This window comes from Halorhodospira sp. M38, assembly GCF_022227985.1.
GTDB classification, from domain to species: domain Bacteria; phylum Pseudomonadota; class Gammaproteobacteria; order Nitrococcales; family Halorhodospiraceae; genus Halorhodospira; species Halorhodospira halophila_A.
Window position 1 is genome coordinate 1 of the sequence record NZ_JAJNQP010000010.1, and the last position, 84,736, is coordinate 84,736.

84 protein-coding genes and 1 tRNA gene are annotated in these 84,736 nt (G+C 69.0%); 61 read left to right on the forward strand and 24 right to left on the reverse strand.

Features of this window, described 5'->3' with window-relative positions; genetic code table 11:
• From LRA98_RS07545 to LRA98_RS07555, 3 genes are all read right to left on the reverse strand, one after another.
• On the reverse strand, nt 1-936 hold a 936-nt coding region (locus LRA98_RS07545), incomplete at its 3' end, for an ArsA family ATPase (RefSeq protein WP_238633491.1).
• Nucleotides 937-961: 25 nt separating this feature from the next.
• Nucleotides 962-1,240: a cory-CC-star protein gene (locus tag LRA98_RS07550; protein ID WP_238633492.1), complete on the reverse strand. Its 279-nt coding sequence runs from the start codon at nt 1,238-1,240 to the stop codon at nt 962-964.
• Nucleotides 1,237-3,012: a carbon starvation CstA family protein gene (locus LRA98_RS07555; protein WP_238633493.1), complete on the reverse strand. Its 1,776-nt coding sequence runs from the start codon at nt 3,010-3,012 to the stop codon at nt 1,237-1,239. The genes LRA98_RS07550 and LRA98_RS07555 overlap by 4 nt, the downstream gene beginning before the upstream one ends.
• A gap of 95 nt (nt 3,013-3,107) precedes the next feature.
• Between LRA98_RS07555 and LRA98_RS07560 the strand changes: the two genes are divergently transcribed.
• Nucleotides 3,108-3,554, forward strand: a complete 447-nt coding sequence (locus LRA98_RS07560) for a universal stress protein (RefSeq protein ID WP_238633494.1) — start codon at nt 3,108-3,110, stop codon at nt 3,552-3,554.
• A 21-nt stretch (nt 3,555-3,575) separates the two neighbouring features.
• On the opposite strand, the gene LRA98_RS07565 is transcribed toward LRA98_RS07560, so the two are convergent.
• Both LRA98_RS07565 and LRA98_RS07570 read right to left on the reverse strand, forming a co-directional pair.
• A complete protein-coding gene (locus LRA98_RS07565) occupies nt 3,576-3,941 on the reverse strand; it encodes a hypothetical protein (protein ID WP_201172910.1) in 366 nt (121 codons plus the stop codon).
• Between the two features lie 125 nt (nt 3,942-4,066).
• A complete protein-coding gene (locus tag LRA98_RS07570) occupies nt 4,067-4,537 on the reverse strand; it encodes an Hsp20/alpha crystallin family protein (RefSeq protein ID WP_201172908.1) in 471 nt (156 codons plus the stop codon).
• A 95-nt stretch (nt 4,538-4,632) separates the two neighbouring features.
• Between LRA98_RS07570 and LRA98_RS07575 the strand changes: the two genes are divergently transcribed.
• The 3 genes from LRA98_RS07575 to LRA98_RS07585 are packed head-to-tail and all read left to right on the forward strand — an operon-like array spanning nt 4,633 to nt 8,014.
• The gene (locus LRA98_RS07575) at nt 4,633-5,523 is read left to right on the forward strand and encodes an ion transporter (RefSeq protein WP_238633495.1); all 891 of its coding nucleotides are present in this window, start codon (nt 4,633-4,635) and stop codon (nt 5,521-5,523) included.
• Nucleotides 5,498-5,710 carry a heavy-metal-associated domain-containing protein gene (locus tag LRA98_RS07580; RefSeq protein WP_011814972.1) on the forward strand — a complete coding sequence of 71 codons (213 nt, stop codon included), beginning with the start codon at nt 5,498-5,500 and terminating at the stop codon, nt 5,708-5,710. Before LRA98_RS07575 ends, LRA98_RS07580 begins: the two co-directional genes overlap by 26 nt.
• Before the next feature lie 30 nt (nt 5,711-5,740).
• Complete coding sequence (locus LRA98_RS07585) at nt 5,741-8,014, forward strand: heavy metal translocating P-type ATPase (protein ID WP_238633496.1); 2,274 nt, start codon at nt 5,741-5,743, stop codon at nt 8,012-8,014.
• Between the two features lie 10 nt (nt 8,015-8,024).
• Here the strand turns inward: LRA98_RS07585 and uvrA are convergent, their stop codons facing one another.
• Entirely contained in the window at nt 8,025-10,847 is a 2,823-nt protein-coding gene (gene uvrA, locus LRA98_RS07590) for an excinuclease ABC subunit UvrA (RefSeq protein WP_238633497.1), read from the reverse strand.
• Between the two features lie 231 nt (nt 10,848-11,078).
• Between uvrA and ssb the strand changes: the two genes are divergently transcribed.
• Nucleotides 11,079-11,561, forward strand: a complete 483-nt coding sequence (gene ssb / locus LRA98_RS07595) for a single-stranded DNA-binding protein (protein WP_201172894.1) — start codon at nt 11,079-11,081, stop codon at nt 11,559-11,561.
• A gap of 167 nt (nt 11,562-11,728) precedes the next feature.
• Here ssb and LRA98_RS07600 read toward each other — a convergent pair whose 3' ends face one another.
• Nucleotides 11,729-12,253, reverse strand: a complete 525-nt coding sequence (locus LRA98_RS07600; protein ID WP_238633498.1) for a hypothetical protein — start codon at nt 12,251-12,253, stop codon at nt 11,729-11,731.
• A gap of 185 nt (nt 12,254-12,438) precedes the next feature.
• Between LRA98_RS07600 and LRA98_RS07605 the strand changes: the two genes are divergently transcribed.
• From LRA98_RS07605 to LRA98_RS07735, 27 genes are all read left to right on the forward strand, one after another.
• Nucleotides 12,439-12,891 carry a hypothetical protein gene (locus LRA98_RS07605; protein WP_238633499.1) on the forward strand — a complete coding sequence of 151 codons (453 nt, stop codon included), beginning with the start codon at nt 12,439-12,441 and terminating at the stop codon, nt 12,889-12,891.
• Between the two features lie 88 nt (nt 12,892-12,979).
• Entirely contained in the window at nt 12,980-13,600 is a 621-nt protein-coding gene (locus tag LRA98_RS07610; protein ID WP_238633538.1) for a class I SAM-dependent methyltransferase, read from the forward strand.
• A gap of 86 nt (nt 13,601-13,686) precedes the next feature.
• Entirely contained in the window at nt 13,687-14,697 is a 1,011-nt protein-coding gene (locus LRA98_RS07615; protein WP_201242323.1) for an SDR family NAD(P)-dependent oxidoreductase, read from the forward strand.
• 30 nt (nt 14,698-14,727) lie between these two features.
• A complete protein-coding gene (locus tag LRA98_RS07620) occupies nt 14,728-16,071 on the forward strand; it encodes a UDP-glucose dehydrogenase family protein (RefSeq protein ID WP_238633500.1) in 1,344 nt (447 codons plus the stop codon).
• An 82-nt stretch (nt 16,072-16,153) separates the two neighbouring features.
• On the forward strand, nt 16,154-17,749 hold the full coding sequence (gene pgi, locus LRA98_RS07625) for a glucose-6-phosphate isomerase (RefSeq protein ID WP_238633501.1): 1,596 nt from the start codon (nt 16,154-16,156) through the stop codon (nt 17,747-17,749).
• Nucleotides 17,750-17,966: 217 nt separating this feature from the next.
• The gene (locus tag LRA98_RS07630) at nt 17,967-18,929 is read left to right on the forward strand and encodes a metal ABC transporter solute-binding protein, Zn/Mn family (protein WP_238633502.1); all 963 of its coding nucleotides are present in this window, start codon (nt 17,967-17,969) and stop codon (nt 18,927-18,929) included.
• Nucleotides 18,930-18,940: 11 nt separating this feature from the next.
• Nucleotides 18,941-19,759, forward strand: a complete 819-nt coding sequence (locus LRA98_RS07635; protein WP_238633503.1) for a metal ABC transporter ATP-binding protein — start codon at nt 18,941-18,943, stop codon at nt 19,757-19,759.
• Complete coding sequence (locus LRA98_RS07640; protein ID WP_238633504.1) at nt 19,759-20,679, forward strand: metal ABC transporter permease; 921 nt, start codon at nt 19,759-19,761, stop codon at nt 20,677-20,679. Before LRA98_RS07635 ends, LRA98_RS07640 begins: the two co-directional genes overlap by 1 nt.
• A gap of 48 nt (nt 20,680-20,727) precedes the next feature.
• Nucleotides 20,728-21,303: a Slp family lipoprotein gene (locus LRA98_RS07645; RefSeq protein WP_238633505.1), complete on the forward strand. Its 576-nt coding sequence runs from the start codon at nt 20,728-20,730 to the stop codon at nt 21,301-21,303.
• Nucleotides 21,303-21,842, forward strand: a complete 540-nt coding sequence (locus LRA98_RS07650; RefSeq protein ID WP_274519899.1) for a Slp family lipoprotein — start codon at nt 21,303-21,305, stop codon at nt 21,840-21,842. The genes LRA98_RS07645 and LRA98_RS07650 overlap by 1 nt, the downstream gene beginning before the upstream one ends.
• On the forward strand, nt 21,839-22,408 hold the full coding sequence (locus LRA98_RS07655) for an isochorismatase family protein (RefSeq protein ID WP_201242330.1): 570 nt from the start codon (nt 21,839-21,841) through the stop codon (nt 22,406-22,408). The genes LRA98_RS07650 and LRA98_RS07655 overlap by 4 nt, the downstream gene beginning before the upstream one ends.
• A 17-nt stretch (nt 22,409-22,425) precedes the next feature.
• The gene (locus LRA98_RS07660; protein WP_238633507.1) at nt 22,426-22,779 is read left to right on the forward strand and encodes an Hpt domain-containing protein; all 354 of its coding nucleotides are present in this window, start codon (nt 22,426-22,428) and stop codon (nt 22,777-22,779) included.
• Between the two features lie 117 nt (nt 22,780-22,896).
• Nucleotides 22,897-23,190 carry an STAS domain-containing protein gene (locus tag LRA98_RS07665; RefSeq protein ID WP_201172833.1) on the forward strand — a complete coding sequence of 98 codons (294 nt, stop codon included), beginning with the start codon at nt 22,897-22,899 and terminating at the stop codon, nt 23,188-23,190.
• Nucleotides 23,191-23,216: 26 nt separating this feature from the next.
• Nucleotides 23,217-23,579, forward strand: a complete 363-nt coding sequence (locus LRA98_RS07670) for a response regulator (protein WP_011814954.1) — start codon at nt 23,217-23,219, stop codon at nt 23,577-23,579.
• A 37-nt stretch (nt 23,580-23,616) separates the two neighbouring features.
• Complete coding sequence (locus tag LRA98_RS07675) at nt 23,617-25,743, forward strand: chemotaxis protein CheA (RefSeq protein ID WP_238633508.1); 2,127 nt, start codon at nt 23,617-23,619, stop codon at nt 25,741-25,743.
• 129 nt (nt 25,744-25,872) lie between these two features.
• A complete protein-coding gene (locus LRA98_RS07680; protein ID WP_201172849.1) occupies nt 25,873-26,412 on the forward strand; it encodes a chemotaxis protein CheW in 540 nt (179 codons plus the stop codon).
• Nucleotides 26,399-27,811, forward strand: coding sequence for a methyl-accepting chemotaxis protein (locus tag LRA98_RS07685; RefSeq protein WP_238633509.1), 1,413 nt, complete (start codon nt 26,399-26,401; stop codon nt 27,809-27,811). Before LRA98_RS07680 ends, LRA98_RS07685 begins: the two co-directional genes overlap by 14 nt.
• Complete coding sequence (locus tag LRA98_RS07690; protein ID WP_238633510.1) at nt 27,808-28,590, forward strand: ParA family protein; 783 nt, start codon at nt 27,808-27,810, stop codon at nt 28,588-28,590. Before LRA98_RS07685 ends, LRA98_RS07690 begins: the two co-directional genes overlap by 4 nt.
• A gap of 13 nt (nt 28,591-28,603) precedes the next feature.
• Nucleotides 28,604-30,595, forward strand: a complete 1,992-nt coding sequence (locus tag LRA98_RS13165; protein ID WP_238633511.1) for a methyl-accepting chemotaxis protein — start codon at nt 28,604-28,606, stop codon at nt 30,593-30,595.
• A gap of 45 nt (nt 30,596-30,640) precedes the next feature.
• Entirely contained in the window at nt 30,641-31,459 is an 819-nt protein-coding gene (locus LRA98_RS07700; protein ID WP_201172820.1) for a CheR family methyltransferase, read from the forward strand.
• Complete coding sequence (cheD, locus tag LRA98_RS07705) at nt 31,428-32,111, forward strand: chemoreceptor glutamine deamidase CheD (protein WP_201172818.1); 684 nt, start codon at nt 31,428-31,430, stop codon at nt 32,109-32,111. The genes LRA98_RS07700 and cheD overlap by 32 nt, the downstream gene beginning before the upstream one ends.
• 10 nt (nt 32,112-32,121) lie before the next feature.
• The gene (locus tag LRA98_RS07710) at nt 32,122-33,168 is read left to right on the forward strand and encodes a protein-glutamate methylesterase/protein-glutamine glutaminase (RefSeq protein WP_201242334.1); all 1,047 of its coding nucleotides are present in this window, start codon (nt 32,122-32,124) and stop codon (nt 33,166-33,168) included.
• 2 nt (nt 33,169-33,170) lie between these two features.
• Entirely contained in the window at nt 33,171-34,415 is a 1,245-nt protein-coding gene (locus LRA98_RS07715) for a methyl-accepting chemotaxis protein (protein ID WP_238633512.1), read from the forward strand.
• Between the two features lie 52 nt (nt 34,416-34,467).
• Nucleotides 34,468-34,773 carry an STAS domain-containing protein gene (locus LRA98_RS07720; RefSeq protein WP_201172810.1) on the forward strand — a complete coding sequence of 102 codons (306 nt, stop codon included), beginning with the start codon at nt 34,468-34,470 and terminating at the stop codon, nt 34,771-34,773.
• Nucleotides 34,774-34,814: 41 nt separating this feature from the next.
• Nucleotides 34,815-36,548, forward strand: a complete 1,734-nt coding sequence (locus tag LRA98_RS07725) for an ATP-binding SpoIIE family protein phosphatase (protein ID WP_238633513.1) — start codon at nt 34,815-34,817, stop codon at nt 36,546-36,548.
• Between the two features lie 20 nt (nt 36,549-36,568).
• Entirely contained in the window at nt 36,569-37,246 is a 678-nt protein-coding gene (locus LRA98_RS07730) for a TVP38/TMEM64 family protein (protein WP_238640829.1), read from the forward strand.
• Nucleotides 37,247-37,459: 213 nt separating this feature from the next.
• Nucleotides 37,460-38,062, forward strand: a complete 603-nt coding sequence (locus LRA98_RS07735) for a superoxide dismutase (RefSeq protein WP_201172804.1) — start codon at nt 37,460-37,462, stop codon at nt 38,060-38,062.
• Between the two features lie 153 nt (nt 38,063-38,215).
• On the opposite strand, the gene metH is transcribed toward LRA98_RS07735, so the two are convergent.
• On the reverse strand, nt 38,216-41,902 hold the full coding sequence (metH, locus tag LRA98_RS07740) for a methionine synthase (protein WP_201242337.1): 3,687 nt from the start codon (nt 41,900-41,902) through the stop codon (nt 38,216-38,218).
• Between the two features lie 365 nt (nt 41,903-42,267).
• Between metH and LRA98_RS07745 the strand changes: the two genes are divergently transcribed.
• A complete protein-coding gene (locus LRA98_RS07745) occupies nt 42,268-43,536 on the forward strand; it encodes an O-acetylhomoserine aminocarboxypropyltransferase/cysteine synthase family protein (RefSeq protein WP_238633515.1) in 1,269 nt (422 codons plus the stop codon).
• Between the two features lie 109 nt (nt 43,537-43,645).
• On the opposite strand, the gene ettA is transcribed toward LRA98_RS07745, so the two are convergent.
• Complete coding sequence (ettA, locus tag LRA98_RS07750; RefSeq protein ID WP_201172781.1) at nt 43,646-45,316, reverse strand: energy-dependent translational throttle protein EttA; 1,671 nt, start codon at nt 45,314-45,316, stop codon at nt 43,646-43,648.
• A gap of 221 nt (nt 45,317-45,537) precedes the next feature.
• A complete protein-coding gene (locus tag LRA98_RS07755) occupies nt 45,538-47,574 on the reverse strand; it encodes a hybrid sensor histidine kinase/response regulator (RefSeq protein WP_238633516.1) in 2,037 nt (678 codons plus the stop codon).
• A 214-nt stretch (nt 47,575-47,788) separates the two neighbouring features.
• Between LRA98_RS07755 and LRA98_RS07760 the strand changes: the two genes are divergently transcribed.
• Nucleotides 47,789-47,863, forward strand: a tRNA-Gly gene (locus tag LRA98_RS07760).
• A 110-nt stretch (nt 47,864-47,973) separates the two neighbouring features.
• Here the strand turns inward: LRA98_RS07760 and LRA98_RS07765 are convergent.
• Nucleotides 47,974-48,513 carry a zinc ribbon-containing protein gene (locus LRA98_RS07765; RefSeq protein WP_201172774.1) on the reverse strand — a complete coding sequence of 180 codons (540 nt, stop codon included), beginning with the start codon at nt 48,511-48,513 and terminating at the stop codon, nt 47,974-47,976.
• A 194-nt stretch (nt 48,514-48,707) separates the two neighbouring features.
• Here LRA98_RS07765 and leuS point away from each other — a divergent pair, with 194 nt between their 5' ends.
• From leuS to pmbA, 13 genes are read left to right on the forward strand one after another with little or no spacing between them, the layout of a single operon-like run.
• Nucleotides 48,708-51,161, forward strand: coding sequence for a leucine--tRNA ligase (gene leuS / locus LRA98_RS07770; RefSeq protein ID WP_238633517.1), 2,454 nt, complete (start codon nt 48,708-48,710; stop codon nt 51,159-51,161).
• Between the two features lie 26 nt (nt 51,162-51,187).
• A complete protein-coding gene (locus tag LRA98_RS07775) occupies nt 51,188-51,709 on the forward strand; it encodes an LPS-assembly lipoprotein LptE (RefSeq protein ID WP_238633518.1) in 522 nt (173 codons plus the stop codon).
• Nucleotides 51,709-52,713, forward strand: coding sequence for a DNA polymerase III subunit delta (holA, locus tag LRA98_RS07780; protein ID WP_201172759.1), 1,005 nt, complete (start codon nt 51,709-51,711; stop codon nt 52,711-52,713). The genes LRA98_RS07775 and holA overlap by 1 nt, the downstream gene beginning before the upstream one ends.
• A 49-nt stretch (nt 52,714-52,762) precedes the next feature.
• Nucleotides 52,763-54,037, forward strand: coding sequence for a glutamate-5-semialdehyde dehydrogenase (locus tag LRA98_RS07785; RefSeq protein WP_201172757.1), 1,275 nt, complete (start codon nt 52,763-52,765; stop codon nt 54,035-54,037).
• Nucleotides 54,038-54,056: 19 nt separating this feature from the next.
• Nucleotides 54,057-54,713, forward strand: a complete 657-nt coding sequence (gene nadD, locus LRA98_RS07790) for a nicotinate-nucleotide adenylyltransferase (RefSeq protein ID WP_238633519.1) — start codon at nt 54,057-54,059, stop codon at nt 54,711-54,713.
• A gap of 9 nt (nt 54,714-54,722) precedes the next feature.
• On the forward strand, nt 54,723-55,076 hold the full coding sequence (rsfS, locus tag LRA98_RS07795; protein ID WP_238633520.1) for a ribosome silencing factor: 354 nt from the start codon (nt 54,723-54,725) through the stop codon (nt 55,074-55,076).
• Nucleotides 55,052-55,516, forward strand: a complete 465-nt coding sequence (gene rlmH, locus LRA98_RS07800; protein WP_238633521.1) for a 23S rRNA (pseudouridine(1915)-N(3))-methyltransferase RlmH — start codon at nt 55,052-55,054, stop codon at nt 55,514-55,516. Before rsfS ends, rlmH begins: the two co-directional genes overlap by 25 nt.
• A gap of 25 nt (nt 55,517-55,541) precedes the next feature.
• On the forward strand, nt 55,542-56,123 hold the full coding sequence (locus tag LRA98_RS07805) for a Maf family protein (RefSeq protein WP_238633522.1): 582 nt from the start codon (nt 55,542-55,544) through the stop codon (nt 56,121-56,123).
• 7 nt (nt 56,124-56,130) lie between these two features.
• The gene (gene rng / locus LRA98_RS07810) at nt 56,131-57,579 is read left to right on the forward strand and encodes a ribonuclease G (RefSeq protein ID WP_238633523.1); all 1,449 of its coding nucleotides are present in this window, start codon (nt 56,131-56,133) and stop codon (nt 57,577-57,579) included.
• 21 nt (nt 57,580-57,600) lie between these two features.
• Nucleotides 57,601-61,014, forward strand: a complete 3,414-nt coding sequence (locus LRA98_RS07815) for a YhdP family phospholipid transporter (RefSeq protein ID WP_238633524.1) — start codon at nt 57,601-57,603, stop codon at nt 61,012-61,014.
• Nucleotides 60,998-61,858 carry a carbon-nitrogen hydrolase family protein gene (locus tag LRA98_RS07820; RefSeq protein ID WP_201172726.1) on the forward strand — a complete coding sequence of 287 codons (861 nt, stop codon included), beginning with the start codon at nt 60,998-61,000 and terminating at the stop codon, nt 61,856-61,858. The genes LRA98_RS07815 and LRA98_RS07820 overlap by 17 nt, the downstream gene beginning before the upstream one ends.
• Before the next feature lie 11 nt (nt 61,859-61,869).
• Nucleotides 61,870-63,339 (forward strand): metalloprotease TldD, encoded by a 1,470-nt coding sequence (gene tldD / locus LRA98_RS07825; RefSeq protein ID WP_430981845.1) that lies wholly within the window; start codon nt 61,870-61,872, stop codon nt 63,337-63,339.
• Between the two features lie 52 nt (nt 63,340-63,391).
• On the forward strand, nt 63,392-64,735 hold the full coding sequence (gene pmbA / locus LRA98_RS07830; protein ID WP_238633525.1) for a metalloprotease PmbA: 1,344 nt from the start codon (nt 63,392-63,394) through the stop codon (nt 64,733-64,735).
• A 21-nt stretch (nt 64,736-64,756) separates the two neighbouring features.
• Here pmbA and LRA98_RS07835 read toward each other — a convergent pair whose 3' ends face one another.
• Genes LRA98_RS07835 through LRA98_RS07890 form a run of 12 tightly spaced genes read right to left on the reverse strand, consistent with a single transcriptional unit; the run spans nt 64,757 to nt 72,576 of the window.
• Nucleotides 64,757-65,032, reverse strand: coding sequence for an HPr family phosphocarrier protein (locus tag LRA98_RS07835; RefSeq protein ID WP_201172710.1), 276 nt, complete (start codon nt 65,030-65,032; stop codon nt 64,757-64,759).
• On the reverse strand, nt 65,029-65,433 hold the full coding sequence (locus tag LRA98_RS07840) for a PTS sugar transporter subunit IIA (RefSeq protein WP_238633526.1): 405 nt from the start codon (nt 65,431-65,433) through the stop codon (nt 65,029-65,031). The genes LRA98_RS07835 and LRA98_RS07840 overlap by 4 nt, the downstream gene beginning before the upstream one ends.
• A complete protein-coding gene (gene rapZ, locus LRA98_RS07845) occupies nt 65,430-66,293 on the reverse strand; it encodes an RNase adapter RapZ (RefSeq protein ID WP_201172705.1) in 864 nt (287 codons plus the stop codon). The genes LRA98_RS07840 and rapZ overlap by 4 nt, the downstream gene beginning before the upstream one ends.
• Nucleotides 66,290-66,811 carry an HPr kinase/phosphorylase gene (locus LRA98_RS07850; protein WP_238640830.1) on the reverse strand — a complete coding sequence of 174 codons (522 nt, stop codon included), beginning with the start codon at nt 66,809-66,811 and terminating at the stop codon, nt 66,290-66,292. The genes rapZ and LRA98_RS07850 overlap by 4 nt, the downstream gene beginning before the upstream one ends.
• Nucleotides 66,808-67,278: a PTS sugar transporter subunit IIA gene (locus LRA98_RS07855; RefSeq protein WP_201172700.1), complete on the reverse strand. Its 471-nt coding sequence runs from the start codon at nt 67,276-67,278 to the stop codon at nt 66,808-66,810. The genes LRA98_RS07850 and LRA98_RS07855 overlap by 4 nt, the downstream gene beginning before the upstream one ends.
• A 43-nt stretch (nt 67,279-67,321) precedes the next feature.
• The gene (gene hpf / locus LRA98_RS07860; protein ID WP_201172697.1) at nt 67,322-67,648 is read right to left on the reverse strand and encodes a ribosome hibernation-promoting factor, HPF/YfiA family; all 327 of its coding nucleotides are present in this window, start codon (nt 67,646-67,648) and stop codon (nt 67,322-67,324) included.
• 42 nt (nt 67,649-67,690) lie between these two features.
• Nucleotides 67,691-69,145, reverse strand: coding sequence for an RNA polymerase factor sigma-54 (locus tag LRA98_RS07865; RefSeq protein WP_201172695.1), 1,455 nt, complete (start codon nt 69,143-69,145; stop codon nt 67,691-67,693).
• A gap of 40 nt (nt 69,146-69,185) precedes the next feature.
• Nucleotides 69,186-69,911, reverse strand: coding sequence for an LPS export ABC transporter ATP-binding protein (gene lptB / locus LRA98_RS07870; RefSeq protein WP_201172693.1), 726 nt, complete (start codon nt 69,909-69,911; stop codon nt 69,186-69,188).
• Between the two features lie 4 nt (nt 69,912-69,915).
• A complete protein-coding gene (gene lptA / locus LRA98_RS07875; protein ID WP_238633528.1) occupies nt 69,916-70,443 on the reverse strand; it encodes a lipopolysaccharide transport periplasmic protein LptA in 528 nt (175 codons plus the stop codon).
• Complete coding sequence (lptC, locus tag LRA98_RS07880; protein WP_238633529.1) at nt 70,430-70,993, reverse strand: LPS export ABC transporter periplasmic protein LptC; 564 nt, start codon at nt 70,991-70,993, stop codon at nt 70,430-70,432. Before lptC ends, lptA begins: the two co-directional genes overlap by 14 nt.
• A gap of 3 nt (nt 70,994-70,996) precedes the next feature.
• Nucleotides 70,997-71,560: a KdsC family phosphatase gene (locus LRA98_RS07885; RefSeq protein ID WP_238633530.1), complete on the reverse strand. Its 564-nt coding sequence runs from the start codon at nt 71,558-71,560 to the stop codon at nt 70,997-70,999.
• Complete coding sequence (locus tag LRA98_RS07890; protein ID WP_238633531.1) at nt 71,557-72,576, reverse strand: KpsF/GutQ family sugar-phosphate isomerase; 1,020 nt, start codon at nt 72,574-72,576, stop codon at nt 71,557-71,559. The genes LRA98_RS07885 and LRA98_RS07890 overlap by 4 nt, the downstream gene beginning before the upstream one ends.
• A 112-nt stretch (nt 72,577-72,688) precedes the next feature.
• Here LRA98_RS07890 and LRA98_RS07895 point away from each other — a divergent pair, with 112 nt between their 5' ends.
• From LRA98_RS07895 to hisC, 10 genes are all read left to right on the forward strand, one after another.
• Nucleotides 72,689-73,513, forward strand: coding sequence for an ABC transporter ATP-binding protein (locus LRA98_RS07895; RefSeq protein WP_201172663.1), 825 nt, complete (start codon nt 72,689-72,691; stop codon nt 73,511-73,513).
• Nucleotides 73,510-74,286 carry a lipid asymmetry maintenance ABC transporter permease subunit MlaE gene (gene mlaE, locus LRA98_RS07900; RefSeq protein WP_238633532.1) on the forward strand — a complete coding sequence of 259 codons (777 nt, stop codon included), beginning with the start codon at nt 73,510-73,512 and terminating at the stop codon, nt 74,284-74,286. The genes LRA98_RS07895 and mlaE overlap by 4 nt, the downstream gene beginning before the upstream one ends.
• A 13-nt stretch (nt 74,287-74,299) precedes the next feature.
• Nucleotides 74,300-74,755 carry an outer membrane lipid asymmetry maintenance protein MlaD gene (gene mlaD, locus LRA98_RS07905; RefSeq protein ID WP_238633533.1) on the forward strand — a complete coding sequence of 152 codons (456 nt, stop codon included), beginning with the start codon at nt 74,300-74,302 and terminating at the stop codon, nt 74,753-74,755.
• A 31-nt stretch (nt 74,756-74,786) separates the two neighbouring features.
• The gene (locus LRA98_RS07910) at nt 74,787-75,413 is read left to right on the forward strand and encodes an MlaC/ttg2D family ABC transporter substrate-binding protein (RefSeq protein WP_238633534.1); all 627 of its coding nucleotides are present in this window, start codon (nt 74,787-74,789) and stop codon (nt 75,411-75,413) included.
• Nucleotides 75,410-75,724, forward strand: coding sequence for an STAS domain-containing protein (locus LRA98_RS07915; protein ID WP_238633535.1), 315 nt, complete (start codon nt 75,410-75,412; stop codon nt 75,722-75,724). The genes LRA98_RS07910 and LRA98_RS07915 overlap by 4 nt, the downstream gene beginning before the upstream one ends.
• 62 nt (nt 75,725-75,786) lie before the next feature.
• Entirely contained in the window at nt 75,787-76,038 is a 252-nt protein-coding gene (locus LRA98_RS07920) for a BolA family protein (RefSeq protein ID WP_201172648.1), read from the forward strand.
• 4 nt (nt 76,039-76,042) lie between these two features.
• Nucleotides 76,043-77,299, forward strand: coding sequence for a UDP-N-acetylglucosamine 1-carboxyvinyltransferase (murA, locus tag LRA98_RS07925; RefSeq protein WP_201172646.1), 1,257 nt, complete (start codon nt 76,043-76,045; stop codon nt 77,297-77,299).
• Between the two features lie 22 nt (nt 77,300-77,321).
• On the forward strand, nt 77,322-77,966 hold the full coding sequence (gene hisG / locus LRA98_RS07930) for an ATP phosphoribosyltransferase (RefSeq protein WP_201172634.1): 645 nt from the start codon (nt 77,322-77,324) through the stop codon (nt 77,964-77,966).
• Between the two features lie 20 nt (nt 77,967-77,986).
• Entirely contained in the window at nt 77,987-79,306 is a 1,320-nt protein-coding gene (gene hisD, locus LRA98_RS07935; protein WP_238633536.1) for a histidinol dehydrogenase, read from the forward strand.
• Complete coding sequence (hisC, locus tag LRA98_RS07940) at nt 79,299-80,396, forward strand: histidinol-phosphate transaminase (RefSeq protein WP_238633537.1); 1,098 nt, start codon at nt 79,299-79,301, stop codon at nt 80,394-80,396. Before hisD ends, hisC begins: the two co-directional genes overlap by 8 nt.
• 50 nt (nt 80,397-80,446) lie before the next feature.
• On the opposite strand, the gene LRA98_RS07945 is transcribed toward hisC, so the two are convergent.
• Nucleotides 80,447-81,703: a trypsin-like peptidase domain-containing protein gene (locus LRA98_RS07945; protein ID WP_201172619.1), complete on the reverse strand. Its 1,257-nt coding sequence runs from the start codon at nt 81,701-81,703 to the stop codon at nt 80,447-80,449.
• Nucleotides 81,704-81,731: 28 nt separating this feature from the next.
• Between LRA98_RS07945 and LRA98_RS07950 the strand changes: the two genes are divergently transcribed.
• The 4 genes from LRA98_RS07950 (at nt 81,732) to LRA98_RS07965 (ending at nt 84,736) form a co-directional block, all read left to right on the forward strand.
• Nucleotides 81,732-82,490, forward strand: a complete 759-nt coding sequence (locus LRA98_RS07950) for a Nif3-like dinuclear metal center hexameric protein (RefSeq protein WP_201172616.1) — start codon at nt 81,732-81,734, stop codon at nt 82,488-82,490.
• An 89-nt stretch (nt 82,491-82,579) separates the two neighbouring features.
• Nucleotides 82,580-82,768, forward strand: coding sequence for a hypothetical protein (locus LRA98_RS07955; protein WP_201172609.1), 189 nt, complete (start codon nt 82,580-82,582; stop codon nt 82,766-82,768).
• Nucleotides 82,768-84,000, forward strand: coding sequence for a cytochrome b (locus LRA98_RS07960; protein WP_201242360.1), 1,233 nt, complete (start codon nt 82,768-82,770; stop codon nt 83,998-84,000). The genes LRA98_RS07955 and LRA98_RS07960 overlap by 1 nt, the downstream gene beginning before the upstream one ends.
• 1 nt (nt 84,001) lies before the next feature.
• Nucleotides 84,002-84,736 (forward strand): cytochrome c1, encoded by a 735-nt coding sequence (locus LRA98_RS07965; RefSeq protein WP_201242362.1) that lies wholly within the window; start codon nt 84,002-84,004, stop codon nt 84,734-84,736.

Here is an 84,736-nt window from a genome sequence, read left to right on the forward strand (position 1 = left end):
GTCCCGCAGATGCCCGGCAACGGCACGGAGGTCGTCCAGGTCGCGCACGTCGGCGGCGCGAAGCGGCACGTAGTAGCGCCGCCGATCGGCAAAGTGCTGCTCGATCGCCGCCAGGTGCTCCGCCTCGGCCTCGCGGCGGCGGGCGACGAAGGTGCCGTCGGCCTCCTCCGGCAGCACCTTGTTGATCACCAGCGCCCCCACCCGCAAGCGGTGGCTGTCGAGTTCCGCCAGCGCGCGCCGCGTCTCCTCCACCGGCAGGTGTTCCGGGGTGAGGACGAAGACGAAGGCCGTCATGGCCGGATCCAGCATCAGATCGCGGACCGCCGCGATCCGCCGGCGCCGCTCGCTGAGCAGATCGTAGAGCGGATCCTCGGGCACCTCGCCATCGCCGAGCCACTGCGAGCGCTCGCGGTTGTGCTCCGTGCGCCGGCGCAGCAGGCCGTCTACCCAGGCGCCCATGAGCTCCGGCAGGGTCAGTAGCCGGATGGTGTGCCCCGTGGGTGCGGTGTCGAAGACCACTTGATCGTAGCCCTGCGCCTCGCCCGGGTGCGCCTCGTCCAGCAGGATCCCCACCATGCGGTCGAACAGGGCCGCCTCGTACGCCCCGGGGGCGCGGCCGGCCATGTCGATCTGCCGTTCCGCCTCCTCGATCATGGTCGAGCGGACCGTGGCCCGGATGTTCTGCTTGACCTGCTCGATGTAGCGGGCGCACTCGGCATCCGGGTCGATCTCGATGGCATCGAGGTTCCCGGCCACGCGGGTGGGCTCCCCGCCGAGGGGGCGGCCGAAGGCGTCGCCCAGGTTGTGGGCCGGGTCGGTGGAGACCAGCAGGACCCGTTGCCCGCTGTCCGCCGCGGCCAGTGCATGGGCGGCCGCCGTGGTGGTCTTGCCCACGCCGCCCTTGCCGGAGAAGAACAGGATCGGTTCGCTGATCACCGCTTGGCCTCCCGCGGTTCGTCGTTCAGCAGCACCGGATGTGGTCCAGCGGCGAGTGATCCATCCCCATGCGCTGGTGCCACTCGTGGTAAGACTCGATCAGTGCCGGGTAGAGCTCCAGGGTGTAGTAGGAGGCCGGGTTGGGGAGGCCCATGGCCTCCCCGAAGAGCATCAGCAGGATCAGGTCCTCCTGGTCTTGCAGCTCCCGCTTGGCCTCGGCGTCGTGGCCGAGGCGCAGCGACTGATCGTAGCCGCGCAGCAGCTGCTGAAGCCGTTCCCGCCAGGAGCCGTCCGTGGCGCTCATGACCGCCCCTCGCGCTCCGGCTCTTCGTCGGCCGGGTCCCGCAGCGCCTCGAGTTCGTCACGGCTGCGGAACAGCCGCACCGCCTCGAGCAGGATCCAGATGGCGAAGCCCAGGATTACCGCGCCCAGGCCGAAGAGCAGCCACTCGGCATCCGCCTCGCGCAGCCCGGACCACTCCAGGACCACCTGCTCGGTCATCGCCCAGATGGTCATCGCCAGCAGGAAGATCATCGGGATCAGCGTCGGGATGGGGCTGCGGCCCTTCCGGTAGAGCCACAGCGAGATCAGCATCAGGGTGATCCCGGCCAGCAGCTGGTTGGAGGTCCCGAACAGCGGCCAGAGCAGATACCCCCCGGAGCCCAGCCCCTCGCCGCCGTCGGGGACCAGCACCAGGAAGGCGGTCAGGCCCACGGCCAGCGAGGTGGCCACGTGACGGCGGGTGAGGTTGGGGATGCGGTACTCGGTGCCCAGCTCGCCGATGATATAGCGCAGCAGGCGCACCGCCGAGTCCAGCGTGGTGGCGGCGAAGCAGACGATGATCAGGGCGACGATGGTGGCCGCCACGTCGGAGGGGATGCCGATGCCGCCGGCCAGCTGCGAAGCCCCCTCGACGAAGTTGCCGACCCCGGCCTGGCCGGCGGCGGCGAAGCTCGAGTAGCTGTCGGTGAACTCGGCGGTGCTGGCGAACAGCGTGGCCACCGCGATGATGGTGATCAGCGCCAGGGTGCCTTCGCCGAGCGCCCCCAGGTAGCCCACGGTGCGGGCATCGGTCTCCTTGTCCAGCTGCTTCGAGGACGTCCCCGAGGCCACCAGGCCGTGGAAGCCGGAGATGGCGCCGCAGGCGATGGTGATGAACAGCAGCGGGAACCAGGAGGTGGTCGCCTCGGTGTTGTAGGCCGGGGCCGTGACCGCGGGCTGCATCACGAACAGGCCGAGGTAGAGGATGCCCAGGCCGACGACCAGCTGCTGAGCGTTGATGTAGTCCCGCGGCTGCAGGAGCTTCCAAACCGGCAGGGTGCTGGCGAAGTAGACGTAGGCCAGCAGGACCAGGATCCACACCAGGAAGCTCGCCGGCGTGGCCTCCAGCCCGAACAGGGCTGTGGTCTCGCCCTCGCCGCCGAACCAGCGCACCAGGTCGATCTGCAGGAACTCGTAGTGCGTGGTGAGGATCGCCGTTCCGTACATGATCACCAGTGCGATCAGCGACGGCACCAGCAGGCTGCCGCCGCGGCGCAGGACCATGTAGCCGATCCAGATCGCCACCGGCACCTGCAGGACCACGGGCAGGACGGCCGCCGGGTTGCTGATGAACAGGTTGGCGATCACCCAGGCGAAGACCGCGTTCACCATCAGGATGAGGATCAGGATGATGAACAGGAACAGGAGCTTGGCGCGGCGGCCGATAAGGCGGTTGGCCATGGTGCCCACCGACTGACCGCGGTGGCGGTTGGACAGCACCAGGGCGCCGAAGTCGTGCACGCCGGCGGCGAAGACGGTCCCCAGGGCCACCCAGGCCAGTGCCGGCCCCCAGCCCCAGTACATGGCGATGGCCGGCCCGACGATGGGCGCGGCGCCAGCGACCGAGGTGAAGTGGTGCCCCCAGAGCACCCACTTGTTGGTGGGGACGAAGTCGACGCCGTCCCGGTAGCGGTGGGCGGGGGTGGTGAAACGCGGATCCAGGCGGTAAATCCGCTCCGCCAGGAATCGCGAGTACCAGAGCCAACCGAAGATGTAGAGGGCGACAACGGCAACCGCAAGCCAGATGGCATTCATTTCGCCTTCCTTTCCCCGTAGTCTGTGCCGGTGGTTAACGGACTATAATTCACACGGTACGCCGAAAAACAGCCTGCACGACCCAAGGGGGACTTATGAGTTCGATAGTGGTTGGCATGGACGGCTCCACAGGCGCGCAGCGTGCCCTGAACTGGGCCGTCAATGAGGCGGCGCTGCGCCGGTGCCCGGTACGCGCGGTCTACGTCATCGACCGGCGCTACCTGGATTCCGATCTCGGCGTCCTGGTTGCCCCCGCCGCCTCGGAGTTGGAGGCGGAAGCGCAGGCGATCCTCGATCGGGCGGTCAACGGGGTCGGCGAGGTCCCCGAGGGCGTCGAGGTCCGTAAGGAGGTGGTGCACGCCGAGCGCCATGGGATCGTCGGCACGCTGCTCGACCAGGCGGGGCAGGATGCCGAGCTGTTCGTGGTGGGCAGTCGGGGCCACGGCGGCTTTGCCGGGCTGCTGCTCGGCTCGGTGAGCCACCAGGTGCTTCAGCACGCGACCTGCCCGGTGGTGGTGGTCCCCCACGGGCGTGACGCCTAGAAGGTTCGCAGCGCCCCGGGCCTAGCGCTGCGGGAAGCGCCGCCAGGCGTCGCGGCCGTAGATCTCCGGGAAGGTGCCGAGGATCTCCGACTGCTCTTGGCGGATGCCCTGCTGGAGTTCGCGGAAGCCGGCCTCGAGTTCAGCGTCGCGGCCCAGGTTGCGCATCTCGGTGCCCGTCGCACGCATCTCCTCCCGGGCCTGGCGGTCGCCGGCGTCCGGGTCCATCTGATATCCGCCGGGCCACTGGCGGGGATCGCTGTAATCCGGCCGCGGCTCGGCCTGCTCCGCGGCGGGTGGTTGCCCGTAGCCGGTGCAGCCGCCCGCCATCAGGGCGGCGAGCAGCAGCGATCCGAGGCCGATCGCCGTTGTCCAGCTTCGATCCTTCATCCTTGGCAGTATGCGATGCGCCACGCCGTCGGGGAACCCCCGCCCGACGCCGTCGATGGGCGCGGTCCGGCACGAAAAAAGCCGCGGCGGGGCCGCGGCCGGTGGAGTGGTCGGCGCGCCGGAGGTTACCCGTCGTCGGCTTGGACTTGGATGCGCTTGGCGGGCTCTTCCTGGCGCTTGGGGACCGTCACCTCCAGGACGCCGTTGCGGGCGCGGGCCTGAATCCCTTCCGCGTCCACGTTGTCGGGCAGCGTGAAGCGGCGGAAGAAGGTGCCGCGGACCCGCTCCATGCGCTTCCAGTTGGCGCCGCTCTCCCTCTCCTCGGACTCGCGCTGGCCCTTGATGGTCAGCATGCCGTTGTCCATGGCTACCTCGATCTCCTCGGGGGAGACGCCGGGCAGGTCCACGTGGACCACGTAGTTCTGCTCATCCTCGTGGATATCCACGGCTGGCAGCCAGTTGCTGGCGGTCTCGCCGTTGTCGTCGCCGGCTTGCGCCATGGCGCCTGGGCGAGCCGAGCCCGGTGCAAAGATCCGGTCCAGGTCGCTCTGCAGGTCGCGCAGCGTGCTCCAGGGGTCGTAACGCATGATGGCCATACGCATCACCTCCTGTCTGGTTATACTGGGGGGTTCTTCGGAGCGGGGCCCGGTGGGCGGCGTCCCCGTCCGTAACAGTAAGGATGGAGGCGGGTTTGGCTTTTTCAAGTGGCCGCGAGCCGGGGGCGCGCTCCCCGCTCCGGAAATGGCACGCGCGCCTGCAGGCGCTGGTCGAGGCGCCGCTTTTCCAGAACACGGTCATTGCCGTGATCTGCATCAACGGTGTCACTCTGGGGCTGGAGACCTCCGACGACCTGGTGGCCTGGAGCCGCGGCGCCATCCCGCTGATCAACGAGATCATCCTCGCCTTCTTCGTCGTGGAGATCACGCTGCGGGTCGTCGCGTGGGGGCCGCGCTTCTTCCGCGGGCCCTGGAACCTGTTCGATTTCGGTATCGTGGCCATCTCTCTGGTGCCCGACGCCGGCGCCTACACGGTGCTCCGCGCGCTGCGCATCCTGCGCCTGCTGCGCCTGCTCTCTCAGGTATCGCGGCTGCGGGTGATCGTCGAGTCGCTGCTGCGCGCGCTGCCGGGCATCGGCTGGATCGGTGCGCTGCTCGGGCTGGTTTACTACGTCTTCGCCGTGATGGGCACCGAACTCTACGGCGACACCTTCCCGGACTGGTTCGGCAGCATCGGCGCGAGCATGTACACGCTGTTCCAGGTGATGACGCTGGAAAGCTGGTCGGAGGCCATCGCGCGGCCCGTCATGGAGGAGCACACCGGGGCCTGGTTCTACTTCGTGACCTTCATCTTGGTTTCAGCGTTTACCGTTCTGAACCTTTTCATCGGTATCATCGTCAATAGCATGCAGTCCCTGCACTGGGAAGAAGAGGAAGAGAAACGGGTGGCCACGGAGCAGAAAGCGCACGACGAGCGCGAGGAGATGCTCCGCCACCTGCGCGAGTTGCACGCGAAAGTCGATAGGCTGGAGCAACGGGTCCAAGCAGACGGAGCGAGTCATGGAAACGGTCAGAATCCGGATTGAGGGCATGAGTTGTGCCCATTGCGAGGCCTCGGTGCGCGAGGCTCTGGAGAGCCTGCCCGGGGTCGAGCGGGTGGTCAGCGTCAGCGCTGAGGACGACGAGGCCGCCGTGGAAGGGCGTCCCGATCCGGCGATGGTCGCCCAGCGCCTGGAAGAGCTGGGCTTTACCGGTATGGTGACCGACGATTAGCGTCCCGATATTCGGGCGCGAGGAGGCTGATTGGCCGAGGCGCGCGTTGAACTGAGCGTTGAGGGCATGTCCTGCGCCTCGTGCGTGGCGCGGGTGGAGCGCATTGCCCAGCGTCTGCCGGGGGTCAGCGAAGCCTCCGTCAGCCTTGCCACCGAACGGGCCAGCATCGCCTACGATCCGGCCCGTGTGAGTCCCGCTACGATCGCTGAGGCCCTGACCCGGGGCGGGTTTCGGGCCTCGCCGCGGAAGAGTGACGAGGCCGCCGCTGCGGGTCGCGATCGGGAGCTGAGCGGTCTGTGGCGTGATCTGGTTTTGGCCGCTGCACTGACCGTCCCGCTGGTCCTGGTGGCCATGGGCCCGATGCTTTGGCCGGCCCTGGCGGATGCCATGGCGGCACTGGCGCCGGATCGGGCCTGGCTGTGGGTCGAGTGGGCGCTGGCCACGCCGGTGTTGGCCTGGGCGGGGCGGCGTTTCTTCAGCCACGGCTTGCCCGCACTGCGCCGGCTGGCCCCCGAGATGAATACCCTGGTGATGCTCGGTACCTCGGCGGCGTGGTGCTACTCCACCGCGGTGTTGGTTGCCCCCGGGCTGTTTCCCGAGGAGGCCCGCGGCGTCTATTTCGAGGCGATCGGCGTGATCATCACGCTGGTTCTCGTCGGGCGCTACCTCGAACTCAAGAGCCGCGGGCGGGCCTCCCAGGCTATTCAGCGGTTGATGGCCCTGCAGGCCCCGACGGCCCGGGTGGAGCGCGATGGCGCGGTTCGCGAGGTCCCGGTGGAGGAGGTGCAGCCCGGCGAGCGGGTGCTGGTGCGCCCCGGCGAACGGGTGCCGGTGGACGGCGAGGTCATCGAGGGCTCGAGTTACGTCGACGAGTCCATGGTCACCGGCGAGCCGGTGCCGACGGCCCGGGGCGCCGGGGACGAGGTCATCGGCGGCACCATCAACGGCAGCGGCGCATTTGCCTTCCGGGCCACCCGGGTCGGGGGCGACACCGTCCTTGGCCAGATCGTGCGCATGGTCGAGGGGGCCCAGGCCTCCAAGCCGCCCATCCAGTCCCTGGTGGACCGGGTGGCCGGGGTGGTCGTCTGGGGGGCCATCTTCCTGGCACTGGGCGCGGTGGTGCTGTGGACCATGCTGGGGTTCGGTATCGATCACGCCCTGGTCGTGGCCGCGGCGGTCCTGCTGATCGCCTGCCCCTGCGCCATGGGTCTGGCCACGCCCATGGCCATCATGGTGGGCACCGGGCGGGGGGCCGAGCAGGGCATCCTCTTCCGCCGGGGGGCTGCCTTCCAGGCCTCGGCGGGGATCGACACCGTGGTCCTGGACAAGACCGGGACCCTGACCGAGGGGCGTCCCGCCCTGACGGAGCTGGTGCCCGGCGGCGACTGGCAGTACGACGAGGTCCTGGCGCAGGCCGCTGCCGTGGAGGCGCACAGCGAGCACCCGTTGGGTGTGGCCGTGGTGGCGGCCGCGCAGGAGCGGGGGCTGGCGGTACCGGCCGCCGAGCAGGTCGAGGCCGTGGCCGGCTTCGGTATCCGCGGTCGGGTCGCCGGCACCGATGTGGCCGTCGGCGCGCGGCGCTATATGGAGCAGCTGGGCGCGGACATCGAGCCGGATCAGGCGGCGGAGGCCGACGCCCTGGCCCGGCGTGGGCGGACGCCGATGTACGTCGCCGTCGACCGTCGCGTCGCCGGTCTGGTGGCGGTCTCCGACCCGATCAAAGATGGCGCGGTGGACGCCGTGGCGGCCCTGCAGGGGCTGGGGCTGCGCACGGTGATGCTCACCGGCGATGACCGCGCCACCGCCGAGGCGGTGGCCGCCGAGCTGGGCATCCGCGAGGTGCGCGCCGAGGTGCTGCCAGCGGACAAGGAGACGGCGATCCGGGATCTACAGGCCGAGGGGCGGCACGTGGCCTTCGTCGGTGACGGCATCAACGACGCGCCGGCCCTGGCGCGGGCGGACGTGGGGGTGGCCGTGGGCACGGGCACCGACGTGGCCATCGAGGCCGGCGACGTGGTGATCATGGCCGGCGATCCGCGCAGCGTGGCGCGCGGTCTGGGACTGGCCCGTCAGACCTTCCGGACCATCCGGCAGAACCTGTTCTGGGCTTTCGTCTACAACGTGACCCTGATGCCGGTGGCCGCGGGGGCGCTGTACCCGTTCTTCGGTGTGCTCCTCTCGCCGATGATGGCCGCCGGGGCGATGAGCCTCTCGAGCCTGCTGGTGGTGACCAACAGTCTGCGGTTGCGCCGGACGGTGCTGCCCGGCGGAGGGCTGGAGCCGGCGCCGGCGCCGGGGCGCTGAGCCGGGCCGCTCAGCCGCCGAGCAGCGGGCCCAGGTAGGCGGCGGTGTGGGATGCCTCTGCGGTGGCGACGGTCTCCGGCGGGCCGGCCGCCAAGACCTGCCCGCCGCCGTCGCCCCCCTCCGGGCCGAGGTCGATGATCCAGTCCGCGCAGCGCATGATGTCCAGGTCGTGCTCGACCACCACCACTGTGTTGCCGTGGTCGCAAAGGCGCTGGAGCACCGCCAGCAGCTGCTCCACGTCGGCGAAGTGCAGCCCGGTGGTCGGCTCGTCGAGGATGTAGAGGTTGCGGCCGTGCTCGCGCCGGGAGAGCTCCCGGGCCAGCTTCACGCGCTGCGCCTCGCCGCCGGAGAGGGTCGTCGCGCTCTGCCCCAGGCGCAGGTAGCCCAGGCCCACCTCGCGCAGGGTTTCAAGCTTGCGCCGGATGCCGGGGACCGCCTCGAAGAAGTCGTGGGCCTGGTCCACGGTCATCTCCAGGACCTCGTGGATGGTGTAGCCGCGGTAGCGGATCTCCAGGGTCTCGCGATTGAAGCGGGTACCGTGGCAACTATCGCAGGCTACGTAGAGATCCGGCAGCAGGTGCATCTCGACGCGCACCACGCCCTCACCCTGGCACGCCTCGCAGCGCCCGCCCTGGACGTTGAACGAGAAGCGCCCCGGCTTGTAGCCACGGGCCCGTGCCTCGGGCGTGGCCGCGAAGAGCTCGCGCACCGGGCCGAAGACCCCGGTGTAGGTCGCCGGATTGGAGCGCGGTGTCCGGCCGATGGGGCTCTGGTCGATATCCACCACCTTCTCGAAGTGCTCAAGCCCTTGGAGGCCGTCGTGCTCCGCAGGGCTGGTCTGGGCGCCGTTGAGATCGCGGGCGGCGCTGCGGTAGAGGGTGTCGTTGATCAGCGTCGACTTGCCGGAACCGGACACCCCGGCTACGCAGGTCAGCAGGCCCACGGGGATTTCGGCGCTCACGTCCTGCAGGTTGTGGCCGCGGGCGCCGGTGATCCGCACCCAGCGTTCGTCCTCCGGCGGTCGCCGGCGCTGCGGCAGCGGGATGCTGCGCCGGCCGCTGAGGAAGGCACCGGTGACCGAATCCGGGTGCTCGGCGACCGCCTGTGGCGGGCCCGCGGCCACGACCGTGCCACCGTGGACGCCCGCTCCGGGCCCCATGTCGATGATGTGATCGGCGGCGCGCATGGCATCCTGCTCGTGCTCGACCACGATGACGCTGTTGCCCAGATCGCGGAGCCGGCGCAGGGTGTCGAGTAGCCTGCCGTGGTCACGGGGGTGGAGCCCGATGGAGGGTTCGTCGAGGACGTAGAGCACTCCCACCAGGCCGGCGCCGATCTGGCTGGCCAAGCGGATGCGCTGGGCCTCCCCGCCGGATAGCGTTTCCGCCGCCCGGTCGAGGGTCAGGTAGCCCAGCCCCACATCCTCCAGGAACCCGAGACGCTGCCGGATCTCCTCGAGGATTGGCCGGGCGATGGCCCCGCGGGCGCCCTCCGGCTCCAGGGTCCGCGCACGCTCGCGGGCAACATGGATCGGCAGCGCCGCGATCTCTGGCAGGTTGTGGCCCTCCACCCGCACGTTCCGGGCGCGCTTGTTGAGCCGTCCGCCGCGGCACTCCGGGCAGGTGCGTTGCGCCATGAAGCGGCCCAGCTCTTCTCGCACCGTGGCGGAGTCGGCCTCGCGGAAGCGTCGCTCCAGGTTGGGGATGACACCTTCGAAGGGGTGGACGCGCTCCGTGTGGCCGTTGCGGCCGGGGTAGCGGAAGGTGATCGGCTCGTCCCCCGAGCCGTAGAGGATGCAGTCCCGGGTCGGCTCCGGCAGTTCGGCCCACGGGGTCTCGAGGCTGAATCCGTAGTGCGCGGCCAGCCCCTCCAGGATGGCGAAGTAGTAGAGGTTGCGCCGGTCCCAGCCGCGGATCGCTCCTTCGGCGGGCGTGAGCTGGGGGCGGCTGACCACGCGCTCCGGGTCGAAGAAGTGCTGTGTCCCCAGGCCGTCGCAGGTCGGGCAGGCGCCTTCCGGGTTGTTGAACGAGAACATGCGCGGCTCCAGCGGCTCCACCGCGTGGCCGCACTGCGGGCAGGCCGGCTGCGCGGAGAAGGCCAGCGGCTCGCGCTCGGGCGCGTCCATCCAGGCGGCCCGTACGACGCCTTCGCCGATGCGAAGCGCCGTCTCGATGGAGTCGGCCAGCCGCCCGGCCAGGTCGTCGCGCACGCGGAAGCGGTCGATCACCGCCTCGATGTCGTGCTTGCAGTCCCCATCGAGCTGGGGTAGCGGGTCGAGCTCGACGACCCGGCCGTCGATCCGCACGCGGATGTAGCCCTGGCTGCGCAGCTGTTCCAGCGTGCGCTGCTGTTCGTCCGGGTGCCAGTCGGCTGCCGGGGCGAGCAGCATCATCTTGGTGCCCGCGGGCTCGGCGAGGATGCGATCGACCATCTCCGAGACGCTGCTCGCCTCCAGCGCCACCTGGTGCTCGGGGCAGTAGGGGGTGCCGGCGCGGGCGAAGAGCAGGCGCAGGTAGTCGTGGATCTCGGTGACGGTGCCCACCGTGGAACGGGGGTTGTGGGACGCCGACTTCTGCTCCACGGAGATCGCCGGGGAGAGACCCTCGATGTGGTCCACGTCGGGCTTGTCCATCATCGACAGGAACTGCCGCGCATAGGCCGAGAGGGACTCGACGTAGCGCCGTTGCCCTTCGGCGTACAGGGTGTCGAAGGCGAGCGACGACTTCCCGGAACCCGAGGGCCCGGTGATCACCACCAGGCGGTTGCGCGGGATGTCGATATCCAGGTTATCGAGGTTGTGGGTGCGGGCGCCGCGGATGCGGATATGGTCCATGCTGCTCTCGACGCGGGATAGCGGGCTAACCCTCTACGGTATCGCGCCGCCGGCATCCTGTCAGGTTGCCGGTGCCAAGGGGGGTCGGTTTCGCCGCGCCGGCAAAACCTTTACATTGAGGCCACCTGCGGGGTGACGCACAGGGAGGGTGTGCACCCTGCTCGCCCGACCGCCCAGCGGTTCTCGATCCCACTGTTCAGTAAAGCATTTTTTTTTTGGAGGAGCACGGCCATGGCCAGCAGAGGTGTCAACAAGGTCATCTTGATCGGCAACCTGGGGAGGGACCCCGAGGTTCGATATACCGCGTCGGGTAGCGCGGTGGCCAATCTCGCCCTGGCAACCTCGGATACCTGGCGCGACCGTCAGACCGGTGAGCAGCAGGAGCGCACCGAGTGGCATCGCGTGGTCATGTTCAACCGGCTTGGCGAGATCGCCGGCGAGTATCTGCGCAAGGGCAGCAAGGTCTATATCGAGGGGCGCCTGCAGACGCGCAAGTGGCAGGATCAGAATGGCCAGGACCGCTACACCACGGAGATCGTCGCCAACGAGATGCAGATGCTCGACAGCCGAAGCGGCGGTGGTGGTGCCCCGATGGGCGGCGGCGAGCAGCGCCCGGCGCAGGCCCCAGCGGGGGATGCCGGCGGCGGCAGCGGCGGTAGCGGCGGCGGCATGCAGGAGGCGCCGGCGGATTTCGACGACGACATCCCGTTTTAAAACGAACCTGCAAGGCCTTGTAAAGAAGGCTGATCCCAAGGCTGGAGCGTCCGCATCGTGCGGGCGCTCCGCCTCTGCCTACCCCGCTTTCGAGCGTCAACAACGGTCTTGCTTGACAGCCCCGGGTTCTCTCGTCCGCGTTGCCGGGCGTGCGGTGCAGGCCCCGCTTACTGGCCGGATTCCGTCAGGGACAAGGTGACCAGCAGCTGGCGCTTCGCGGCGTCCGTGCGTACCTCCGTGACACAGACCCGGTTGAAGACGCCTGTGGGCAGCGGGCCGGACCACTCCTGCTGATCGAGCCACCGGTGGATGTGCACGCGGGCCCGGGCGCCGATGATCTCCATCTCGGGCATGCGGCCGAGCGCCTTCAGGACGAAGGGGGCAGCGAAGAAGGGCGTGGTGCGCTCGAGGTGCAGCTCTACGCAGGGACCGGCGGTCCCCGGCGGTGGCGCCACGGCGATGAAGGTCACCGAGAAGGGGATCCACACCCCCTTCCTTTTCTCGCCGCTGACCACGATGCGCCCACCTTCGCGGATGCGCAGGGCCAGGTGGCGTAGGCTGGGGTCCCGGACCCCGGTGACCGTGCGCGCCATGGCCCGCTCCGGGATGGGGACGCAGACGCTACGCTGGCGCAGCCGCTCCACGATGCGCGAACCGGTCCGGATCAGCTCCTCGGGGTGCAGGTGTTCCATCCTCGCTCCTGGCGGCTCGGGTTGGCCGGCGGGGTTCCGTCCCGCGGGCCGGGCCAGTATGCCACTACGCTAGGGGGTGGCGGCGAGCCGTGCGCCTTTGGCTCGGCTGTCGGATGCGCGTCGCCGGTGCGATCCTGGGCGATCACGCATCGGTACGGGTTTGGGTTCCTCTGGAGGAGATGAGCATGAAGCGGTGCATTCGCTGGTCCGTTTTGATCCTGGTCCTAGCGCTGCTGGTCGCCGGTTGCGAGCGCGGCCAGTCCGGCCCCACCGAGCAGGAGGTTCGCGAGCTGCTGTTCGAGGACGACTCCGAGCTCTACCTCGGCGACGTGAAGGTCTTCGAGTTGGTGGACTTCGAGCTGGTCTCCACCCACGAGCGCGATGACGGCTCCTACCTGATCCGCGTGCGCAAGGAGGTGGCCATCACCGAGGATGGTGTCGATTTGTTGCGCGATCCCGGGGCCTTCGGCGACCGGGCCTTCAGTACCGATACGCCGCTGGACAGCCTGGAGATGGTCCTCTCGCTGTGGGGGTTCGCCCTGCGCCAGGCCGGCCAGGTGGAGCCGGGCAGCACCATGGAGCACAAGGACGAGCTGGAACTGGTGCGGACGGATCAGGGCGAGTGGCGGATCTGGTAGGATCCCGGGCGGTCGGCGCGGCGGTCCGGGACGGGCGCTCGCCGGCCCGCAGCAGTCAGCCGCCACCCGTGAGGCCCCCATGCGAGGCATCCGCAGTGCCGTTTACGACGCCCTGATCCTCCGGCTTACCGCCCGCTGGTACGCTGCGGTGCTTGAGCAGCTGCCGGCGGGGGCGCATGTGTTGGATGTCGGCGTCGGGACGGCAGGCGCCTTGCTGGCCAACGCCGGGCAGTTGCGCGAGCGGGATCTGCGGGTGACCGGGGTCGATATCGACGGCGACTACATCGAGCGGGCCCGCCGTCGGGTTGTCGCCTCCGCGGTTGCCGATCGGGTCACGCTTCGCCACGAGTCCGTCTACGACCATCATGGCGGGCCCTACGACGCGGTCTACTTCTCGGCCAGCTTCATGCTCCTGCCGGAGCCGGAGCGGGCCCTGCGCCACGGCTGCAAGCTCCTGCGTCCGGGAGGACGCCTGGTGTTCACCCAGACCATCCAGCGGCGGCGTGCTCCGTGGCTCGAGCGCCTCAAGCCCATGCTCAGGCGCCTGACCAGCATCGATTTCGGGCGCGTGACTTATGAGGAGCCGTTCCGGGCCCAGCTCCGGGCCGCTGGCCTCGAGCTGGAGCGCTTCGAAACCCTCGCCGAGCACGGCGGGCGCGCCTCCTGTTTGGTGCTGGCCCGGCCGGGGCGCGACGCGTCGGGTACCTGAGCCACCGCCCTGTACGGCGCATGGGGCGTCGGGTACGCTAGGTCCCGTTTGATCCCCGGTCCATCTGCGCGAGAGGAAGGATACCCGTGCGAATCCTCGTCACCGGCGTGGCCGGTTTCATCGGCATGCATGTGGCCCGGCAGCTGATCGAGGCGGGCCATCAGGTCGTCGGCATCGACAACCTCTGCGACTACTACGACGTCACCCTCAAGCAGGCGCGCCTCGACGAGCTGCGCCGCTGCGGCGGGGACTTCTACTTCGCCCGCGTCGATCTCGCCGATGCCGCGGGTATCGACGCGCTCTTCCGCGAGGGGCGTTTCGATCGCGTCATCCATCTGGCCGCTCAGGCCGGGGTGCGCTACTCGCTGGACAATCCGCGCGCCTATCTGGACAGCAACCTGGTGGGCTTCGGCAACATCCTCGAGGGCTGTCGCCACCACGACGCCGGGCACCTGGTCTACGCCTCGTCGAGTTCGGTTTACGGCGCCAATACGCGCATGCCGTTCTCGGTCCACGACAACGTGGACCATCCAGTTTCGCTCTATGCGGCCACGAAGAAGTCCAACGAGCTGATGGCGCACACGTATGCGCACCTCTATCGCCTGCCGGTGACCGGCCTGCGCTTCTTCACCGTCTACGGCCCTTGGGGGCGCCCGGACATGGCGCCCTTCAAGTTCACACGGGCGATCCTCGCCGGGGAGCCTATTGAGGTCTACAACTACGGGCGCATGCGCCGTGACTTTACCTACATCGACGACATTGTCGACGGCGTCCTGCGCGTGATGGACACCCTGCCGGAGCCGGACCCGGCATTCTCCACCGATGCTCCGGACCCGGCGCGCAGCAATGCCCCCTACCGGGTCTACAATATCGGCAATCACCGGCCGGTGGCCCTCGAGGATTTCATCGCGGTGCTCGAGCAGGCCTGCGGGTGCCGGGCGGAGCGCCGGGAGCTGCCCATGCAGCCGGGGGACGTGGCCGCGACGTGTGCTGAGATCGACGATCTGACCGCCGCCACGGGGTGGCAGCCCCGCACGGAACTCGAGCAGGGGCTGCCGCGGTTTGTGGCCTGGTATCGAGCGTTTTACGGGGTCTGAGAGCAGGCCCCTCATGGAGTGGAGTGAATCATGAAGGTCACGATCTTCGGCAGCGGCTACGTGGGTCTGGTTACCGGGACCTGTTTCGCCGATGCCGGCAACGATGTCGTCTGTGTTGATATCGACGCGGAACGGGTGGCGCAGCTTCGGAGCGGCGAGGTTCCCATCTACGAGCCGGGACTCGACGAGATGCTCTCCTTCAACCAGGAGGAGGGCCGGCTGCGCTTTACCACCGACGCCGCCGAGGGGGTTCACCACGGGCTGTTCCAGTTTATCGCCGTGGGCACGCCGCCGGACGAGGACGGCTCGGCGGATCTGCAGCATGTGCTCGCCGTGGCCCGCAGCATCGGTCAGCACATGAACGACTACCGCGTGGTGGTCAACAAATCCACCGTGCCGGTGGGCACGGCGGACCGGGTGCGCGCTGCCCTGGGCGAGGAGCTCGCTGCCCGTGGGGAGCAGCTCGAGTACGACGTCGTCTCCAACCCGGAGTTCCTCAAAGAGGGGGCGGCCATCGACGACTTCGTCAAGCCGGACCGCATCATCGTGGGCACCGACAATCCGCGCACCGGCGAGTTGATGAAGGCCCTCTACGCCCCGTTCAACCGCAACCACGACCGGCTGCTGACCATGGATGTGCGCGCCGCGGAGCTGACCAAGTACGCCTCCAACGCGATGCTGGCGACCAAGATCAGCTTCATGAACGAGCTCTCCAGCCTGGCCGAGCGCCTGGGGGCCGACATCGAGCAGGTTCGGGTGGGGATGGGCTCCGATCCGCGGATCGGCTACCACTTCATCTACCCGGGGTGTGGCTACGGCGGCTCCTGTTTCCCCAAGGATGTCAAGGCACTGACACACACCGCCCACGAGTACGACTACCGGCCCGAGCTGCTTGAGGCGGTGGAGAACGTCAACGACCGGCAGAAGCGGTTGCTGGTGCGTCGGCTGCACGCCCACTTCGGGGAAGATCTTGCCGGGCGTACCTTCGGTCTCTGGGGGCTGGCATTCAAGCCGAATACCGACGACATGCGCGAGGCCCCCAGCCGTGTGGTCATGGAGGCGCTCTGGGAAGCCGGCGCGCGGGTGCAGGCCTACGACCCCGAAGCGATGGATGAGGCCGAGCGCGTCTACGGCAACCGCCGGGACCTGGAACTCTGCGACAACCTCTACGATGCCGTGGAGGACGCCGATGCGCTGATCGTCTGCACCGAGTGGCAGGTCTTCCGCAGCCCTGATTTCGAACGTATCCGCGATGCCCTGCGCCAACCGGTGGTGTTCGACGGGCGTAACGTCTACCCGCCATCGATGATGGAGGCCCTCGGCTTTACCTACTACGGTGTGGGGCGGGGCGAGAGCATCCGCCGCCCCCTCTAGGCGGGGGTGCCGCGGGGCTTGAAACCGGCGGCGGCTGCCTCGATGACCGAGGGTGTGTGAGGCGATAGAGGATGAACCGTGCATGACGACCGCGCTGACGCACTCTCCGGTCTGGCAAGAGTTGCTTGACCAGGATGATGCCGGGCACGCTGGTGCGCTCCTTGAGACCGATCCGGGACGCGCCGGGCGGTACTGCTTGGACCACGACGATCTGCGTGTGGACCTTTCGCGCCACCCGCTCACCGATGCCACCTGGGAGCGGCTGCTGCGCCTGGCCGAGGAGCGCGGGCTGCCCCAGCGCATCGAGGCGCTGTTCTCGGGAGAGACGGTCAACGAGTCGGAGGGTCGGCCGGCCCTGCACACGGCGCTGCGCAGCAGTCCCGACGCCTGCGTGAGGGTGGGCGGCGAGGACGTGATCCCGGCGGTCCACGAGGAGCTGAGGCGCATGGGCGCCTTCGTTGAGGCGCTGCGCGGGGGCGGGATCTGTGGCTACGACGGCCGGCCGCTGCGCCATGTGGTGAATATCGGGATCGGCGGTTCCGAGGCCGGAGTGACCATGGCCCACCAGGCCCTGGCCGATGGCGACGAGCCGCTGCGGCTGCATACCGTCTCCGGGGTCGATGGCCGCGAGCTGGCGGCTGTCTGGGAGCGTATCGATCCGGCTGAGACCCTCTTCTGTGTCGCTTCCAAGTCTTTCTCCACCCTGGAGACACTGACCAACGCCCGGACCGCCTGGGCGTGGCTGGAAGCCGAGGCCGGGCGTCCGGTGCCTGAGCAGTTCGTCGGCATCTCGGCCAGCGATACCGCCATGGCCGAGTTCGGCATCCCCGCCGAGCGCCGTTTCCGGATCTGGGAGTGGGTCGGCGGGCGCTACTCGCTACCGTCGGCCATGGGGTTGCCACTGGCGGCGGTCATCGGCATGGAACGCTTCAACGAGTTGCGCCGCGGCATGCGCGCCATGGACGAGCACTTTCGCAGTGCGCCGGCGGCGCGGAACATCCCGCTGCTGTTGGGGCTCCTCGGGGTCTGGCAGATCAGCCTGCGCGGCGCCACCGGGCATGTGGTGCTGCCCTACCATCCGGGGCTGCGCCGGTTGCCCGCCTATTTGCAGCAGCTGGATATGGAAAGCCTCGGCAAGTCGGTCACGCGGGACGGGCAGCCGGTCGATTACCCCACCGGCACCAGTTGCTGGGGCGAGGTGGGCATCAACGGGCAGCACTCCTTCTTCCAGTGGCTGCACCAGGGCACCGGCCGGGTGATCGCCGAGTTTCTGGTCCCGGTGGAGGAGAGCGGGCTGCCCGGGCGCCACGCCGGGCTGAACCTGGCCAGTGCCCTGGGGCAAGTCCAGGCGCTGTGCCAGGGGCAGGCCCCTCGGGGAGAAGGGCCGGAGGCCGAACATCACCGCTATGAGGGCAATCGACCGGTCACGCTGGTCCTCTTCCGTCGGCTCGATGCCTTTACGCTGGGGCGGTTGCTCGCGCTGCACGAGCACCGGGTCTTTGTCCAGGCGAGCGTCTGGGGGATCAACCCGTTCGACCAGTGGGGGGTCGAACTCGGTAAGCGTGTGGCCAAGGAGTTGGCACCGGCTGCCCGCGGCGAGGCGCCACCGCCTGCGGAGGCGGATGCCGCCACCCGTCTTGCGCTGCGCTGGGCCGGGTCGCCGGGTACCGGGGCGTAGCCCTGCGGGCGTGTTGACATCTCTTTTGAGCGCTTCTAAAGTAAGAATCAAAGATTAGAAGCGTTCAAAGGTGTAGCCATGAAGCCCGCAACCGCGCTCCGTAGCCGGATCGCCCGCAGTGCGCGCCGCCCGGCGGCCAATCAGTCGTGCTGTGGCTGCCACGGGCGTCGGCGCGGGTGGCTGGACGTGGGCGATCGCAGCAGGGAAACTGACCAGCATGAAAGACATCGACAAGCCGAAGGGGCCGGTTACGCCTGGGGGCAGGCGTGGCTGGCGGGTGGCCCGCGCTAGGCACGGGTTGCTGGGGCTAGCCGCCGCTTTGGTGCTGATCCCATGGAGCGCCGCGGCCGCGGAGCAGCTGCGTGTGGCTGCCACCTTTACCATTTTAGCGGACCTGGTTGAGCAGGTCGGTGGGGAGCGGGTGACGGTCAGCAGCCTCACCCCGGTGGACGCCGAGGTTCATGAGTGGGAGCTGCAGCCGAGCAACTTCCGGGATCTTGAGCGGGCCGACTTGGTCTTCTACAACGGCTACGACTTGGAGCAGTGGATGCGCCAGGTGCGTGCCACTGCCGGGGATGGCGTGCCGGTTATTGCCGTGGCCGAGCGCTCTGGTCATGCGACCCTGCCGATCCGTACCGGCGACTTTGAGGGCGATCCGGATCCGCATCTGTGGATGGATCCGCGCGCCGTCGAGGGCTATGTGGATGCCATCCGCGACGCCCTGATCGAGCTCGACCCCGAGGGCAAGAACGTCTACCGCGACAATGCGGCCGCTTACCGGGACGAGCTGGAGGCGCTCTACGAGGAGCTCAAGGAGCGCCTCGAGGCCGTCCCCGAGGGGCGGCGCTTCCTGGTCACCAGCGAGGCGGCCTTCCCGTATTTCGCCGACGCCTTTGGCTTCGAGCACGATGGGATCTGGGGCACCAACGCCGAGCAGGAGGGGTCGCCCCGGCAGATCATGCGGGTCATCGACCGGGTCTGCGAGTGGCAGCCGGCAGCGGTGTTCTGGGAGAGCACCATCTCGGATCGCCACGTCCGATCGGTGGCCGACGAGACCGGCACCGAGATCGCTGGTCCCCTTTACGTCGATTCGCTCAGCGGACCGGGTGGTCCGGCCGCCAGCTACCTGCAGCTGATGCGCCACAACGCGACGACCATCGTCCGCGCGCTGACGGAGTAGGGCGGGGCGGTTTGGCGGATCACGCGGGTAGACCAGCGGCGGGGGCGGGGCGTGGTGAAGGCGTCGCCGCCATCGAGGCCGAGGCGCTTTGTGCCGGTTATCACGGCGTGGATGCAGTGGCGGATGCCCATCTGCGCATTCCCGCCGGTGAGCTGGTGGCCCTCGTTGGCCCCAACGGTGCCGGCAAGTCCACGCTGCTCAAGCTGATCATGGGCCTGATCCGGCCGCGCTGCGGGCGCATCCGCATCGGCGGTCGGGCGCCCGGTCAGGCGCGCGGTGCCGGGGACGTGGCCTACATGCCGCAGCACGAGACCCTCGACTGGGACTTCCCCGCTTCGGTGCGTGACGTGATCTTCTCGGCCCGCTACCCGAGTCTGCGCCGCTCCGGCGTGCAGCGCTGGCTGCCGCGGCGGTTGCTTGGGGCGGAGCACCACGAGGCGGTGGCCGAGGCGCTGTCGGCGACGGCCATGGCGGAGCTGGCCGACCGGCACATCAGCGAACTCTCCGGGGGGCAGAAGAAGCGCGTGCTGCTCGCGCGTGCCCTGGCGCAGCAGGCGCGGCTGTTGCTCCTCGATGAGCCGCTGGTTGGGGTCGACCGTTCCAGCGAGGCACTGATCTTCGAGGTGCTGCGCGATCTGCGTGCCGCCGGTCGAACCGTGGTACTGGTTACCCACGACATCGCCGGGGCGCGGCGCCACGCCGATCGGCTGGTGCTGTTCAATCGTTCGGTGATTGCCTCGGGGCCTCCGGAAGAGGTCATGACCGACGAGCGCTCGCTTCTGCGTGCCGCCGATCCGCTCTTCGCCCGTGGGCTTCAGGAGGCGGACTGATGGCGTGGGCGGAGGCCGTGATCGACTTCCTGCTGGCTGGACTGATGGCCGTTGTGGGTCTGCTGCCCGAGCCGCTGGCCGAGCCGTTCAGCTATCAGTTCATGCAGCGCGCCCTGCTCACCGCCATCGCCGTCGGGCTGGTCTGCGGGGTGCTCTCCTGCTTCGTGGTCCTCAAGCGCTGGGCCCTGCTCGGGGATGCCATCTCCCATGCGGTGCTGCCCGGGGTGGCCATCGCCTACCTGCTCGGCTGGCCGTTCTTCATCGGCGCCTTCCTGGCCGGCGCGCTGACCTCGCTGGGGATCGGCTTCATCGAGCGGACCACCCGCCTGAAGTCCGATACCGCCATCGGCATCATGTTCACGGCGGCGTTTGCCTTGGGGGTGGTGATCATCAGCCAGGTGGCCACCTCCACCCACCTGATGCACGTGCTCTTCGGCAACGTGCTGGGTGTGGACCGCGCGGCGCTGCTGCTCACCCTGGGCGCCGGTGTGATCGCGCTGCTGGCCGTGGCCTTAGGTTACAAGGCGCTGTTCGCCTACACCTTCGACGAGATCCACGCCCGGGCGTTGGGCATGAATACGGCCGTGATCCACTACGGCCTGATCCTGCTCCTGACCCTGACCATCGTCGCCAGCCTGGAGACGGTGGGCATCATCCTCGTGGTGGCCATGCTCATCACGCCGGGGGCGACCGCCTACCTGCTCACCGACCGGCTGACCCGCATGATCGTCCTGGCCGCGTTCTGTGGTGTCACTGCCGCGGTCGTGGGGCTCTATCTGGCCTACCACTTCGACGTCGCCTCGGGCGGGGCGATGGTGCTGGTTTCCGCAACGCTGTTCCTGGTGGCGCTGCTGGTTGCCCCCCGTCACGGCCTGCTGCCGCGGTGGGTGCGCCGCTGGCGGGCGCTGGCTGCCGGCTAGCGGCTTTGTATACTAAGGGGGGACAAGCCCTTTCCCAGGGAGGTGGCCGTGGTGTCCATCCGAATCCTTTTGCCGGTGGTGGCGGCCGGGCTGTTGCTAGGGTGTGCGGGCACTGTGCCCGACCCGGTACGCACTGCTCCGGACGAAGCCCCCTCCCTAGCCCAGGTGCGTGCGGATGGCGCCAGCGCCCACGACGGCGAGCGGGTGCGCTGGGGCGGGGAGATCGTCGAGGTGCGCAACGAGGCCGACGCCACCTGGCTGGAGATCGTCGAGCGTCCCCTGCGCCGCGGCGGCGAGCCGCGCGATGCCGACCGCACAGAGGGGCGGTTCCTGGCGCGGGTGGACGGCTTTCTTGAGCCGACCCTCTACGCGCCCGGCCGGCAGTTCACCGTCTCCGGTTCCCTGGATGGGACCGTGAAGGGGGCCATCGGGGAGTACGCTTACACCTACCCGGTGGTAGCGGTCCAAGCCCATCACCTCTGGCAGGAGCCGGCCGATCCCAAGCGCACCACGCCGCGCTCCTATCGCTACGATCCGTGGTACGACCCCTGGTATGGCGATCCCTGGTACCGCCATCCGGGGTATCCCTACTACTACGGGCCCTATCGGCGGCCGTACTGGTGATGGTTGCCGTGGCGCTTTCCCTGGGACGGTCCCCTGCCCGCGCGGCGCGCTGGCTTCTGCTGGCGGTGGTGGCAGGCGTAGCCCTTTTTGGCTGCGCCACCGGGGCGCCCTTCGAGCGTAATGATGACCTGATGGCCGATCTGACCGCGCGCGAGGCCGCTGCCGCCGGCGAGGCAGTCATCGGTAGCCAGGTCCTCTGGGCAGGGCGTATCCTCCAGGTGGAACACTTGGAAGAGACGACCCGACTGGAGGTGGTGGCGTATCCGCTGGATCGCACCCAGCGCCCGCGGACTTCGGCCTCCCCGCAGGGCCGTTTCCTAGTGGATTACCCGGGCTTCCTGGAGAGCGCCGACTACCGCCCCGGGCGGTTGATCACGGTGCGCGGTGCGGTGGATGCCCTACGCACCGGACGGGTGGGTGAGCAGGCGTTGACCTATCCGGTGGTCGCCACCGAGGACGTCCACCTCTGGCCACCGGCGACGGCCACCAGGAGCCAGCCGCAGGTTCGCTTTGGTGTGGGAGTGATGTTCTCGCGATGACGGATACGCTGATCGACCCGGCGCGCAGCGCTCTGTTGCTGATCGATCTCCAGGAGCGTTTGCTGCCGGCCATCGATGGCGGCGAGCAGGTGGTCGCCGCCGCGGACTGGCTGGCGGGGGTCGCCCACGAGCTCGGCCAGCCCGTCCACGCGACCGAGCAGTATCCGGAACGCCTCGGCCCGACCGTTGCGGCGCTCGCCCGCTCGGTGCCGGCGTCCCGGCGTCATACCAAGATGCACTTCGCCTGGACCCGCGACCCCGAAGCCGCCGGTATCCGCCTGCCGGAGCAGGTGGTCATCGCCGGCACGGAGGCCCACGTCTGCGTCCTGCAGACGGCACTGGGTTTGCAACAATCCGGTCACCAGGTCTTCGCCGTCGCCGAGGCGGTCGGCTCGCGCCGGCCCGCGGATCGCGAGCTCGCCCTGGCCCGCATGCGCCAGGCCGGTGTGGTGGTGGCGGGGGCTGAGATGGTGGCCTTCGAGTGGCTGCAATGCGCCGGCACCGAGGCATTCCGGCGGCTGTTACCGCGGCTGCGCGAAGGCTGGCAGCCCGCCGCCCGATCTTGAAGCAGAGGAGCCGGCCCATGTCCGATCACCCCGTCATCGACCTGGAAGAGTTGCTCGACAATCTCGGTCGCGATGAGCAGCTGGCGGACATGCTGCTCGAGCGCATGCGCGAGGACCTTCCGAACCGGCTGACGGCCCTGCGCGAAGCCCTGGACCGGGGCGATGCGCCGGCCGTGCACGCCGTCTCCCACCCCATCAAGGGGGCCCTGGCCAGTGTGCGTGCGGTGGAGGCGCGGGAGTGCGCCCGTCGCCTCGACGATGCCGCGCGCACCGGCGATCTGCAAACGGCCCGGGACTGTCTGCCCGAACTCGAGCGGGCCGCCGAGCGGCTCGAGGCCGCCATCGACGCGCGGCGCGCGCGCACCTCCTGATCCCCCGCGTGTGGCGCTGTGGCGGTGAGGTATGCCACTCAAGTTAATGCCGCCTCTTGCCGTTAACGATGATGACGGGCAATCTCAACGGACAACCGGCAAACGCGTAGGGACATCATGGCGGCCCACCAGCACATCGATCTGGGCGAACAGCTCGATATCACCGTGGCGGCGACCCTCAAAGAGACCCTGGCCGACGCGCTGTCATCCGGGCAGCCCGTGGCACTGGATGGTGCACGGCTGCAGCAGGTTGACGCCGCCGGCGTTCAGCTGCTCGCTGCCTTCGCACGGGCGGCGGCGAGCCGCGCCGGCTGGTCGTGGCAGGGCGGGGGGGCGCCGGCCCCGGTCACCGAGGCTGCCGCCGATCTCGGCCTGACCGATGAACTCGGGCCCGGCGGCGCAGCCCGCTAACCCCGACAGACTAAGGGAACGAGACGATGGCGAAGATCCTGGCGGTCGATGATTCCGCCTCCATGCGGCAGATGGTGACCTACACCCTCAAGCAGCAGGGCTACGAGGTCACCGAAGCGGTGGACGGCACGGACGCATTGACCAAGGCCAAGGCGGGCGGCTTCGACCTGGTGATCACGGACGTGAACATGCCGAAGATGGACGGCATCACACTGGTCCGTGAACTCCGCGGGCTGCCTGCCTTCAAGTTTACGCCGATCCTGCTGCTGACCACCGAGTCGGCACCGGAAAAGAAGCAGGAGGGCAAAGCGGCCGGGGCCACCGGCTGGCTGGTCAAGCCCTTCGATCCGGACCAGCTGGTGAACACGATCAAGAAGGTGGTGCGCTGACGGAAGGCGCCCGGAGCGCCCGACGGGGGGGCGAGCGATGAGCGTAGATCTGAGCCAGTTCCTGCAGACCTTCTTCGAGGAGAGCTTCGAGGGGCTGGACACCATGGAGTCGGGCCTGTTGGAACTCGACCCGGAGCGTCCGGATCCGGAGACCCTCAACAACGTCTTTCGTGCCGCGCACTCGATCAAGGGGGGTGCCGGGACCTTCGGCCTGACCGCCGTCTCCGACTTCACCCACCGCATGGAGACATTGCTCGACCGCCTGCGCGACGGTCAGCAGGCGGTCACACCGGACGCCGTGAACGTGCTGCTCAATGCAGTCGATTGCCTGCGCAGCATGCTCGCGGCGATCCAGAGCGATCAGGCGCTGGACGCCGATGCGATCAGCACCGCGCAGCGTCAGCTCGATGAGCAGCTGGGTCAGACCCCCACTGGTACGGCATCCGGGGCTTCCGGCCCCGCCGGGGATACGGGTGGTGATCGTGGCAGCGCGGGCGGCGGCGCAGACGCGACCCCGCCGTCCGGCGGTGGCGGGTGGTGGATCCGCTTCGAGCCGCAGCCGCACCTATTCGCTACCGGCAACGACCCGCGGCGCCTGTTTCTGGCGCTGCAGGATCTCGGCGAGCTCGAGGTCGAGTGCGACACCTCGGGGTTGCCGCCCTTCGAGCAGCTCGACCCGGAAACCTGTCAGCTGGCCTGGACGCTGCGCCTCTACGCCGACGTGACCGAGGCGGCGGTGCGCGAGGTCTTCGAGTGGGTCGAGGACGATGCCCGCCTCGAGATCCGTCCCCTTGAGGCTGCCGGGACGGAACCCGCCGCGGCGGCCGAGGGCGGCGCGGCCGCGGCTGTCGCCGCCGAGCCGGCCGCCGGCGCAGAGGCCGCGGCGCCGGCCGGTGGCGAGGGTCGCAAGTCGGCCGCACGCCGGGGCGGCGCGGGTGGGGGCGGGAGCAGCAGCTCCATCCGTGTCGACACCGAGAAGATCGACGCGCTCATCGACATGGTCGGCGAGCTGGTGATCACCCAATCGATGCTCAGCCAGATCGGCAAGGAGTTCACCGCCGAGCGTCTGGAAGAACTCCAGGACGGCCTCGCGCAGCTCGAGCGCAACACCCGCGAGCTGCAGGAGAACGTCATGCGCATCCGCATGGTGCCGATCAGCTTCGCCTACTCGCGGTTGCCGCGCATCGTCCACGACACCAGCCGTGCCCTGGGTAAGGCCGTCGATTTCCAGATGGAGGGCGAGCAGACCGAGCTGGACAAGACGGTGATGGAGAAGATCATCGATCCCCTGGTCCACTTGGTTCGCAACAGCGTCGACCACGGCATCGAGCTACCGGAGGAGCGCGCCGCCGCGGGCAAGCCGGAGACCGGCACCATCACCATCGAGGCGTACCACAAGGGCGGCAACATCATCATCGAGATCGCCGACGACGGTCGCGGTATCAACCGCGACAAGCTACTCGGCAAGGCCCGTGCCGCCGGCCTGGTGGAAGATGGCAGCGAGCTGGCCGACGAGCAGATCTACGACCTGATCTTCCACCCTGGGCTTTCCACCCACGACCAGGCCACCGAATACTCCGGCCGCGGCGTGGGTATGGACGTGGTCAAGCGCAACGTCCGCTCCCTTTCCGGCAACATCCATGTGCGCTCCACCCACGGCCAGGGGACGACGATCACCATCTCCCTGCCGCTGACGCTCTCCATCCTCGATGGGCAGCTCTTCCGGGTGGGGGATCAGACCTACATCATCCCGCTGGTCTCGGTCATCGAGTCGCTGCAGGTGGACGCCAGCAAGGTCAGCCGCGTGACCAGCCGCGGCGAGGTCTACCACTGGCGCGAGGGCTACGTGCCTATCGTCCGGCTGCACGAGCTCTTCGACACCGAGCCGGTGCGTCGTGAACTCGGAGGCGGGCTGATGGTGATCGTTGAGGACGAGGACACCTACCTCGGTGTCTTCGTCGACGACCTGCTCGATCAGCAGCAGGTGGTGATCAAGAGCCTGGAGGCCAATTACCTGCAGGTGCCCGGCATCGCCGGGGCGACCATCCTCGGCGACGGCACCGTGGCGCTGATCCTCGATATCGCCGGACTGATCGAGATGAGCCGCGGTGGCCGGCGTCAGCCCTACATCCCCGACCGGGAGGACAGCGATGAGGCCGCCTGAGCCCTTCGTGTCCGGGATCCCCCAGTTTCCAAGCGGAGAGCAGTCATGACTCAGGACAGCGAGCACGGAACCCTCGGAGACGACCGCAAGGCCGCCGCGCTCGGCAGCGGGGCGGATACCGTCGATGCCATGCAGGCGGCGGCCGACGGGGACCAGTACCTGACCTTCACGCTCGGGGAGGAGGAGTACGGTGTGGACATCCTGCGGGTGCAGGAGATCAAGGGCTGGCAGCGTGTCACTCCCATCCCCAACACGCCGCACTACGTCAAGGGCGTGATCAACCTGCGCGGCACCATCGTCCCGGTCATCGACCTGCGCGAACGCTTCGGCATGTCCGCCCAGGAGTACTCGAAGTTCACCGTGGTGGTGATGGTCCGCGTGGTTTCGGCGGGCGGTCGTGAGCGGATCATGGGGCTGGTGGTGGACGCCCTCTCCGAGGTCTACACGTTCCAGTCCGAGCAGATCCGGCCGGCCCCGGAGTTCGGCGCAGCGCTGCGCACCAATTTCCTCCGCGGGCTGGCCACGGTGGACGACAACAAGATGGTCATCATCCTCGATGTCGACGAGCTGCTCAGCGACGAGGATCTGGCCATCGCCGACGATCAGAGCCGGATCGCCGCGGTGGTTCGCGCGGACAGCGAAGGAGGCACGGAGCATGGCAACGACTGAAATGGGTGCCGGGGCGCCGCTGGAGACCGATCGCGACGCCCTCGAGCAGGCCGGCTGGCTGCCTCCGGAGCGCGTCGAGGAGCTGGTCGGGATCGTGGAGCAGATCGCGGAGGGCGATTACGCCAGCGTGCCCCCGGGGCAGTGTCGGGTCTCCGAGGCGTTGCACCGCCTCGCCGAGCAGCTCCTCGACCGGGATACCCGTCAGCTCTGCGAGACCGTGGAGTTGGCCGGCGAGGCGGCCGAGAGCCTGGTTGCGGCATCCGGGATGCGCATGACCATCCGCGAGACCAGCGAGCGTAGCCAGACCATCGCCTCCACCGCCGAGGAGCTGGCGGCCAGTGTGGACACCATCGCGGACAACAGCGCTGCGGTGGCGACCGAGACTGAGCGCGTGCAGGAGCTGGTGGATTCCGGCGACAAGGCCTCGCAGCAGACGGACCAGACCGTTCAGGAGATCGCCGGCCTGGCCGAGACTGCCTCGCAGCGGGTCAAGCAGCTGAACCAGGCCTCCAACGAGATCGGCTCGATCATCGAGCTGATCGAGGAGATCGCTTTCCAGACCAATATGCTCGCCCTCAACGCCTCGGTGGAGGCGGCGCGGGCCGGGCAGGCCGGCGCCGGCTTCTCGGTGGTCGCCCAGGAGGTGCGGCGGCTCGCGGACCAGACCAAGAGCGCCACGGTGGACATCGCCCAGCGCATCCGGACTCTTCGTGACGAAACCGAGGCCATCTCCGCCTCCGTCGAGGAGATGGGCGGTGCCGTCGAGCGGGGCCGCTCGGCCACGGGAGAGACGCGTGAGACCATGCAGCAGGTGGCCGAGCGCATGCGCGGGGTCACCGAGCACATCCACAACGTCTCCTCGGTGATCAACGAGCAGAAGGGCGCGGTGACCGACGTGGCCGAGTCGATCAGCGCGGTCACGGACCGGACCGAGCGCAACGTCACGGACGTGGAGCACACGCTGGAGGCCCTCGGCAAGTCCAACGCCATCCTCACCGAGCAGATCGGGCGTCAGGAGGAGCTCAATCTGCCGCGCTACTTCATCGAGCGCAGCAAGTTCGACCACGTGATGTGGAAGCGGCGCATCGCGGCGATGCTCGCCGGGCGTGAGGATGTCGATCACCGCGAGCTCACCGACCACCACGCTTGTCGCCTGGGCAAGTGGTACGACTCGGTGGAGGAGCCGTGGATCCGCAAGCTGCCCGCCTTCGTCGAGATCGAGACGCCGCACCGGGCGGTCCACGAGCACGGCAAGCAGGCCGCCAAGCTCTACAGCCAGGGCGAGGTGGACGCCGCGGCCGGTGAGCTGGAGCAGCTGGCCGACAACTCTCGCCAGGTCGTGGGTCTGCTCGAGCAGCTCGCCGATGAGATGGACCGGGCGCGTGGGGAGCGGAAATGAGCGCAGCCGGATCGCGCGTTACCTGCTTTCTGAACCAGAAAGGCGGGGTGGGCAAGACCACCTCCTCGGTGAACGTCGCCCACGCCCTGGCCCGGGCCGGGCGCGATGTGGTGGGTATCGACCTCGACCCCCAGGGCCACTTCGCCGCCAGCCTGGGGCTTGAGGGCCTCGATCCGGGGCTCGATGACGTCCTCTTCGATCAGGTGCCGCTGGCCGAGCGCCTGCAGCCCGCCCGGGAGAGGGTCCGTCTGGTGCCGCCGGGGCCGCGTCTGCCCGAGGTGGAGCAGATGGCCGGTGGGCGCGAGCGCGGCTGGCTGCTGCAGCGGGCCGTGGCGGGGCTCGACCCGTTCCCGGACTACGTGGTCATCGACTGCCCGCCCTCGTCGGGACTGCTGGCGATCAACGCGCTGCTCGCTACCGACGAGGTGGTGATGCCGGTCTCCTGCGACTACCTGGCCCTGGAGGGGCTGGCTGGGCTCATGCGCACCCTGATGCGGGTCGAGCGGGGGTTGGGTATCCACACCCGCAAGTACGTCCTGGTGACCCGCTACAACGGTCAGCGCCGCCTGCCCAAAGAGGTACTCGGCAAGCTCAAGGAGTACTTCCCGGGCCAGGTCCTGAAGACGGCGGTGCGCGACAACGTCGCCCTGGCCGAGGCACCCGGGTTCGGGCAGACGATCTTCGAGTACCGCCCCGAGAGCAACGGGGCAAAGGATTACCGGGCGCTGGCCGAGGACCTGGAACAACACCGGGTCTTTGAGCCGGCGGCCGAAGCGTAGAGGAGGAGCAGCCGTGGCGAAAAGCAGCGGATCGAGCGGCGGCGACAGGAAAAGTGGCGGCGAGAAGAAGCTCGGTCGCGATCCCCTGGCATGGATGAAGGACGACACGGAACAGCCGTCGGCACCCGAGGAGGCGTCAGCCGCCGGAGCGCCGACGGAGGCACAGGGCGAGGAGCCGGCCGCGGCGCCGGCGCACCAGCAGGTAGCGCAGACGCAGTCAGACAGCGGGGAGAGCACCATGGCGAGCAGCGACCAGAAAAGAACGATCACCGTCGACCGGGAGGAGTACATCGAGTACTACCGGGCCAAGAAGGCTATGCACACGGCGACCACGGCCTTCCTGATGACCAACCCGGACGGCACGATCCACTACGTCAACGAGCCGATGCAGGCCATGCTTGCGCGGCACGAGGCGCAGATCGTTGCGGTCAACCCCGGTTTCACCTCGCGGGACCTGGAGGATCGGCTCTCGCTCTTCGACCTGTTCCCGCAGCTGCGCTCGGTGGCCGGGCAGATGCAGCGGATCCGCGACGACGCCCTGCACCAGGAGCTGCACGTCGGCGAGCTGCGTTTCAACGTCTACATCACCGGCGAGGACGACGAGGAAGGCAACTTCCTCGGCAATACGCTGGAGTGGTTCGACATCACCGAGGACTGGCACCGGCGCGACAACGAGAAGAAGGCGCAGCGCGACGTCGAGGCGCTGATCGAGCGGATCCAGGCCGGTGAGCTCAGTCACCGGGTGGAGACCTCGGATATGTCCGAGGGGTTCATCCGGACCCTCAGCGAGGACATCAACATGGTCCTCGACGTTACGCAGGCCCCGGTGCGGGAGGTCATCCGGGTCATGGAACTGGTCTCCAAGGGGGACCTGACCCAGCAGATGCAGGGCGAGTTCAAGGGCGACTTCGGCCAGCTCCAGGACTGGGTCAACTCGACCATCGATGTGTTGCGCCGGACCGTGGACAGCGTGCGCGAGACCGCCAACGGCATCGCCAGCGCCTCCTCGGAAATCGCCCAGGGCAACCAGGATCTCTCCCAGCGGACCGAAGAGCAGGCCAGCTCCCTGGAGGAAACCGCCTCGAGCATCGAGGAGCTCACCTCGACGGTCAAGCAGACCGCCGACAACGCCCGTGAGTCCAATCAGCTCGCCACCTCGGCCCGTGAGCGGGCCGAGCGCGGACAGGAGATCTCCGGCCAAGTGGTCGAGGCCATGGGGGCGATCAAGCAATCGAGCCGCGAGATCTCGGACATCATCACGGTCATCGACGAGATCGCCTTCCAGACCAACCTGCTCGCCCTCAACGCCGCCGTGGAGGCGGCCCGCGCCGGCGAGCACGGGCGCGGCTTCGGGGTGGTGGCCGCCGAGGTGCGCAACCTGGCCCAGCGCAGTGCCACCGCGGCCAAGGACATCAAGAAGCTGATCAACGACAGCGGTGAGAAGGTTGAGGACGGCACCCGCCTGGTCAACGAGTCCAACGAGACCCTCAAGGAGATCCTCGAGGCGGTGCAGACGGTGACCGACAAGGTCGCCGAGATCTCCGCCGCCAGCGAGGAGCAGTCCTCGGGCATCGACGAGATCAACAAGGCGGTCAGCCAGCTCGACGAGGTCACCCAGCAGAACGCCGCCCTGGTGGAGGAGGCCGCCTCCGCGGCCGAGTCCCTGGACGAGCAGTCGGACAACCTTGTGGAACTGATGTCCTTCTTCGGCGGCGGCGAGGAGACCCCGAAAGGCGGTGGCGCCAAGACGAACCGCTCCGGCCACGCTGGCCAGAAGAGCGGGCAGGCGACGGGCCAGGCCAAGGGCCAGGCGGGCGGCGGCGCCCGGGCCGGGCAGAGTGGCTCGCGTACCGGCACCGGTGCCGGCGGACAGCGCACCAGCGGTTCCGGCGGGCAGCAGCGCACCAGCGGTACGAGTCAGCAACGCCGCAGCACGGCCGGCAACGGCGGGGGCCGGCGCACCGCGAGCACCGAGGTGAACGACGGCGAGTGGGAAGAGTTCTGAGGCGCGGTGGGAGGGCGATCGTGACGGGCAGCCAGGAGGGCGTCGGTGAGTGGTGAGCGTGAGTTCCGTTTTACGCGAGAGGACTTCGAGTGGATCCGCGAGACCGTGGGACGCGAGACCGGGATCCAGCTCAGCGACGCCAAGAGCGACATGGTCTACTCGCGCCTGGCGCGCCGCCTCCGGGCCCTCGGGCTGCGGGATTTCGCGAGCTACCGCAAGCTGCTGCTCGACGACCCCGAGCGCCAGGAGATGGCGCACTTCGTCAATGCCCTGACCACCAATCTCACGGCGTTCTTCCGCGAGGCGCACCACTTCGAGCACCTGGCCGGGGTGCTCGAGGCGTCCTCCGGCACCGTTCGCATCTGGTCGGCGGGCTGCTCAACCGGCGAGGAGGTCTACTCGGCGGCCATCGTGGCCCGGGAGGTCTTCGGCGATCGGGCTGCTGATCGGGTCCAGATCCTTGGCACGGATCTCGACAGCAACGTACTCGAACGCGGACGCCGCGCGGTCTACGATCAGAAGCGCGTCGACGGGCTGAGCCGGGAGCGCCTGCGCAGGCACTTTCTGCGCGGCAAGGGCAGCAAGGAGGGCATGGTCCGCGTCCGCCCGGAGGTGTGCCGGCTGGTCGAGTTCCAGCAGCTGAACCTTCTGCATGAGTGGCCGTTCCGGGAGCCGTTCGACATCGTCTTCTGTCGCAACGTGATCATCTACTTCAACAAGGAGATCCAGCGCCGGCTGTTCGACCGCATGGACCGAGCCATGGCCCCCCGGGGCTGGCTCTACATCGGGCATTCCGAGACCCTGTGGCGGGTCAGCGAGCGATTCGAATCCCATGGCCGCACCATCTACCGCAAGCAGGACTGAACTGCGCCGTGCTTCCTGGCGCAACCGCGGCGTGGAGCTGCCCGAGTGCCTGCCCGGTTTCGAGCACATCAACCGGTACTGGGACCCGCAGCATGAAGCCTTTGCGGCCAAGATCCTGCCCGGCGAGTTCTACGTGACCCGGGGCCCGGAGATGGTGGTCACCGTGCTCGGCTCCTGCGTCTCGGCGTGTATCCGCGATCGCCGCCGGGGCATCGGCGGGATGAACCATTTCATGCTGCCGATCCGAGGTGGCGACCCGCACCACTGGGAGGGTGATCCACTGAGCACCGCCACGCGCTACGGCAACCACGCCATGGAGCAGCTGATCAATCGCATCCTCGCCGCCGGGGGCAGTCGCGATGAGCTGGAGGTCAAGCTCTTCGGCGGCGGCCGGGTCATGGCGGGGATGACCGACGTCGGCCAGCGGAACATCGAGTTCGCCCTGGAATACGTCCGTACCGAGCAGCTCCGCGTGATCGCGCAGGATCTCGGCGGGGAGTACCCGCGCAAGGTGCAGTACTATCCCGAGAGTGGTCGGGCCCGTTCCAAGAAGCTGATGAGCACGCGCAACGATACCGTGGTCCGGCGCGAGGAGCACTACCTCCACGAGATCGACGAGCGCCCCGTGTCCGGCGACGTGGATCTGTTCTAACGGGGGGCGCATGATCCGGGTACTGATTGTTGATGACTCCGCCCTCATCCGCCGGATGCTCACCGAGCTGTTCGCCGGTGTCGACGACATCGAGGTGGTGGGCACGGCGCGGGATCCCTACGACGCCCGCGAGAAGATCAAGCAGCTCAACCCCGACGTCCTGACCCTGGATGTCGAGATGCCGCGCATGGACGGCATCACCTTCCTGCGCAACCTGATGCGGTTGCGCCCGATGCCGGTGGTCATGGTCTCTTCGCTGACCGAGGAGGGCGCCGAGGAGACCCTTGAGGCGTTGGCACTTGGCGCCGTCGACTTCGTAACCAAGCCGCGCACCGATGTCAGCCACACCTTGGACGCGTATGCCGAGGAGATCATTGCCAAGGTGCGTACCGCCGCGCGGGCCCGGGTGCGGCCGGGGCACAGCCAGCCCCGGGGTGCCGCGCCGCAGCCGCATCAGCGCACCACGGACAAGGTGGTGGCGATCGGTGCCTCCACCGGTGGTACGCTGGCGGTGCAGCGGCTGCTCGAGGTGATGCCGCCCAACGCGCCGGCCACGGTGATTACCCAGCACATGCCGCCCGGCTTCTCGGCGGCCTTTGCCGAACGGCTCGATCACATCTGCGCCGTCTCGGTCCACGAGGCGCGAGACGGCCAGCGTGTGCTCCCGGGGCACACCTACATCGCCCCCGGTGGCTACCACCTTGAACTCCATCGCGACGGCAGCAAGTACATCTGCCGGATCACCGAGGACGAACTGGTCAATCGTCACCGGCCCTCGGTGGACGTTCTGTTCGACTCGGTGGCCCGGGCGGCCCGGAGCAACGCCGTGGGCGTTCTGCTCACCGGCATGGGCAGTGACGGGGCCGCCGGACTGGGGCGCATGCAGGCCGCCGGGGCCGTTACCATCGCCCAGGATGAGGCGAGCAGTGTCGTCTGGGGGATGCCGGGCGCCGCCGTCAAGGCCGGCCACGCGGATCAGGTCCTGCCGCTGGAGCGGATCGCCGAGGCGATCCTGGCGGCGGTGGCGCCGCCCTCCCACCCCACCCAGGAGAGGTGACTATGGTCGAGGTTGCCGAGGATCGCGACGGCGAGTCCATCGTCTACCACCCGAAGACGGCGTGGCTGCGCCACTACGGTGCGCCTTCCGCGCTAACCGTGGCAGCCATGGCGATCGCCTACGCCTGGCCGGCCACGGGGCCGCTGGCGGTGCTGCTCGGCGCCAGCGGTTGGGCCGTTGTCGGCTACCTGCGCCGACGCGAGACGGGCTGGAACGAGGCGACGGATACCGTGGAGGATCTGGAGGACGCCCTGCGCGATCTGCTCTACGATATCGACGACAGCCTCAACGCCGAGTTCCGGACCGTGAACAGCGACCTGGAGCAGATCCGCGGGCTGGTCGGCGATGCCGTGCAGTCGCTGAACCAGAGCTTCAACGGTATGGATCAGGCCACCGACGAGCAGGAGCGCCTTGCCCGGGCCGTGATCGAGCAGACCGGCGGGGACACCGCGGTGGAGCAGTTCGGTATCTCCGAGTTTGTCCGCGAGACCGAGAGCTTCCTGAACAACTACGTCGACATGATCGTCGACATGAGCCGGCGCAGCGTGAAGACCGTCGAGCGCATCGACGACATGGTCGCGCAGATGGGGCGGATCCACGAGCTGCTTGCCGACCTCAAAGGGATCGCCAGCCAGACCGACCTGCTCGCCCTCAATGCCAGCATCGAGGCGGCCCGGGCCGGGGAGTCCGGTCGCGGCTTCGCGGTGGTCGCCGAGGAGGTGCGCAAGCTCTCCGAGAAGGCGAATCAGTTCAACGAGCAGATCGGCGAGGAGGTCAAGACGATCACCAAGCTGGTGGAGGAAGCCCGCACCGAGGTCGGCGAGATGGCCTCCAACGACATGAATGTGACCCTCTCCACCAAGGACCAGATCTCGGAGATGATGAAGAGCCTGCAGGATGTGGATCAGCAGGTGGAGCAGCAGGTCACGCGCATTTCCCAGGTCAGCGGGCAGATCGATCAGCATGTGGCCGACGCCGTTCGCGCGCTCCAGTTCGAGGATATTGTGACGCAGCTGGTGGATGGCTCGCGCGCCGGCGTTGAGGGGCTGGATGACTACCTCGACGGGGTACGCAATGTCCTTCAGGCCATCGCTGCCGACGACGTCCACGGCAGCCAGTACGCAGCACGCCTTCGGGAGGCCCGCGAGCGGCTGGCCCAGCAGCGCCAGGAGCGTGAGGCGGCGCGGGCGAACCAGCGCAAGGTCGAGCAGCAGTCCATGGATCACGGCGACGTGGAGCTCTTCTGAGCCCCGCGGCGCCCCGCGAATTCGACACCGACAGCAAAGCAGGAGCGTAACGATGGGCATCCGAACCGAGCGCGAGGACGAGGGGCAAACCCTCGTCATGGCGATCCAGGGTTTCTTCGACTTCAGCCTGCACAAGGATTTTCGCCAGGCCTACAAGGGGGAGGAGGGCGTCCGTCGCTACGTGATCGACCTCTCTGAGACCGAATACATGGACAGCTCCGCCCTCGGCATGTTGCTGCTGCTGCGGGAGTCGGCCAGCGATCAGGGCGCCGAGGTGGTGCTGCGCAACTGCTCCCGCGAGGTGCGCAAGATCCTCGAGATCGCCAACTTCCAGCGCCTGTTCACCATCCAGGAGTAGGCCGCGTGGACGGCGCCGGGGGCGGGGAAACGGGGGGCACCATGGACAGGCTGGCCGAACAGGCGCTGCCCACTTTTCTGGTGGTTGATGACGAGCCGGTGAACACCATGCTCCTCGAGGCGATCCTCGGGGCGCGGGGCTTTCACGTGATTACGGCGGCCGATGGCGAGGAGGCGGTGGCCCGCTTCCGCGAGCAGCCGGTGGACATGATCCTCATGGACATCATGATGCCGCGGATGGACGGCTATCAGGCCACCCGGCAGATCAAGGCCATGGATACCGGGGGGTTCATCCCGGTGCTCTTCGTTACCGCCCTGACCGATGAGCAGCGGCTGGCGCAGTGTGTCGAGGCCGGCGGCGATGACTTCGTCACCAAGCCCATCAGCCGGGTGCAGCTCAACGCCAAGATCGACTCCTGGCTGCGCACCCGGGCCCTCTACCACACTGTCGTCACCCAGCGCGACGCGCTGCGCAGCCACCAGGAGCGGCTCGAGCGCGAGCAGGAGACCGCCGAGCGCATCGTCGCCCGGGCTACGGCCTCCAGTGACCTGCAGGCGCCGGGGGTGCGCTACCACTATCAGCCGGCGGCTATCCTCAGTGGCGATATCCTGCTGGCCGCCCGCCGGCCCAACGGCAATCTGCTGATCCTTATCGGGGACTTCACCGGCCACGGGATCGGCGCGGCGGTCGGTGTGCCCGGGCTGGCGGCGGTCTTCTACGACCGGGTCGGGCGGGGGGCACACCCCGCCGAGTTGCTCGACGACGTCAACGAGAAGCTCTTCCGGAGCCTGCCGGCGGATATGTTCCTCACCGCGGCGCTGCTGGAGGTGGACTGCCACAATCGCCGGCTCGGCGTGTGGAACGCCGGCATGCCGCCGGTTTGGGTCCTGCGCGGCGGTGAGGTGGTGCAGCGCTTCCCGTCGGTGGACCTGCCCCTGGGGGTGATCCGCGATACCGCGCCGGGGCGCCGGCAGCTGGCCTACCTGGAACTGACCTCCGGGCTCCACGCCTACGCCTGCTCGGACGGCATCGTTGAGGCCACCGATGCCGGCGGGCGGCTCTTCGGCAACGAGCGCATCGAGGCAGCGCTTTGCAGTGGGGATCCCGCTGCCGGATTCGACGCCTTGCTGGAAGCTGTCGGAGCCTTCCGGGCCGGGGACGAGCAGGGCGACGATACCACCCTGGTCTCCGTGGACTTGGACCGGCTGCTGGCCGAGGGGGCGATGGGCGGCTACGGGGCGGCCGCCGCCGAGAACTGGTACAGCGAGTTGGTCCTGGACGCCGCGACCCTGGCCCACGTCAATCCGGTGCCGCCGATCATGAATCTGCTCGCCGAACTCGGGGCGCTGGAGGAGGACCGGCAGAGCCTCTACGTGGTCATCGCCGAGCTCTTCACCAACGCCCTGGAGCACGGCGTGCTCGGGCTCGACTCGGCGCTCAAGAGAGACCCGGATGGCTTCGAGGCCTATTACCAGCAGCGCGCCAGGGCGCTGGAGGCGCTGGAAGAGGGCGAGATCCGCCTGCGCGTGCAGTGCGACGCCGCCGACGGCAGCGGATACGGGATCGAGATCGAGGTGGAGGATTCCGGCGAGGGGTTCGACTACCGGCGCATTCTGGAAGGCGGCGCCGGCCACGGGGCGCCCATCGGTGCGGGCCGGGGCATCCTGCTGGTGCGCTCACTGTGTGACGAACTGAGCTACTTCCCGCCCGGCAACCGGGTGCGAGTGCGGTATACGCCGGGGGGCCGCCCGCGCCCCTCGCGGCCCGATTCGTAGTAGCATCGGGCGCCATGCGCTTGCGTCTTCCCCAACCCTCGGTGCGCTGGTGGCCGGGGTATCGCCCCTTCCTGCTCGCGCTGCTGCTGCTCAGCGGCCTGGCGGTGGCCGTGTGGGGGCCCTGGGATGCCGAGGACGTTGTCGCCTGGGGCGAGCTCCTGGTCGAACGTCCCTGGTTGCTGCTGGTGGTCGTCGTGCTGCAGGCGGCGCTGTTCACCCTGGCGTTGCCGGGCAGCCTCTTCCTGTGGGCTGTAGCGCCGTTCTATCCCCCGTGGATGTCCACGCTCACGCTGGTGGCGGGCAGTACCCTGGGCGCCCTGGGGGCGTACGGGGTGGCGTGGTTGCTGGGCCGTGATGCGGTGCCGGCGGACAGCCGCTGGATCCGGGTGCTCCGGGGCAACAGCGATTTCCTCAGCCAGTGCGCCATCCGGGCCCTGCCCGGCTTTCCGCACCCGCCGCTGAACTACGGGGCCGGCTGGCTGGGGTTGCCGTTGAAGACCTTCGTCGTCGCCACGGTGGTTGGGCTGGGGATCAAGTGGGGGGTCTTCTCGCTGGCGATCTACAGCGCGGTCGAGGCAGCCGCCCGGGGCGGGGAGATCGATACCCGGGCCGTGGTGGTCCTGCTCGGGGTGGCCGTGCTGTTCGTCGCGGGGGCCTTCCTGCGGCGACGCCTGACCGGGCGCGGGAAGGACGCCTGAATACGCGGCGCCGCGGGTTGATCAGACTGCTCGATGCCCGAGCGGCCATAACGGCTATAGTGTCCCCCGGGCGGGCTCCCGATAGCGGCGGGCGGAGACAACCCAGAATCCGCGGGATTGATGCCGTGCCCCTCGGCCCCCCATGATGGATCTGTACGCCCTGGCACAAAGCGCAGGGACGTCACGACCGCGCGAAGGAAAGGAGAGATCCTGATGGCCTATCAACTCCCCGATCTGCCCTACGACTACGGCGATCTGGAGCGCTCCATCGACGCCCAGACGATGGAAATCCACCACACCAAGCACCACAACACCTACGTTACCAAGCTCAACGATGCCGTCTCGGGGACGGAGCACGAGGGGCAGCGGCTGGAGGATCTGCTTGCGCGCGTCTCGAGCCTGCCTCTGGCGATCCGCAACAACGGGGGCGGACACTGGAACCACGACCTGTTCTGGCGGGTGATGTCGCCCAATGGCGGCGGCAAGCCGTCGGGGGATCTGGCCACGGCCATCGACTCGGCCTTCGGCTCCTTCGATCAGTTCCGCGAGCAGTTCACCCAAGCCGCGCTAGGGCGTTTCGGCTCCGGCTGGGCGTGGCTGATCCAGACCTCGCGAGGGCTGGAGATCACCGATACCCCCAATCAGGACAACCCGCTCATGGACGTGGCGCCCAAACAGGGTACGCCGCTGCTCGGCCTGGATGTCTGGGAGCACGCCTACTACCTGCGCTACCAGAACCGGCGGCCGGACTACGTCGAGGCGTGGTGGGATGTCGTGAACTGGGATGAGGTCGCCTCGCGGTTCCAGGCGACGTAATGCTCTTGAGGGGGGCAGGGGTAGGGGGTAGCGTTCGCGACCTGCCAGGCGGTGCGTGATGCCCCGGGACTCCGTCCCTGATTCCCAGAGCTTGCAGTGGGCAGGCCCCCTCGCCCGTCTCGGCGGGCGAGGGGTCTTGACGGGCGGTTCGCCTCAGTCCTCGGGGTCGTAGCCGAGGTTCGGCCCCAGCCAGCGTTCCGCCTCCTTGCGGGACATCCCCTTACGCTTGGCGTAATCCTCCACCTGGTCCTGGAAGATCTTCCCGACGCCGAAGTACTTGGCCTCCGGGTGGCCGAAGTACCAACCGGACACGGCAGCGGTGGGGACCATGGCCTTGGACTCGGTCAGGCTCAGGCCGATGTTCTCCTCGACGTTAAGGATCTCCCAGAGGCGGTCCTTCTCGGTGTGGTCGGGGCAGGCCGGATAGCCCGGTGCCGGGCGGATGCCCTGGTACCGCTCCTTGATCATGTCCTCGTTGGACAGGTTCTCGTCGGCGGCGTAGCCCCAGAACTCCTTGCGCACCCGCTCGTGCAGGCGCTCAGCGAACGCCTCGGCCAGGCGGTCGGCCAGGGCCTTGAGCATGATGGCGCTGTAGTCGTCACCGGCGGCCTCGAAGCGCTGGATGTGCTCGTCGATGCCGATCCCGGCGGTGACCGCGAAGGCGCCCATCCAGTCCGGCACGCCGCTTTCCTTGGGCGCGATGAAGTCGGCCAGGGACTGGTGCGGCTTGCCCTCACCCTTCTCGGTTTGCTGGCGCAGATGACAGAGCGTGGCCAGCACCTCGCTGCGTGCCTCGTCGGCGTAAACCTCGGTATCCTCGCCGGTGCTGTTCGCCGGGAAGAGGCCGAACACCGCGCGGGCGGTCAGCCACTTCTCGTCGATGATCCGCCGCAGCATCGCCTGGGCGTCGTCGAAGAGCTTGCGCGCCTCCTCGCCCTGCTTCTCGTCATCGAGGATCTTCGGATACTGGCCCCGCATCTGCCAGGCGGCGAAGAACGGCGTCCAGTCGATCCGCTCGACCAGATCCTCCAGCGGGTAGTCGTCCAGTACCTGGACTCCCGGCTTCTCGGGCTCCTGAGGCCGGTGGGTCGACCAGTCGATGGGCGTGGCGTTCTTCTTGGCCTGCTCGAAGGAGACCCACTTGGTCTTCTGCTGCCGGGCCTCGTGCTGTTCGCGCACCTGTTGATACTCAGCGGCCAGCTCCTGCTTGTACGGCTCGGCCTGGGTTTCGCTGACCAGCTTGGAGGCCACGCCAACGGCGCGCGATGCGTCCTTGACGTAGATGCTGGGCGCCGAGTAGTTGGGCGCGATCTTCACGGCGGTGTGCACCCGTGAGGTGGTGGCACCGCCGATGAGCAGCGGGCAGGTGAAGCCCTGGCGCTCCATCTCCTGGGCCACGCCGATCATCTCGTCGAGCGACGGCGTGATCAGCCCGGAGAGGCCGATGATGTCGGCGTTGACCTCCTTGGCCTTCTGCAGGATGGTCTCAGTGGGGACCATGACGCCGATGTCGTGGACCTCGAAGTTGTTGCACTGCAGGACCACCGCCACGATGTTCTTGCCGATGTCGTGGACGTCGCCCTTGACGGTGGCGATCAGCACCCGGCCGGCGGGCTCATCGTCACCGGACTTCTCGGCCTCGATGTAGGGAAGGAGGTGGCTCACCGCCTGCTTCATCACGCGGGCGGACTTGACCACCTGGGGCAGGAACATCTTGCCCTCGCCGAAGAGGTCGCCGACGGTGTTCATACCGTCCATCAGCGGTCCCTCGATCACCTGGATCGGGCGCTCGTGCCGCTGCCGCGCCTCCTCGACGTCCACGTCGATGTAGTCGGTGATGCCCTTGATCAGGGCGTGCTCGAGGCGCTTCTCCACCGGCTCCTCGCGCCAGGAGAGGTCCTCCTCCTTCTTCTTGCCGCCCTGGCCCTTGTAGCGGTCGGCCAGCTCCAGCAGGCGGTCCGTGGCGTCGTCGCGGCGGTTGAGGATGACGTCCTCGCAGAGCTCGCGCAGCTCCTTGTCGATCTCGTCGTAGACCTCGATCTGGCCGGCGTTGACGATGGCCATGTCCAGTCCCGCCTTGATGGCGTGGTAGAGGAAGACCGAGTGCATGGCCTCGCGGACCGGCTCGTTGCCGCGGAACGAGAAGGAGAGGTTGGAGAGGCCGCCGGAGATCTTGGCGTGGGGCAGGTTCTCCTTGACCCAGCGGGTCGCCTCGATGAAGTCGACGGCGTAGTTGTTGTGCTCCTCGATGCCGGTGGCGACGGCGAAGATGTTCAGGTCGAAGACGATGTCCGCGGGCTCGAAGCCGTCATTGACCAGCGTGTTGTACGCCCGCTCGGCGATCTCCAGGCGCCGCTCGTAGGTGTCGGCCTGCCCCTTCTCGTCGAAGCACATGACCACGGCGGCGGCGCCGTAGCGCTTGAGCTTGCGGGCCTGCTGCAAGAAGGCTTCCTCGCCCTCCTTGAGGGAAATGGAGTTGACCAGGCCCTTGCCCTGGATGCGCTTGAGTCCCTCCTCCATGATGTCCCACTTCGAGGAGTCGATCATGATCGGCACCCGGGAGATGTCCGGTTCGGACCCGACCAGGTTGAGGAAGTCGATCATCGCATCCTTGGAGTCGAGCATGCCCTCGTCCATGTTGATGTCGATGATCTGGGCGCCGTTCTCCACCTGCTCCTTGGCCACCTCCAGGGCGGTCTCGTAATCGCCCTCCTTGATCAGGCGGCGGAAGCGGGCCGAGCCGGTGACGTTGGCGCGCTCGCCGATGTTCACGAACAGCGAGTCGTTGCCGATGTTGCACGGCTCGAGCCCGGACAGGCGCATGACGTCGGGCGCCGCTTCCGGTACCTGACGCGGGGCGAAATCCTTGACCTGCTCGCGGATGGCGGCGATGTGCGCCGGCGATGTGCCGCAGCAGCCGCCGATGATGTTGATCAGCCCCTCCTCGGCGAAGGTGCGCACGATCTTCGCCATCTCCTCGGGGCTTTGGTCGTACTCGCCGAACTCGTTGGGCAGGCCCGCGTTGGGGTGCGTCGAGATGTGCGTGTCGGCGATCTTCGACAGTTCCTGCAGGTGCGGGCGCAGGTCCTCGGCGCCGAGGGCGCAGTTCAGGCCGACGGAGATCGGCCGGGCGTGGCGCACCGAGTTCCAGAAGGCCGCCGCGGTCTGGCCCGACAGGGTCCGGCCGGAAGCGTCGGTAATGGTGCCGGAGATCATCACCGGCAGGCGCCGGCCCGATTCCTCAAAGACCTCCTCGAGGGCGTAGATGGCCGCCTTGGCGTTGAGGGTGTCGAAGACTGTCTCGATCAGGATTAGATCGGCGCCGCCTTCGAGGAGGCCCCGGGCCTGCTGCGCGTAGGCTTCGAACAGCTGGTCGAAGGTGATGTCGCGATAGCCGGGATTGTTGACGTCCGGGGAGATGGAGGCCGTCTTGCCGGTCGGGCCCATGGTGCCGGCGACGAAACGCGGGATGCCGGTCTCCTGCTCGACTTCGTCGCAGACGGCGCGGGCGAGCCGGGCCGCCTCGATGTTCAGCTCGTCGACCAGATGCTCGGCGCCGTAGTCGGCCTGGGAGAGAACCTGGGAGTTGAACGTGTTGGTCTCGACGATGTCCACACCGGCGTCGAGGTTCTGCCGCGTGATGTCGCGGATGATATCGGGCCGGGTGAGGACCAGCAGGTCGTTGTTGCCCTTGAGTTCCGAGGGGTGATCAGTGAAACGCTCGCCGCGGAAGTCGGCCTCCTCGAGCGGGTACTTCTGGATCTCGGTGCCCATCCCGCAGTCGAGGATCAGGATGCGCTGGGCGAGCTGGTCGCGAAGCTGTTGGCTACGATCGGTCATGGTCTAACGGTTCGCTCTGTGGCTCACGGGTTCTTCAGGCGCCCGCGCGCTATGCCGCCGCGAGGCTGCAGCCCGGATACGGCTTGCGTGGGAAGACGGAGAAGAGGGCGCGCACTCGCGCGGCCCGGCGCGGGGATGGGTGCCTGGTTGGATAATCGTTATCACGCCAGTATCTCAACCGCCGCCGCGGATTTCAACGTCGCCGCGGCGGAGGCCGTCCGCCAGGGCGCCGAGGCATAAGCTTAGCGCCGCCGGTTGCTTGATTCCCCGCAATGGCGATGCCACTTTTAATGAGCGCACGCGCGCCCGCGAGCCGGTAACGGCGGGGGCGCCCGATCCGGAACGTGGCAAAGGAGTCATCCGCGGTGAAACTTGAGACCCAGGCCGTCCATGCCGGCTACACCCCCGATCCGACCACCCGGGCGGTGGCGGTGCCCATCTACCAGACCACCTCCTACGCCTTCGATGACACGCAGCACGGGGCGGATCTCTTCGACCTGAAGGTGGAAGGGAACATCTACACGCGGATCATGAATCCGACCAACGCCGTGCTCGAGCAGCGGGTGGCGGCCATGGAAGGGGGCATCGGCGGCCTGGCGGTGGCCTCCGGCATGGCGGCGATCACCTACGCCATCCAGGCGATTACCCGCGCCGGCGATAACATCGTCTCCACCTCGCGGCTCTACGGCGGTACGTACAACCTCTTCGCCCACTCGTTGCCCATCCACGGCATCGAGGTGCGCTTCGCCGCCCAGGACGATTACGAGCGGATGGAGGCGCAGATCGACGAGCGGACGAAGGCGCTGTTCTGCGAGAGCGTCGGCAACCCCTCCGGTGAAGTGGTCGATGTCGAGCGGCTGGCCGAGATCGCCCACCGCCACGGCATCCCGCTGATGGTCGACAATACCGTGCCGACGCCCTACCTGTGGCGGCCCATCGATAACGGGGCGGATATCGTCATCCACTCCCTGACCAAGTACATGGGCGGTCACGGCACTACGGTGGGCGGGGTGATCGTCGACTCCGGCCGCTTCCCCTGGGCTAAGCACGGCGACCGGTTCCCGATGATGGTCGAGCCGGACCCCTCCTACCACGGCGTCGTCTACACCGAGGACATGGGCGAGGCGGCTTACATCACCCGCTGCCGGGTGGTGCCGCTGCGCAATATGGGTGCGGCGCTGTCGCCGTTCAACGCCTTCCAGCTGCTGCAGGGGATCGAGACCCTGCCGGTGCGCATGGACCGGCACTGCGAAAATGCCCAGCGCGTGGCCGAGTACCTGCAGTCCCATCCGCGGGTGAGCTGGGTGAAGTTCGCCGGCCTGGAGGACAGCCCGTACAAGCCGCTGGCCGATCGCTACATGGGCGGACGGGCGGCCAGCATCCTGAGCTTCGGGGTGAAGGGCGGCTTCGAGGCGGGGGCGCAGTTCATCGATGCGCTGCAGCTGATCACCCGGCTGGTGAACATCGGCGATGCCAAATCCCTGGCCTGCCATCCGGCCAGTACCACCCACCGCCAGCTCAATGAGGAGGAGCTGGAGAGCGCCGGGGTGTCGCGGGATCTGGTCCGGCTGTCCATCGGCCTGGAGCACGTCGACGACATCCTCGCCGACATCGATCAGGCCTTGAAACAGTAGTCAGCGTTCAGCGGATCGGGCTCAGAAGGAGGGTTTCAGGGGCAGGCTCCTGGTTGTAGCGGGGCTGGTGGCAGCGAGGCCCGCCGCCACCAGCCTGTCGCCAGATCCCTCAGCCCGTACCCAGACGCTTGTACTTGATGCGGTGGGGCTGGGCGGCCTCCTCGCCGAGGCGCTTCTTGCGGTCCGCCTCGTAGTCCTGGTAATTGCCCTCGATGAAGACCGTCCGGCTCTCACCCTCGAAGGCCAGGATGTGGGTGGCGATCCGGTCCAGGAACCAGCGGTCGTGGGAGATCACCAGGGCGCAGCCGGGGAAGGTGAGCAGCGCATCCTCGAGGGCCCGCAGGGTCTCCACGTCCAGATCGTTGGTCGGCTCGTCGAGGAGCAGGGTGTTGCCGCCGCTCTGCAGCAGCTTGGCCAGGTGCACCCGGTTGCGCTCGCCGCCGGAGAGGTCGCCGACGCGCTTTTGCTGCTCGGAGCCGCGGAAGTTGAACTTGCCCACGTAGGCCCGGGATGGGGTCTCGTAGTTGCCCACCCGGATGTAGTCGTGGCCGCCGGAGATCTCCTGCCAGACGGTGTTCTCCGGGTTGAGCGCGTCCCGGCTCTGGTCCACGTAGGCGAGCTCCACCGTATCGCCGACCTCGATGGAGCCGGCGTCGGGCTGCTCCTCGCCGGTGATCATGCGGAACAGCGTGGTCTTGCCGGCGCCGTTGGGGCCGACCAGGCCGACGATGGCCCCCGGCGGGATGATGCAGCTCAGGTCCTCGTAAAGCAGCTCGCCGCGGAAGGCCTTCTGCACCCCGTCGGCGATGATCACCTTGTCGCCCAGGCGCGGCCCCGGCGGGATGTAGAGCTGCTGGGTCTCGTTGCGCTTCTGGAACTCCTGGGACTGCAGCTCCTCGAACTGCTTGATGCGCGCCTTGTTCTTGGCCTGGCGGCCCTTGGGGTTCTGCTGGACCCACTCACGCTCCTGCTGGATCGCCTTGCGCTGGGCCTGCTCCTCGCGGGCCTCCTGCTGTAACCGCTTCTCCTTGTACTCGAGCCACGCGGAGTAGTTGCCCTGAAAGGGGATGCCCTCGCCGCGGTCGAGCTCGAGGATCCAGCCGGCCACGTTGTCCAGGAAGTAGCGGTCGTGGGTCACCGCCACCACGGTGCCGGGGAACTCGTGGAGGAAGCGCTCCAGCCACGCCACGCTCTCGGCGTCCAAGTGGTTGGTGGGCTCATCGAGCAGAAGCATGTCCGGCGCCGAGAGCAGCAGCTTGCACAGGGCCACCCGGCGGCGCTCGCCACCGGAGAGATTGGCCACGGAGGCGTCCCAAGGCGGCAGGCGCAGGGCGTCGGCCGCCTGCTCCAGCTTGCGATCCAGGTCCCAGGCGCCGGCGGCCTCGATCTGGTCCTGCAGCTTGGATTGCTCGGCGATCAGGGCGTCGAAGTCGGCTTCCGGATCGGCGAACTGCGCGGAGACCTCGTTGAAGCGATCCACCAGGGCCTTGGTCTCGGCTACGCCTTCCTCGACGTTGCCGCGCACGTCCTTGTCGTCATTGAGCCTCGGTTCCTGGGGCAGGTAGCCGATCTTGATGCCAGGCTGCGGCCGCGCCTCGCCGTCGAACTCCTGATCCTCGCCGGCCATGATGCGCAGCAGGCTCGACTTGCCCGCCCCGTTGAGCCCGAGAACGCCGATCTTGGCGCCCGGGAAGAAGGACAGCGAGATGTCCTTGAGGATCTGTCGTTTGGGGGGTACCACCTTGGATACCCGGTTCATGGTAAAGACGTACTGGGCCATAGCTCCGCCGCGTTAACGAACAGGGGTGGATGATCCGTAGGGTTACGGTCGCGATACCCCTGATTCTACCGCGTGATGGGCGGGTGGGCATCCGTTGACCATCCCTGGGTCTGGCTCCTCGGTCCGTGCGGGGGGGGGCCAGGCTCGACGCCGAGGGCCTGCCGCTGGCGGCCGTGCCTGGCGGGGCCGCCAGCGGTGCTCCGGTGCGGGCATGCAGCCGGTCAGGGAGGGTCCCGGGGCGCCAGGCGCACCAGCAGTGCCTCGAGATCGGACCGGCGGGCCGGCTTGGTGAGGAATTCGTCGCAACCGGCCTCGAAGCCCTGCTGCTCCACCTCGCTGCGCGCGTGGGCTGTGAAAAGGGCGATCGGGACCGGGGGCGCGTCCCGGCCCTCGGCCTCCTCGTCGCGGATTGCCCGCGTCAGCCGCAGGCCGTCGAGACCGGGCATCTGCAGGTCGAGCAGGAGGAGGTCGAAGGGGTGTTGGCGCCAGGTGCGCAGCGCGCTCGCGCCGTCCTCGACTACGGTGACCCGGGCCTCCATCCGTTCCAGAAGGGTCTGCGCCAGCATGGCGTTGGTCGGTTCGTCCTCGGCGACCAGGATGCGTAGACCGGGCGGGGGGCGCTCCGTCGTCTCTGTCGGCGGGCGCTGCGCCCGGGAGGCGCGCCGGTCGTCCAGCACCTCCAGCGGGGTGGTCAGGGTGAAGGTCGATCCCCGGCCTTCGACGCTGTGCAGGTGGAGGTCGCCGCCGATCATCTGCGCGACTTCCCGGGTAATGGCCAGCCCGAGCCCGTGCCCCGGTTGCTCGCCTTCGTAGTCGCCCCGATCGAAGGCCGCGAAAACTTGGTCTCGCGTCGCCGCGGGAATGCCGGGGCCGGTGTCCTCGATGGCAAAGGCCAGCTGTTCGCCCTCGGGGCGGGCCGTCACGGTGACCCCGCCGGCCGTGGTGTACTTGACGGCGTTATCGATGAGGTTGGAGAGCGCCTGTTCCAGTCGCGTCCGGTCGCCCCGCACCCAGCGCGGGAGCCCGGCATCGACTCGGCAGATCAGATCGATGCCCTTCGCTCGCGCGGTCGGCCGATAAAGGGCGCATTGCCCCTCGATCAGCGAGGGGAGGTCCAGCGGTTCGGTATGCGCCTGCAGGCGGCCACTCTGCAGCTGGCTGAGCTCCAGCAGCGAGTCGATCAGCCCGTGCAGTCGTTCGCCGCCGCGCTGGCAGTATTCGGCGTAGCGCCTGCGCTCCTCCGCCGTGAGGTCCGTCTCGGCGAGCAGCTGGGAGAACCCCATCAGCGCGTTCAGCGGGGTGCGCAGATCGTGGCTGATGGCGTTCAGGAAGTCGCTCTTGGCGCGCAGGGCCTGCTCCAGCTGCTGCTCCACCCACTTCTGATCGCTGATGTCGAAGGTCACGCTCAGGGTGGCGATGAGGTTGTTGTTGCTATCGGTGATCGGGTGGACCGAGAAGACCGCCGGGAAGGTGGTGCCGTCGCTGCGCAGCAGCTCCATCTCGCGGCGCACCGGGGTGGAATCGTGGCGGAGGTGCTCGATGATGGCCTCCGGGTGGAAGCGGTCCTCGGGGAGGTGGACCAGCGAGACCGGCCGGCCGACCAACTCGTGGCGGGCATACCCGAAGAGCGCCTCGGTGCCGGTGCTCGTCTCCTCGATGATCCCCTCCAGGTCCGTCTTGATCAGGCTGACCGAGGTGGCCGCCTGGAAGATGGCTTCGAGCTCGCGCTGCCGGTGCTCCAGCTGCCGGCGCAGCCGCTGCTCGTTCTCGCGGTGACGCAGCTCCAGCTGCGCGATGAGCAGATCGGCCAGATCCTCCAGCGGGATCAGCTCCTCCTTGCTGATCGTGCGCGGTTCGCGGTCCTGGATGCAGAGGACCCCGACGGGTTGCCCGGCGGGCGTGACCAGTGGGGCACCCGCGTAGAAGCGGATGCCGGGAGGGCCGGTGACGAGCGGATTGTCGTGGAAGCGCGGATCGGTGCGCGCGTCCTCGACCACCAGCAGCCCCCCTTCCGCGATGACGTGACCGCAGAACGAGATGGAGCGGGGGGTTTCGCAGTCTTCTAGGCCGCGGGCCGACTTGAACCACTGCCGGTCGCGGTCGACGAAGGAGACCGCGGCGATGGGTACGTCGTAGATTCGGCAGAGGGTGCGGACACAGCGATCGAAGGCCGCCTCGGCCTCGGTGTCGAGGATGCGGTAGCTGTACAGTGCCGCCAGCCGGATGTGTTCGTCATCGGGAATCGGGGCGGACTTCATGGCGCCTCCCTGGTGCGGCCGGTTCGGCTTGGACGGGTTGCACGGGCCGATACGGCTTCCAGGCCCCGGGTCCAGTTCTGCTCAGCATTACCCGCTTCGGGGCGGGGTTTCAAGTGGCCGTGGCACGCGAGCCCCGGCCCTCGCCATTGCCTGCAGAAACAAGGGGGTTGACGCCGGCGGCGATGCCTGTAGAATGCGCACCCGTAACGACACAGCGGGTGTAGCTCAGTGGTAGAGCACAACCTTGCCAAGGTTGGGGTCGTGGGTTCGAATCCCATCACCCGCTCCATCTCCCCTCCCTTTTCCGTTGTTTCCTGCTTCATGGCGCAGTGAATCGCGCCGAGTCCGAGTGGCCCGTCCCTCGCCACGGGCCACCTCCGCGTCTTGTCCGTCAACACATCACCGCTCTGCGTCGCGGTGTGCCGTGCGTACAAACTCGGTGTGCTCGCAGCCCGGGCACGGCGGGATGTGGCCGGGGCGCTGCAGCGTGATGGTGCGCCCGCAGGCGATGCACGCCAGTTCGCCGGGGCCGGCGATCTCGTCGGTGTGGTAGAGGCTGGGCTCGCCGGTGGTTACGAATCCGCGCAGTTCCATGCTGGTGCGGTCGGCCACCGAGGAAAAGGCGTCCCAAAGCCAGCTCTCCAGCATCTGTAGGTCCATGCGCAGCCAGTCGCGCAGCGGGTGGTCGTGGCTGCGGTCGGCCAGCCAGGCGCCCGCCTCCTCCAGGTCGCGCTGCAGGGCGTCGCCCACCCGGTCGGCGTCGGCGCGGGGCAGTTCGCCGTCGGCGACCATGGCTCGCTTGACCTCCTCCAGAGCTTGGGCCAGGCGCGGGCCGCCATCCTCGCAGCTGGCGAAGCGCTCGCGCAGGCGGGTGAGCATGCGCTCGTAGCTGGTGGGCAGGTGGCCCGCCTGGTGTTCCGGGTCGGACTTTTTGCTCATGCGGCCTCCGTGTCGGGTCGATGCCATCGCACCTCGGGTACTGGGTACCAAGGTACTAGCAACGCCGGCCGATGTGCAGATTGCTTGCCGGATGCGAGCCTGCCCGGCGGATCCGGGGGCCGCGCAACTAGAACCCCGGGACGTGGCTCCGTTATCCTGCACGGCTCACCTGCCCGGGAAAGCGACAGACACCGATGGACAACCAGTACCGACCGAAAGAGATCGAAGCCGAGGCCCAGGCCTACTGGGAGCAGCAGCAGACCTTCAGGGCGCGCGAGGACACCGGACGCCCCAAGTACTACTGCCTGTCGATGTTCCCGTACCCCAGCGGACGGCTGCACATGGGCCACGTACGCAACTACACCATCGGCGACGTGGTCAGCCGGTATAAGCGCATGCAGGGCTACAACGTCCTCCAGCCCATGGGCTGGGACGCCTTCGGACTGCCCGCCGAGAACGCCGCCATGGAGCGCGGGGTGCCCCCGGCAGCGTGGACCCGCGAGAACATCGCCGCCATGCGCGAGCAGCTCAAGGGGCTCGGCTTCGGGTACGACTGGTCCCGCGAGCTGGCCACTTGCGATCCCGACTACTACCGCTGGGAGCAGTGGCTGTTCACGCGGCTCTACCGCAAGGGGCTGGTCTACCGCGATACCGCGGCGGTGAACTGGGACCCGGTGGATCAGACCGTGCTCGCCAACGAGCAGGTGATCGATGGGCGGGGCTGGCGCTCCGGGGCCCTGGTCGAGCGGCGCGAGATCCCGCAGTGGTTCCTGCGTATCACCGACTACGCCGACGAGCTGCTCGAGGCGCTCGATGAGCTCGAAGGGTGGCCCGAGCAGGTGCGCAATATGCAGCGCAACTGGATTGGCCGTTCCGAGGGCGTCGAGCTGAGTTTCGATCTGGCCGGTCGCGACGAGCAGCTGACCGTCTTTACCACGCGCCCGGACACCCTCTACGGGGTCACCTATATGGGCCTGGCGCCGGAGCATCCGATCAGCCTGGAGCTGTCCGAGGGCAACCCGGCCATCGCCGAGCTGGTTGACGAAGCCCGCTCGGGCGGCACGGCGGAGGCCGATCTGGCCACCCGCGAGAAGCGCGGCGCCGACACCGGGCTCGAGGCCGTGCATCCGCTCACCGGTGAGCGGATCCCGGTCTGGGTTGCCAACTTCGTGCTCATGGAGTACGGGTCCGGCGCGGTCATGGCGGTGCCCGCCCACGATCAGCGTGACTGGGAGTTCGCCAGCGCCTATGGGCTGCCCATCCGGCCCGTCGTGCACCCGCCCGACGGCAGCGAGCTGGACATCTCCGCCGGTGCCTTCAGCGACTACGGCGTGTTGGCCGACTCCGGCCCGTTCAGCGGCATGCCCTCTGATCGCGCCTTCGTGGCCATCGCCGAGCGCCTCGAGGGCGAGGGGCGGGGCCAGCGTCGGGTGCAGTACCGCCTGCGCGACTGGGGTGTGTCGCGGCAGCGCTACTGGGGCGCCCCGATCCCCATGATCCACTGTGCCGACTGTGGCCCGGTCCCCGTTCCCGACGATCAGCTGCCGGTGACGCTGCCCGAGGACGTGGCGATCAGCGGTAGCGGCTCGCCGATCAAGTCCATGCCGTCGTTCTACGAGACCACCTGCCCCGAGTGTGGCGGTGCGGCGCAGCGTGAGACGGACACCTTCGACACCTTCATGGAGTCGTCCTGGTACTTCGCCCGCTTCGCCTGCGCCGATCAGGACAGCGCCATGCTCGACGAGCGGGCAGACCACTGGGCCCCGGTGGATCAGTACATCGGTGGGATCGAGCACGCCGTTCTGCATCTGCTTTACGCGCGTTTCTACCACAAGGTGCTGCGCGACGAGGGGCTGGTCAGCTCCGATGAGCCGTTTACCCGGCTGCTCACCCAGGGCATGGTGCTCAAGGACGGGACCAAGATGTCCAAGTCCAAGGGCAATACCGTCGACCCCCAAGAGCTCGTCGAACGTTTCGGCGCCGATACCGTGCGCCTGTTCACCATGTTCGCGGCGCCGCCGGATCAGTCCCTGGAGTGGTCGGATTCCGGGGTCGAGGGCGCTTACCGCTTCCTGCGCCGCCTCCATGGCCTGGTGCGCGATCACGTCGCACGCGGTTCGGCGCCGGCGCTGGATCCGCAGGCGCTCAGCGACCCCCAGCGCGATTTGCGGCGCAAGGTTCACGAGACCATCGCCAAGGCCTCCGATGACATCGGCAAGCGCTTCACCTTCAATACCGCCATCGCGGCGGTGATGGAGCTGTGCAACGCCTTGGGCAAGGCCGGGGACGACAGCGACGCTGGCCGTGCGGTGATGCAGGAGGGGCTGGAGGCAGCCGTGCTGATCCTGGCGCCGATCACCCCGCACCTTTGCCACCACCTGTGGTTCGAGCTCGGCCATACGACCCCGGTGGTCGAGGCCGCCTGGCCCGAGGCGGACGAGCAGGCGCTGGTCCGTGACGAGGTGGAGCTGGTGGTCCAGGTTAACGGCAAGCTTCGCGGCCACGTCACCCTGCCCGCCGACGCCGATGAGCAGCAGGCCCGGGAGGCGGCGCTGGCCGAGCACAACGTGCAGCGCTTCGTGGCCGACAAGGAGATCAGGAAGGTGGTCTTCGTCCCCGGCAAGCTCATCAACGTGGTGGCCAAGTAGCGGCCTTCCGCCGCCAGGGGGTGCGGATGCGATTATCGTGGCGGAACCGGTCCCAGGGGGTGGCCGGGCTGCTGGGCGTGGCAGTACTGGCCCTGGCGCTGAGCGCCTGCGGCTGGCAGCTGCGTGGCGCTCCGGGCGGGATCTCGCTGGACGACCGGGTCATTCAGGTGGTGGACGAGGCGGGTAGCAGCGAGCTGCGCCGCGAGGTGCGCCGCGCCATCGAGGGGGGCGGCGGGCAGTACACCGAGAGCGCCGCCGGTGCCGAGTGGGTGCTGACCCTGCACGGTCGGGGCAGCAGCCGCGACACCGCCTCGGTCGGGGCCGGCGGTGATGTGCTCGACTACCGGCTGACCTACACCATCGACTACAGCGTGGTCGATGCCGAGGGCGAGACGCGCATCCAGCGCACCTCGTTGGATGCCCAGCGCACCTTTGCCGATCCGGACGGCGGGGCCGACGAGCGCCGGGCTCGCGAGGCGGAGTTGGAGGAGGAGCTGCGAGCCGACGCCGTGCGCCTGCTGATGCTGCGGCTCCAGGCTCTGCGCTGATGGCCGAGCGGCCGGAGACCCTGCATCGCCAGCTCGAGCGCGGGGTGCTGCCCCGGGTCTGCTTCATCGCCGGGGAGGAGCCGCTGCTCCAGCGCGAAGCCGCCGACGCCGTGCGCCGTGCGGCCCGCGAGGCCGGGCACGCCGAGCGCGAGGTGCTCGATGTCGATGCCGGGTTCGACTGGGGGCGGCTGACCGAGGCTGCGGGCAGCCTGTCGCTGTTCGGCGATCGCCGCCTCCTGGAGGTGCGCATGCCCGGCGGCAAGCCCGGGCGCGACGGGGCCGAGGCCCTCAAGTCCTACTGCCGCGACGCCCCGGAGGACACCGTCTTGCTGGTGACCAGTGGCCGCCTGGAGCGTTCGGCCCGGGAGGCGGCGTGGGCGCGGGCGCTGGCCGGGGCCGGCATCTTTGTCTACTGCTGGCCGGTGCCGGGCCGCGACATGCCGCGCTGGGTGGCCGAGCGGCTGCGCCGCGCCGGGCTGCAGGCGGACCCCGAGGCGGCGGCGCTCATCGCCGAGCGCTCCGAGGGCAACCTGCTGGCTGCGGACCAGGCGGTGGAGAAGCTGCGCCTGCTCGTCGGCAGCGGGGGCGGTGTGGATGTCGAGACGGCCGCCGGGGCCCTGGCCGACAGCGCCCGCTATACCGTGGACGATCTGGCCGACGCTGCCCTGGACGGGGAGTGGACGCGGGCGCTGCGCGTTCTGGCCGCGCTGGAGGAGGAGGGCGTGCAGCCTCCGCTGATCCTTTGGGCCCTGGCCCGGGATATCCGTGTGGCGGCACGGCTGGCGGCCGGCGCCGACGAGGGCGTGCTGCAGCGCGAGCGGATCTGGAAGCGGCGGGCCGCGCGGTTGCGCAATGCCGCCCGCCGGCGCCCGGTGGCCACCTGGCGGCAGTTGCTGCAGCGCTGCCACCGGGTGGATCGGGCGATCAAGGGGCTCCCGCCGGGGGAGCCGTGGGAGCAGCTGCGGGCCCTGGTCTCTCGCCTGGCGCGTGCCATGGCAAAATAGTGCCGGAAGGTACACCCTGTTCCTGATCGAGGCCATTTGAGCAAACCCGATGAGTGCAGAGCAGTCGAGCGACATCACCGAGACCATCCGGCGGGTCGGGCAGCAGGCCCGGGCGGCCGGGCGTGCCCTGGCACGTTCCGGCACCGGGGCGCGTAACAGCGCCCTGGCAGCCATTGCCGCCCGCATCGAGGCGGGTGCCGAGGCCATCGCCGCGGCCAACGCCGCGGACCTGGACGCTGCCCGCGAGGCCGGGCTCGATCCGGCCCTGATCGACCGCATGGAGCTGACCCCGGGGCGCATCCAGGGTATGGCCGACGGGTTGCGCGAGATCGCCGGGCTGCCGGACCCGGTTGGCGCGGTGCGCGAACTCTCCGCGCGGCCCTCGGGGATCCAGGTCGGCCGCATGCGCATGCCCATCGGGGTGATCGGCATCATCTACGAGTCTCGTCCCAACGTCACCGCCGATGCCGCCGGGCTGTGCATCAAGTCGGGCAACGCCACCATCCTGCGCGGCGGCTCCGAGGCGATCCGTTCCAATCGGGCCATCGCTGAGCAGATCCGCGCCGGGCTGGAAGATGCCGGGCTGCCCGGCGACGGCGTCCAGGTGGTCGCGACCACGGATCGGGATGCCGTCGGCGCCCTGATCCAGATGCCCGAGTCGGTGGACGTGATCGTCCCGCGTGGCGGCAAGGGCCTGGTCGAGCGCATCGCGCGCGAGGCGCGGGTGCCGGTGATCAAGCACCTCGACGGGGTCTGTCACGTCTACATCGACGGGGCGGCCGATACCGACAAGGCAGTGGCCATCGCCGTCAATGCCAAGACGCAGCGCCTGGGCACCTGCAACACGATGGAGACGCTGCTGGTGGACGAGGCCGCCGCCGGGCGCGTCCTCCCGGAGATCGGCCGCCAGTTGCGCGAGGCCGGGATCGAGGTGCGCGGCTGCCAGCGCACCCGGGACCGGCTCGCAGAGGCTGTACCTGCCACGGAAGCGGACTGGGCTACCGAATACCTGGGGCCGACCCTCTCGGTGCGAGTGGTGGACGGTTTCGAAGAGGCCGTGGCGCACATCGAGCGCTATAGCTCTGGGCATACCGAGGCCATCGTCACCGAGAGTTATCCGCTGGCCCAGCGCTTCCTCCGCGAGGTGGATTCCAGCTCGGTGATGGTCAATGCCTCGACCCGTTTCGCCGACGGTCAGGAGTACGGCCTCGGTGCCGAGATCGGGATCAGCACCGACAAGCTCCACGCCCGCGGCCCGGTGGGGCTGGAAGGGCTGACCACCGAGAAGTGGATCGTCCTTGGTGACGGCCACGTCCGCAGCTGACAGCGAGGTGAGTCGCCGCGTGAGACAACCGCTGCGCACCATTGGCCTGCTTGGTGGCACGTTCGACCCGATCCACTACGGTCACCTGCGCCCGGCCGAGGAGGTCCGCGAGGCGGTACAACTCTCCGAGCTGCGCCTGATCCCGGCGCGCATCCCGCCCCACCGCGCTCGCCCGCGGGTCGGGCCGGAGCAGCGGGCGGAGCTGGTGCGCCGGGCCGTGGCGGGCAATCCCAGCGCCTGTGTCGATGAGCGCGAGCTCCATCGCGACGGCCCCTCCTACACCGTCGACACGCTGGCCGAGCTCCGAGCCGAGCTGGGCGGGGTCTCGCTTTGTCTGATCCTTGGCTACGACACGTTCCTGGGCCTGCCGGGCTGGTCGCGCTGGCGGCTGCTGTTCGAGCGTGCCCACGTCGTGGTCACTGAGCGGCCCGGCGTGCGCGGCGCGCTGCCCGAGGCACTTGCCGAGGAAGTGGCCGACCGCGTCACCGAAGAGCCGGCGGGCCTGCGCCATAGCCCGGCCGGGCGCATCCTGTTCCAGGCGGTGACACCGGTGGATATCTCCGCCACGGGGATCCGCCGTTCCCTGGCCGTGGGTCGGTCCGTGCGCTATCTGCTGCCCGAGACGGTGCGGCAGCGGGTGGTCGAGGCGGGCTGGTACGGCTATCCGCAGTTGTAAGAGGTCGTCATGGTGGTGGAAGAGCTGGAGCAACGGATCCGCGAGTCCCTCGACGAGATCAAGGCCCTGGACACGGTGGCCATTGATGTCCGCGGGCGCACGCCGGTGACCGACCTGATCGTGGTCACCACTGGCACCTCCCGTCGCCACGTGCACGCGGTGGCGCGCAGCCTGGTCGACGACGCCAAGGCCAGCGGGCTGACGCCGCTGGGCGTGGAGGGCGACGAGCCGAACTCGGAGTGGGTGCTGATCGACCTGGGTGATGCCGTGGTCCACGTCATGACCCGGGAGAGCCGCGATTTCTACCGCCTTGAGCGCATGTGGGAGATGGACGAGGCTTGCGCCTCCACCTCGTCGCAGTAGGCCAGAAGCCGCCGCGCTGGGTGCGGGACGGTTTCGAGGACTACGCCCGGCGCCTGGGCAGGGGGTGGCGTCTGGAACTGCACGAGGTCAGTGCCGGCGGGCGCGGCAACGACGACCCCCACGCCCGCGAGCGCGAGGGCGAGCGGCTACTCCGGGCGCTGCCGTCGCGAGCGGTCTGCGTGGCCCTGGACGAGGCCGGCAAGCCCCGCGACACCCGGCAGTGGGCGCGCAGCCTGGGGCGCTGGAGCCACGAGGGTGGCGAGGCAGCCTTCGTCATCGGCGGCGCCGACGGGCTGAGTGAGGCGGTCCGCGAGCGCGCCGATGCCTGTTGGTCGCTGTCGCCGCTGACCCTTCCGCACATGCTGGTGCGGGTGCTGGTCGCCGAGCAGGTCTACCGCGCCTGGACGCTGCTCAGCGGGCATCCGTATCATCGAACCTGAGCGCACCGCCACAAGGTCTAGGGAAATGGAGCCTTACATCATCCTCGCATCCGGGTCGCCCCGCCGGCGCGAATTGCTCGAGCGCATTGGTATCGGGTATCACACGCTGCCGGTCGCCGTCGACGAAACCCCGGAGCCCGGTGAGGGCGCCGAGATGTTCGTCCTGCGCATGGCCCTGGAGAAGGCCCGGCGCGGCCACGCCGCTGCTGAGCAAAAGGCGCCGGCGCTCGGCGCGGATACCGCGGTGGTCCTCGACGGTGAGATCCTCGGCAAGCCCGCCAGCGAGGCCGACGCCCACGGTATGCTCGAGCGCCTGTCGGGGCAGACCCACCGGGTGGTGACCGGGGTGGCGCTGGTCGACGATCGCGAGGCCACCCGGCTGTCGGTCAGCCAGGTGACCCTGCGCGAGATCACCGCCGAGGAGCGGGCCCGCTACTGGGCCAGCGGCGAGCCGGTGGACAAGGCGGGGGCCTACGCCATCCAGGGCCGGGGCGGGGTCTTCGTCGAACACCTGGAGGGTAGTTACACCGGGGTCATGGGGCTGCCGCTCTACGAGACCACGCTGCTGCTCGACAAGCTCGAGATCCCCTGGCGCGAGCGCTGGTAGGGGGCGCGTGAGCCAGGAGATCCTCATCAACCTCACCCCCCGCGAGACGCGGGTGGCCCTGGTCGAGAACGGCGTCCTTCAGGAGGTCCACCTGGAGCGGGCCCGCCGCCGCGGGCTGGTGGGCAACATCTACCTGGGCCAGGTGCGCCGCGTGCTGCCCGGTATGCAGGCAGCCTTCGTGGATGCCGGGCTGGAGCGCACCGCCTTCCTGCACGTCTCGGATCTGCAGCGCGAATCCGGCGGACCCCCACCCCCCATCGACCGGCTGCTGCGCGAGCAGCAGGCGCTGCTGGTGCAGGTCATCAAGGACCCGATCGGCAACAAGGGGGCCCGGCTCACTACGCAGATCACCGTGCCCTCGCGCTACCTGGTCCTGACCCCGCACTCCGCGGGCGTGGGCATTTCGGCGCGGATCGAGGAGGAGGCCGAGCGCGAGCGGCTGCGTGCGGTGGCTCAGGGGTTCGACGCCGAGCGCGGGGAGGCCGGGCTGATCTTCCGCACCGCGGCGGAGGGGGCCGCGGACGAGGCGTTGAGTGCCGACCACGACTTCCTCGTGCGGCTCTGGGAGAGCATCCGCCGGCGCGCCGGCGCGGCGCAGCCCGGGACCCTGGTCCACGAGGATCTGCCCCTGCTGCTGCGTGCCCTGCGGGATCTGGCCACCCGGGACTTGGAGCGGGTTCGGGTGGACTCCCGCGAGGGTTACCTTCGCCTGCGTGACTTCTGCAAGGACCTGCTGCCCCATGTTGCCGAGCGGGTGGAGCTTTACGCCGGCGAGCGGCCGATCTTCGATCTCTACGGGGTTGAAGAGGAGATCGAGCGCGCTCTGTCGCGCCGTGTGGATCTCAAGTCCGGCGGGCATCTGATCATCGATCAGACCGAGGCGATGACCACCATCGATGTGAACACCGGTGGTTTCGTCGGCAATCGCAACGTCGACGAGACCATCTTCAAGACCAACCTGGAGGCCGCCCAGGCCATCGCCCGGCAGCTGCGCCTGCGCAACCTCGGCGGCATCATCATCGTCGATTTCATCGACATGACCGACGCCGAGCACCGCCGCCAGGTTCTGCGTGCCCTGGAAAAGGCCCTCGAGCGGGATCACGCCAAGACGCAGATCGGTGCCGTCTCCTCGCTGGGGCTGGTGGAGATGACCCGCAAGCGGACGCGGGAGAGCCTCGAGCAGGTGACCTGCGAGCCGTGTCCGACCTGCGGTGGCCGGGGTACGGTGAAGAGCGCCGAAACGGTGGTCTACGAGATCTTCCGCGAGATCCTGCGCGAGGTGCGCCAGTTCGAGTCGCAGCGGGTGATCGTGCTGGCCGCGCCGTCGGTCGTTGAGGTGCTACTCGACGAGGAATCCACCAGCCTGGCGCAGCTTGAGGAGTTCATCGAGCGACCCATCGAGCTGCAGGTCGAGTCCCTCTACGTGGCCGACCAGTACGACGTCATTCCCGTATAATCCGTCGTTATGGTTGCCCTGATGCGCCGCTTCGGCCCGCGCGTGCTGCGCGGCCTGCGCCTGGTGCTGCTGGCGGCGCTGTTCGGCGCTGCAGCACTGCGTCTGGCCGTCTGGCTGGCCCCCAACTTGAACGCGCCGGTGGAACGCTTGACTGCCGAGGCCCTCGGGGCGCCGGTGGCCGTGGACAGTGCTGATCTGGTCTGGCGCGGCCTGTGGCCGGGGATCGAGCTGACCGGTGTGCGGGTCGGGGACGAGGCGCCGATCACCCTGGAGCGGACCACGCTGACCCCGGCGCCGCTGGAGAGCCTGCGTGCCGGCGCGCTCCGGTGGGCCGCCGTGTCGGCGGCGGGGTTGCGCGTCACCGTGGAGGCGGACCGGCATGGCTGGTCCGTGCCGGGGCTGGGGGACGGGGTGCAGCAAGGGGCGGCGGCGCTGGACCTGCGGGCGGTCCCGCGGCGTGTGGCGTTGCGCGATGCCGCCGTGGAGCTGATCCCCCGCCGGGGTACGGCCGGGGAGCGTGTCCGTTTCGAGCTGGCCGGACGCCGCGACGCCGAGGCGCTGGAGCTCGGCCTGCGCAGCGCCGGGGACGAGGCTGGGCCGGGCCGGGGGCTGCAGCTGGCCGCCCGGTTGCCCTTGCAGGCGCCCGCCGCGGCGACCGTTTATGCGGCGTTTGACGGGGTCGCCGTGGCTCCCTGGGCAGCCGTCCTGACCGATACGCGTGCTTCCGGGATCCTCGACGGTCGGCTCTGGCTGGAGCTGGCCGACGGCCGGGCCGATGCTCTCCACGGCAATCTGCGCGGTCGTGACCTGGGCATGGAGCCGCGGCGGCCGGCGCCGGGAGTCGACAACCTGGCCGCCGAGGCGCGCTTTGCCGGGCGGGACTGGACCGCTGAACTGGCCGCGGCCGAGACGGCGCTCGAGCTGCCCTGGTTGTTCCGGGAGGATGTCGCCGTGGGCCGGGCCCGGGCAGTGCTCGGCGGTAGCTGGCAGCCCGACGGGCGCTGGTCCGTCGAGCTGCCGCGGGTGTTTGTCGAGAACGCCGATACCCGCGCCAGCGGGCGCGGGTCGCTCACCGGCGGCGATGGTGACACCCCGCGGTTGTTCCTGCGCGCCAGCGCCGATGAAATCCCCATCGAGCGGGTGCCCGCCTACGTGCCGGCCGGGGTCACGCCACCGGAGGTGGTCGAGTGGCTGGAGGACGGCCTGCTCGGCGGCACCGCCCACGGTGCCGAGCTGCTCTTCTTCGGCCGTCCCGACCGCTTCCCCTTCGACGCCGGTGAGGGTGTCTTCGACGTCCGTGCCGGGGTGCGCGGTGGCCAGTTGCGTTACGACCGCGGTTGGCCGCGGCTGACCGGCATCCACGCCGACCTGCGCTTCCATAACGCCAGCATGGCCATCACCGGTCGCGGGTACACCAACGGGGTGGAACTGCGCGACGTGGCGGTGGGTATCCACGATCTGCGCGAGCCCATCCTCACCGTGCGCGGTCGAGGCGAGGGCGATGCCGGTGGTGGTCTGGGCTTCCTCGCCGGCTCTCCGCTGGGGCGCGAGTGGCTCGGCGATCCGGTGCCGCTGTACGCCAGCGGCCCGATGGCCCTCGACCTGGATCTGGCCGTGCCCCTGGAGATGGTTCACCCCGAGACGGTCCTGCTCGACGGCCGGGTGCAGCTCCACGGGGTCGATGCGGGCATCGATCGCTGGGTGCATGCCCAGGCACTGACCGGTGCCCTGAGCTTCGATGCCGCCGGCATACGCAGCGCCGGGGAGCTGACCGGCCGCTGGGGCGGCGAACCGCTGTCGATTGGGGTGCGTACCGCCACCGTGGAAGGGCGGTCGCGTATCCTCCTCGACGCCGCCGGTCACGGCACGCCAGCGAGCCTGCTCGAGGGGCTGGCCGAGGATCCGGCCTGGCTGAGCGGTGCCGCCCCGTGGTCGGTCCGTGCCCGCCTGCCAGCCTTCCAGCCGCACCTCCAGAGGCCGGAGATGAGCCTGCGGGTGCGCTCGAGCCTCGCAGGCACGCAGATGGCCCTGCCGGCACCGTTCGGGGTCGAGCGCGACGAGCGCCGCCACGTGCAGGCGGACTTGGGCTTCTCGGCCGGGGGGCTCGAGTCGTACTGGCTGAGCTACGGTGAGGAGCTGATGCGCGCCGGGGCGGCGGCGGGCGAAGACGGCCTGCCGCGGTCGCTGGCCCTGCGCTTCGGCCCCGGTGCGTTGAGGTTGCCGACCCGCGGGAGTGTCGTCGAGGGCCGGATCGACGAGCTGGACCTCGATGCCTGGCGGCGCTGGCTGATCGGGCAGGCCGGCGACGGTCTGTCCGGTCTGGGTGCGCAGGGCGCGGCCTGGCGGCCGCCGCTTCCGCTGCGTGGCCACTTGCGCGTCGGCGATCTGACCGTCGGCGCACGGGGGTACGGCGACCAGACGCTGGCGGCGGAGTGGTACGCCGATCAGCCCGGGCAGCTGGCCCTGCGCGGCGATCTGATCAGCGGTCAGGTCACCTGGGACGAGGCGTTGAGGCGGGTCCGGGCCGACCTGGATCACCTGGATCTGCCGGTGCCGCAGGCTGCCCCGGATGCCGGGCCGGACCTGGCTGACCCCCGTCCCCGCATGGCCGGGCCCGGCGCGGCGGCTTGGCCCGAGGTGGATATCGACGTGGCCAGTGTGCGTCTCGCCGGCCGCGTGGCCGGTGCCGGTCGAGTCCGGCTGCGCCCCCGCGGCGAGGTGCTGTACATGGATGAAGCTAGTATCCGCGGGCCCACGCTGCACCTGGTGACCAGCGGGGAGTGGCGGCCCACCGGAACGGCACTGCGGGGCCGGCTGCGCAGCGGCGATGTGGGGGATCTGCTCGGATTGCTGCAGGCACCGCGGGCGGTGACGGTGGCGGACGTCGACATCTCCGCCGAGCTCGGCTGGCCCCAGGCTCCGTGGGGGGTGGAGCTGGTCGATCTGGTAGGCGCGGTGCGGGTGCGCATGAACGACGGGCGCATCACCGAAGTGGATCCGGGCGCCGGGCGCGTGGTGGGGCTGCTGGGGCTGCGTATGCTGCCGAGGCGGATCCTGCTCGACTTCGCCGACCTCTCCGGGCAGGGTTTTGCTTTCGATCGCATCAGCGGCCGGGTGACCGCTGCCGGTGGCTACGCCCACGTCGATGATCTGCGCATCGCCGGACCGGCGGCGCGCGTTACCATATCGGGGAACATGAATCTGGCGCAGCGTGTCTACGATAATCATGTCGTTGTCGAGCCGCGCCTCGGGGCGACGTTGCCGCTACTCGGGGCGCTGCTCGGCGGCGGGGTGGGGGCTGCCGGCGGTTTCCTGGCCGATCAACTGCTGGGCGAGGGGGTGGACCGGGCAGCGGCGGTGCGCTATCGCGTGGCGGGGCCGTGGCACGAGCCCCGCGTCATCAGGCTTGGAGTCGAGGATGCAACACAGCGCTAATCGAGCCCGAGGGCTCTCCGAGAACGGCCAGTCCCGGCGTCACAACCTGGCGGCGGTGCAGATGGCCTCGGGCCCCCACGTCGAGGCCAACCTCCAGGAGGCCGAACGGCTCATCGGCGAGGCCGCCGAGGCCGGGGCCGAGCTGGTGGTCCTGCCCGAGAACTTCGCCATCATGGGCTACCAGGACACCGACAAGCTCAAGCACGCCGAGGCCGAGGGCAACGGTCCCATCCAGGCGTTCCTAGCCGAGCAGGCCCGTCGCCACCGAATCGTGCTGGTCGGCGGCACCATCCCGCTGCAGGGCGCGACTCCTGAGCGCATCCGGCCGGCGGCGACGGTCTACGGTCCCGATGGCAGCCGCCTGGCCTGCTACGATAAGATTCATCTATTCGATGTAGAGGTGGCTCCAGGCGAGGCCTATCGGGAATCGAACACCCAGCAGCCCGGGGAGACCCCGTTGGTGGTGGAGACGCCGCTCGGGCGGCTCGGCGTGGCAGTCTGCTACGACCTGCGCTTCCCGGAGCTATTCCGCGAGCTGGCCGCCCAGGGGGCAGAGATCCTAGCGGTTCCATCGGCCTTCACCGCCGTGACCGGCGAGGCGCACTGGAGCGTGCTGGTCCGTGCCCGGGCCATCGAGAATCTCTGCTACGTGGTGGCGTCGGATCAGGGCGGCTACCACGTCAATGGCCGTGAGACCCACGGTGAGAGCATGATCGTCGACCCGTGGGGGCGCGTCATGAAGAGCCTGGAACGCGGCGCCGGGGTGATCACCGTGGAGGTGAGCCTGAGCCGCCTGCACGAGATCCGGGAGCGTTTCCCGGCCCTCCTTCACCGCAAGTTGTAGGTGACCGAATGATGAACCACGCCGAAGCCGCTACTGCGACCCCGGACCCGCTTCGTCAAGCCGAGGAGCGGTTGCTGGCGCCGGCCGCACTCGACGAGGCGCGCCTCGGTCAGGTGTTCAGCCGCCTGCTGCGCCCAGGCGTGGACTTCGCCGATCTCTATTTCCAGGCCGCCCGGCGCGAGGCCTGGGTGCTTGAGGACGGCATCGTCCGCGAGGGCAGCCATAGCATCGACCGCGGTGTGGGTGTACGTGCCGTCAGCGGCGAGAAGACCGGGTTCGCCTACTGCGACGAGATTGGTCTGGAGGCGTTGCTGGATGCCTCCTCGGCTGCTGGTGCGGTGGCGCGCAGCGGACAGAGCCGCAGCCTGGCCGCCTTCCGCAGCGGTGCCGTGGGCGGGCTCTACCACGGCGATGATCCGCTGGCGAGCCTCAGCGCGGACGACAAAGTGGCCCTGCTGCACCGTGCCGAGGCCGCGGCGCGTGCCGTCGACCCGCGCATCGTCCACGTGGTGGTGAGCCTGGCCGGTGCCCACGACACCATCCTGGTGGCGAACTCCGAGGGCGGCTGGGCCGGGGATATCCGCCCGCTGGTCCGGCTCAACGTCTCGGTGCTGGCGGCCGCCGGCGAGCGCCGCGAGAGCGGGGCTTCCGGTGGGGGCGGGCGTTACGACTACACGCGTTTCGTCGAGCCGGAGCGTGTCGAGGCCTATGCCCGCGAGGCGGCCCGTCAGGCGCTGGTCAACCTCGAGGCCGAAGAGGCGCCGGCGGGGAATCTGCCCGTGGTCCTCGGTCCCGGGTGGCCCGGGGTGCTCCTGCACGAGGCCGTCGGCCATGGCCTGGAGGGGGATTTCAACCGCAAGGGGACCTCGGCATTCACCGACCGCATTGGCGAGCGGGTGGCCTCTCCGCTGTGTACCGTCGTCGACGACGGTACCATCGCCCATCGGCGGGGGTCGCTGAACATCGATGACGAGGGCCACCCCAGCCAGTGCAACACCCTGATCGAGGACGGGGTGCTCACCGGCTACATGCAGGACCGGCAGAATGCCGGACTGATGGGCATGGCGCGCACCGGTAATGCCCGCCGGGAGTCCTACGCCCACCTGCCCATGCCGCGGATGACCAATACCTACATGCTCGCCGGTCCCCACGACCCCGACGAGATCATCGCCTCGGTGGACCGGGGGCTGTACGCGGTGAACTTCGGCGGCGGCCAGGTGGACATCACCTCGGGCAAGTTCGTCTTCTCGGCCAGCGAGGCCTACTGGATCGAGAACGGGCGTATCCAGCACCCGGTCAAGGGCGCGACCCTCATCGGCAACGGGCCGGATGTGCTCACACGGGTGAGTATGGTGGGCAACGACCTGAAGCTCGACGGCGGTATCGGGGTCTGCGGCAAGGAGGGGCAAAGCGTCCCCGTGGGGGTCGGCCAACCAACGCTCAGGGTCGACGGCATGACCGTCGGCGGCACCCAGGCTTGATCGCCCCGCGCCGTCGCCTGGAAACCCAACTGACAACGGAGAAGGCGAATCCATGCCGGATCCCCGCAACGAACTACCCGCCCCGGCAGCGCTGGAAGGTCTGGTGCAGCAGGCCCTCGACGAGGCCCGCGGGCACGGGGCCGATGCTGCCGAGGCGGCCTGCTCCGGCGACATCGGCCTTTCGGTGAACGTTCGCAAGGGTGAGATCGATACCCTGGAGCACCACCGTGGCCGGGATATGGGGGTCACCGTGTACTTCGGTGGCCGCAAGGGCAGTGCCTCGGCCGGGGAGCTGTCCGAGCAGGCGGTGCGCGAAGCCGTGCAGGCGGCCTGCGACATCGCCCGCTACACCTCCGAGGACCCTGCGAACGGTCTGGCACCGGCCGAGCGCATGGCGGTGGACCCGCCGGACCTCGACCTCGATCACCCCTGGCCCCTGTCGGCGGACGACGCCGTGGAGCTCGCCCGCGACTGCGAGGCGGCGGCGGTGGAGGCCGATCGGCGTATCGAGAACACCGAGGGTGCCGGGGTCAGCATCCACCGCGGCCTGCACGCCTACGGCAACAGCCACGGTTTCTTTTCGGTGCTGCCGGAGTCGCGCCACGGTATCCACTGCGTGGCGGTGGCCGGACGCGGCGAGGCCATGCAGCGCGACCACTGGTACAGCGTGGCCCGCGACCCCGCGGCTCTGGAAGAGGCCCGGGCTGTGGGGCGCCAGGCGGCCGAGCACGCCGTGGCCCGGCTTGGCGCCGAGAGTCTCAACACCGAACGGGTACCGGTGCTCTTCCGTGCTCCCGTGGCCCGCGGGCTGGTGGGCCATCTGGTCTCGGCGGTCCGGGGCAGTGCCCTGTACCGGCAGGCTTCGTTCCTGGTCGACAGCGCCGGCGAGCAGCTCTTCCCCGCCTGGCTGCAGATGGTCGAGCGGCCGCACATTTGCCGGGCGCTGGGCAGCACGGCGTTCGATGCGGAAGGGGTAGCCACCACCGAGTCGGCGCTGGTGCAGGACGGGGTGCTGCAGCGCTATGTGCTGGACAGCTACTCCGCCCGCCGGCTGGGCCTGGAGACCACAGCCAACGCCGGCGGCGTCCACAACCTGGAGGTCAGCGGCGGCGATGAGGACTTCGACGCCCTGCTCCGGCGCATGGGCCGCGGGGTGGTGGTCACTGAACTGATGGGCCAGGGGGTCAACCTGGTCACCGGCGACTACTCCCGTGGTGCCGCCGGTTTCTGGGTGGAGAACGGGGCCATCGACCGCCCGGTCCAGGAGATCACCATCGCCGGCCATCTGCGCGATCTTTTCGCCGGCATCCAGGCGGTGGGCGGCGACGTGGACCGGCGCGGCAACATCCGCTGTGGCTCGATCCTGGTCGAGGAGATGACCGTCGCCGGGCAGTGAGCGTCCGGTGCCGGGCGCGGGTCAACCGTGCTCGGTCTCGCCGAAGCCCTCGGCCACCAGACGGGTTAGGGCCTCGAGGGCGGCCTCGGCGTCCGCGCCCTCGGCCTCAATGGTGATCGTGGCCTGATGGCCGGCGGCGAGCATCATCAGTCCCATGATGCTCTTGCCGTTGACGCGCTTGTCCCCGTAGCGGACGTGGATCTCGCTCTCGTACTCGCTGGCGATGGTCACGAAACGGGCGGCGGCCCGGGCGTGGAGTCCGAGGCGGTTGGTGATGGTGGCTTGTTGCTCGATCATGACGGCGGGGCTCCTTCACCGACCGCGATGATGCCGGCTCGGCCGCCGGCAGCGGCGGATTCGGCCAGTTCGTCGAGGGATCGCCCGGGGTAGTTGAAGACGCGCAGGAGCATCGGCAGGTTCAGGCCGGTGACCACCCGGCAGTGGCGGTCGGTGCCGGCCGCCACGGCGACGTTGGAGGGGGTGGAGCCGTAGGCGTCGGAGAGGATGAGGACCCCGGCCCCCTGGTCGAGTCGGGTGATCAGGGAGCCGGCGCGTTCGAGTAGCTCGTTGCGCTCGTCCTCGTTGAAGACCTCCAGCGACTCGGTCTGCAGCGGGCAGATGCCGAGCGTGCGCGAGGCCGTGGCCAGGATCTCCGAGCCGATGTGTCGGTGGGCGACGATGAGCAGTCCGACCCTCATGACAGCTCCCGGTGGCGCAGGGTCACGTGGCTGCAGTCAGCCTGCAGTGCTGCGGCCAGCCGCTCGGCGAGGTAGACCGAACGGTGCTGCCCGCCGGTGCAGCCGATGGCCACGGTCAGGTAGCTGCGCCCTGACTGCTGATGGACCGGCAGCCAGTGGCGAATCATCGTGTCGATCTGGTCGAACAGGGTCTCGGTTTCGGGCTGCGCCTCCAGGAAGGCGCGGACGCTGTCATCGCGGCCGGTGTAGGCGCGCAGCCGAGGCTCCCAGTGTGGATTGGGCAGGCAGCGGGCGTCGAAGACGTAGTCGGCGTCCGTGGGGATGCCGTGCTTAAAGCCGAAGGACTGGACCAGCACCGACACACCGCTGCGCTCGCCCGCGACCCGCTCGGAGATCAGCCCGCGCAGGTCGTGGACCGTGGTCCGCGAGGTGTCGATACTCCAGTCGGCCACCTCGCGCAGCGGTTCGAGCAGGGCGCGCTCGGCGCGCAGGGCGTCGGCCAGCGGCTGATCGCCCTCGGCCAGGGGGTGGCGCCGCCGGGTCTCGCTATAGCGGCGCATGAGGATGGCGTCTTCGGCGTAGAGGAACAGCACCTCGGTGGCGATGCCCTGCTCGCGCAGCGCAGTCAGCGTCTCGGGCAGGCGCTGTAGGTCGCGGGGCGGGTTGCGGGCGTCCAGCCCCACCGCGAAGCGCTCGCCGGTGGGTGCGTCGCGATTCTGCGCGTAGCGGGCCAGCTCGCCGATCAGGCTCACTGGCAGGTTATCGATGCAGTAGTAACCGGCGTCTTCCAGGGTGTGCAGGGCGACGCTCTTGCCCGAGCCCGACAGGCCGCTGACCACGATCAGGCGCAGTTCGCTCATGCCGGCACCCCGTGGTTCCGGCCGCTGCGCTGGTGTGTTGCGACCTCCGCGACGAGGCGGCCGGCGGCGGCCTCGATCAGCGGCGCCAGCGGCCGGCGTTCGCTGTCGGTCAGGGTCACCCGGGGTAGGGCCAGGCCGAGCAGTTCGCGGTGATCGCGCCGGCCGTGCAGGGCGGCCTCGGCTTCGGTGGGGCCGGGAGCGCGCTGGAGCTGGATGCACAGAGCCACGGCGGTCTCGCTGCGCAGCGCCGCGGGGCCGTAGAGTTCGGTGATGTCCACCAGGCCGAGGTCGCGCAGGCAGAGCAGCCCCCGCCCCTGCTGCGGACCGGCGCCGAGCAGGCGATCACCGTCGCGGCGCAGCTGTACGGCGTCGTCGGCCACCAGGGCGTGACCACGGTCGAGCAGCGCCAGGGCGGCGTCGCTCTTGCCCACGCCGCTGGGGCCCTCCAGCAGAATCCCGCGGCCGTGGACCGCCATCAGCAGGCCGGGGATGACCGGCCGGTTCCCGGCCGCGTTCACGATGGGTCGGCGTGCGACTGCCATTCGCGCAGGGCCATCTGCAGCTCGTCCCCGTCCGAGGAGCGGCGCAGCCGCTCGCACAGGCTGCTGTCGCTGAACATCTCGGCAAGGCTGGCGAGGATCTGCAGGTGCTCGTCGGTGAAGTGCTCGGGTACGACGAGGGCGAAGAGCAGGTCCACCGGTGCCTTGTCGAAGGCGTCGAAATCGATGCCCCGGTCCAGGCGGATGAGGGCCCCGATGGCGCGGTCGATCCCGTCGATGCGGGCGTGGGGCACGGCGACGCCGTGCCCCAGGCCCGTGCTGCCCAGTCGCTCACGGGCCAGCAACCGGTTGCTGATCTCCCGGGCGTCGAGGCCGTCGCCGCTGGCCCCGATCAGCTCGCCTATGCGCAGGAGCACCTGCTCCTTGTCCTCGATGCCGCTCTCGCAGCGAACACGTTCCGGCGTGATGAGTTGCTCGATGTCCATGGAGTGTCCGATCGGCTGGCCCGCTGAACCGCGTCCCGCCGCCTTAAAGGCTGGCCTTGAGGGACGCGCCCTGCCGTCGCTGATCGACGGCCTTCTCTTTGTGTTTCAGGACCTGACGGTCAAGCTTGTCCACGAGCACGTCAATGGCTGCATAGAGATCCTCCTCGATGGCATCGGCAAAAACGCGCCCGCCGCCACCCCCGATGTGGATGACCGACTCGGCCTTCTGCTGCTTCTTCTCCACCGTGAGGATCACCTCGGTATCGATGACGTGGTCGAAGTGGCGCTGGATGCGTTGCATCTTCTCGTTCACATGCGCCCGGAGGGCCGGGGTGATCTCGACATGATGCCCACTGAGCTTGATCTGCATACCGCCTCCTGAACCCCTTTGCCGCCGGCGGAGCCGGGGGCCTCAGCGCCCCCGGGCCTCCCTGCGCTCCGCCGACGATGCGATGGACAGGGACTCCCGGTACTTGGCGACCGTCCGACGCGCCACCTGGATCCCCTCCTCATGAAGGATACGCGCAATCGCGCTGTCACTCAGCGGTTTTGCCCGATCCTCCTCGGCGATCAGCCGGCGGATCCGCGCCCGGATCGCCGTCGCCGAAGCCTCTCCGCCGTCGCTGGTCTGCACGTGGCTCGAGAAAAAGTACTTGAACTCGAAGGTGCCCCGCGGGGTGTGCATGTACTTGTTGGTGGTGATGCGGGAGATGGTGGACTCGTGCATCTCCACCGCCTCGGCGATCTCGCGCAGAACCAGTGGTTGCATCGCCTCCTCGCCGTGGTCGAGGAACCCCTGTTGCCGCTCTACGATGGCGCTGGCCACTTTCAGCAAGGTCTCGTTCCTGCTGCGCAGGCTCTTGATCAGCCAGCGCGCCTCTTGGAGATGGTTGCGCAGGCAGTGGTTGTCCGCGCTGCGGTCCGCTCTGCGGATCAGGCTGGCGTAATACGCGTTGACGCGCAAGCGGGGGGCGGTCTCGCCGTTGAGTTCCACCTGCCAGACGCCGTCGCGGCGCACGACGAGGACATCGGGGATGATGTAGTCCGGGGTTGTGTCGCTGATCTGCGAGCCCGGGCGTGGATCGAGGCTCTGGATCAGACCGAGGATGCCGCCGAGGGCATCTTCGCCGACCCCCAGGGCGCGGCCCAGGTCGTCATGGCGGCGTTCGGCGATGAGCTCCAGGTGGTGGAGGAGGGCGTGCTGCGCCTCCGCACGCCAGGGCGTGTCCTCGGGAAGCTGCTCGAGCTGGACGCACAGCGCTTCCTGAGGGTCGCGGGCGGCAACGCCGGTCGGGTCGAGCCGCTGGACACGCTGCAGGACCGCCTCTAGCTCCTCGGCGCTGACTTGCTCGTCGGCCGGACAGCCGGCCAGCAGATCCTCGGTGCTCTGGGTCAGGTAGCCGTCGTCGCCGACGGCGTCGACGATGACCTCGGCGATGGAGCGCTCCCGGGCGGAGAAGGCCTCGAGCTCGATCTGCGCGTGCAGGTGCTGCTGGAGGCTGTCGGAGGCGGCCGGCCGGTTGTCGAGGGTGTCGCGCTGCGCACCCTCGTCGCCGGGGGCGCTCAGTGCCGTGCTGCCGTCGTAGATGTCGTCCCAGGAGGTGTCCAGGGGCAGGTCTTCGGGGATGTCCTCGCCGGCGGGTTCGCTGGCCGGTGCCTCGTCCTCGTGGGGTTCCGTTTCCTGCTGCTCCTGCTCCTGCCCGGGTTCGGCCTCCTCATCGAGCTCGAGCATGAAGTTCGACTCCAGGGCCTGCTGGATCTCGGTGCGCAGCTCCAGGCTGGAGAGTTGCAGCAGCCGGATGGCCTGCTGCAGCTGCGGGGTCATGGTCAGCTGCTGACCGATGCGTAGCTGAAGCGACTGCTTCATGGCCGTGTCCGTTGTGCTTGAAGCATCCGTAGTCCGTCACTCACAGGCGGAAGTCCTCGCCCAGGTACACCTCGCGTACCCGCGGGTTGGCCAGCACGCTCTCGGCGTCCCCGGCGGCCAGCACCTCGCCGTCACTGAGGATGTAGGCGCGTTGCACGATGCCCAGCGTCTCGCGCACGTTATGGTCGGTGATCAGCACGCCGATACCCCGTTGCGCCAGCTGGCGGACGATCCGCTGGATCTCGCCCACCGAGATGGGGTCGACCCCGGCGAATGGCTCATCAAGCAGTATGAACCGCGGATTCGCCGCGAGGGCGCGGGCGATCTCCACGCGCCGGCGCTCGCCCCCGGACAGGGCGATCCCCGGGGAGTCGCGCACGTGGGTCACGCCGAACTCCTCGAGCAGGCGATCCAGCTCCTGCTCGCGCTCAGTGCCGTCCAGGTCGTCGCGCAGCTGCAGGATGGCCCGTACGTTATCCGCAACGCTCAGTTTACGAAAGACCGAGGGTTCCTGGGGGAGGTAGCCGATGCCCAATCGGGCCCGGGCGTGAATGGGCAACCGGGTGAGGTCGTCGCCTTCCAGGGTGATTCGTCCCTCGTCGGCCTGCACCAGGCCGACGACCATGTAAAAGCACGTGGTCTTGCCGGCCCCGTTGGGGCCGAGCAGGCCGACGATCTCACCGTCGGCGACCTCCAGCCCCGCGCCGTTGACCACGGTGCGGCCGCGATAGCGCTTGCTCAGCCCCTCCGCGCGCAGCGTCACCAACGGGTCATTCCTCCTCGCGCCGTGCCGGATACAGGATGGTCCGCGCCCGCTGCCCCTCGGCGCCGCGGGCCTTCATGACCTGCCCCTCCAGGTCGACGTCGATGGTCTCGGCGGTGACTTGATCATCCCCCTGCCAGAGATGTGCATCGCCCTGGAAATGGGCACGTTCGGGACCGCGGGAGTAGTACTCCATGCGTTTCGCCTCGGCATGCACGGGGCGAGGCTGGTTCTCGGGGTGATCGCGGTAGGTGGCCGGCGTGCCGTCGACGTAGACGTGGCTCAGGTCGCCGTCCTCGTCGGTGTAGACCTCCATGCGATCCCCGGTGATGCGCATCTCGCCCCGCGTGAGCACGGCGTCGCCCTCGTAGACGCTGACTCCGGCGACCGCGTCGACATCCACCCGGTCGGCCTCCAGTTCGATCGGTGCCTCGTCGCGCTGGCCCACGGCCGTTGCCGGCAGGGCAGCGGCGAGCAGGGTCGCGGCGACGAGCAGTCCCACGCGGATACGGCTGGCGGCGTCAGTACGCTCCATACGACCCCCGGACGTCGGCGTGCAGGCGCAGGCGATCCGCGCGGTAATCCAGGGTCATCCCGGTTCCGCGCAGGGTGCCGGCCGGCTCGCGAGCGGTGACCGCCTCGACGGTGCGCGCCTCGCCGGCGCGCAGGTCCACCAGCAGGTTGTGGGTGTTGATATCCAGCGGCGGACGCGCCTGCTGGGCCGGACGACGGATGTCCACCTCTTCGAACAGGCGGACTTCCCCGCCCTCGCGTTCGGCGATGCCGAAGGGGGCGCGGGCCTCCCAGAGGACGCCGTCGCGAGAGCGCATGCGCAGGTCGGGGTCGATGATCTCGAGCTCGCCGCGGCCGGGGAAGTGCTCGCCGGTGCGCCCGGAAAGGGCCGCACGGCGCTGCCCCTGCTCGTCGAAATCAACCATGGTAAACCCCTCGAGGAAGAAGTCCGGGCGCTCTTCGGGAGGGGCAGCGGTCTCCGGGGCCGGCGGCGCCGGGTCGCGGGTAAGCAGCAGACCGAGGAGGACGGTCAGGGTGAGGGCTGCTAGGGGGTAGAGGGAGCCGCGGCGCATGGCTCAGCCTTCCGCCCGGCGCAGCATCGGTTCAAGGTGGCCCTGGGCGTGCAGGATCAGCTCGGCCACCTCGCGCACGGCGCCGCGCCCCCCGGGGCGTGCAGTGACCCAGTCGGCCTGGGCGTGCAGCTGGGGGTGGCCGTCGGCCACGGCGACCCCGAAACCGGCCCGGCGGATCGCCGGCAGGTCGATCAGGTCGTCACCGGTGTAGGCGCACGCCTCCGGGGCGAGCCCGAGGCGCTCGGCCACCTCGGTCAGGGCGTCGCCCTTGTCCGAGCGGCCACGCAGGACGTGGCGGACCCCGAGCTCCTCGGCCCGGCGCATGACCGAGTGGCCCCCGCGGGCGGTGATCCAGCCCACCTCGATACCGGCGTCCTGGAGCATGCGCAGCCCCTTCCCGTCGTGGATGTGGAACGCCTGCAGCGGCTCACCGCTGCCGCCGACGAAGACGGTCCCGTCGGTAAGGACGCCATCGACGTCGAACAGGGCGAGGCGCACCGGCTCGGCCCGGCGCAGGACGTCCGGCGTGGGTGCGTCGCAGTAGGGGCGGGGCGGGGTGGTGCTCATACGACTCCGGCGCGCAGCAGGTCGTGCATGTTCAGGGCGCCCACCAGCCGGTCCTCGGCGTCGGTGACCAGCAGGGCATTGATGCGGTGGCGCTCCATGCGCTCGGCGGCCTCGGCGGCGAGCAGATCCGGTGACGCGGTCTGCGGGCTCAGGCTCATCACCGCCTCGATGGGGGTCTGGTGGATGTCGGCCCCGCGGTCCAGGGTCCGGCGCAGGTCGCCGTCGGTGAAGATGCCCAGCACCCGCTGCTCCTCGTCGACGATGGCGGTCATGCCCAACCCCTTGCGGCTGATCTCCAGCAGGGCGTCACGGAGAGCAGTTCCGGGGGCGACGCGGGGGATGCGCTCGCCGGTCTGCATGATGTCCTCGATATGGAGCAGCAGCCGGCGTCCGAGTTTGCCGCCGGGGTGCGAACGGGCAAAGTCCTCGGCGGTGAAGCCGCGCGCATCGAGCAGTGCGACGGCGAGGGCGTCGCCCATGGCCAGGGTGGCCGTCGTGCTTGCCGTGGGCGCCAGCCCGAGAGGGCAGGCCTCCTGTTCGACGCCGACGTTCAGGTGGACCGAGGCAGCCCGGGCCAGGGTCGACTCCGGACGTCCGGTGAGGGCGATCAGCGGCACCCCGAGGCGCTTGATCAGCGGCAGGATGGCGGTGAGCTCGTCGGTCTCGCCGGAGTTCGACAGCGCGATGACCACATCGTCGGGGGTGACCATGCCCAGGTCGCCGTGGCTGGCCTCGCCGGGGTGGACAAAGAACGCCGGTGTCCCGGTGCTCGCCAGGGTGGCGGCCATCTTCGAGCCGATGTGCCCGGACTTGCCCATCCCGGTGACGATCACCCGTCCACGGCAGGCGAGCATGTGCCGGCACGCTTCGCTGAAAGGCTGGTCGATGCGCTCGCCGAGGGCGGCGACGGCATCGGCCTCGAGCTGCAGGACGGCGCGACCGAGGGCCCGGAGTCGCTCGTCGCCTTCTTCCGGGGCGCCTTGATGCCGTTCGATCAGGGTGCGCATGGGCGTCATCCGTCCATTCTACGACATCTGTTCGCCGGATCGGACAACCCCCGGGGCAGAATTGACCACCCCGGCGCGGGGATGGATACTGCCGGTCCCTTTTCCAGAACCGAGTAGGCTGATGGGCGTCGCAGACACCGGCGACGAGATCTTGGCGCGGGTGCGTGGCCTGCGGGTCGAGCGCGGCGGCCGGGCGATCTTCGATGGCGTGGACCTCGACATCCGGCGGGGTCGGGTGACCGCCATCATGGGCCCGAGTGGCACGGGCAAAACCACCCTCCTGCGCGTGCTGGGCGGTCAGCTCCGGCCCGGGGCCGGCTCGGTGGAGGTCATGGGCGAGGAGGTGCCCCGCCTCGGTCGCCAGGCGCTCTATCGCCTGCGTCGGCGCATGGGGGTGCTGTTCCAGAGCGGGGCGCTGTTCACCCACCTGTCAGTCTTCGAGAATGTGGCTTTCCCGCTGCGTGAGCACACCCGGCTCCCCGAATCCCTGCTCGAGACCCTGGTTCTGCTCAAGCTCGAGGCGGTGGGGCTGCGTGGCGCCCGGGAGCTGATGCCGGCGGAGCTCTCCGGCGGCATGGCCCGGCGGGTGGCCCTGGCCCGGGCCATCGCCATGGATCCGGCGATGGTGATGTACGACGAGCCCTTCGCCGGCCAGGACCCGATCACCATGGGGGTGCTGGTGGACCTGATTCGGCGGCTCAACGATGTCCTCGGCCTGACCTCGGTGGTGGTTTCCCACGACGTCCAGGAGACCCTGGCCATCGCGGATTACGTCTACGTACTGGCCGACGGGGCGGTCATCGCCGAGGGCACCCCGGCGGCCCTGCAGGAGGCGCAGTCGGAGTCGCTGCGCCAGTTCATTGATGCCCGGCCGGACGGGCCGGTGCCGTTCCACTATCCGGCGCCCGGGCTGGCCGACGAGCTGATCGGCGGGGGGCGGCGATGACCGGTCTGTTCCAGGCGTTGGGGCAGCGGACCCTGAACGGGCTGCGTGGCCTGGGTGAGGCGGTGCTGCTGATGGGGCGGATCCTGCGGGCCGCTCCCGAGGTGGTGGTGCGTCCGCGGTTGCTCGTCGAACAGATCTACGCCGTGGGCGTGTTGTCGCTGGTGATCATCCTGGTCTCGGCGCTGTTCGTCGGCATGGTGCTCGGCCTGCAGGGGTACTACACCCTGTCGGACTTTGGGGCCACCGAGGCGGTCGGCACCATGGTCGCCCTGTCGCTGGTCCGCGAGCTTGGGCCGGTGGTGACGGCGCTGCTGTTCGCCGGGCGCGCCGGCTCCTCATTGACTGCCGAGGTGGGGCTGATGAAGGCCACCGAGCAGCTTTCGAGCATGGAGATGATGGCCGTCGATCCCGAGCGCCGCATCCTCGCGCCGCGCTTCTTCGCTGCCCTGCTGGCCGTGCCGCTGCTCGCCGCGGTGTTCAGTGCGGTGGGCGTCTTTGGCGGCTACCTGGTGGCCGTGGGGATGGTGGGGATCGACGGCGGTGCCTTCTGGTCCAACATGCAGAACGCGGTCACCGTCCAGGATGATATCTTGAACGGCGTGATCAAGAGCGTCGTCTTCGGCTTTCTGGTCGGCTGGATCGCCCTGCACAAGGGCTACATGGCGGTGCCGACCTCCAGCGGCGTCAGCCGGGCGACGACCCTCAGCGTGGTGCATGCCTCGCTGGCGGTGCTCGGGATCGACTTTCTGCTCACCGCGCTGATGTTCGACTGACGGAGCATAGGGTATGAGTCAGCGGCTCATGGAGATCTGGGTCGGCGTGTTCGTGGCCATCGGCCTGGCGGCGATGATGGTCCTGGCCCTGCAGGTCAGCGGCCTGACCGAGCTGCGCCAGCCGCCCAGCTATTATGTGACTGCCAAGTTCGACAATATCGGCAGCCTGCGCGAGAAGGCGCCGGTGAGCATGGCCGGGGTGCGGGTGGGGCGGGTCGAGGCGATCCGGCTCGATCCGGACAGCCACCAGGCCGAGGTCAAGATGCGCATCAACGAACGCTTCGGTGCCATCCCGGCGGACAGTGCGGCGGCCATCTACACCGCCGGTCTGCTCGGCGAGCAGTACGTGGGGCTGGAGCCGGGGTGGGAGACCGAGCCTCTGGCCGATGGCGATCGGATCACCGAGACCCAGTCGGCCGTGGTCCTCGAGCGGATCATCGGCCAGTTCGTCACCAGCATGCAGGATTGAACTCGCCGCGCGGGCGAGGGAGGCAGGATCGATGGACAAGGTGAATCGGTGGGGACGTTCCCTGGCGCTGATGCTCGCTCTGGCGCTGGCGCTGGCGCTGGGCGCCGGTCAGGCGGTGGCCAAGCCGGACCCGCGCCAGGTGGTCGAGGAGGTGACCGACGAGGTGCTGCGGGTGCTCGAGGAGCACGGCGAGGAGATCGCCGGCGACCCGGTGGCGCTCTACGACAAGCTGGCCCCGGTGGTCGAGCCGCACATCGACTACGACCGGATCGGCGCGCGCATCCTCGGGCCGCACTGGCGGGACGCCGACGAGCAGACCCGTGAGCGGTTCGTGACCGAGTTCCAGCGCAGCCTGCTGCGCACCTACGCCTCGAGCATGGAGGACTACCAGGGGGTCGACGTGCGCATCCTCGGTAGCCGCCAGCGCGACGGCGGGGTGCAGGTGGGTATGGAGGTTGGCTCCGGCGACAGCCGCGCGCGCATCCTCTACCGCCTCGAAGAGCGCGAGGACGCCTGGAAGCTGGTGGATGTCACCGCCGAGGGCGTGAGCATGATCCACAACTACCGCGAGGACTTCCGCTCGCGGCTGCGTGATCGCGATCTGGAAACCGTGATCGAGGAGATGGCGCAGCGCAACCGGGAGATCGGATTCGAATGACCCGGACGGCCCTCGTCAATGGGGCGGACGGGCGCTGGCGTGTCACCGGGCGCCTGGAGTTCGATACCGTGGGGGAGCTGTGGGTGCAGGGCATGGAGCGGTTCGCCGTTGAGGGCGGGGCCTGCGAGATCGATCTGGCCGAGGTGGAGCGGACCGACAGCGCCGGTGTTGCGCTCCTGATCGACTGGACCCGGCAAGCCCGGGGGCGGGGCGGGCGGCTGCGCCTTTGCCATGTTCCCGAGCAGATGCTGGCCATTGTCCGGGCCAGCGGGGCCGGGTCGGTGCTGGAAATCGCCGACGTCCCGGCCTGAATCCGCTATAATCGTCCGCCTTCGCGGGGAGCCCGCGGTCCGTTTCCGGAGGGGATCGCCCCATGATGCAGCCAGAAGAGATCGAACGCCTGATCCAGGAACAGCTCAGCGATGTTCGGGTGGAGGTCAGTGGTGACGGTCGCCACTTCCGTGCCTTCATCGTCAGCCCCGACTTCCAGGGGCTGTCGCGCATCCAGCGCCACCGCCTGGTCAATCGCGCCCTGCGCGCCCACATCGATGACGATACCCTGCACGCCATCTCCATGCGGACCCTGACGCCCCCGGAGCACGAGCAACAGCAGAAGGCGGGGTAGGCCGATGGAGCGACTGCTCATCCGCGGCGGCAACCCCCTGCGCGGCGACATCCGTATCTCCGGAGCGAAGAATGCGGCCCTGCCGGTCATGGCGGCGACCCTGCTGGCCGACGGGCCGACCACCGTCGGTAACATCCCGCACCTGCACGACGTCACCACCACCATGGAGCTGCTCGGGCGCATGGGCGTGGAGCTGACCGTGCACGAGGGGATGGAGGTCGAGGTCAACACCGCGACCATCGACAGCTTTCGGGCCCCCTACGAGCTGGTCAAGACGATGCGTGCCTCGATCCTGGTGCTCGGGCCGTTGCTGGCGCGTTTCGGCCGGGCCGAGGTGTCGCTGCCCGGCGGCTGCGCCATCGGCTCGCGTCCGGTCAACATCCACGTGGATGGGCTGCGCGCCATGGGCGCCGAGATCGAGGTGCGCGATGGCTACATCAAGGGGCACGCCGACCGACTCCGGGGGGCGCACATCCGCATGGATGTCTCGACGGTCACCGGCACGGAGAATCTGATGATGGCGGCCGCCCTGGCCCGTGGTACCACGGTGCTGGAGAACGCCGCCCGCGAGCCCGAGGTGATCAATCTGGCGGACTGCATCAACGCCATGGGCGGGCACGTCCAGGGGGCGGGCACGTCGACCCTGACCATCGAAGGGGTTGAGACCCTGCGCGGGGTGCACCACCGGGTGCTGCCGGATCGCATCGAGACCGGCACTTACCTGGTGGCCGCGGCCATGACCGGTGGTGAGGTGCGGCTCAAGGATACCGCACCGGAGCTCGTGGAGTCGGTCCTGGGCAAGCTCCGCGAGAGCGGAGCGGAGGTGGCCACCGGGCGCGACTGGGTGACGCTGCGCATGGATGGTCGCCCCCGCGCCGTGAACCTGGAGACCGCTCCGTACCCCGGGTTCCCCACCGACATGCAGGCGCAGTTCTGCGCGCTGAACGCGATCTCCACCGGGGTCGGGACGGTGACCGAGACCGTCTTCGAGAATCGCTTCATGCACTGCCTGGAGATGCAACGCATGGGTGCCGACATCCAGATCGAAGGCCCCCGGGCGCGCATCCGCGGCGTCGAGCAGCTGACCGCAGCACCGGTGATCGCCACCGACCTGCGCGCCTCGGCAAGCCTGGTGCTGGCCGGGCTGGTGGCCGAGGGAGAGACGCGGGTGGACCGGATCTACCATATCGACCGGGGCTACGAGTGTATCGAGGAGAAGCTGGCGCAGCTCGGCGCCGATATCCAGCGTGTCCCCGACTGACGACGGAGACCGACCGAATACCATGAGCCGAATCCTGACCCTGGCCCTGTCCAAGGGACGCATCCTGGAAGAGACCCTGCCGCTGCTCGCCCGCTGCGGGATCGAGCCCGCCGAGGATCCGGACGCCAGCCGCAAGCTGATCATCGGGACCAACCGCGAGGATGTGCGGCTGCTCGTGGTGCGCGCCTCGGACGTGCCGACCTACGTCGAGCACGGCGGCGCCGACCTCGGCGTGGCCGGGCGGGACGTGCTCCTCGAGCACGGTGGTGACGGCCTCTACGACCCGGTGGATCTGGGCATCGCCCGGTGCCGGCTGATGGTGGCCGGGCCGCCGGACGGTCCGCCCCCCGGGCGTCGTCCGCGCGTGGCCACCAAGTTCGTCCATCTGGCGCGCCAGCACTTCGCTGCGCAGGGCCGCCAGGCCGAGATCATCAAACTCTACGGCTCCATGGAGCTGGCGCCGTTGGTTGGCATGGCCGATCTCATCGTGGACCTGGTCGACACCGGGAACACCCTGCGCGCCAACGGGCTGGCGCCGCTCGAGGAGATCATGCCGATCAGCTCGCGGTTGGTCGTCAACAAGGCGTCGCTGAAGACCAGCCCGCGCAGGCTGGGGACGCTGATCGACGATCTGGCTGCGGCGGCGCGCGCCAAGGACACCAGTTAGCTTTATCGCGAGGGGGAACCATGGTCGACATCAAGCGGCTGAGCACCACGCAACCCGACTTCTGGGACAGCCTCGATGCCCTGACGAGCTGGGGCAGTCATCCGGGCGCTTCCATCGAGCAGCGGGTCGCCGAGGTGGTCGAGGGCGTGCGCACCGGCGGTGACGCAGCCGTGCTGGACTATACCCGGCGGTTCGATGGTCGGGAGGTGGACTCGATGGCGGCCCTGGAGATTCCAGCCGAGGAGGTGGCGGCGGCCCACGAGCAGGTGGCCCCCGAGATGCGCGAGGCGCTGGAACAGGCCGCCGCGCGGATTCGCGACTACGCCGGGCGCCAGCGCCTGGAGTCCTGGGTCTACGAGGATGCCGACGGCAATCGCCTCGGCCAGCAGGTGACGGCCCTCGACCGGGTCGGCGTCTACGTCCCCGGTGGCAAGGCCGCCTACCCCTCGTCGGTGCTGATGAATGCCGTCCCCGCCCGGGTGGCCGGGGTGCAGGAGATCGTCATGACTGTTCCGGCCCCGGGGGGTGAGCTGTCGCCGCTTGTGCTGGCCGCTGCCCACGTCGCCGGGGTCGACCGCATCTTCACCCTGGGCGGGGCGCAGGCGGTGGCGGCGCTGGCTTACGGCACCGAGACCGTGCCCGCCGTGGACAAGGTCGTCGGTCCCGGCAATGCTTACGTGGCCGAGGCCAAGCGACGGGTCTACGGGGTGGTGGGCATCGACATGATCGCCGGCCCCTCCGAGGTGCTGATCATCAGCGACGGTCAGGCCGACCCCGAGTGGATCGCCATGGACCTGTTCTCCCAGGCCGAGCACGACGAGGAGGCCCAGGCCCTGCTGGTCTGCCCCGATTTCGTCTTCCTCGACCAGGTGCAGGCGGCCATGGAGCGCCTGCTGCCGGACATGGAACGCTCCGAGATCATCCGCACCTCGCTGGCCGAGCGCGGGGCGCTGATCTGCGTCCGCGATCTTGAGGAGGCGCAGCGGGTGGCCAACTATGTGGCCCCCGAGCACCTAGAGCTGTCCGTTACCGAGCCCGACCGGTTGGCCGAGGGGATCCGCCACGCCGGGGCGATCTTCCTGGGGCACTACAGCGCCGAGTCGTTGGGTGATTACTGCGCCGGCCCCAACCATACGCTGCCGACCTCGCGGACAGCGCGCTTCGCTTCGCCCCTGGGGGTTTATGACTTCCAGAAGCGTTCCACCACCCTGGCTTGCTCCCCCGCCGGCGCCGCGGCGCTGGCCGGAACCGCCGCAGTGATGGCCCGCGGCGAGGGGCTGACCGCTCATGCCCGGTCGGCGGAGTATCGTGGTCAGGCGGAGGAGAGCAACGGTGACTGAGGTCGAGGCGCGGGTCGCCCGCTGGGTGCGGCCGCAGGTGCAGGCGCTGGAGGCCTATCAGGTCGCCGAGCCGGGCAGGGCGATCAAGCTCGACGCCATGGAGAGCCCCTGGGCCTGGCCCGGGGCCCTGGAGGAGGCCTGGCTCGAGCGGATGCGCTCGGTGGCGGTAAACCGCTACCCGGATCCGGCAGCGCGGCAGCTGAAGGCGCTGTTGCGAGAGAGCCTGGGCGTGCCGAAGGGTGCCGATTTGCTGCTCGGCAATGGCTCCGACGAACTCATCCAGCTCATCGATCTGGCAGTGGCCGGCAGCGGGCGCACCGTCATGGCGCCGGGGCCGAGCTTTGCCATGTACCGGATCATCGCCAACCTCACCGGGGCCGAGTACGTGGAAGTGCCCCTGGGGCCGGAGTTCGGGCTCGACCTCCCGGCCACCCTGGAGACCGCTTCGGTGCATTGTCCCGCGGTCACCTACCTGGCCCACCCCAACAATCCCACCGGCAACGGCCTGGACCTCGATGCCGTGGCCGAGCTGGTGGCGCAGAGCGACGGGCTGGTGGTGGTCGACGAGGCCTACGCACCCTACGCCGACAGCAGCTTCCTCCCGCGGGTGCTCGAGTTCCCCAACTGTATGGTGCTACGCACCCTCTCCAAGGTCGGCCTGGCCGGGTTGCGGGTCGGGGTACTGATCGGTCATCCGGCCTGGATCGAGCAGCTGGAGAAAGGCCGTCTGCCCTACAATCTGGGCAGCCTGGCGCAGGCCAGTGCCGCCTTCGCCGTCGAGCACCAGGAGGCACTGGACCGCGCCGTGGCCCATGTCCTCGCCGAGCGGGCCCGTCTGGTCGAGGAGCTGCCGGCGGTGCCCGGGGTGGAGTACGTGGCCCCGACCGAGACCAACTTCCTCACCTTCCGCGTTCCTCAGGGCAGTGCTGACGCCGTTCACCGCGGGCTGCTGGATCGAGGGGTGCTGATCAAGCGCCTGCATGGCAGCCATCCGCGCCTGGAAGACTGCCTGCGCGTGACCGTTGGCCGGCCGGAGGAGAACAACCGCTTCCTCGAGGCGCTGGCCGAGACGCTTGCCGTCGCGGTGTAAGGGGCGCCCCCCGCCCCCCGGGGGGGGGGGGGGGGGGGGGGCGGGGCCCCTCAGCGCCGGCCGGGTCGGCTGGGCTGCTGCATGTCGGGGCGTTCGCCCAGTGTGACGGAGGTCGAGAACGGCTCTTGGTCGCGGTAGCCGGCGACCTCCATCTCGGTACCGGGTGCCGCCTCGCTGGCGGCCTGCAGCAGGTCCTGGACGTCGCGGATGCGCTGTTCGCCGAGTTGGATGATGATATCGCCGGCCTGCAGGCCGGCCTGATCCGCCGGGCCCCGGGGCAGGACGTGGGTGATCGCCACGCCCTCGGTATCCGGCGGGTGCCCGAAGGATTCGGCGAGCGCCGGCGTCAGTCGCTGCGCCTGCACCCCGAGCCAGCCGCGTACCACGCGGCCGTACTGGATCAGGTCGGCCATCACCGCCTGGGCGATCCCCGCTGGAATGGCAAAACCGATGCCCTGGGAGCCGCCGCTGCCGCTGAAGATCGCGGTGTTGATCCCCACCAGCCGGCCTTCGGCGTCGACCAGCGCGCCGCCGGAGTTGCCCGGGTTGATCGCGGCATCGGTCTGCAGGAAGTTCTCGAAGGTCGACAGCCCCAGTTGGTCGCGTCCGGTGGCGCTGATGATCCCGTGGGTCACGGTCTGCCCGACGCCGAAGGGGTTGCCGATGGCCAGCACGACATCGCCGACGCGCACCCGCTCGTCCCGGGCGAAGGTGATCACCGGCAGCCGCTCGGCCTCGATGCGCAGTACCGCCAGGTCGGTCTCCGGGTCGCGGCCGACCACCGTGGCCGCCTTCTGGCGCCCGTCGGCGAGCAGTACCTGGATCTGATCGGCCTCGTCGATGACGTGGTGATTGGTGACGACGTAACCGTCCTCGGCGACGATGACCCCGGAGCCGAGGCTGGTTTCGGTGCGCTGGCGCTCGCGGGTGGGCGGCTCGCCGAAGAAGCGCCGGAACAGCGGATCATCGAACCCGGGCGGTACCAGCTGCTCGGTGACCTGCTTGACGGTGAAGATGTTCACCACCGCGGGCGCGGCCCGCTCGACGGCGTCGGCATAGGAAACCGGGCCCTGCCCGGTGGGGGTGGCCTCGGGTGCGTCATTTGGTCGCGCCGGCGGCGGGGTCTCGCGGTCGTCGTCCGCGGTGATCTCGACGCGCGGCGTCAGCGGCCCGAGTAGGTCGGGGTTGACCCACACGATGACCAGTGCCAAGACCAGGCCCAGCCCGGTGTAGCCGACAAGAAAGCGGATCCACTCGGGCCCCTGCAGGCCCAATGGCCGCCACCCGGATCGTCCTGCTAGCCTCATGAGAACGCCTGCATTGAGAATCGGGAACATGGTGCATCGAAACCGCCTTGAAGCATACCTGAACGAGCTGCTCACCCCGGCTGAGTACACCGACTACGCGCCCAATGGCCTGCAGGTGGAAGGGTGCGAGGAGATCGCCACGGTGGTCACCGGGGTGACCGCCAGTGCCGCCCTGGTGGAAGCGGCGTGCGATCTCGACGCCGACGCCTTGATCGTCCACCACGGCTACTTCTGGAAGGGCGAGGATCCGCGGGTGGTGGGCATGAAGGCCCGCCGTCTGCGGCGGCTTATCGGGGCGGGGGTCAACCTCTTCGCTTACCATCTGCCCCTGGACGTGCACCCCGAGCTGGGCAACAACGCCGGGTTGGCGCGCCTGCTGGGGCTGCAGACCGACGGCCGGCACGCTGCCAAGGGGGTGCCCGGGTTGCTCTGGTCCGGGGCGCTGCCCGGGGCGGAAACCCCGGTGGCCTTCGCCGCGCGGCTCGAGCAGGCGCTGGGTCGGGCGCCGCTTCACGTCGACGGGGGGCCGGCGGCCATCCGCCGGGTCGCCTGGTGCAGTGGCGGGGCCGACGGCTTGATCGACCAGGCGGCGGATCTCGGCGTGGACGCCTTTATCTCCGGTGAGCTCTCGGAGCCCACTACCCACGTCGCCCGGGAGCGGGGGCTCCATTATCTGGCCGCCGGGCACCATGCCACCGAGCGCAGCGGCGTGCAGGCGCTGGGGTCGCATCTGGCCGAAGCCCTCGGCCTGGACCACCACTACGTGGAGATCGATAACCCGGCCTAGACATGACGTATCACGGTCAATGTAATAGCCTATCGGCAAACCCGGGGGTGTCCGGGCGGCCAGTCGCTGCCTTGACGCCTGGCGATGCGATGTACGAAGCTTACGCGCTGCTTGTATACCCCGTATCCCCGGACACGGCAGGGAGCCGCGACGGGCGGGCGTGTCGGGTGCGGGGGACCAGGACCGGGGAGCTGTCGGTGCCGCAGGACCGGCTCCCGGAGGACACTAAGCTCGTCATCGGCGAGGATACCGAAGACGAAGAGGAGGGCGCGGCGTGATGAACCGTCTCAATCTCAGCGGTCTGCAGCAGTGGATGGATGACCGCTATCCCATGACGAGTACTTGGCGGTACCACATGACCGAGTACTACGTCCCCAAGAACGTCAACTGGTGGTACCTGTTCGGATCGCTCTCGATCCTGGTTCTTGTGATCCAGATCGTGTCCGGCATCTGGCTGATGTTCTACTACCAGCCCTCCGTCGAGCGCGCATTCTCCTCAGTGGAGTTCATCATGCGCGACGTGGACTGGGGCTGGTTGATGCGCTACATGCACACGACGGGCGCATCGGCGTTCTTCCTGGTCGTGTACCTGCACATGTTCCGGGGGCTGCTCTACGGCTCCTATAAGAAGCCGCGCGAACTCCTCTGGATCACCGGCGTGCTCATCTACCTCGTCTTGATGACCGAGGCGTTCATGGGCTACGTGCTGCCCTGGGGGCAGATGTCGTACTGGGCGGCGCAGGTGATCATCGCCCTGGCGGGTGTCATCCCGGTGGTCGGTGACGAGCTGGTGATCTGGCTGCAGGGCGGCTTCGTCGTCAACGAGGCGACGCTGGGCCGGCTCTTCGCCCTCCATGTGGTGGCACTGCCGCTGGTCCTGATCGCGCTGGTCTTCGTCCACATCGTCGCCCTGCACCATGTCGGCTCCAGCAGCCCCGACGGCGTCGAGATCAAGCAGAACAAGGACGAGAACGGCAAGCCGATCGACGGTGTCGGGTTCCACCCGTATGTCACGGTCAAGGACATGTTCGGCTGGGGCATCTTCCTGATCCTGTTCTGCGCGGTGATGTTCTTCGCGCCGACCTTCGGTGGCTATTTCATCGAGGCGCCGAACTTCCAGGAGGCCAACCCGCTGCAGACGCCCGAGGTGATCCATCCGATCTGGTACTTCACGGCGTGGTACGCCATGCTGCAGTCGATCCCGAGCGAGGCCCTGGGCGTGATCGTCATGCTGGCGGCGCCTGGCATCCTGCTCTTCCTGCCCTGGATCGACCGCAGCCCGGTGAAGTCCATCCGCTATCGCGGTCTCGGCTTCAAGATCGCGCTGACCGCCTTCACAGTGTCCTTCCTGGTGCTGACCTGGGCCGGGATGGAGGAGCCCACGGGCCTGCCGATCCTGCTGAGCCAGATCTCGACCGTGATCTACTTCGGGTTCTTCGTCTTCCTCTGGGTCTACACCTACTACGGGTTCGAGAAGACGAAGCCTGTTCCGGAAAGGGTGACCGTCTGACATGAGCATGAAAAAGAAGACCGGAATCGCACTGGGCGCATTCCTCACCCTGGCCTTCACCGGCGCGGTGAAGGCCGAGGTGGGGATGATGGAGCCGAACATCAGCCATCACGACCGGGAGTCCATCCGCAAGGGCGCCGAACTCTTCGCCGACTACTGCGTCGGCTGCCACTCGGTGGAGTACCTGCGCTACCAGCGGCTGGCCGATGACGTCGGCCAGGACGAGGACTGGGTCGAAGAGAAGATCATGCGCGGCAACTTCGAGTTGCACGAGCCGATCATCTCGCCCATGGATCCCGAGGACGGCGAGAACTGGTTCGGGCTGACGCCGCCGGATCTCTCCCTGACCTCCCGGGTGGAGGGCGATGACTGGATCTATACCTACCTCAACACCTTCTACGTCGATGAAGACGCCGAGGTGGGTTACAACAACTACGTCCAGGAAGGCACCTCCATGCCGCACATCCTGTTCGCCCTGCAGGGTGATCAGAAAGCGGTCAGGGACGACGATGGCAACATCGTCGACTTCGAGATCATCGAGGGTGCCGAGGGCAAGCTGAGCGAAGAGGAGTACCGCGAGGTCACCGCGCAGCTGACGGCGTTCCTGTCCTACGCCGGTGAGCCCATCCGGGCGGACCGCGAGCGGATGGGGGTCTGGGTGATCCTCTTCCTGATCGTCATGACCGGTGTCTTCTATCTCCTGTACAAGGAGTTCTGGCGAGATATCAAGAAGTGA

Bases quoted from the DNA above. Each gene is read 5' to 3' on its own strand.
- LRA98_RS07550 (WP_238633492.1), bottom strand. From the start codon at position 1,240: ATGAGCGCCACGGACGGCTCCTGGCGGGAACGGCTTCAGCAGCTGCTG.
- LRA98_RS07555 (WP_238633493.1), bottom strand. From the start codon at position 3,012: ATGAATGCCATCTGGCTTGCGGTTGCCGTTGTCGCCCTCTACATCTTC.
- LRA98_RS07560 (WP_238633494.1), top strand. From the start codon at position 3,108: ATGAGTTCGATAGTGGTTGGCATGGACGGCTCCACAGGCGCGCAGCGT.
- LRA98_RS07565 (WP_201172910.1), bottom strand. From the start codon at position 3,941: ATGAAGGATCGAAGCTGGACAACGGCGATCGGCCTCGGATCGCTGCTG.
- LRA98_RS07570 (WP_201172908.1), bottom strand. From the start codon at position 4,537: ATGGCCATCATGCGTTACGACCCCTGGAGCACGCTGCGCGACCTGCAG.
- LRA98_RS07580 (WP_011814972.1), top strand. From the start codon at position 5,498: ATGGAAACGGTCAGAATCCGGATTGAGGGCATGAGTTGTGCCCATTGC.
- uvrA (WP_238633497.1), bottom strand. From the start codon at position 10,847: ATGGACCATATCCGCATCCGCGGCGCCCGCACCCACAACCTCGATAAC.
- ssb (WP_201172894.1), top strand. From the start codon at position 11,079: ATGGCCAGCAGAGGTGTCAACAAGGTCATCTTGATCGGCAACCTGGGG.
- LRA98_RS07600 (WP_238633498.1), bottom strand. From the start codon at position 12,253: ATGGAACACCTGCACCCCGAGGAGCTGATCCGGACCGGTTCGCGCATC.
- LRA98_RS07605 (WP_238633499.1), top strand. From the start codon at position 12,439: ATGAAGCGGTGCATTCGCTGGTCCGTTTTGATCCTGGTCCTAGCGCTG.
- LRA98_RS07620 (WP_238633500.1), top strand. From the start codon at position 14,728: ATGAAGGTCACGATCTTCGGCAGCGGCTACGTGGGTCTGGTTACCGGG.
- pgi (WP_238633501.1), top strand. From the start codon at position 16,154: ATGACGACCGCGCTGACGCACTCTCCGGTCTGGCAAGAGTTGCTTGAC.
- LRA98_RS07630 (WP_238633502.1), top strand. From the start codon at position 17,967: ATGAAAGACATCGACAAGCCGAAGGGGCCGGTTACGCCTGGGGGCAGG.
- LRA98_RS07640 (WP_238633504.1), top strand. From the start codon at position 19,759: ATGGCGTGGGCGGAGGCCGTGATCGACTTCCTGCTGGCTGGACTGATG.
- LRA98_RS07650 (WP_274519899.1), top strand. From the start codon at position 21,303: ATGGTTGCCGTGGCGCTTTCCCTGGGACGGTCCCCTGCCCGCGCGGCG.
- LRA98_RS07655 (WP_201242330.1), top strand. From the start codon at position 21,839: ATGACGGATACGCTGATCGACCCGGCGCGCAGCGCTCTGTTGCTGATC.
- LRA98_RS07660 (WP_238633507.1), top strand. From the start codon at position 22,426: ATGTCCGATCACCCCGTCATCGACCTGGAAGAGTTGCTCGACAATCTC.
- LRA98_RS07665 (WP_201172833.1), top strand. From the start codon at position 22,897: ATGGCGGCCCACCAGCACATCGATCTGGGCGAACAGCTCGATATCACC.
- LRA98_RS07670 (WP_011814954.1), top strand. From the start codon at position 23,217: ATGGCGAAGATCCTGGCGGTCGATGATTCCGCCTCCATGCGGCAGATG.
- LRA98_RS07675 (WP_238633508.1), top strand. From the start codon at position 23,617: ATGAGCGTAGATCTGAGCCAGTTCCTGCAGACCTTCTTCGAGGAGAGC.
- LRA98_RS07680 (WP_201172849.1), top strand. From the start codon at position 25,873: ATGCAGGCGGCGGCCGACGGGGACCAGTACCTGACCTTCACGCTCGGG.
- LRA98_RS07685 (WP_238633509.1), top strand. From the start codon at position 26,399: ATGGCAACGACTGAAATGGGTGCCGGGGCGCCGCTGGAGACCGATCGC.
- LRA98_RS07690 (WP_238633510.1), top strand. From the start codon at position 27,808: ATGAGCGCAGCCGGATCGCGCGTTACCTGCTTTCTGAACCAGAAAGGC.
- cheD (WP_201172818.1), top strand. From the start codon at position 31,428: ATGGCCGCACCATCTACCGCAAGCAGGACTGAACTGCGCCGTGCTTCC.
- LRA98_RS07710 (WP_201242334.1), top strand. From the start codon at position 32,122: ATGATCCGGGTACTGATTGTTGATGACTCCGCCCTCATCCGCCGGATG.
- LRA98_RS07715 (WP_238633512.1), top strand. From the start codon at position 33,171: ATGGTCGAGGTTGCCGAGGATCGCGACGGCGAGTCCATCGTCTACCAC.
- LRA98_RS07720 (WP_201172810.1), top strand. From the start codon at position 34,468: ATGGGCATCCGAACCGAGCGCGAGGACGAGGGGCAAACCCTCGTCATG.
- LRA98_RS07725 (WP_238633513.1), top strand. From the start codon at position 34,815: ATGGACAGGCTGGCCGAACAGGCGCTGCCCACTTTTCTGGTGGTTGAT.
- LRA98_RS07735 (WP_201172804.1), top strand. From the start codon at position 37,460: ATGGCCTATCAACTCCCCGATCTGCCCTACGACTACGGCGATCTGGAG.
- metH (WP_201242337.1), bottom strand. From the start codon at position 41,902: ATGACCGATCGTAGCCAACAGCTTCGCGACCAGCTCGCCCAGCGCATC.
- ettA (WP_201172781.1), bottom strand. From the start codon at position 45,316: ATGGCCCAGTACGTCTTTACCATGAACCGGGTATCCAAGGTGGTACCC.
- LRA98_RS07755 (WP_238633516.1), bottom strand. From the start codon at position 47,574: ATGAAGTCCGCCCCGATTCCCGATGACGAACACATCCGGCTGGCGGCA.
- LRA98_RS07765 (WP_201172774.1), bottom strand. From the start codon at position 48,513: ATGAGCAAAAAGTCCGACCCGGAACACCAGGCGGGCCACCTGCCCACC.
- leuS (WP_238633517.1), top strand. From the start codon at position 48,708: ATGGACAACCAGTACCGACCGAAAGAGATCGAAGCCGAGGCCCAGGCC.
- LRA98_RS07775 (WP_238633518.1), top strand. From the start codon at position 51,188: ATGCGATTATCGTGGCGGAACCGGTCCCAGGGGGTGGCCGGGCTGCTG.
- holA (WP_201172759.1), top strand. From the start codon at position 51,709: ATGGCCGAGCGGCCGGAGACCCTGCATCGCCAGCTCGAGCGCGGGGTG.
- LRA98_RS07785 (WP_201172757.1), top strand. From the start codon at position 52,763: ATGAGTGCAGAGCAGTCGAGCGACATCACCGAGACCATCCGGCGGGTC.
- rsfS (WP_238633520.1), top strand. From the start codon at position 54,723: ATGGTGGTGGAAGAGCTGGAGCAACGGATCCGCGAGTCCCTCGACGAG.
- LRA98_RS07805 (WP_238633522.1), top strand. From the start codon at position 55,542: ATGGAGCCTTACATCATCCTCGCATCCGGGTCGCCCCGCCGGCGCGAA.
- LRA98_RS07815 (WP_238633524.1), top strand. From the start codon at position 57,601: ATGCGCCGCTTCGGCCCGCGCGTGCTGCGCGGCCTGCGCCTGGTGCTG.
- LRA98_RS07820 (WP_201172726.1), top strand. From the start codon at position 60,998: ATGCAACACAGCGCTAATCGAGCCCGAGGGCTCTCCGAGAACGGCCAG.
- tldD (WP_430981845.1), top strand. From the start codon at position 61,870: ATGAACCACGCCGAAGCCGCTACTGCGACCCCGGACCCGCTTCGTCAA.
- pmbA (WP_238633525.1), top strand. From the start codon at position 63,392: ATGCCGGATCCCCGCAACGAACTACCCGCCCCGGCAGCGCTGGAAGGT.
- LRA98_RS07835 (WP_201172710.1), bottom strand. From the start codon at position 65,032: ATGATCGAGCAACAAGCCACCATCACCAACCGCCTCGGACTCCACGCC.
- LRA98_RS07840 (WP_238633526.1), bottom strand. From the start codon at position 65,433: ATGAGGGTCGGACTGCTCATCGTCGCCCACCGACACATCGGCTCGGAG.
- rapZ (WP_201172705.1), bottom strand. From the start codon at position 66,293: ATGAGCGAACTGCGCCTGATCGTGGTCAGCGGCCTGTCGGGCTCGGGC.
- LRA98_RS07855 (WP_201172700.1), bottom strand. From the start codon at position 67,278: ATGGACATCGAGCAACTCATCACGCCGGAACGTGTTCGCTGCGAGAGC.
- hpf (WP_201172697.1), bottom strand. From the start codon at position 67,648: ATGCAGATCAAGCTCAGTGGGCATCATGTCGAGATCACCCCGGCCCTC.
- LRA98_RS07865 (WP_201172695.1), bottom strand. From the start codon at position 69,145: ATGAAGCAGTCGCTTCAGCTACGCATCGGTCAGCAGCTGACCATGACC.
- lptA (WP_238633528.1), bottom strand. From the start codon at position 70,443: ATGGAGCGTACTGACGCCGCCAGCCGTATCCGCGTGGGACTGCTCGTC.
- lptC (WP_238633529.1), bottom strand. From the start codon at position 70,993: ATGCGCCGCGGCTCCCTCTACCCCCTAGCAGCCCTCACCCTGACCGTC.
- LRA98_RS07885 (WP_238633530.1), bottom strand. From the start codon at position 71,560: ATGAGCACCACCCCGCCCCGCCCCTACTGCGACGCACCCACGCCGGAC.
- LRA98_RS07890 (WP_238633531.1), bottom strand. From the start codon at position 72,576: ATGACGCCCATGCGCACCCTGATCGAACGGCATCAAGGCGCCCCGGAA.
- LRA98_RS07895 (WP_201172663.1), top strand. From the start codon at position 72,689: ATGGGCGTCGCAGACACCGGCGACGAGATCTTGGCGCGGGTGCGTGGC.
- mlaE (WP_238633532.1), top strand. From the start codon at position 73,510: ATGACCGGTCTGTTCCAGGCGTTGGGGCAGCGGACCCTGAACGGGCTG.
- mlaD (WP_238633533.1), top strand. From the start codon at position 74,300: ATGAGTCAGCGGCTCATGGAGATCTGGGTCGGCGTGTTCGTGGCCATC.
- LRA98_RS07910 (WP_238633534.1), top strand. From the start codon at position 74,787: ATGGACAAGGTGAATCGGTGGGGACGTTCCCTGGCGCTGATGCTCGCT.
- LRA98_RS07915 (WP_238633535.1), top strand. From the start codon at position 75,410: ATGACCCGGACGGCCCTCGTCAATGGGGCGGACGGGCGCTGGCGTGTC.
- LRA98_RS07920 (WP_201172648.1), top strand. From the start codon at position 75,787: ATGATGCAGCCAGAAGAGATCGAACGCCTGATCCAGGAACAGCTCAGC.
- murA (WP_201172646.1), top strand. From the start codon at position 76,043: ATGGAGCGACTGCTCATCCGCGGCGGCAACCCCCTGCGCGGCGACATC.
- hisG (WP_201172634.1), top strand. From the start codon at position 77,322: ATGAGCCGAATCCTGACCCTGGCCCTGTCCAAGGGACGCATCCTGGAA.
- hisD (WP_238633536.1), top strand. From the start codon at position 77,987: ATGGTCGACATCAAGCGGCTGAGCACCACGCAACCCGACTTCTGGGAC.
- LRA98_RS07945 (WP_201172619.1), bottom strand. From the start codon at position 81,703: ATGAGGCTAGCAGGACGATCCGGGTGGCGGCCATTGGGCCTGCAGGGG.
- LRA98_RS07950 (WP_201172616.1), top strand. From the start codon at position 81,732: ATGGTGCATCGAAACCGCCTTGAAGCATACCTGAACGAGCTGCTCACC.
- LRA98_RS07955 (WP_201172609.1), top strand. From the start codon at position 82,580: ATGTACGAAGCTTACGCGCTGCTTGTATACCCCGTATCCCCGGACACG.
- LRA98_RS07960 (WP_201242360.1), top strand. From the start codon at position 82,768: ATGAACCGTCTCAATCTCAGCGGTCTGCAGCAGTGGATGGATGACCGC.
- LRA98_RS07965 (WP_201242362.1), top strand. From the start codon at position 84,002: ATGAGCATGAAAAAGAAGACCGGAATCGCACTGGGCGCATTCCTCACC.